Consider the following 115,343-nt stretch of genomic DNA (forward strand, 5'->3'; position numbering starts at 1 on the left):
CTATCAGTGCGATCTCGCGATGAGTCTCGGCAAGCGGCTCGGCAAGGCGCCGAGGGAGATCGCCGCTGACATCGTGGCGGGGCTCGACGTCGCCGACCTCGCCGAGCCTCCCGAGGTCGCGGGGCCGGGCTTCCTGAACTTCACGCTGCGCTCGTCCTGGCTGGAAGAGCGGACGACGGCGCTCAACGGTGACCCACGCCTGGGTGTCGCGGTGACGCCGCGGCCGCGGCGGATCGCCATCGACTACAGCAGTCCGAACGTGGCGAAGGAGATGCACGCCGGACACCTCCGGTCGACCGTCATCGGCGACGCGATCACCCGGCTGGCCCGGTTCGCCGGACATGAGGTCATCCCGCACAACCACCTCGGGGACTGGGGTACACCGTTCGGCATGCTGATCGAGCACCTGCTCGACGAGCGTCCGTCGGGCCCGTACAAGATCGGCGATCTCAACGGCTTTTACCGGGCCGCCCGGTCGAAGTTCGAAAACAACGACGACTTCGCGGCCCGGTCACGGAATCGTGTGGTGCTCCTGCAAAGCGGTGACGATGAGACATCGTCGCTGTGGCGGCGTCTGGTCGACGAGTCGACACGGCATTTCACTCAGGTCTACGAACTCCTCGGCATCGACCTGACCGGCGAGGACATCTACGGCGAGAGCTTCTACAACCCGTTTCTCGCCGCCGTCGTGGACGATCTGGCCGCCGCCGGACTGACCGAGATCAGCGATGGCGCGGTCTGCGTGTTTCCCGATGGTTTCCGTAACCGGGAAGGCGATCCGCTACCGCTCATCGTGCGGAAGCGGGACGGCGGATACGGCTACGCGGCCACCGATCTCGCGACCCTGCGGTACTGGACGGAACAACGTGGGGTGACCGACCTGCTCTACGTCGTCGGTGCGCCGCAAGCGCAGCACTTCGCGATGGTGTTCGCCGTGTGCCGGGCCGCCGGTTGGCTCCGCGACGAGCATCAGGCGGAGCACATCGGGTTCGGTTCGGTGCTCGGTGAAGACGGCCGTGCCATGAAGACCCGGGCAGGCGAGTCGGTCCGTCTTTCCGACCTGCTCGCCGAAGCGGTCTCCCACGCCGCCGAAGTGATCGACGGCCGCGGCGACCTCTCCACAGGTGTGCGGGAAGAGGTCGCCAAGGCGATCGGGATCGGCGCGCTCAAGTACGCCGATCTTTCCGGCGATCGCGAGCGTGACTACGTCTTCTCCTGGGACCGGATGCTCTCCAAGAACGGGAACACGTCGGTCTACCTGCAGTACGCCAACGCGCGGATCCGCTCTGTGCTGGCCAAGGCGGACCAGGACCTCACCGGCGTGCGGATCCTGCTCGGCCATCCCGCGGAGCGAACGCTGGCACTCGCGCTGGCCCGCTTCCCCGAAGCGGTGGGTGCGGCGACCGCCGGGCATCGCCCACACAAGCTGTGCACCTACCTGTACGAAACCGCGGTCGTGTTCTCGCGGTTCTACGAAGAGTGCCCGGTGCTGGGCGCGGAAGTTCCCGGAGCCCGCGACTCGCGACTGCTGCTGGCCGAGCTCACCTCGAAGACGCTGGCGCTGGGTTTGTCCCTGCTCGGCATCTCCACCCCTGCCCGGCTATGAGTCGCCGTGGTCGCTGAAGACCTTGCGCTTCAACGGAGGGACCGCCTGGAAGAAGCGGAACATCCCTCGTGCCATCGTGCGGCCAGCCCGGTTCTCCGACACGAACTGCCGGGCGCTGCGTTCCGAGTCACGCACCGCCGCGAAACCGTAGTCCCGCATCCGCTGCTCGTAGTCGGCGACCGCGGACCGCACCGCGCCGGTCTTCCGTGCTTCGACGAGGTTGCGGCACAACAGTTGCGCGTCCCGGAGGGCGGTGTTCGCCCCGATGCCGCGGAACGGGGTCATGCTGTGGATCGCGTCGCCGATCAGGGTGACGTTGCTCGTCGGCCAGGGAGCGACGGGCTTCGACGTGAAGATCGGCAACCGCGACACCGACCCTTCAGGTGAGCCGGCGACCAGTTCCTTGAACGCGGGAGCCCAGCCGTCGATCAGGTCCAGCACCAGGGAGCGCAGCGCGGACCCGGTCAACGACGACAGGTCGTCCGGATAGCGCCGGCCGTCCGCCGCGAACGCCCACATGACATAACTCGAGGTGTTGTCGAACAGGACAGGGTCGTATTCGGCGGTCTCGTCGTTGACCGACGAGGCGCCGCTCAGCTCGTGCGGCGCGCTGAACAGCCCCGCGCCGGTACGCGGCATCACCATGCTCGGGCCTTCGGTGAGCCGGGACGGCAAACGCTTGCGGGTCTTGTCCGTCAGGGGGTGTTTACCCGCGATCGCGACGATCCCGGTGTCCACCCGGCCGGCTTCGGGCAGGAACTGTTTGCGCACCCGGGAATTGGCCCCGTCGGCGCCGATGACCAGATCGGCCTCGACGGTGCTGCCGTCGGCGAACTCGCAGACGACCACCTCGCCTTCACGGCGGTAGCCGACGAACTCCTTGCCGTGATGCAGAACTCCGTCGAGCCCGTCGGACAGCACCTGATGGAGGCTGATCCGGCTGACCGAGTGGTGGTTCGAAGCGGGATCAGGGCTCGACGTGAGCTCGCTGTCGATCACCATCAGGTCCCGCAGCTGCTCGGTGACGAAGGTGAACGGTCCGCTCGTGGTTCCCGTGGTGTCCAGGAAGCGTTGCCAGAGCTCAGGCGGCAGGCATTCGTGCAGGGCGGCCGAACCGTGCGGATTGATGTGCACGCGATAGCCCTGCAGGCGTTCGGTCCGGGTGCGGCTGCGCTCGTGGACGGACACGTCGATCCCCGCCTTGCGCAACCCCTGCGCAAGGCAGAGCCCGCCCGTTCCGCCGCCGATGATCGCGATTCTCGTGGTCACGGGTTTCTCCTCTCTTCGCCGACAACTATCATCCAGTCAGATGACAAAGTCAACCATACGTTTGAAAGAGTCAGCGACTAAGCTGAACCCCATGTCCGAAGCCGCCTCACGCAGCCCTCGCCGCGCCCCCGTCGAACGCCAGCGCGATCCCGAGCGCACGAAGAAACAACTCTTGGAGGCGGCGAAGGACGAGTTCGGCGCGAAGGGGTACGCCGCGGCACGCGTCAGTGAGATCGCCGCGAAAGCGGGCGTGAACAAGCAGCTGATCTCGTACTACTTCGGCGGCAAGGAAGGGCTGTACAACGCGCTGACCGCGACGATGTACGACGACTACGTCGCGGCCACCGATCCTGACAAACCGTTCGCGGAGGTGGTCCGGTACTTCGTCCGATCGGGGATCCGGGATCACGCTCTCGCCAAGCTGTTCCTCTGGGAGAACCTGACCGACGGCGCTCCCGACGCGGTGGGCGTCGAGGGCCAGCGCGAGTTCCTCCAGCGGCAGGTGGAGTACGTCCGGGCCCGGCAGGCCGCGGGTGATTTCCCCGCCGACCTCGACCCGGCCTTCCTGCTGGTGATCTTCATGGCCGCGTCCAGTGCCGCGCTGGCGCTGCCTCGCGTCGTACGAGCCGTCTCGGGCCAAGATCCCGCGTCGGCCGAGTTCGCCGAGGCCTACGGCGAACAACTGGCGCGGCTCGTCGGTCATCTCGCCGATCCGGGGAAGCGGTAGCAAAGGTCCCCCGCTGTCGCTTGAACCTTTCGGGCCCCCGCCGGACTAGAGAGGGCATGAGGAAGAGGGGGTAGGCGGTGGGACAAGCGAGAGACGCCGACTTCAGCGAGTACTTCGCGGCCCGCGTACAGCGGTTCCGGCGGCTGGCGTTCGGCATGTGCGGCGACTGGCACGGCGCCGAGGATCTGGTGCAGGCCACGTTCGTCCAGTTGTACCGGCGCTGGCGGCGGGTGCGGCCGGACACCGTCGACGCCTACGCGCGCCGAATCCTGCTCAACCTCTTCCTCGGCCGGAAGCGGAAACACCGCCGGGAACTGGTGACCTCGACGCCTCCGGACCGGGCCGCGCCCCCGGGCCACGACAGCCACGATCGGATCGATCTCGAGCGGGTGCTCAGCGACCTGACGCCGCGCCAACGCGCGATGGTCGTACTTCGCTTCCTCGAAGACCTCTCGGTCGCCGAAGTCGCTTCGCTGCTCGGCGTCGCTGAAGGCACCGTCAAGAGTCAGACCGCCCGCGGGATCGAAGCACTGCGCGCCGTCCTGCCCTCCCCGACGAGCAAGGAATAGTCATGGAAGACCAGGACGTCCGCTCCGCGCTGAAGGAATACGTGACCGAAGCCGAACCGCCCGTCGGGCTCACCGGCGACGGCGTGCTCGCCGCGGGCCGCCGGTCACGACGGCGCCGCCTGACGACGGTGGTCGCGGCGGTCGCCTTGGCCGCGGCGGGTTTTCCGGCGGGAACCGCGATCATCGCGCTTCCCGAGCGGAACGAGCCGGCCGCGGCTTCACCCTGCGGCGCGAAATCGCCTGAGGAAACGACCGAAGCGGCCAAGGCCCGGCTTTCCTGCGTGCTCGAGGCAACGGTTCGGGCCAGGGTCACGCTCGGCTCGGACACCCCGTTCGACCTGAAGGCCATCCCGATCGGCCAGGGGAACGGCTACCACCTGGTGTATCCGGTTCGCGACGGATCGCTGTCCGTGACCGTGCTACCCAATAACGGAACGCTGCTCTCCACGGGGACAGCCTGCCGCCGGCTGAATCCTGCCCCGGCCACCTGCTCGGCGAGCCTGATCGACGGGGGGACCTTGGTCGAGACGACGACCAAAGAGAACGACGGTCACGTCACCTACGGGGCGGCCTATCAAACCGGGACGGCGATCGTGGAGGTCTCCGCTGACGGCGGCGACAACGCGCGGCCGCCGCTGAGCGAGGCCCAGGTCCGCGAGATCGCCCTGACCCCGGGACTGGTCCCCTAGCGGCGCAGCGGGACGAGGTCGTCCGCGTGGACGACCTCACGGCGCTGTTCCGCGGGGAGGTCGTGGCTGGAGCGGCCGATGAGGTCGGGCAGTTCACCCGCGTCGAACGCCACGACCCCGCGCGCCACGGTCCGCTGCCGAAGATCGACCAGGTCGACGACGTCACCCGCCTGGAAGTCCCCGTCGACGCCGGTGATCCCGGCGGCCAGCAACGAGCGGCGGCGGCGGACGACGGCCGCGACCGCGCCGTCGTCGAGGTGCAGTTTCCCGGACGCGCCCGCGGCGTAGCCCAGCCAGAACCGGCGGGCCGACAGCCGGGAGTCGGCGGCGGCGAAAGCCGTGCCGACCTCGGCGGCGGTGAGGGCGCGCGAGGCTTCGGAAGCGGCGGCGAGCAGGACCGGGATCCCGGCGCCGGCGGCGGTGCGGGCGGCGGCGAGCTTCGAGACCATGCCGCCGGTGCCGAGGCCGGAGCTCGACATGCCTACGGTGATTCCGTCCACATCGGACTCTCCGGCGACCTCGGCGATCTTGCGGGTCGCTCCGTCACGGGGATCCCCGTCGTAGAGACCGTCCACATCGGACAGCAGGACGAGCGCGTCGGCGCCGATCAGGTGAGCCACCAGGGCGGCCAGCCGGTCGTTGTCGCCGAAGCGGATCTCTTCGGTGGCCACGGTGTCGTTCTCGTTGACCACGGGAACCGCACCGAGGGCCAGCAGCCGGGTGAACGTGTTCTGCGCGTTGCGATAGTGCGCGCGTCGGACGACGTCGTCCGACGTCAGCAGAACCTGGCCCACGGTCAGGGAAAACCGGCCGAACGACTCGGCATAGGCGTGCGCCAGCGCGAGCTGGCCGACGCTCGCCGCTGCCTGCTGGGTGGCGAGGTCGCGCGGCCGTTTGCCGAGCGAGAGCGGCGCGAGCCCCGCACCGATCGCGCCCGAGGACACCAGCACGATCTGTGTGCCGCGGGCCACCCGGTCGGCGATCGCGTCCACCAGAGCGTCCAGCCTGGTCACGTCGAGGCCGTCGCCGGCGGTGGTCAGCGCTGAGGAACCGACCTTGACGACCACCCGCTTCGCGTCGGCGATCGCCACCCGGGTTGAGCTCACTCGTCGTCCATCTCGTCTTCGTCTTCGATGCCGTCCGGACCGTCACGACGGATCCGGCGGGCTTCCTTGCGCTCGGCGGCACCGATCCGGCTGGTGTTCTCCAGCCGCACGTCCGTGCCCCGGCCCGACAGGTGCACCGCGACCCCGGCGGGGGTCGACGGCTCCCACTCGAACTGGACGTCGCCGATGGTGACGGGGCTGCCGGGTACGGCGCCCTTGCGTGCCAGTACTTCCTCGACACCCAGCCGGTTGAGCCGGTCCGCGAGGTAACCCACGGCTTCGTCGTTGCCGAAGTTGGTCTGCCGGATCCACCGTTCCGGGCGGGAGCCGCGGATGATGAACGCGCCTTCCTCCTCCGGGTCGTGCTCGACGGTGAAGCCGGCGTCATCGACGGCCATCGGCCGGAGCACGACCTTCGCCGGCTCGGGGGCGGGCTGGTCCGCGCGGTACTTCTCGACGACGGCGGCGAGCGCGTAGGTCAGTTCCTTCAGCCCCTGGCGCGACGCCGTGGAGATCTCGAACACGCTGAGCCCGCGGGCTTCCAGTTCCGGGCGCACGAACTCGGCGAGTTCGGCGGCGTCCGGGATGTCGATCTTGTTCAGCACCACCACGCGCGGCCGGTCGGCGAGGTCGCCGCCGAGGCTCGGGGTGTAGCGGGCGAGCTCTTCTTCGAGGGCGTCGATGTCGGACAGCGGGTCGCGCCCAGGCTCGAAGGTGGCGCAGTCGACGACGTGCACCAGCACCGCGCAGCGTTCGATGTGGCGCAGGAAGTCGAGGCCGAGGCCCTTGCCCTCGCTCGCGCCGGGGATCAGTCCCGGGACGTCGGCCATGGTGAACACGGTCGAGCCGGCGGTGATCACGCCCAGGTTCGGCACCAGCGTGGTGAACGGGTAGTCGGCGATCTTCGGCTTCGCGGCCGACAGCACCGAGATCAGCGACGATTTGCCCGCGGACGGGAAGCCCAGCAGCCCGACGTCGGCGACCGAGCGCAGCTCCAGAACGAGGTCGCGGGACTCCCCCGGCTCTCCCAGCAGCGCGAATCCGGGCGCCCGGCGTGCCTTGGACGCCAGCGCGGCGTTGCCGAGACCACCGCGGCCGCCCTGCGCGGCGACGAAGGTGGTGCCGGGACCGACCAGATCCGCCAGGATCTCGCCGTCCTCGGTCATCACGACGGTGCCGGACGGGACGCGCATCACCAGCGTCTCCCCTGCCGCGCCGGCGCGGTTGCCGCCCTGGCCCATCTTGCCGTTGCCGGCGCGGGCGTGCGGGCGGAAGTGGAAGTCGAGCAGCGTGTGGACGCCTCCGTCGACGACCAGCAGCACGTCGCCGCCGTTGCCGCCGTTGCCGCCGTCTGGACCACCGAGGGGCTTGAACTTCTCGCGGTGCACCGAGGCGCAGCCGTTCCCACCGTCACCGGCGGCCAGATGGATCACCGCTCGGTCCACGAACCGGGACGCCATGACTTGCCTCTATTCACTCGCGAAAGAAAAGGGGATACATAAAACAAACGAGGGGTGGGCCCGGATATTCCGGCCCCACCCCTCGTCAGAGGTTCTAACTCGAAGCCGAAATTCAGGCTTCGGACGGCACGATGTTGACCGTCTTGCGGCCACGCTTCTCGCCGAACTGGACCGCACCGGCGGCCAGCGCGAACAGCGTGTCGTCGCCGCCACGGCCGACGTTCACGCCGGGGTGGAATTTGGTGCCGCGCTGGCGGATCAAGATCTCGCCCGCGTTGACTTCCTGGCCGCCGTAGCGCTTGACGCCCAGTCGCTGCGCGTTCGAATCGCGACCGTTGCGGGAGCTGGACGCACCCTTCTTGTGAGCCATGGCTCAATCCTCTTTCTGACGAAGATCCGGAGAAGTCCTACTTGGAGATGCCGGTGACCTCGACGCGGGTCAGCTTCTGCCGGTGACCCTGGCGCTTGTGGTAGCCGGTCTTGTTCTTGAACTTGTGGATCCGGATCTTCGGACCCTTGGTCTGCTCGACGACCTTGCCGGTGACCGAGACCTTCGCCAGCGCGTCGGCGTCCGTGGTGACGTCGCCACCGTCCACAAAAAGGACTGCGGGGAAGGTGTGCTCGGTACCCGGCTCGCCTTCGAGCTTCTCGACCTCGACGACGTCGCCGACGGCCACCTTGTACTGCTTGCCGCCAGTCTTGACGATCGCGTACGCCGACACGGAAGTCTCCTGCTTACTCGACAACGGGTGGGGGCTTGCGTGACCCGGCCCATCGAGAAGTTCTCGGTGGGCAGATTCTGCGCAAGGTGCCCGCCGCTAAGTGGCGGGCCGCTCTATAGGTTACGTGGGGCTCCCCGGTGCGATCACACCGGGGTGCCTCACGGTGTTCACTAGCTCTTTTCCGACGCCTTGACCGGCGGACCGGCCGGCCGCGAGGCCGTCCGCCGCGGACGACGGCGGGTGGTGGACCGCACGGCCGGGGCCGGGACGTCCACCTCGGGTTCGGAAACCTCTTCCGTCACAACAGTCTCAGAAGTCACCGGAACCTCGGGTGCTTCGGGCTCGGGGCCCGATTCCGCGACCACGGCGATCTCTTCCTCGCGCACCGCCGGAGCCTCGTCGTCCGAAGTCGTCACCGGCTCACCGGCGAGTTCGGTCGCGGGTGCCGAGGCGACCACCTCCGGAACCGGCTCAGCGGCCGCCTGTTCGACGGTCGCTTCGGCAACAGGCTCCGAGACCGGCTCAGCGGGCTGCTCGGCCGCCTGCGGGGTGTGACCGTTGAGCGCCGCGCCCTCGACATTCTCGGTGGCCTCCTGCGAGTGCTCGCCCTTGGCCGCCTTGGTGGCCATCGCCACGGCCTGGACCGCCGAAACCACCGACTCGCGCTGAGCGGGCGCCGGGGGCGCCTCGGTCTTGGGCGCGGCCGGCTCGTTCTGACCCTGGTCCTCGCCCTTGCCGCGGCCGCGAGACCGGCGGGAGCCCTGCTCCTTGCCGCCACCGCCGCCGCTGCCGCCGCCGCCGTGGTTGTGCCCGTTGCCGCCGCCACCGGTGCGCTGCGGCTCGGTCGAGACGACCACGCCGCGGCCCTTGCAGTGCTCACACGGCGTCGAGAACGCCTCGAGCAGCCCGGTGCCGATCTTCTTGCGGGTCATCTGCACCAGGCCGAGCGAAGTGACCTCGGCGACCTGGTGACGCGTGCGGTCGCGGCCGAGGCATTCGGTCAACCGGCGCAGCACGAGCTCACGGTTCGATTCGAGCACCATGTCGATGAAGTCGATGACGATGATGCCGCCGATGTCCCGGAGCCGGAGCTGGCGGACGATCTCCTCCGCCGACTCCAGGTTGTTCCTGGTCACCGTCTCTTCGAGGTTGCCACCCGATCCGGTGAACTTGCCGGTGTTGACGTCGATGACCGTCATCGCTTCGGTGCGGTCGATGACGAGGTAGCCACCCGAGGGCAGCCAGACCTTGCGGTCCAGCGCCTTGGTGATCTGCTCGTCGATCCGGTGGTCGGCGAAGGCCGAACCGGTGCCCGTGTACCGCTTGACGCGATCCGCCAGGTCCGGCGCCACGTGCTGCACGTAGTTGTAGATGGTGTCCCAGGCCTTGTCGCCCTGGATCTCCAGCTTGGCGAAGTCCTCGGTGAACAGGTCACGCACGACCTTGACCAGCAGGTCCGGCTCTTCGTAGAGCATGACCGGGGCGCTGTTCTTCTTGCCGCCGTTGCCTGCTTCGGCCTTCTCCTTGATGACGTCCCACTGCGCCTTGAGGCGGCGGACGTCGCGGTCCAGTTCCTCCTCGCTGATGCCTTCGGACGCGGTGCGGATGATCACACCTGCGTCCTCGGGGACGATGCGCTTGAGGATGTCCTTCAGGCGGCGGCGCTCGTTCTCCGGGAGCTTCCGGGAGATGCCGGTGGCGCCGCCCGCGGGCACGTAGACCAGGAAGCGGCCCGGCAGCGAGATCTGCGTGGTCAGCCGGGCGCCCTTGTGCCCGACCGGGTCCTTGGTGACCTGGACCAGCACGGAGTCGCCGGTGGAGAGCGCCTGCTCGATCTTGCGGGCCTTGCCCTCGAGACCGGCGGCGTCCCAATCGACCTCGCCGGCGTACAGCACGGCGTTGCGGCCGCGGCCGATGTCGATGAAGGCGGCCTCCATCGACGGCAGGACGTTCTGCACGCGGCCGAGGTACACGTTGCCGACGATCGAACCGGTGCCCGACGAGGTCACGAAGTGCTCGCACAGGACGCCGTCCTCGAGCACGCCGATCTGCGTGGAGTCGCCCTTCTCGGCGACGACCATGGTGCGCTCGACCGACTCGCGGCGGGCGAGGAACTCGGCCTCGGACAGGATCGGCGCACGACGACGGCCCGCCTCGCGGCCGTCCCGGCGGCGCTGGCGCTTGGCCTCGAGCCGGGTCGAGCCGCGCACACTGCGGACCTCGTCCCTCGCGGGACGCTCGGTCTCGGCGGCCTTGGCCTGGCGCACGTGGACGACCGTGTTGGGCGGGTCGTCGCTGGTGGTCTCGGCGTTGTCGTCGTCTCCGCCCTTGCGACGGCGGCGGCGACGGCGGCGCTTGCTGCCACCGTCCGAATCGCCGTCGTTGTCCGAATCGGCCTCGGCGGACGCCTCTTCGGCGGTCTCGGCCCCGGCCTCTTCGGTCTCGGCGGCCTTGTCCTTCGCGCGCTGCTGACGGTTACGCGGGGCTTCGGGCTGCTCGTCTTCGTTCTCGTTGTCGGACTCGGCCGAGTTCTCGTCGCCGCCCTTGCCCCTGCCGCGGCCACGACGTCCACGACGACGGCGGCGACGGCCGTTGGCGTCGTCACCGTCCTCGTCGGTGCCGTGCCCTTCGGCCTGCTCGGTCTGCGTCTCGTCCTCGTCGGAGGCGGTTTCCTCGGTCGGGGTGAAGGCAGGCTCCGGCTTGCGGGCCGGCTTCGCCACGACGGGCTCCGGCGGCAGGAACACCGGCGACGGCGCGGCGAACACCGGCAGGTGCGCGGCGACCTTCGACGGCCTCGTCGTCCGCTCCGGCGGCTCCGGCGTCACCGGGGCGGCGAGCGCGGGCGGAACACGCCGCGAAGACGCCTCCACCTGCGGAGCGGGCCCCGGCTCGGCCTCGGGCTTCACCTCGGCCTTGGCCTCGGGCTCGGGAGCCGGGGTCTCGGCGACGGGAGTCGTTTCGGGCTCGTCCCCGCCGGCGAGGGCTTCGGCGAGCTTGTGCGCCACCTCACGGGTGACGCTGGACTGCGCGCTCCGGACGGTTTCGCCGAGCTCACCGAGCTTGGCCATCAGTTCACGGCTGTTGGATCCCAGCAGCTTCGCCAGCGCGTGCACCCGGATCCGGGGAGGCAGTTCGCCCAGCTGGCCTGCGGCGGGTGTGGCGGTATTCCCGCCGGTGACGGCGGGTGTGTCCGCGTTCGACATATATCTCCTCCGCCCCCGGGCGCGTCGGCTGGCTCACACCGGCTCGACGCGGCCGCGCAGGGGCCCCTTTCTGTTCGTTCCGCCGTGGTGGTCACCAGCAGCGGGAATCCTTGCCCGGCACCGCGACGGCGCCGGGGTTGTCCGGGCGCCGCGTACGGCTGAAGGTCTGCTCGGCGGAGCGCTGGCCACGTTCGCGACATCGGGCCGCCCGCCACGTCGTCGAGCCGCATACAGCGGCGACGCGTGTGGAGGATGTGCAGCACACCACCGGGCCACGAGACCGCGAGCGCCACCTCTCACGTGTGCCCGTCGGCCAGCGGCCACCGCGAGTATCCCACACCCCGGCCCCACTCCGGTGTACTCGGTGCCACAGAGCTGGCTCCCGGGCGCGCCGCGGCCACCGGCCGAGCGAACTTCGCGGGAGAGCTTGTCGACCCGGCCGAGGGTGGCTAGCGTGCCGCTCGAGGGGTGCCGATGCCCAGGCAGCGGGACCCCCGTGGTCCTCATGTTCTCCGGTGGGAGGTGCGGTGTCCCTGCTGGGGCGGTCCCTGCGAGCGGCCGTGTGCGCCTTCGTGGTGCTCTGCGGCTCTGTCGCCGCTGTCACGACGGCCGAGGCGGAACCCTCGTGTCATCCCCAGGGACGGGCGCTGCGTTACGTCGTCGCCTTCGACAAGGGCACTTCCGAGGCCGAAGCCAGGGAGGCCGTCACCCGCGGCTGCGGCAGCACGACGATCTACTACCCGCAGATCGCGGTGGCCGTGGCGACCTCGGCCGACCGGGACTTCGCCGAACTCGTCCGGCCCGCCGCCGCGTTCAGCGCGCAGGCGGAACGGCTGGCGGTGCAGCGGGCCAACGGCACGTCACCGTCCAAGTCCGCGCCCGCGCGCGCCGAACTCGAACCGACGGATCCGGCGAAGGTGCCCTCGGCCGACCGCACCGGCGAGCAGTGGGACATGCGCGCGATCGGCGCCGACAAGGCCCGCGTGATCGAGCCGGGTGACCGGGACGTCGTCGTCGGCGTCCTCGACTCCGGCGTCGACCCCGCCCATCCCGAACTGACGAGCGCCCTGGACCCCGCCAAGTCCGCGGGCTGCCTGACCGGTGTGCCCGATCGCAACTGGGCCGCGACGACGTCGGTGCACGGCACCCACGTCGCCGGGATCATCGCCGCGGCCGACGACGGCAAAGGTGTCACCGGGGTGGCACCCGGCGTCCGGATCGCCTCGGTGAAGGTGATCGACGACCGCGGGTACGCCGACCCCGAAGCCGCCGTCTGCGGGCTGATGTGGGCCGCCTCCCAAGGCATGGCCGTGACCAATAGCAGCTACTTCGTCGATCCGTGGTCGCTCTCGTGCGCCCACAACGACGACCGGGGCGTGGTGAACGAGGTCATGGCCCGCGCCGTCGAGTACGCGACCTCCGCGGGGACCCTCAGTATCGCGGCGGCGACCAACGAGGCCGCCGAGCTGGTGCCGTCACCTCGCTCGGGTGCCCGGTCCGGGCCCGACGGCTGCCAGGCGCTGCCCGCGGGGCTGCGTGACGTGGTCGCGGTGTCGTCCGTGAGCGAGGAGCGGGTCAAGGCCGGGTACAGCTCGTACGGGCTGGGCGTGATCGACGTGGCCGCTCCCGGCGGCGAGGCCGGGCAATGCGTGCTCTCGACCGTTCCCGGCGGGTACGCGCCGCTGTGCGGGACGTCGATGGCGGCGCCGCATGTCGCCGGTGTCGCGGCGTTGCTCGCTTCGAAGCACCCCGGTTACAGCGCTCGTCAGCTGAGGCGGACGCTGGACGCCCAAGCCACCCCGATCGCGTGTCCTGCCGACTACGACCTGACCGGTGACGGCGCGCAGGACGCGTATTGCACCGGATACGCCGGGTTCAACGGCTTCTACGGGCACGGGATGGTCGACGCGCTGGCCGCGGTGGCGCCCCGGCGGACCGGAGCGAACCCGGCCCGCTGACCGCTCAGCGCAGCAGGAGCTTGCCGAACCGCTTCGAGGACGCGTAGATCCCGACCGCCGCCAGCGCTACCAGGTACGCCACGTTGCCGGCCATGCCCCACGACAGGACGCCCGCCGAGAGGCCGCGCATCAGCTCGATGCCGTGGTACAGCGGGAAGACCTGCACGATCCACTGGATCCCCGCCGGGTACACCGACAGCGGGTAGAACGTCGTGGAGAACAGGAACAGCGGCATCAGCACGAGGTTGATGTAGTCGAACTGCGACACCGACCGCAGGAAGGTCACCAGCACGATGCCGATGGCCGAGAACGCCATCGCGATCAGCAGCGCCGCCGGGATCATCAGCAGGGCCCACCACGACTCGGGCAACCCCATCACGGTCATCACGCCGAGGAAGGTCGCCGAGTAGATCCCGCCGCGCAGCACCGACCAGCCGACCTCGCCGAGCGCGATGTCCAGCGGCCCGATCGGGGTGGCGAGCATGGCGTCGTACAGCTTGGCGTACTTCAGCTTGAAGAACAGGTTGTACGTCGAGTCGAGGATCGCGCCGTTCATCGCCGACGCCGCGAGCAGGCCGGGCGCGACGAAGGCGACGTAGCTCATCGCCTGACCGCCGGGCCCGACGACCTCACCGACGAGCTTGCCGAAGCCGAGCTGGAAGGCCATCAGGTAGAACAGCGGCTCGAAGACGCCGGACACGAACAGCATCCAGGCGTGCGAGTACGTCAGGAAGGTGCGCTCCAGCACCGCCGTCGACCGGCCGCTGTACAGCGCGGACGGCAGGATGCGCAGCAGCACCCCGCGCCGCGGCGCTTCGGTGAGGACCGCCATTTCAGACCACCAGCCGTCGGTAGAAGTACTTGTGCGCCAGCGCCCAGCCCACCCCGGCCAGCACGACCAGGAAGGCGAGATGGCCCAGCGTGGCGAGCGGGCCGACGGTGCCGAGGCTGACCGCCCTGGCCGCCTCGTTGCCGTGCCACAGCGGGGAGATCCAGGCGATCCACATCAGCGGGGCGGGCAGCTCGGTGATCGGGAAGAACGTGCCGGAGAACAACGTCATCGGGATCAGGACGAACCGGAACACCAGGCCGAACCGGGTGCCCTCGTCGTAGGTGGTCGCGGCGAGCGCCATCACCGGGGTGCCGCACGCGATCCCGGTGAGCGTCCCGATCAGGATGACGGCCAGCACGCCGAAGCTCGTCCAGGATCCGAAGAGCGCCGCGATGACGGCGTAGATCACGCCCGCCAGGGTCAGCCGCAGGCTCACCCACATGATCTGGCTGCCGAGCACCTGCCCCGGCGTGATCGGGGTGGCGGTGACGGCGATGTAGTCCTGCTGCCACTTGAACCCCGAAAGCACCGGGTAACTCGACTCCCCCACGGCCAGCTGCGCGGCGCCCGCCACGAGCAGCGCGGGGGCGACGTACTCCAGGTACGAGAACCCGCCCGTCGCCGCACCGGCCTGGACCTGTGAACCGAACCCGAGCCCCATCGCGGCCAGGAAGAGCACCGGCTGCAGGCCCGTCGAGTACAAAGTGGACACCCAGTACCGGCGGTACCACATCCAATGGCCCTCGACCCGCAGCCAGGCTCCCGCCCAGCGCGAGACCACGCGGCCCGTCGACGCCTTCGTCTGCGCAGTGGTCATCAGTCCACCAGCGTCCGGCCGGTGAGGCGGAGGAAGACGTCCTCCAGGGAACTGCGGCGGACCAGGCTCGACAGGGGACGCAGCCCGCGCGCGTGCGCCTGTTCGAGGGTGGCCTCACCGGTCATCGTGTAGAGCAGGACACGGTCCGGCAGCACCTCGACGCGTTCGGCGAGGCCTTCGAGCCGCTTCGCGGCCGACTCCTGCTCGCCGTTCGGGAAGCGCAGCTCCACGACCTCGCGGGTGGAGTACCGGCTGATGAGGTCCGCGGGCGAGCCTTCCGCGGCGATCCGGCCATTGTCCATCACGACCAGCCTGTCGCAGAGCTGCTCCGCCTCGTCCATGTAGTGCGTCGTGATGATGAGCGTGGTCCCGCCGGCCTTGAGCCGGAACAGCCTGTCCCACAACAGGTGGCGGGCCTGCGGATCGAGCCCCGTCGTCGGCTCGTCGAGCAGGAGCAGCTCCGGGTCGTTGACCAGCGACCGCGCGATGGTCAGCCGACGCTTCATCCCGCCGGAGAGCGAATCGACCTCCGCGTTCGCCCGGTCGGTGAGCTGGGCGAACTCCATCAGCTCTTCGGCCTTGCTCCGCACGTGCGACCGGGAAAGCCCGAAGTAGCGGCCGTAGATCTGCAGGTTCTGCCGGACGGTGAGCTCGGTGTCCAGGTTGTCCTGCTGCGGCACCACCCCGAGCCGGGCGCGGATCTTCGGCCCCTCGACGTCCGGATCCATCCCGAGGACCCGCAGGTCGCCGTCGGTGCGCGGGGAGACGCTCGCGATCATGCGCATGGTGGAGGACTTGCCCGCGCCGTTGGGCCCGAGGAAGCCGAACGCCTCCCCCGGGCGGACCTCGACGTCGATCCCGCGTACGGCCTCGAAATCGCCGAACCGCTTGACCAACGCCTTCGCCTGCACCATCGCCGGTTCGTGCTCTGAGTCACCCACGGTAGGCACCCTAGGACCTGCCACCGACAAAATTCGACCGGTTTATCCGGCCCCTTGTCGGCCGTTGCCCGCTCGTCGATACTCACCGTCCATGAGTCTCAAGCCCAGAATCGCCTTGTTGTCCGTTTTTGTCAGCGCCGGGCTCTTGGTGGCGCCCACCGCCCAAGCGACCGAGACCCGTGCGACCACTGTGGACCCGCGGCCGTCCACCGCCAAGCTGGCCTTCGAGCTGCACAAGCTGGCGGCGCTCAGCCACGGCAAGATCCGGGTGGACAGGATCGGCCGCAGCAACGAGGGCCGACCGGTGTGGGCGGCCAGGGTCGGCCACGGCAAGACGCGGATCCAGTACGTCACCCAGCAGCACGGCGACGAGCCGCTCGGCACCCCCGCCGCGCTCGAATTCCTGCGCAAGGTCGGCGTCGGGCACAGCCCGTGGGCACAGAAGCTGCTGGCGAAGGTGACCGTGGACATCGTCGTGCGCGCCAACCCCGACGGGCACGAGCGCGACTGGCGCTACAACTACGACCCGGACGCCACTCCCGAATACGGTGAGAAGGGCAAGGGGTACGACATCAACCGCTACCACGACCCGGCCGTGGCGCCGAAGGACAACCCGGCCACCGAAGCAGGCCTGATCCAGCGGCGGAACGCGTCGTTCAAGCCGGACATCATGGTCGACTACCACATGCAGGGCCGCTACCAGGACGCGAAGGGCAAGGAGATCACGGCTTCCACGATGTGGCCGACACATCCGGGCGTGAAACCGTCCGATGTGGACTTCGCGAAGCAGATCGCGGTCGTGGTGCAGCGGTCGATCGACGGCAACGGAGGCTATGTCTCGCAGTACCCCGGCGGTGACTACCAGGGCATCGCGCGCAACGGGTACGGGCTGCTCGGCAACGGCAGCGTGCTGATCGAGCTGAGCCTCATCCCGGAGCGGGAGCAGCAGCAGATCCAGGACGCGCTGGCCTCGATGCTCGCGATCGCGCAGTCCGCGGCCGACGGTTCGGTGCGGAAGGTGGACCCGGCCGACGCCGAAGCGATCCCGCCGCGGGGTCCGGCGCTGCCGGGGACGGTCGAAGAGGCGCACGAAGCCGCCTGAGCCTCGTGAGTGGTAAGGACGGTTCTAACCGTCCTTACCACTCACGAGGTCGTTCAGCGGACGGTGACCGAAAGGCTCCGCGTCACCCCGTTGACGGTGACCGAAAGGCTCGCCGTCCCCGGCCGCAGCGCGGTCAGCACCCCGGTCGCCGGGTCGAACGACGCGACGTCCCACGGCATCGCGGGCAGGGACCCGCCGGCGACATGCGTACCCCAGCCGCCCTTCCAGTCCGCGCTGACCGGGTAGGAAACCGGCACCTGACGCGCTCCCTGCGTCACCACGGCCCGGACGTCCGCCTTCTCCCCGCGTGCCAGCGACGAGGGTCCGGACACCGTCAGCGCGTCGACGTTCGGCCGCGTCTCGAACCGCACCGGCTGCGCCTTGTCCCCCGGTTCGAACCGGACCATCGTCCAGCCGACGAACCCGCCGTCACCCGGCGCCGCCGCGGGCGACTTCCCGGAGTTGCCGTTCACCAGATACGGCACGCCGTCGACCCGCGAGAGATTGAAAACGCCCGCGTGCGAAGCGATCGCGGCCGTCTGCTTGCCCGACTCGCGTTCGAAGGCGGTCAGCCAGCCGGTCAGCATGGCGGCTTCCTTGCGGTCGGCCAGCTGCGAATTCCCGGTGGGGCTGGGGTCCTTCACCGGATGGTGCATCGCGACGACCACGCCGCGGATCCGCCTGTCCGCCTTCGCCCCGTCGAGCGCCTCGCGCAGCATCCGGATCTGGTCGAACCCGCCCGCGCGCAGCGAACCCCGCGAGGAATCCATCAGCACCAGCCGGATCCCGGCGACGTCGGCGACGCGATGGGTCTCCCCGAACGCCGCCTGGAACTCCGCGAGCCCATGCCCGCCATCGGCCTCGTGGTTGCCCGGCACGTAGTACCACGGCGCCTTGCCGACCAGTTCCTCATCGATGATCGAGCGAGCCAGCACGAAATCGGCGGCCGTACCGCGGTCGACGAAGTCGCCGTTGATCAGCACGAGATCCGGTTTCGCCGCCACCGCCTCGCGCAACGCGCGCCTAGCCTGGGCGACCAGCGGGCCGTCCGGCTGGTCGGCGGTGAACTGCGCGTCGCTCACCACGGCGATCCGCAGGCCGCCGGTCGCGGCGCCGTCAGTGATCAGCGCCGGGTCACGCGGCGCCGGATCGGCGGGGACGGCGGCCGCGGGCGCGACCTCGAAGGTGAGGTCGTCGAAGACCAGCCGTCCTTCGTACTGCTGGGCCGGGACGTTCTCGACGGCGTAGAACTTCGTCAGCCGCTGTCCGTCGGGCAGCCCGGCGGGGACGGCCGCACGCACGTAGCGCCAGCCCGTCCAGTCGACGCTCAGCGACAGATCCACGACGGACGGCACGTTGGCGGCGTCACGAAGTTCCGCCCGCAGCCAGGCGCCCTTCGCGTCGCCGTTGACCCACAGGCCGACACGCTGGGTGCCGGACGGCAGCGCGATCGGTGCCGCCGAGTTCACGTAGGCCGCGCGCGTGGCGTTGGTCCCGTTCAGCCGGTAGTCCAGCGCGAGACCGCGTCCGCCGTCCCGGCCTGGTGCCTCGGAAAGCGCGGCGCCGACGACGGCCGGGAAGACGCTGGCCGTCCAGCCCGACGGGCCGTCCAAGTACGCCGCCACGCGGGATTCCGTGCCGACGGAAGCCGCCAGATGCGTCACCTTCCCGCCGGCGGTGGCGGTGATCGCCGAAGCGCCCGACGCCTTGAGCGCCGTGACCGCGAAGCCGTCGCCGGACGGTTCGATCTTCACCACCGCGGGGTCGTAGTCGAGTTTGACGTCGTCGGGCTCGATCCACGTGCCATAGCCGTCCGCGTCGTAGCCGAACACCTTGAACGTGCTCTTCGCGCCTTCGCCGGACAACGCGACCTGTTCGGTGCTCGTGCCCAGCCGGACCGGTGAGCCGAGGACGTTCAGCGTCGTCTTGCCCCTGACGCCGCCGTGTTTCGCGTAGACGTCGACGTTCGCGGGCGCGTCCGGCCGGAACCGGTCGGCGTGCGCGGTGAACAGGCCGTCGGTCACGGTGCCGCGCGACGGATTCGTGCTGAGCCACTGGACGTGGGCGTCGACCGCGGCACCGGTCTCGTCGTGACCGCCCGCGGCGAGTTTCCGCGTCAGCCCGGAAAGCACGCGCGTCGCGTCGGCGGTGTCCTGCACGGGACGGGGCGCGAATCCGGTCAGGCGTCCGCTTCCCGGCGTGGTCGCGACACCGATCCCGTTGGGCACCAAGCGTTCCCCGCCGTCCGACGGCGAGTTGCGGACCAGCGGCGCCTTCTCGCCCTCTTCGCGGGCGAGCATGGTCGACGAGCCACCGCCGTCGAGGTTGAGGGCGTCGTCCGCGCCGAGCGACTTCATGTGCCGGGCGAGTTCGAGTTCCGTCATGCCGCGGCTGTCGGCCTGGCGGCCGTCGACCGTCGCCAGCCACATCTTCGTGCCGTCGGCCGAGAACCCGACCGCGGTCCGCGGGTGCATCGCGACGTTGTCGACCGGCTGCACCGCGCCGTCGCGCAGCAGGACCTTGTTGCCGCCGATCGAGACGGACAGCTTGCCCGCGTCGCTCTTCGGCGCGTACGTGACCCCCACGCGGTCGCCGGTCTTCAAGCCGGACAACGTGTCCACGCCGCCGTCACGGGCGAGCAGGATCGTCGCACCGGCCGCGATCGGGCCGTCCGCGGGCTGCGGCCGCACCTGCGTGACGACGCCGCCGGAGACCTCGACCTCGACGACGCGCTGGGCGCCCGCGACCGAGGTCCGCCGCGAGGACGCGCCCCACAACGGGGTGTAGACGCCGACCGCGTCACCGCTCAGCACGGGGCTGTTGAAGTTCGTCGCGGGCACGGCCCGGCCGTCGGGCAGGGTCACCGACGCGTCGAGGAACACCTCCGCGAGCCGCGCCTTGCCTTCTTCGGTGATCGACGCGGTCAGGTTGTGGCCGCGCGCGGGCGCCGTCTGGAGTTTCCCGGCGTCGATACCGACGCCGATCGGCGCGCCGCTGGCGTTGATGTCGAAGAAGTCCCCGTTGACCCCGGCGACCGCACCGGACCTGGCCACCTGCTGCGAAAGCGGTGTCCGCGCGGAAACCGTGCCGGGGCTGAGGTACGTCGGTTTGAGGGTCTTGCTGGTGAGGTCGACGGCGAGGGTGTCGCCGCGGATCCAGCCCGCCGGGTCGTAGCGGTCGAACTCGGTGAGGCTCAGACCGGGTGCCACGCGCGAAGTCGCGCTGGTGGTGACGAGGCCGTCGTCGGGCGCGGCCACGGCGTACGCGGACGGCCCCTCCTTCGCCGAGGACGCCGCGGGGGCGGCTTCGATGGGCGCCGGACCGAGCGGAGCGGCCAAGGGATCGGCGTGCGCCGGTGCGGCGACGAACAATCCGGGCAGCAGGGCAGCGAGCAGCAATAAGCGTGAATTTCTCACGAAGTACCCCACGATCGAGTGATAGGCAGCTCAGCTCAGCACAGCGGACGCGAGCCGCCAGGAGAAGACCCCGGGGTGAACGTGAACCGAACGGCGTAGGGCGCCGAAGGTCAGGGCGTCACGGGCCCGGCGAGAAAGGTCTCGGCCGCCTCGACGTCACCGGTGATCTTGATACCCGAAGCGGCGAGCTCGATCCGTTGCCATAGCAGCAGATCCAGCCCTTCCGCGGGCCCTTCGACGACGGCATCCGCCGCTTCGGCGGGGTTCGCCTGCCGCGAGCCGGGGACGTCGGTCTCACCCGGCGGTGTGATCAACCAGGCGTGTCCGGTGTCGGATGTCTTCAGCAGCAACGGAACGTTGACCACCGGCGGGGTGTGCCAGCGCTTCACCTTAGGCAGCATGCCGAGGAGGACCTCGTCCACGCCGTCGGCGGCGAGGGACGGGTCCAGGGTGTATTCGGTACCTGCCGCGCGATGTGCGTCGAGCAGGTGCACCGCGGTCTCGTGAACCTGGCGGCGGAACCAGAAGGACTTGGTCTTGGCGGCGGCGGTGAAGTTCCAGGCGCCGTCCTGAGGAGCCGCCTCGCTCAGCGCCTCGATGAGTTCGTCCGCGCTTTCGCGGTACCAGGGGGCGAGATCCACGCCCGGTTCGGCGTCGAGGTCCTGCGGGGCAGGCTCGCCTGTGCGCACGATCCCGGCCGCCCAGCGGTGGACGTTGCCGAGGTGGACGACCAGGTCACGCAGGCGCCACTCGCCGCAGCACGGCACGGGCGCGGCGTGGTCCCCGGTGCTCGCGACCCGGGCGAAACCGGTGGTGAGCTCCCGCAAGCGCTCCAGGTACTCGTCCGGTGTCATCGTGCTCCCCAGGTTCGTGGACGGCGCGGAGCTCCCGCGCCGTCCACGATTCTGTCAGACCTCGGGGAACCAGAGCTTGAGCTCGCGCTCGGCCGACTCCGGCGAGTCCGAACCGTGCACCAGGTTGTACTGGGTCTCCAGCGCGAAGTCGCCGCGCAGGGTGCCCGGGGTGGCCTTCTCGACCGGGTCGGTGCCGCCGGCGAGCTGACGGAACGCGGCGATGGCGCGCGGGCCCTCGACGGCGATCGCGACCAGCGGGCCCGAGGTGATGAACTCGAGGAGGTCGCCGAAGAACGGACGCTCCTTGTGCTCGGCGTAGTGCTCCTCGGCGACCGAGCGCTCGACGGTGCGCAGTTCGAGGGCGGCGAGCTTCAGGCCCTTGCGCTCGATGCGAGCGATGACCTCGCCGACGAGGCCGCGCGCGACGCCATCGGGCTTGACGAGGACCAGCGTGCGTTCAGTCACGGCGGTATTTCTCCTTGGGTGGGTTTCGTGCTATTCGCCCGGAGCCTACTGGGTGCTTCGCAGCTCACTTCACTTCGGACCAGGGAATGGCCTCGATGCGTTCGAGGTGCTCTTCGCCCCACTCCCCGAGGGCGGCCATCGCGGTGTTCAGGGAATCCCCGAATCCGGTCAGCGAGTACTCCACCTTCGGCGGAACCTGGTGGTACACCTCGCGATGCAGCAGTCCGGTGGTCTCCATCTCGCGCAGTTGCAGGATCAGCACCCGCTCGCTGATGCCCGGCACCGCGCGTCGCAGCTCCCCGAAACGCAGCGGCCCGTCCTGGAGCGCGAACAGGATGAGCCCTTTCCATTTGCCGCCCATGACGGCGATCGCGGCGTCGAGGCCGCAGGTGAACGTCCGGTTCTTGGTCATCGCTTCACATACCTTTTTGTCGGTACCCGGCAAAATTGTAGGTACTTGATCGAATGTACGCGACCGCCCAGCATGGAGTCATCCCGAAGATTCCTTTGACTGGAGCGAAAAATGCCGAAGACGCCGGTGACCGTCGTGGGCCTCGGTTCGATGGGTTCGGCCCTGGCGGACGCCTTCCTGGCGGCCGGGCATCCGACCACCGTGTGGAACAGGACGGCCTCGAAGGCCGAGCCGCTGGTCGCGCGTGGAGCGATCCTGGCCGCGACGGCCGGGGACGCGGTGCGGGCGAGCCCGTTGACCATCACCTGCCTGACCACCTACGAAGACACGCGCGCGGCCTTGGAAGCGGCCTCACTGACCGGCCACGCTTTGGTGACCTTGAACAGCGGCTCACCGGCGGAGGCGCGCCGGATGGCTGAATGGGCGAAGGAGCACGGCGCGCGATACCTCGACGGGGCGATCAAGAACGTGCCGTCGGCCGTGGGAGCGCCGGACACGCTGCTGTACTACGGCGGCGACAAGACCGTTTTCGACGAGCACCTGGAGACGTTGCGGGTACTCGGCGGCGACACCGTCCATCTCGGCGAGGAGACCGATCTGGCGGCGCTGTACGAAACTGCCGTCGGCGGCACCCTGTTGCCCGCGCTGGTCGGGTTCTTCCAGGGTGCCGCCGCGCTGCGGTCGCGGGGGCTCGCGGCCGAGTCGCTCTTGCCCTACGCCACCAAGTGGTTCGAGATGATCATCTCGGTGCTTCCGGTGTTCACCAAGGAAATCGACAGCGGCGACTACTCGGATCCCGCGTCCTCGGTGGACATCTTCCACGCCGGCGCCGCCGCCGACCTCGGGCTGGCCGAGGAAGGCGTCGACGTCGCGTGGCAGCGGCCGATGCACGACCTCGTCCGGCGGGCCGTCGAGGCCGGGTACGGCGATCGCAGCATCTCGGTCCTGACCGAACTGCTCAGCGTTGGGGCGGCAGGATCTTCGACCACAGCGAAGCGCCCGTAGCGTCCCTCAGGTCGACTGTGAGGACGCCGCTCCGCCCGTCGATGTTCACCTCGCCGAAGTGCTGGAAACCGTCGGCGGGCGAGGTGTTCGCGGCGGGCGGGGCGTGCACGAACACCGCCTCCGGCCCGAAGGTCGGGTCGAGGGTGTTCGGGCCGAACGCGCCGGCGTTGAGCGGGCCGGAGACGAACTCCCAGAACGGGTCGAAATCGGGGAACGACGCACGATCCGGCGAGTAGTGGTGCGCCGCGGTGTAGTGCACGTCGGCGGTCAGCCAGACGACGTTGCGCACCCGGCGCCGCGAGATCTCCCGCAGCACCCAGGCGAGCTCGGTCTCGCGGCCGCCGGGCGCGCCGGGCAGGCCGTTGGCGACGCCCTCGATGGCCTTGCCGTCCGGGACGGTGAGCCCGATCGGGAGGTCGGCCTGGATGATCTTCCAGGTGGCGGTGCTGCGGTCGAGCGCGTCGACGAGCCAGCGGGCCTGACGGTCGCCGAGGACGCGGCCCGGCTTGGTCTGGTCCGAGGTGTTGGCGTCCTTGTAGGTCCGCATGTCCAGCACGAAGATCTCGGCGCGGGAACCGTGCCGGAAGTTGCGGTACACGCGGCCGTCGACGGCCTGGCGGCGGTCGATCGGGTGCCATTCGTGGAACGCCTGGAACGCGCGGGCGGCGAGCACGTCGACCCGTTTCTCGGTGTATTCGGGGCGGTCGTTGAGGATCTCCCCGGGGTACCAGTTGTTCACGACTTCGTGGTCGTCCCACTGGACGTAGGCGGGCACGTTCGCGGTGAAGCGCTTGAGGTTGTCGTCGAGGAGGTTGTAGGCGAACTGGCCGCGGTACTCGTCGAGTGTCTCGGCGACCTTCGCCTTCTCCGGGGTGACGATGTTGCGCCACACCCGCCCGCCGGGCAGCGCGACGGTCTCGGTGAGCGGCCCGTCGGCGTAGACCGTGTCTCCACAGTGGAGGAACAGATCGGGACGGCGGTCGGCCATCGCGCGGTAGATCGTCATCCCGCCGCGTTCGGGGTTGATGCCCCAGTTCTGCCCGGCGACGTCGCCGGACCACAGCAGCCGGACGTCCGACCGGCCGACCGGGGCGGTGGTGAAGCGGCCGGTGACGGCCTCGCTGCGAGCGCGGCCGTCGAGGTCTTCGGCGGTGACGCGGTAGTGCACCTCGGTCCCCGGCAGGAGGCCGGCGACGCGGACCTTGCCGGTACCGCCGGTCTCCGGGCTCATCACCGGACCGCGCACGCGTCGCGCGTGGCGGAACGACGGATCCCTGGAGACCTCCACGATCAGGCGCGAAGGCCGGTCGGCGCGCGACCAGACGATGCCGGAACCGGTGGTGACGTCGCCGGACTGGACACCGTGGGTGAGCACCGGGCGGTCGCGGCGGAGGAGCGGGACGGCGTTCGCGGTCGCGGTTCCGGGGAGGAGCAGGCCGCCCGCGACCGCTCCGGCGCCGGTGAGACCGGCTTTGAGCAGCGTGCGGCGGTTGTGGTGGGTTGCGGTCATGGCGCGGTTCTATCCCGTGGTCACGGCCGGTGGGCCAACGGCGGTTGACCCGGTGATGAACGAACGGGCGGTAGCCGGCTCAACCGTTCGGTCGATGTCTCCCCGTGTCGGCGCCGGTACTTTCGATCACGGGGATTGGTCGATCCGGATGGGGGAACGATGCGAAGATTCCAGCGCGGTCTCGTGCTGCTCACGGCGGCTTTGGCGGTGTCGAGCCTGACGACGGGGGTCTCGTCGGCGGACGAGCTCGGCCGGTCGCGGGCGGTGATCCGGTACACCGAGTACGGCATCCCGCATATCGCGGCGAAGGATTTCGACGGTCTCGGCTACGGTTACGGGTTCGCCGCGGCCAAGGACAACATCTGCGAACTCGCGAACACCTATCTGACGGTGTCCGCGCGGCGCTCCGCGTACCTCGGCGCGGGCGGCCAGGGCAATCCGGCGATGAGCGAGGCGGAGAACAACCTCGACAGCGATCTGCACTTCCAGCGGATCAACGACTCGGGCGTGATCGAGCGGCTTCTCGCCCGGCCCGCGCCGCACGGCCCTCGGACAGAGGTGCGGGAGCTGGCGGCCGGCTACGTCGCGGGTTACAACGCGTACCTGAAACAGACCGGCGTCCAGCGGATCACCGATCCGGTGTGCCGCGGCGCGGACTGGGTCCGGCCGATCACCGAACTCGACTTCTACCGGCACTTCTACGCCGTCACGTCGGTCGCCGGGCAGGGCTTGCTCGCAGACGACCTCGCCCGCACGCAGCCTCCGTCCACAAAGGACACCCCGGCCACGGGGCCGGAGTCGGCGCCGCGAATCGCCGATGGGCTCCGAAAGACCATGAAGACCGGCGAACTCGGCAGCAACGGCATCGCCGTCGGCGGCGACGGAACGAAGTCCGGCGGTGGCCTGCTGCTCGGGAACCCGCACTATCCGTGGCAGGGCGGGCGCCGGTTCTGGCAGTCGCAGCTGACCATTCCCGGCCGGTTCGACGCCGCGGGCGGAAGCCTGCTGGGGCTCCCGATCCCGCAGATCGGCCACAACGCCGACGTCGCCTGGACGCATACGGTGTCGACGGCGATCACGTTCGGCCTCTTCGAAGTACCGCTGGCACCCGGCGACCCGACGACGTACCTGGTCGACGGGAAACCGGAGAAGATGACCGCGCAGGAGGTGAAGGTCGAGGTCCGCGAGCCGAACGGCGAGCGTCGGCAGGTCGCCCGCACCTTCTACGGAACACGGTACGGCCAGGTCCTCGGTTCGGCGTTCGGCGTGCCCACGCCGTGGACGGCGAAGTCCGCGCACGCGCTGCGAGACGGGAACGCCGGTAACCTGCGCGGCCTCAACACCTGGTTCGAACTGGCCGGAGCACGCGGCACCACGGACGTCGCCAACGCGCTCGCGCGCACCCAAGGCGTCCCGTGGGTCAACACCATCGCCACGGACAGGGCCGGAAACGCGCTCTACAGCGACATCCAGGTCGTCCCGCACGTCACCGACGAGCGGGCCGCGGACTGCGGGACCCCGCTGGGCCGGGCACTCTTCCCCGGCACCGGGCTCTCCATTTTGGACGGTTCGAAGTCGTCGTGCGACTGGGGTTCCGACCCGGGTTCCCTGGAACCGGGCCTGTTCGCGCCGTCCCGGCTGCCGCTGCAGCAGCGGCGCGACTACGAACTCAACGCCAACGACAGCGCCTGGCTCTCCAACGCCCGCGCACCGATCGCGCCGCTCCCCCGCATCGTCGGGACGACCGGCACCCAGCGGTCGGACCGGACACGGGAAGCGTTGATCGCCACCGAAGAAGGATTGGTGGGCAAGGGATTCACGCCGTCGTCGATGAAGGACATGCTGTACCGCGACCGAAGCCGCACCGCGGAACTCGCCGCCGCCGACACGGCCAAGATGTGCGCGGCCTTCCCCGGCGGGCAGGCTCCGTCCTCGTCGGGGCCCGTGCCCGTCGGCAACGCCTGCGCGACATTGGCCTCCTGGGACCGCACGTTCCGGCTCGAAAGCCGCGGCGCGCTCTTCTTCGAGCGGTTCGTGGACCGGATCGGCGGACTGCGGGGCATCTGGCAGGTCCCGTTCGACCCGAACCGGCCGGTCACCACGCCGAACACCCTCGCGACTGAAAACCCGGACGTGCAGAAGGCCTTCGGTGACACGCTCGCGGAATTCCGTGCCAACGGCATCCCGGTCGACGGCAGGCTCGCCGATCACCAGACGGTGACCAGGGCCGGAAAACGGATCCCGATCCACGGCGGACCGGGCGACCTCGGGGTGCTGAACGTGATCACGGCACTGTGGGATCCGGCCAGGGGCAACCACGAGGTCGGCCACGGATCCAGCTACGTGCAGGTGGTCGGATTCGATGGCAAGGCCTGCCCGGACGTCTCGACGATCATGACGTACTCGCAGTCGACCGACGTCACGTCACCGCATTTCGCCGACCAAACGCGGTTGTACTCGCGGGGCGGCTGGGTGACGGGACGGTTCTGCGCCGCGGACATCGCGAGGTCACCGGAGCTACGGGTGGTGAGGCTGCGCTGACAAAAGCTCGTGAGTGGTAAGGACGGTTAGAACCGTCTTTACCACTCACGAGGCCTACTGAGGTTGCTGTTGCTGGCTGGGCAGTGTCCCGGCCGCCATCCGCCGCGCCACATCGCGGCGCAGCCACAGCAGCCACAGCCAGATCCCGAGGAAGATCACCCCGAGGATCGCCACGGCGGGCAGCGCGACGAAGAAGGCGATCAGCGCGACCTGCAGCACCAGCACCGCGGGTACCGCCCACGGCTTCTTCAGGAAACCGCAGAGCACGATCAGCGCGACCGCGATGACGATCACCGACCAGCCGGTGAGCGAGCCGACGCCGCCGCCGAGTTTCGCCACCACCGGCAGCGCGAGCGCGACGGTGATGCCCTCCATGATCAGGGATCCGGCCATCACACCGCGGAAGGACTTCATCGGATCCTTGGCCGGCGGCTTCGGGGTTTCGTCGGTCACGCCGGCTCCTTACCGAACAGGGTCCTGGCCTCACCCGCGGTGACGACCGAGCCGGTGACCAGCACGCCGCCGCCCGCCAGGGGCTCTTCGGGGTCGTCGCTCTGCTCGACGAGGCCGATGGCGGTCTCGATCGCGGCGTCCAGGCTGGGCTCGGCCACGACCCGGTCTTCGCCGAAGATCGAGATGGCGATGTCGTTGAGCTCGTCGAGCGGCATCGCGCGCGGGGACGAGTTCTTGGTGACGACGATCTCGGAGACGACCGGTTCGAGAGCGTCCAGGATGCCGCGAGCGTCCTTCTCCGCCATCACGCCGACTACGGCGGCGAGACGACGGAAGGCGAACTCTTCGGCGACGGTGGTCGCGAGCGCCTTGGCGCCGTGCGGGTTGTGGGCGGCGTCGAGCAGCACCGTCGGTGCGGCGCGGACGCGTTCCAGCCTGCCGGGCGTCTCGACCTCGGCGAAGGCCTCGCGGACGGCTTCGATGACCAGTTGCTTGTCCTTGCCCGCGCCGAAGAACGCCTCGACGGCGGCCAGCGCGAGCGCGGCGTTGGCCGCCTGGTGCGCGCCGTGCAGCGGCAGGAAGACCTCGTCGTAGACCCCGCCGAGGCCCTGCAGTTTCAGCATCTGCCCGCCGACGGCGATCTCGCGTTCCAGCACACCGAACTCGCTGCCCGCGCGGGCGACGCTCGCGTCCACCTCGACGGCGCGTTCCAGCAGGATCTTCTGCACTTCGGGGTCCTGCTCGGCGATGACCGCGACACTGCCGGGCTTGATGATCCCGGCCTTCTCCACCGCGGCCTTGGCCGGTGACCCGCCGAAGTACTCGACGTGGTCGACACCGATCGGGGTGATGACGGCGACGTCACCGTCCACGACGTTGGTGGCGTCCCAGGAGCCGCCGAGCCCGGTTTCGACGACCGCGGCCTCGACGGGCGCGTCGGCGAAGGCCGCGAACGCCATGCCGGTGAGCACCTCGAACTTGCTCATCGCCACCGCGTCGGGCCCGCCCGCGTTGTCCACCATGGTCACGTACGGCGCGACGTCGCGATACAGATCGACGTACGCGGCGGCGGAGATGGGGGCGCCGTCCAGCGCGATCCGCTCGGTGACCAGCTGCAGGTGCGGGCTCGTGTACCGGCCGACGCGCAGGCCCATCCGGGTCAGCAGCGCGTCGATCATCCGGACGGTCGAGCCCTTGCCGTTGGTCCCGGCGACGTGCAGCACCGGGTAGCCGCGGTGCGGTTCACCCATGAGGTTGACCAGGGCCGCGATCCGGGCGAGGGACGGCTCGATCTTGGTCTCGGGCCAGCGCTGGTTCAGCTCGGCCTCGACGGCGAGCAGTTCACGGCGCGCCTGCTGCCCGTTGGGGTCGGCCGGGGCGAACTCGTCACCCTGGTCGTCCAGTTCGTGCAGTTCCACGTCCTCCGGGGCGACGAGGTCCGGCACGGGGCCGAGCGCGAGGTTGTCCCCCAGCTGCCCGATTCCGCCGATCCCGCCGCCGGCGCCACCGCCCGCCTGGTACGCGGCGTCGGGTGCGTCCAGATCCGGGTCGGTGTCGTCGGACGGATCGTGGGCACGTACCCCCAATTCGTCGACACCGGCGAAACTGTCCAGATCTGCCAGGTCCGGGGATTCCCTGAAATCTTCGGAATCCCGGCCGTCACCTCGCGGCACGAACTCTCCTCTTACCCTTGCTACCTGTCGGACCGAGTCTACGTGCGGCTTTCCTGGCACTCTCGACGCATGGGGTTCAACCACAACGACCACTACCACCCGCTCCTGCTCGACCAGCTGCCTCCCGGCCCCGGCGTGGCGCTGGACGTGGGCTGCGGCGGCGGACGGTTCGCGCGGCGACTCGCGGCGACCGGGATGCACGTCGAGGCGATCGACCGGTCCGGCCCGATGATCGAGCTCGCCGGTGCCGCCGGTTCGCCGGGGCCCGGCACGATCTCGTACCGGCAGGCCGACGTCGTCACCGAAAAGCTGCCGGAGGAGGCGTACGACTTCATCTCCTGCCTCGCGTCGCTCCACCATGTGCCGTTCGACACGGTCACGAAGCTGCGTGACGCGCTGGTCCCGGGCGGTGTGCTGGCCGTGCTCGGCCTCGGCAGGCCCAGCACGTTCGCCGACTACGCGCGGGCCCTCGTGGCCTCACCGGTCAACGCCGTGGCCAGAGTGGTCGTGTACGCGGGCGAGCGGCTCAACGGCGGGGCCGATCCGCTGCCGACGGCGCCGATCGTGGAGACCTACCCGCCGATGAACCGGATCCGGCGCGACGCGGCCAGGCTGTTGCCGGGGAGCAAGGTCCGGACCCTGCTCTTCTACCGTTATCTCCTCGTCTACCGGAGGCCGGAAGACGACCACCCGATTTGACACCCCAAGCGGGTGAAACCGGCGCTCGACCACCCGATCGGCGGCGCCGACAGGAGCGGATCCGGTTCATTTTTGAGAGGCCATCCAGTCCGGAGATCGGGGTCCTCATGCGCTACAGACGCGTCCTGTTCGCGGCCGTCTCGACCGTCGTCCTGCTGATCGCCTCCGCCACGGCGGCCACCGCCGCCACGCGGTCCTACCGGAATTACGTCGCGCTGGGTGATTCCTACACCTCCGGGCCGCTCATCCCGCTCCCCCGCCTCGACCCGCTCTTCTGCGGCAAGTCGACGCAGAACTATCCGTCGATCCTCGCCGCGGCGCTGCGGGTCCGTTCCTTCACCGACATCAGCTGCGGTGGCGCCGACACCACCAACATGACGCAGCGGCAGAACGTGACCCTCGGCAGCAACCCGCCCCAGTTCAGCGCCCTGCGCTCGAACACCGACCTGGTCACGGTCGGGATCGGCGGCAACGATTACGGCGTCTTCGGCACGCTGGTCGGCACCTGCCCGTCACTGCGCGCGAGCGATCCCACCGGGAACCCGTGCCAGGACCGGTTCACCGTGGACGGCGTCGACACCATCAAGGCCAAGATCGCCGACACCGGCAAGAACGTCGAGAAGGTGCTGGCCGGGATCCACGCCCGCTCGCCGCGCGCCGACGTGCTCGTCGTCGGCTACCCGCGGATCGCGCCGGAATCCGGCTACTGCCCCAAGATCCTGCCCTTCGCCGAGGGCGACTACGCGTGGCTCAACGACGTCGAGAAGGCGCTGAACTCGGCGATCGAGAAAGCCGTCGCCGCCGATGGCAAATCGACCTTCGTGGACACCTTCGGACCGTCGGCCGGGCACGACGCCTGCGCGAAGAACGGTGCCGCCTGGATCAACGGGCAGCACACGAAACTGCTCGCCGCCGCGGCGTACCACCCCTACCGCACCGGGATGGCAGGCGTGGCCGGAGTGGTCCTCCGTCACCTCCGTTGAAAGCCTCGTGAGTGGTAAGGACGGTTCTAACCGTCCTTACCACTCACGAGCTCAGGAGGCGGGAAGCGTCGCCAACCGGGCGTTGATGCGCTCGATATCCGCGACCGCGGTCTCCTTGCGGGCCCGGATCTTGCCGATCACCGGCTCCGGCGCCTTGTCGATGAAGGCCTGGTTGCCGAGCTTGGCCTCGGCCTGCGCCAGTTCCTTCTCCGCCGCGCCGAGGTCCTTCTGCAGGCGCTTGCGCTCGGCGGCGACGTCGATCGTGCCGGACAGGTCCAGCTCGACGGTGACGACACCGGCCGACAGGCCGACTTCGAGCGACGCGCTCGGCGCGAAGCCGTCTTCAGGCTGGGTGAGCCGGACCAGCGCGCGAATCGGCTCGTCGTGCCCGGTGATCTCGGCGAATCCGTCACCGGACAGCCGCGCGGCCACCTTCTGGCTGGGCTTGAGGCCCTGGTCCGCGCGGAACCGGCGGACCTCGGTCACCAGCTTCTGCACGTCCGCGATCCGCTTGTCCGCCACGGCGTCGGCGTACGACGCGTCGGCCACCGGCCACGGGGCGACGACCAGCGAGTCGCGGCCGGTCAGCGCCGTCCACAGCTTCTCGGTGATGAACGGGATGAACGGGTGCAGCAGCTTCAGCACCGTGTCGAACACGTGCCCCAGCACCGCGCGCGTCGCCGTCACGCGGGCCTCGTCGCCCTGGAAGACCTGGACCTTCGACAGCTCCAAGTACCAGTCGCACAGCTCGGTCCAGGTGAACTGGTAGAGCGTGTCGGTGGCCTTCGCGAACTGGTAGTCCGCCAGGTAGCCGGTGACCTCGTCGACGACGTTGCCGAGCCTGCCGAGGATCCAGCGGTCGGCCTCGGTGAGCTCGGCCGCGGGGGGCAACGGGGCGTTCGCGTCCGCGCCGTTCATCATCGCGAACTTGGTGGCGTTCCAGAGCTTCGTGGTGAAGTTCCGGGAGCCCGCGACCCACTCCTCGCCGATCGGCACGTCCGTGCCCGGGTTGGCGCCCCGCGTGAGGGTGAACCGCAGCGCGTCGGTGCCGTACTTGTCCATCCATTCGATGGGGTCGACGCCGTTGCCCGCGGTCTTCGACATCTTCTTGCCGAACTGGTCGCGGACCATGCCGTGCAGCGCGATGGTCTTGAACGGCGCCTCGCCGGTGGCGTAGAGACCGAACATCATCATCCGGACGACCCAGAAGAACAGGATGTCGTAGCCGGTGACCAGCACCGACGTCGGATAGAACTTGTTCAGGTCCGGGGTCTTCTCCGGCCACCCGAGGGTGGAGAACGGCCACAGGCCCGACGAGAACCAGGTGTCGAGGACGTCCGGGTCCTGGGTCCAGCCCTCACCCGAAGGCGGCTCCTCGTCCGGTCCGACGCAGACAACCTCGTCGTTCGGGCCGTACCAGACCGGGATGCGGTGGCCCCACCACAGCTGGCGCGAGATGCACCAGTCGTGCAGGTTGTCGACCCAGTCGAAGTAGCGCTTCTCCATCTCCGGCGGGTGGACGTTCACCCGGCCGTCGCGCACCGCGTCGCCGGCGGCCTTCGCGAGCGGGCCGACCTTGACGAACCACTGCAGCGAAAGCCGCGGCTCGATCGGCTCCTTGGACCGCTCGGAGTGCCCGACGCTGTGCAGGTACGGACGCTTCTCCGCGATGATGCGGCCCTGCTCGCGCAGCTTCTCCCGCACCGCGACACGGGCCTCGAAGCGGTCCATGCCGTCGAACTCGGTGCCGGTGCCGTCGATGCGGCCCTGCTCGTCCATGATCGTGATCATCGGCAGGTCGTGCCGCTGGCCGATCTCGAAGTCGTTCGGGTCGTGCGCGGGGGTCACCTTGACCGCACCGGTGCCGAACTCCGGGTCGACGTGCTTGTCCGCGACGATCGGGATCTTGCGCCCGGTCAGCGGAAGCTCGACCTCGGTGCCGATGAGGTGCGTGTAGCGCTCGTCGTCCGGGTGGACCGCGACGGCGGTGTCGCCGAGCATCGTCTCCATCCGGGTGGTGGCCACGACGATCGCGTTCTCGCCGTCGCCGTAGCGCATCGAGACGAGCTCGCCCTCGACCTCTTCGTGCTTCACCTCGGCGTCGGACAGCACTGACCGCAGCTCCGGCGACCAGTTGACCAGCCGTTCGGCGCGGTAGATCAGGCCGTCGTCGTAGAGCTTCTTGAAGATCGTGTTGACGGCCTTGGACAGGCCGTCGTCCATGGTGAACCGCTCCCGGGTCCAGTCCACGCCCTCGCCGAGGCGCTTCATCTGGGCGAGGATCTTGCCGCCGTGCTCGTTCTTCCACTGCCAGACGCGCTCCACGAAGGCCTCGCGGCCGAGCTCGCGGCGGCTGGTGCCCTCGGCGCGGAGCTGCTTCTCGACCAGCGCGTGGACCGCGATGCTCGCGTGGTCCATGCCCGGCAGGTACAGCGTCTCGTCGCCGAGCATGCGGTGGTAGCGGGTGATGGCGTCGATCAGGGTGTGCTCGAACGCGTGCCCGATGTGCAGCGAACCGGTCACGTTCGGGGGCGGGATGACTACCGTGAACGGCGGCTTGTCCGACGTGGGGTCGGCCGTGAAGTAGCCGGCGTCTACCCAACGCTGGTAGAGCGAGGCTTCTTCGTCGGCCGGGTTCCAGGTACCCGGAAGGTCGGTCTGCTGCTGCTGGGCGTTCTCGGTCACAGTTGACAAGTCTACGAACCCCCTCTAACGAGTTCCTCACCGGCCGTAACGCCGCGGCGGTCCGGGTAAGGTGGCCGGTGGAATTCGGCGGCGAAACACGACCACCCGGGGGACACGAGCCAGATGGACGAAGAAGACCGGCGGATCGAGACCCACCCGGACCTGGTGGACCCGAACTGGCAGAAGCACGCGGAGCTGGACGCCTGGCTGGGCGCGAAGAAGGAACTCAAGAAGAAGCGCCGCAAGGAGCGCAAGGCGGCCTCCGGTGGTGGCTACTCCGCGCCCGGGTCGAGCCGGTGGCCGGGCGTCGCCGCGATCGTCGGCCTGATCGTGCTGGTCGTGGCCGCGGTGACGGTGAACGCGGTGCAGGAACGCGGCGTCAACGAGACACCCTGGTTCCCGCTGGACGAAACGCAGATCGGCCGGCTCGTCTCCGGCGCCTGACCCCTCGGTCGCGCGCGGGAGCGGTAAGGCGCACGATGGGGTCATGACCCGCGACGCACCCGCGAACGACGTTGACGAGACACAGCTCGAGGTCGGGAAACCGAAGAGCTGGGCGGCCGGGATCCCCGGGGTCGCCGTCTCCCTGATGCGCGGCATGGAACAGATGGGCGCCGCACGCACGGTGAAGACGCTGCGCCTGCTGAACCAGCGCGACGGCTTCGACTGTCCCGGGTGCGCCTGGCCCGAGCCGCGCGAGGTCGACGGCGAGCACCGCAAACTCGCCGAGTTCTGTGAGAACGGTGCGAAGGCCGTCGCCGAGGAGGCGACGAAGCGCCGCGTCGGCCGCGAGTTCTTCGCCGCGCATTCGCTTCAAGAGCTGGCGGAGAAGACGGACTTCTGGCTCGGCCAGCAGGGCCGCATCACCGAGCCGTTCGTACTGCGCGAAGGCGCGACGCATTACGAGCCGATCTCCTGGGACGACGCGTTCACGCTGGTGGCGGACGAGCTTCGCGCGCTGCAGGACCCGAACGAGGCGATCTTCTACACCTCCGGCCGCACCAGCAACGAGGCCGCGTTCCTCTACCAGCTGCTCGTGCGCTCCTTCGGCACCAACAACCTCCCCGACTGCTCCAACATGTGCCACGAATCGTCCGGCGCGGCGCTCGCGGCCACGACCGGCATCGGCAAGGGTTCGGTGTCGCTCGCCGACATCCACAAGGCGGACCTGATCGTGGTGGTCGGCCAGAACCCCGGCACCAACCATCCGCGCATGCTGTCCGCGCTGGAGGAGGCCAAGGGCAACGGCGCGAAGATCATGGCCGTCAACCCGCTGCCCGAAGCCGGTCTGATGCGGTTCAAGAACCCGCAGAACGTCCGCGGCGTGGTCGGCAAGGGCACCCCGCTGGCCGACGAGTTCGCGCAGATCCGGCTCGGTGGCGACCTCGCGCTGTTCCAGGCGATCGGTCATCTGCTGCTGAAGTGGGAAGAGGAGACGCCCGGCACGATCGTCGACCGCGCGTTCGTCGAGTCGTCCACCGAGGGGTTCGAGGATTACGCGAAGCATCTGCGGGAGATCAACTGGACCGAGGTCGGCGCCGCGACCGGGCTGCAGCGCGAGCAGATCGAGCGGCTGGCGCGGATGATCGCGACGTCGAAGCGGACCATCTACTGCTGGGCGATGGGGCTGACCCAGCACAAGCACGCCGTGCAGACGATCTCCGAGATCGCGAACCTGGCGCTGGTGCGCGGCATGATCGGCGAACCGGGCGCGGGTCTGTGCCCGGTTCGCGGGCACTCCAACGTCCAGGGCGACCGGACGATGGGCATCTGGGAGAAGATGCCGGAGTCCTTTATGGACAGTCTCGACGCCGAGTTCGGCATCAAGGTCCCGCGAGACCACGGGTATGACACCGTCGCCGCGATCCGCGCGATGCGGGACGGCAAGGGCAAGGTCTTCTTCGCCGTCGGCGGCAACTTCGCTTCCGCCACCCCGGACACGGAGCTGACCGAGAAGGCGCTCAAGTCCTGCTCGCTGACCGCGCACGTGTCGACGAAGCTCAACCGCTCGCACGTCGTCCCCGGCAGGACCGCGCTGATCCTGCCCACCCTCGGCCGCACGGAACGCGACGTCCAGGCGGGCGGCGAACAGTTCGTCACCGTCGAGGACTCGATGTCGCAGGTGCACACCTCACGCGGCAGGCTGGCCCCGGCCAGTGAGCACCTGCTCTCCGAGGTCGCCATCGTCTGCCATCTCGCGGAGGCCCTGCTCGGTGCCGGGCACGCCGTGCCGTGGCGGGACTTCCACGCCGACTACGACCTCATCCGCGACCGGATCGCCCGCGTCGTCCCCGGCTGCCACGACTACAACGCCCGGGTGCGCGAGCCCGACGGTTTCGTCCTGCCGCACGCGCCGCGCGATTCCCGGCAGTTCAACGGGACCGCCAACGGCAAGGCGAACTTCACCGTCTCCGAACTCGAGTATCCCGAGGTGCCCGAAGGCAGGCTGCTGCTGCAGACGATGCGCAGCCACGACCAGTACAACACCACGATCTACGGCCTTTCCGACCGTTATCGCGGCATCGAGGACGCGCGGCGCGTCGTGCTGGTGAACCCCGAGGACCTGGTCTCGCTCGGGCTCGCCGACGGCGCGATGGTCGACCTGGTCTCGGAATGGCGGGACGGCGACCGCCGGGCTCCGCGGTTCCGGGTGGTCTCCTACCCGACGGCGAAGGGCTGCGCCGCGGCGTACTTCCCCGAAGCGAACGCGTTGGTGCCGCTGGATTCGGTGGCGGACAAGTCGAACACGCCGGTGTCGAAGGCGATCGTGGTACGGCTGGAGCCGCTGGGCTGACCCTCAGTTGATACACCCGGTGTCGGCGGAGGTGATGGGCTGGTCGGTCCGGGCGACGGCCGCCCCGCCACCCGAGGACACGCCCGGTCCCTTGTAGACCTGGCCGAGGACGACCTGTACATGTCCCGCCACGACGGAATCGGCCTTCTGGGTTTCCAGCCCGCCGAGCAGCTTCGCGATCTCCGTGGCGGGCCCGGACGCGTCGCTGTACCGGACGACGGAGGTCCGCCGTCCGGTCTCGGCCGTCGTCTCGCCCTTGCCGAATCCCTTCTCCGCCAACAGATCCGAAACGCGAGCGGCAAGACCGTCCTTGCCGCTCGCGTTGACGACGTCGACCTTGGGCCCGGCGGGCGCCTGCGGCGTCGCGGGCTGGGCGCCGATCAGGGACGCGGCGAAAGCGCGAACCTGGGCGGGGTCCACCTGCACGGCGGTCCAGCTCGGCTGCTTGGGGTTGTAGCGATAATCGGGGTTGACGATGGGGATCGTGTCGAAGGCGATACCGCCGCCCGTGACGCCCTGCATCTGCCGGACGAAGTCGAGCAGGTTCCACGAGCCGTCGAGCACGACCGAACGTTTCACCGCGTCGATCAGTTCGGAGACACGGGCCGGGTTGGCGAGCGTCCCGGCGGAGAGCACCTGCTTCGCGAGCCCGGCGAGGAACACCTGCTGACGACGTACGCGGTCGAGGTCGCTGCGAGGCAGATCCTCCCGCTGGCGGACGAAGGCCAGCGCGTCGGCGCCCTGGATCGTCTGCTTCCCCGCCGGGAAGTCCGCCCCGGACTTGCGATCCTTGGTCGCCCTGTTCAAGCACACCTCGACCCCGCCGACGGCCTTGCTGATGTCGTAGAAACTCTGCAAGTTGACCTCGGCGAAGTGATCGATCTTGACGCCGGTGAGGTCCTCGACCGCCTTCAAGGTCGCCTTCCGCGCGGCCGTGATCGCCACCTTGTCGATCTCAGCCTTGTCGGTCTTGCCCGCCGCGCGCTGCGCGTTCGCCGAAGCGAACTTGGCGTGACCGAAGATTCCGTTGATCTTGGTCTTGTCCTTCGTCCCCGGCTCCGTGACCCAGGAGTCGCGCGGGATCGAAAAGGCCTTCACGGCCTTCTGGCCGTTGGGGATACGGAGCACGATGAGCGTGTCGGTCAGGTCGTCGCCGTTCGCGCCCACCCGCAGCTCACGCAGCATCTCCGGGGGCAGCGGCTTGCCGTTCTCGTCGGTCCGCGAATCGCGGCCGACCAGGAGGATGTCGAGCGAGCCGTCGGCGGGCTGCTCTCCCGGGTCCGGCATCTCGATCACGTCTTCTCGGGCGATGCCGTCGAGCGACTCCAGCGTCGTGTATCCGTACGCGGTCCCGCCGAACACCGCCACCGCCAGCGCGGCGACCAGGACCTTCCCCAGCTTGTGCACGTTCCTAAGACGCACGGGGGGCCATCAGTGCTGCATTCGTGATCCAGTTCACATCCGCAGGTACGAGGCACCGTTCAGGTCGAGGATCGCGCCGGACGCCCACGCGGCGTCGCCGGAAGCGAGGTAGAGCACCGCCGCCGCGACCTCCTCCGGCGTGCCGACCCGGCCGAACGGGCTCTCGCCGCGCGCGCCTTCGACCTTCGCCGCGACGCGGTCCGTCGCGGTGAAGCCGGGCGCGACGGTGGTCACGGCGATCCCGTGCGGAGCGAGAGCGACGGCGAGCGACTGCCCCAGCGAGTGCAGCGCGGCCTTGCTCGCGCCGTACGCCGGAAACTCGGGCTCACCCTTGAAGGCACCTCGCGAGCCGATGTTGACCACCCGGCCCGCCGCGCCGCGCTCGATCATGTGCCGGGTCACGCAGTAGGTCACGTTGGCGGTGCCGAGCACGTTGACGTCGAGCATCCGCCGCCAGACCCGCTGCCAGTCCTCATAGGACACTTCGGCGACGGGATGGGCCGACGACGCGGACGGCGCGAAGGCGGCGTTGTTCACCAGGACGTCGATGCCGTCCACCAGCGCTTCGGCCTCGTCGGCGACCCGCTGCGCCACCTCGGGATCCGACAGGTCGCCCTGGATCAGCCCGTGGCCGGAACCGGGCAAGTCACCGAGCGTCCGCTCGGCGTCCTCCCGCTTCGAGGCGTAGTGGACGGCGACTCGGTCACCCTTTTCCGCGAAGGCGCGGGCGATCGCACGGCCGATACCGCGCGACGCCCCGGTGATCAGAACTCCCACGCCCCGACCTTACTCAGCCGCCGAAGAGCTGGACGACCTTCCGGAACAGTTCGTAGACGCCGTAGGCGAACGGAAGCGCGACCCACAGCCAGGCGAGGACCATCAGCCCGGTGCGGCGGCGTACGGGTGCCTGGTCGGTCATCGGGCCTCACTCCTCGCGGGCTCACCGGACGACGCCGGCTCGTGGTACTTCGGGTCGACCGGGCGCACCAGTTCGTTGGCGACGAAACCGACCACCAGGAGGCCGATCATGATGAACAGCGACGTCGTGTAGAGGTCGGGGCCGACCTTGCCCGCCGCCTTCTGGCTGTCGGAGATGGCGTTGACGATGAGCGGCCCGAGCACCCCGGCCATCGACCACGCGGTCAGCAGCCTGCCGTGGATCGCGCCCACCTGGTAGGTGCCGAAGAGGTCCTTCAGATACGCGGGCACGGTCGCGAAGCCGCCGCCATAGAACGACAGGATCAGCATGGCGCACAGGACGAACACGAGCTTCGACGCGTTGGTGGTCAGCGCGATCACCAGGTACAGCAGTGCGCCGGCGCCGAGGTAGAGCCGGTAGATGTTCTTGCGCCCCACCAGGTCCGAAGTGGACGACCAGACGAACCGGCCGAGCATGTTGGTCAGCGAGAGCAACGCGACGAACCCGGCCGCGGCGGCGGTGCCGACCGGGGTCGAGGTCTCGCGGAAGAAGTCCGCGATCATCGGCGACGCCTTCTCCAGGATGCCGATGCCCGCGGTCACGTTGAAGCACAGGACCACCCAGAGCAGCCAGAACTGCGGCGTCCGGAGGGCGTTGCGCGCCGACACGTTCGCGGTGGTGATCATCGCGTTGCCGTGGTCGGGCTTCGGTTCCCAGCCCGCGGGCTTCCAGCCGTCGGCGGGCACCCGCACCAGCAGGATGCCGAGGGTCATGAAGACCGCGTAGACCAGGCCGTGCACGAGGAAGGCCGTCGCGACGGTCCCGATGGACCACGGCGCCGCGCCCAGCATCTGCGAAGACCACGGGGAGGCGATCAGCGCGCCGCCGCCGAAGCCCATGATCGCGATCCCGGTGGCCATCCCCGGCCGGTCCGGGAACCATTTGATCAGCGTCGACACCGGTGAGATGTAGCCGATCCCGAGCCCGATGCCGCCGATCCCGCCCCAGCCGAGGACGACGAGCCAGTACTGCGACGTCGCCACGCCGAGCGCGGACAGCAGGAAGCCCGAACTGAAACAGACCATCGAGACGAACATCGCCCAGCGCGGCCCGTTGCGTTCGACCAGCGTCCCGCCGAACGCCGCCGACAGCCCGAGCATCACGATGCCGAGCTGGAACGGCAGAGCGCTCTCCGTGCCGCTGAGCCCGAGGGTCTTCTCCAGCGGCGGTTTGAAGACGCTCCACGCGTACGCCTGACCGATCGACAGGTGGACGGCCAGCGCGGCGGGTGGCACCAGCCAGCGGCTCCAGCCCGGTGCTGCGACGATGCGGGAACGGTCCAGGAAGCCGACAGCCATCCGGCGCCTCCGTACTCTGAGGATGTGCACTGGGAATGTATTACTTAATTCCCGACGTTGCAGTACTCGAGTGTCGAATAACCGGCCAGAAGGGTGGACAAGTGGGCAGGGTGACGGTGCGGCGTCCGGTGCGGAAGATCTCCGCGACGAAGGACGTGCGGCGGCCCGACGTGCTCGCGGCCGAAGAACCGCTGGAGATCCGGGTCGGCGGCAAGGCACTCGCGGTCACCATGCGGACACCCGGCAACGACGTGGAACTGGCGCACGGGTTCCTGCTGTCGGAGGGTGTGCTCGCCTCGCGCGAGGACATCGCGGTCGCGCGCTACTGCGACGGCGTCGACGACCAGGGCCGCAACACCTACAACGTCCTGGACATCGCGCTGGCCGAAGGGGTCGCTCCGCCGGATACCGGTGTCGAGCGGAACTTCTACACCACGTCCTCGTGCGGCGTCTGCGGCAAGGCCGCACTCGACGCGGTGAAGCTGAAAAGCCGGTTTTCGCCGGAGAAGTCCGAGTTCGCGGTGAGCACCGACGTGCTGTCGAAGCTCCCGGACACGCTTCGCGCGCACCAGAAGGTGTTCTCCAGCACTGGCGGGCTGCACGCGGCCGCCCTGTTCGACGGTGATGGGAACCTCGCCGTCGTCCGCGAGGACGTCGGCAGGCACAACGCCGTCGACAAGGTCCTCGGCTGGGCGCTGCAGGAAGGCCGGATCCCCGCGTCGGACGTCGGGCTGCTGGTGTCCGGCCGCGCCTCGTTCGAACTGGTGCAGAAGGCCGCCATGGCCGGGATCGGCCTGCTGGCGGCGGTTTCCGCGCCGTCGTCGCTGGCCGCGGAACTGGCCGACGAGAACGGCATGACCCTCATCGGCTTCCTCCGCGGCGACAGCATGAACCTGTACAGCGGGGAACAGCGGGTGCTCGACCTCGGGGGCTGAAGGACGCTTTCCCCGCGTCTCATGAGACGAAAGCGTCCTTCACCGCGTGGCATGCGGTGAAGGACGCTTTCAGCCCTCCGCGCCCACCCAGTTGCCGTGGAAACCGTTCGGTACCCGGTCCGGCAGGTGCACGGCTCCGACGGTCTCCAGCGTCCCCGCGTCCAAAATGGTCAGATCGCTCTTCTGCGTCGCGGCGTCGTAGACGAAGCCCATCAGCACCCCCTCGTCCTCCCCCGCGTCCACAGAGGACGGAACGAAGACGAACTCCCCCACCTGGCTGCCCGCACCGAATTCCCGTGAAGCCACCGACCGGTTCCACAGATCGTGCTTCAGCAGCGCGCCCGAGGACGCGGATCCGTCCCTTGTGGACACCGAGTAGCCGAAGCGGTGCCGCCGTCCGACCAGGCGCTCGTCGACGCGCGGGAACTCCTGCCCCTGGTCGTCGAGACGTTCTTCGACGACCTTGCCGACGGTCAGGTCGATGGTCCAGCGGTCCAGGGTCGGCGGCCCCTCGGCGGGTCCGAGCAGCTCCGTGTCGAACATCTTCGGGTGCCGGACGACGTCCAGCACGATGTCGTCGCCGTCGTCGTAGGCGTTCATCGGGTGGAAGACGTAGCACGGCTCGATCTCGAACCAGCGGACGTCACCGTTGCCGCCCTCCCGCGGCATGACCCCGATCCGCGCCGGGTACTTCGGGTTCCACCGGTACGGCAGGCCCGCGTTGCCCGAGATCCGCTGGCGCAGCTTCGCCCCGAAGGGATCCGGCACCTTCACCTTCCCCACCAGCGCGGACATCACGAGCCGCGCGGGCGTGCGCAGAACCGACGGGACCGACGCGGCGACGGCCCGGTCGTTGTCGAAGGTGACCGGGAGGTCGTAGAACACGACGTGCTTCTCGGTCAGGGAGAAGTCGTGCATCATCGGCGAGCCGGTGACCTCGACGTCGACCGTGCGGCGCGCCCGGCCACGCGCGTCGATCACCGAGTACTGGACCTTGTTGCCCGAGCCGAAGAAGTACGACACGGCGTGCAGCTCACCGGTCTCCGGATCGCGCTTCGGGTGGGCGGTGTAGCCGCCCGGAAGCGTGCCGTCGAAGTCGCAGGCGCCGACGGTGTCGAGTTCGTCGGTCAACTCGAAGCTCGTGGCGCCGCCCTCGATCAGCGCGAGGGTCTTGCCCGCGTGGCCGATCACGTTCGTGTTGGCCCCCAAAGACGCGGCCGTCCCGCCGTCCCACCTCTCGCCCAGCTCCGCGGACAGCCGCGGGTTGCGCACCCAGCGGTTGCGGTACCACTCGGCGCGGCCGTCCCGCAGCCGGACGCCGTGCACCATGCCGTCGCCCATGAACCAGTGGTAGGTCGCCGGGTCCACTTCGGACAGCGGGTTCGGCCCGTTCCGCAGGTAGCGCCCGTCCAGGTACTCCGGGATGCGCCCGGTGACGGACAGTTCGGTGATCGTGTGCTCACGGCTGACCGGGGCGAAGTTGCCCTCGAGGAACTTGTTGCCCATCACTGGCCCCCTACCGGCGGAATAACGATGTTATGCACTCATTTATAACAGGGTTATGGGACACTGGCAAGCATGGCATCGAAACCCTCCGCCGCCGAGGTCAAGGCCAAGCTGATCGAGGCGGCGATCCGGCTGCTCTCCGACGGCGGTCCCGAGGCGCTCCAGGCCCGCAAGCTGGCGGCCGAAATCGGCGCGTCGACCATGGCCGTGTACACCCACTTCGGCGGGATGGGCGCCTTGGTGAACGAGGTCGCCCGCGAGGGCTTCCGGCGGCTGTCGGCGAATTTGGGCGAAGTCGAGGAGACCGACGACCCGGTCGCCGACATCCTCACCCTGGCGCTGGCCTACCGGCGGACGGTGCTGGACAACCCGCAGCTCTACGCGGTGACCTTCGGACAGAGCCAGCCCAGCGGGCAGAAGGCCACCCTCGGCGACATGACCAAAGAGGAGACCCGGCAGAACGCCAGCGAAGAAGGCATCGAGGCGTTCGGCTTCCTCGTCCGCGCGGCGAAGCGGGTGATCGACACGGGCCGGTTCCGTCCGGCCCCGGAGTTCGAAGTCGCCGCCCAGCTCTGGAGCGCCGTGCACGGCTACATCACGCTGGAGGTCGCCGGCCATTTCGGCGAGGGCGAGAATGGTGTGGACCACATCCTGATTCCCCTGGCCACCGCCCTCGGCGTGGGTCTCGGCGACACTTACGAGGCCGCGACGCGGTCCGCGCGGATCTCGATCGAGACCTGGCGCGCGAAAGAGGGAAACATCGGCACCTGATCCGGCGATACCCCGGTCACAGGTCGGTGAATCGTGCAACCTTCGAGCGGGAACGCTCGTCTGACCTGGTGGAAGCTCGACGGGGGAACGGGGATCGGTGAACGAGGACGACCAGGGGCACACGACACTGCCGGGGGTGGACGGCGCCCGCCGGTGGCTGAGCCGTCGGTCCGTGCTGATCGCCGGCGCCTCGGGTCTCGGAGTCGCCGGGCTCGCGGCCGGAACGGCCACCGGAGCGCTGCCGTTCAGCGAAGCGCTCCAGCGGGCACTCGGTGTCGCGTCGCCGACGCCGGCCACACAGCTGGGCAGCCCCCGCGTCGAACGCGTCTACTCCGAGGCCCGCGGCCGCGAGGTCGATCTCGTGCTCATGCTGCCGACCAAGGCCCCGCCCAACGGCCTGCCGATGTCGCTGATGCTGCACGGCCTCCACGGCACGGCACGCCACGCGGCTCCGACCGGGCTGCTCAAGCAGCTGAGCAGCGACGTCGCCCGCAAGGCGGTGCCGCCGTTCGGGTTCGTCGCCGTCGACGGCGGTGACCACTACTGGCACGAGAACCAGCCCGGCGACAACCCGATGGCGATGCTGCTCGAAGAGGTCCCCCGCTTACTGGCCGCCCGCGGCCTCGGCGGCCGGGACGGGCAGCCGTTCGCCGCCACGGGGCTTTCGATGGGTGGTTTCGGCGCACTGCTGTACACCCGGCGCCGCCTGGAACGCCGTCGTCCGCCCGCCGCGGTCGCGGCGCTCGCGCCCGCGCTGATCACGTCGTGGGCCGAGATGAGCAAACGGCGCGCGTTCCGTGACGCCGCCGACTGGGGCTCGCTGGATCCGTTGCGCCACATCGATGTCACCAAGAGCGTGCCGACCGGGATCTGGTGCGGGACCGAAGACCCGTTCATCGGCGGGGTGCGGAAGTTCATCTCCGAAGCGCGGCCCCTGGTCGCGCACACCGCACGCGGCAAGCACGGCGACACCTTCAACCGCACTGTCGTCCCGAGCCTGATCGCGTTCCTCGGCAAGCACGTCCCGAAGCACGCCTGAATTCAGACGCGGAAGTAGATCCTGGTCACGGTCGAGCCCGGTCTGAGGTACTGCCGGACCAGATCGGCGACCTGGTTCACCAGCACCAGGCCACGTCCGCCAAGTTGCCCCGGCAACGCGGGACGGCGGCCCGCCAGCGGATCGCTCAAGGTGCCTTCGTCGACGACCTCGCAGAGCACGTGGCCCTCTTCCCGCCACACACGGACGACACCGTTGCCCGAACCGTGCAGCACGCTGTTGGCGGACAGTTCCGCCACGGCGAGCACGAGATCCTCCACCCGGTCGTGGGCGAGCCCGCTCTCTTCGGCCCGCATCTGCGCGAACCGGCGCACCGCGGCGAGCCTGCCGAGGTCGAAACGGAACGCGTCGGCCGACCGCGGCTCCGGCAGCGGCAGGTTGTACTTCTCGACGACCGCGTCGGGCGCGTAGCCCGGGCTCGGGCGATCCCCTTCGGCGCCGGAAAGGATCGGGTGGGTCCGCTCCGCGTCGGCGAGGACGTCGTCTTCGAGCCGGGTGCGGTCGTACGGACACAGGATGCTGAGGTCGCGGTCCGTGAAGGCGAAGTTGATCAGTGCCTCGTGCTGCGCGCACGCCGGGTACTCGACGGCCGAGCGGCCCGCCCAGATCGGCTCGCCGATGATCCGGACCGGCCCCGGCCGGTTGTTCGCGAACGCGAGCAGCACACCGGGAAGGATGCGGCCCGGATTCCGGCCCGCTTCGCTCATGTCGATGAGTTCGACCTCGGCGGCGGCATCCCCCAAGGCCGCTTCGATCAGGCCCAGGTTCCGGCCGGGCACGGCCACCGCGACGGGCTGGTCGTGCTTCAAGCCCTCCAGGATGTACGGGATCGTACCGTCCAGGTACTCGGAGTCACCGGAGTAGAGCAGGCCCACATGGGAGAAGGGCCCAGCGGTGACTGTCACGGACTCGTCTTACCCCGTCTACGGGATTTTGAAACCCTTCGAACGGAGGGAAATCCGGAAACAGCGCCGGGCCGATCAGCCGAGCCAGCGTCCCGCCATCGAGATCAACCAGAATCCGGCGAGCGTCGCACCGGTGAACAGCCCGGTCCAGGCGACGAGCGACTGGTTCGCCTCCGCGCTGCGCGCCGCCTTGATCCGGATGAGCGCGTACGCCGAAACGGCGAAGAACGGCAGCGGGATCAGCGGCAGCGGCGACAGGCGGACGACCCCGGCCACCAGGCAGGTCCCCACCAGCACGCCCAGCGCGATCGTCAGCGCGCGCGGGATCCAGGAATGCCCGCGGTAGGCCCCGACGACGATGCGTTCGGTGAGTTCGACGAGTCCCCTGACCTCGCGTGGACTCGCGGCTGCCAGTTCGGGAGCCTCGTTCTCGTCCTTCGTGGAAGTCAGCGGCACCTTCTCATCCTATCCCGGTCCGGTCACCGGCCGGACCGGGCCGGAGAAACCGACGCCCCGGCCGGAAGGATCCGGCCGGGGCGTCGGCGACGAAAGTGCGTTCCCTAGGCGGACTTCTCGCCGCGCTCGCTGCTGCGACGGCGTGACGGCTGACGCGCCACGATCGTCGGGTTCACGTTCTCGCGGACGGTCTGCTCGGTGATGACGACCTTCGCGACGTCGTCGCGGCTGGGGATGTCGTACATGACCGGCTGCAGGACCTCTTCCATGATCGCGCGCAGGCCACGGGCGCCGGTGCCGCGGAGCACGGCCTGGTCGGCGATGGCCTCGAGCGCGGTCTTGGTGAACTCCAGCTCGACGTTGTCCATCTCGAAGAGCTTCTTGTACTGCTTCACCAGCGCGTTGCGCGGCGTGGTCAGGATACTGACCAGCGAGTCCTTGTCGAGGTGGGTCACCGTCGCGACGACCGGGAGACGCCCGATGAACTCGGGGATCAGCCCGAACTTGATCAGGTCCTCCGGCATGGTGTCGGAGAAGATGTCGCTCTCGTCGATCTCGGCCTTGGTGCGGATCTCCGCGCCGAAACCGAGGCCGCGCTTGCCGACCCGCTCGTTGATGATCTTCTCCAGCCCGGCGAACGCGCCGGCCACGATGAACAGCACGTTCGTCGTGTCGATCTGGATGAACTCCTGGTGCGGGTGCTTGCGGCCGCCCTGCGGCGGCACCGACGCGGTGGTGCCCTCGAGGATCTTCAGCAGCGCCTGCTGCACGCCCTCACCGGACACGTCGCGGGTGATCGACGGGTTCTCCGACTTCCGGGCGATCTTGTCGACCTCGTCGATGTAGATGATGCCCGTCTCGGCCCGCTTGACGTCGTAATCCGCCGCCTGGATCAGCTTGAGCAGGATGTTCTCGACGTCCTCGCCCACGTACCCGGCTTCGGTGAGCGCCGTGGCGTCCGCGATCGCGAACGGGACGTTCAGCATCTTCGCCAGGGTCTGGGCCAGATAGGTCTTGCCACAGCCCGTCGGCCCCAGCATCAGGATGTTGGACTTCGCCAATTCGACGGTCTCGTCCTTGGAATCCTTCGGCCCGGACTTGTCGTCGGACTGCACACGCTTGTAGTGGTTGTACACCGCCACGGCCAGCGATCGCTTCGCGTCGTCCTGGCCGATGATGTACTGCTCGAGGAACTCGTGGATCTCGGCGGGTTTGGGCAGCTCGTCGAGCTTGACCTCACCGGCCTCGGCCAGTTCCTCTTCGATGATCTCGTTGCAGAGATCGATGCACTCATCGCAGATGTAGACCCCGGGGCCGGCAATGAGCTTCTTCACCTGCTTTTGGCTCTTGCCGCAGAAAGAACATTTCAGCAGGTCGCCGCCGTCACCGATCCGTGCCATGGCCGTTGACCTCGTCCCCTCCGGCGCGATGTGCGCCTGACTGTCTTACCGCCCCGGTCACGGATGACCGCTCGGAGCCTCACACACTGCCACTGACGGTACCCGCCCGATGCCGTCGGCGGGAGAACCAACGCCACATCTGAGCACGCCAGAAGCTGACCATAGACCAGGGATCCGGTGCGTGTCGTCTCCCGACACGCACCGGTCCCCTCCCGCGATCAGCTGCTCGAAGCCTTGCGGTACTCGAGCACCTCGTCGACGATCCCGTACGCCTTGGCCTCGTCGGCCGTCAGGATCTTGTCGCGCTCGATGTCCTTCTTGACCTCGTCGGCGTCCTTGTTCGTGTGCTTCGCCAGGATGACCTCCATCTGGCGCCGCACCCGCTGGATCTCGTTGGCCTGGATCTCCAGGTCCGAGACCTGGCCGTAGGTGCCCTCGGTGGCGGGCTGGTGGATCAGCACGCGCGAGTTCGGCAGGGTGAACCGCTTGCCGGGGGTACCGGCGGCCAGCAGCACCGCGGCGGCCGAGGCGGCCTGGCCGATGCACATGGTGACGATGTCGGGGCGGACGTACTGCATCGTGTCGTAGATCGCCATCAGCGCGGTGAACGAGCCACCGGGCGAGTTGATCAGGATCATGATGTCGCGGTCCGGGTCCTCGTGCTCGAGGTGCAGCAGCTGGACCATGACGTCGTTCGCCGACGCGTCGTCGATCTGCACGCCGAGCATGATCTGACGCTCTTCGTACAGCTTGTTGTACGGGTTCGATTCCTTGATGCCGTAGCTCGTGCGCTCGACGTACGAGGGCAGGACGTACCGCGACTGCGGCAGCTGGAGCCGCGACTGCATCCCGGGCGCCTGCGACCCGATCGGAAGCTGGAAGTTGCTCATTGAATTCTCCTGATGTGCCGGGCGCGGATCAGCTGTTGGGAAGCGGGTTCTCACGAGTGAGGACCTGGTCCACGAAGCCGTAGTCCTTCGCCTCCTGCGCGGTGAACCAGCGGTCGCGGTCACCGTCCTTGACGATCTGCTCGACCGTCTGGCCGGTCTGCTCGGCGGTGATCCGGGCCAGCTCCTGCTTCCACTTGCCGAACACCTCGGCCTGGATGGCGATGTCGGAGGCCGTGCCGCCGACACCCGCCGAGGGCTGGTGCATGAGGATGCGCGCGTGCTGCAGCGCGTACCGCTTGCCGGGCGTGCCGGAGGAGAGCAGGAACTGCCCCATCGACGCGGCCAGGCCCATCGCGTAGGTCGCGACGTCCGGGCGGATCAGCTGCATGGTGTCGTAGATCGCGAAACCCGCGGTGACCGAGCCACCGGGCGAGTTGATGTAGAAGCGGATGTCCGACTCGGAGTCGTCTGCGTCGAGCAGCAACAACTGGGCGGTGATCCGGTTGGCGACCTCGTCGTTGACCTCGGAGCCGAGGACGACGATGCGCTCCTGGAGCAACCGCTCGAAGACCGAGTCGGTGAGGTTGAGCCCTGCGGTACCGGTCCGCGCCTGGGGCGTGTGCTGCGTCACGTCATGCCTGCCTTTTCGCCGACGGCGGCGGGTGGAACGTTCGCCGCCGCGTATGTCCAGATGCTTGAGGATCTTGCAACCGACCCTAACGAACTTGGGCGGTGCAGAATGCCTGACACCGCCCAAGTTCGCTTACAGCTTTACGGTCCGTTTCGAGCGGACCGGATATTCCCTACTCGGCCGCAGTCTTCGCGGGTTCCTCGGTGACCTGCGTCTCCTCGGCTGCGGGGCCGAAGAGCTCTTCGAGGTCGACCGTGGCGCCGGAGGCGTCGGTCACGGTGGTCTTGCGGACCACCGAGGCCAGCGCCTTGCCGCGGCGGACGTCGGCGTAGATCGCGGTCAGCTGACCGGACTGCTGCGCCCGCTGGACGTACTCGTCCGGGCTGACGCCGAAGCGCTGCGCCTGGTAGATGATGCGCTCGGTGAGCTCGCCGTCGTTGACCGACGTCTGCTCGGCGTCGGCGATGCTGTCCAGCAGCAGCTGCGTGCGGACCGCCTTCTCCGACTCCTCGCGGACCTCGGTGTCGAACTCCTCGATCGTGCGGCCTTCGGCCTCGAGCGCCTTCGCGAACTGCGCCTCGTCGTGGTCGAAGGGGTGGATCGCGTCGTGCTTGCGGTTCTCGATCTCGGCCTCGAGGACCTTCTCCGGGATCGCGACCTCGGTGCGCTCGATCAGCTCCTCGAGGACCTTGTCGCGGGCCTGGACGCCCTGCTGCATCTTCTTGACGCGGCCGAGGCGCTCGCGAAGGTCGGCCTTCAGCTCGTCGATCGTGTCGAACTCGCTCGCCATCTGGGCGAACTCGTCGTCCGCCTCGGGCAGCTCGCGCTGCTTGATGGTCTGCACGGTGACGGTGACGTCGGCGTCCTTGCCGGTGTGCTCGCCGGCGACCAGCTTCGTGGTGAAGGTCTTGGTCTCGCCGGCGTTCGCGCCGATGATCGCCTCGTCGATACCGTCGACGAGCTGGCCGGAGCCGATCTCGTAGGACAGGCCGGTGGTCGAGGCCTCCTCGACCTCCTGACCGTCGACGGTGGCCGCGAGGTCGATCGAGACGAAGTCGCCGTTCTCGGCCGGGCGGTCGACACCGGTGAGCGTGCCGAACCGGGCGCGCAGCTCGTCGAGCTGCTCGTCGACCTCGGCGTCGGTCAGTTCGACGTCGTCGACGCTGACCGAGAAGCCTTCGAGGTCGGGCAGCGAGATCTCCGGGCGGATGTCGACTTCGGCGGTGAACTCGAGGACCTCACGGTCCTCCAGCTTGGTCACCTCGAACTCGGGCTGGCCCAGCGTGCGGACCTCGCCCGCGCGCACGGCTTCCATGTACTTGGCCGGAATGACCTCGTTGACGACCTCGTCGAGCACCGGGGCTCGCCCGATCCGGCTTTCCAGCACGCGAGCCGGCGCCTTGCCCGGGCGAAAGCCGGGGATGCGCACCTGCTGGGCGATCTTGCGGTAGGCGCGGTCGAAGTTCGGCTTGAGCTCGTCGAACGGCACCTCGACATTGATCTTGACTCGCGTCGGGCTGAGCTGCTCGACGGTGCTCTTCAACGTATTCTCCTCGAGCGGTAAACGATGTGTTGGGGCATCCGCACGTCGTCGACGGCGGATGTGCCCTGGTCACCTTGCAGACCGGGCCGTCCGAGTCTAGGCCGTGTCCTGTGGCTCTGTTCGATGGGGTTCGTGATCCAGGTGGTTCCCGGCGGTGCGGACGGGTCGGCCTCGTACCGGGTCGCGCTCGGCCGCGTCCGCCCGTGCCGCCTGGGCGCGGAGACCACGAGCAGGCCCACAGGAGTACGGGCTGGGCCGTGTCGCTCGCCGGTCCGGTCCCGGGGGCCACCAGCCCGCCTCTCCCGCCGATCGCGGGTTTCGAACAACGTCGGACCAACCGGCCTCCGACCACCCGATCGGACCAGTTTTCGGTTCTTCTCTGTTACGAACCGGCCCTTTCCTGGACACGGATGCGTGCCACGATTCACCATCGGGCGCCGTGACGAGGCGTTTCGGCGATCGGATGAAGTTTACAAACCAATACTAATTGTCTACGGTGTGACAGCTTGTCCCGGTAGCATCGACCGAGGGGAACGATCGATGACCGTCGCCGTAACCCGGTCCGAGGACACGGGGGAATCACCCGAGAGAAGGCCGAGACGCGGTGTGCCCAACCCGCGGCTGCCGCTGCCGGTGGTCTCGGTGCCGACAGTGTTGTTGTTCGCCGGTGGCGTCATGGTCTGGACGGGCGCCACCTGGCTGGTCGTCAACGAGGCCGCGCCGCTCTGGGTGACCATTCCCCTGCACGCGCTCGTCACCTTCACCATGTTCACCGTGCTGCACGAGTCGACGCACCACGCGGCCGGGCAGCTCACCTGGGTCAACGAACTGCTCGGCAGGATCGCGATGCCGTTCGTGGCGGCCTACGGATCCTTCCCCCTGGTGCGCTACATCCATCTGGAGCACCACCGCAACACCAACGAGGACGCCCACACCGATCCCGACGCCTGGACCGCCCACGGCCCCTGGTGGCAGCTGCCGCTGCGCTGGCTGACCATCGACTTCTGGTACGCCCGCTTCTACGTGGCCCGGCAGCGCACGCGGCCGCCGTCGGAACGGGCCGAGACCGCGGCCGTCGTCACGCTGAGCCTCGCCGCGTTCGCCTGGCTGACCGTGAGCGGCCACGGCTGGGAACTGCTGATGGTCTACCTGATCCCGCAGCGCGTCGGGCTGGCCGTGCTGGCCTGGTGGTTCGACTGGCTGCCGCATCACGACCTCGGCGCGCAGCGGCAGAACCGGTTCGGCGCCACGCGCGTCCGTGTCGGGCTCGAATGGCTGATGACGCCGATCATGCTGTGCCAGAACTACCACCTGGTGCACCATCTCCACCCGGCGATCCCGTTCTACCGGTACCTGCGCACGTGGAAGGACAACCGCGACGCGTACCTCGCCAGGGACGTCCCGATCGCGACGCCGTGGGGCCGCGAGCTGACGTCGTCGGAGTACCGCGAATGGCGCCAGCTCACCGGCTCGTTCGACGAAGAACCGCCCGCACCACAGCCCCGGCGGCCGAGCCGGTTCCATGCGCTGCGGGTCGCCGAGGTCCGGCCGCTGTGCGAGGGCGCCGTCACCGTGACGTTCGACGTGCCGGAACGGCTGCGGGAGACCTTCCGGTTCAGCCCCGGCCAGCACCTCGTCATCCGCGCGGAGGTCGACGGGGAAGAGGTGCGGCGCGCCTACTCGATCTGCTCGACGCCGGACTCGGGTGTGCTGCGGATCGCGATCAAGCACCAGCTCGGCGGCGCGTTCTCGACGTTCGCCACCACGGAACTCGCGGCGGGGGACACGCTGGACGTCCTGCCCCCGGACGGGGAGTTCACCCTGGCCCCGGCGCGGGGCCGTGCCGGGCGGTACGTCGCGCTCGCCGCGGGCAGCGGGATCACGCCGATCCTCTCGATCCTGACCGCGGCCTTGCAGGACGAGCCGAACAGCAAGGCGACCCTGCTCTACATCAACACCTCCGGGGCCAGCACGATGTTCGCCGACGAACTGGGCGCCCTCGCCGCGCGGCTGGGCGGGCGGCTGCACGTCGTGCATTACCGCACCGACGAACGCGACCCCGATCTGCGCACACAACGACTCGAAAGGCCGTTCGACATCGTCGGCGAGGCGCTCGCCATCTCGCACGAGCGCTACCAGCGCGGCCGCCTCGACGACACCCGGCTCCGCGCGCTGCTGCAGGCGCGGCTGCATCCGGCGAAGGTGGACGAGTGGTTCCTGTGCGGCCCGCGCGACCTCGTCGACATGGCCCGCCGGACCCTCGCGGACCGGGACGTCCCCGACGAGAACGTCCACTTCGAACTGTTCCAGGGCGCGCTGCCCGTCCGGCCCTCGCGGCGGCGGGGCCCGACGCTGACGGTGACCGTGGGCGGGAAGACCGCCGAAATCCCCGCGACGGTGGGCGAAACCGTGCTCAGCGCCGTGCTCCGGCACGGCGTCGACGCGCCGTACGCGTGTGTCGGCGGGGCCTGCGGCACCTGCCGGGCGACGGTGGTGCGGGGCAGCGCGCGGATGGACGTGCACTACGCGCTCGGGGACGACGAGGTCGCGGCGGGACGGATCCTCACCTGCCGGGCGGTGGCCACCTCGCCCGAGCTGGGCGTGGACTACGACCGCTGAGGCGCGTGGCCCGTCGGGCGATCGCGCGTGCCTGGATGGACGACACGCGTGATCAGACGGACGACACACGTGTCCAGGCGGACGGCTCGCGGCGGCACACGCGTGTCGTCCATCCAGTCACGCGTGCCGTCCGTCTGATCACCACGCGGTCGCGGCACACAGCGGGCTCACAGGCGGGACACAAGGCGCGCATACGAGCGCGGCGCACGCTCGGCTCATGGCAACCGGCTCGGCCCCGTCCACCGGCCCGCGCCGGTGGCCCCGGCCAGGGCGGCTTTCCCTGCGCGCCAAGCTGACCGGCTCGATGGTGCTGCTGCTCACCTTCGTCTGCCTGGTGACCGGGGTCGCCAGCGAGATCGCCCTGCGGTCGTTCCTCACCCGCCAGATCGACGACCAGCTCTCGGCCGCCTCGGCCCGCGCCCACGACTTCGCGAGCCGTCCACCGGAGGACGGCCTCGGCCCCGACCCCCTCAACGCGCCGGGCCAGGCCTCCGGCACGCTCAGCGTGCGCCTCTCCGGTGACCGGGTGTTGTACGCGGGAGTCCTTACCGTGCAAGGACTTCCCCAAGGCCTGTCGGCCGAGCAGGAGTCCGGCCTGTTCCTGATCCCGGCGGACCGGCCGCCGCTGACGCTGGCGCTCGGCGGTCTTGGCGACTACCGCGTGCAGGCCGTCTCGATCCCGGGTGGCGTGGTCGTCACCGGGCTCCCGCTCGCGCCGATGCAGGACACCTTGGCCACCGTCCGGTGGATCCTGTTCGGGGTCGCGGCGGCGGGGGTCGCCGGCGCCGGGTTCCTCGGCGCGTTCGCGGTCCGGCGCACACTCCGGCCACTCGACCGGGTCGCCGCGACCGCCGGCCGGGTGTCGGCCATACGGCTCGACCGCGGTCAGGTCGCGCTTTCCGTGCGGGTGCCCGAGCTCGACACCGACCCGCGGACCGAGGTCGGCCAGGTCGGTTCGGCGCTGAACCTGATGCTCGGGCATATCGCGCGGGCGCTGGAAGCACGGCATGCCAGCGAGACCCGGGTCCGCCGGTTCGTCGCCGACGCGAGCCACGAGCTCCGCACCCCGCTCGCGGCGATCCGCGGGTACGCCGAACTCGCCGGGCGCGGCAGCGCACTGGCGCCCGCGGAGGTCGCCCACTCGATGTCCCGGATCCAGTCCGAGGCCGCGCGGATGACCACCTTGGTCGAGGACCTTCTCCTGCTGGCGAGACTCGACGCGGGGCGGCCACTCGAAGCGGGCGAGGTCGACCTGACCCGGCTGGCCGCGGACGCGGTCGGCGACGCGTATGCCGCCGGTCCGGAGCACCGCTGGGAACTGCGGCTGCCGCCGGTCCCCGTGCTCGTCCGCGGAGACGTCCAGCGCCTGCACCAGGTACTGGCGAACCTGCTGTCCAACGCGCGCACGCACACCCCGCCGGGCACCACGGTGATCACCGCGCTGACCCCCTCGCCCAGCGGGGCCGCGGTGCTCACCGTCACCGACGACGGACCCGGTATCGCCCCCGAACTCCTGCCGAGCGTGTTCGAACGGTTCGCCCGCGGCGACTCCTCGCGGTCCCGGACCGCGGGCAGCACCGGGCTCGGGATGGCGATCGCGTCGGCCATCGTCGTGGCCCATCACGGCTCGATCGAGGTGCACAGCCGCCCTGGCCGCACGGAGTTCGCCGTCCGCCTGCCGGTGATCGGATCCTCACAGCGGGTGCACAGCTTCGGCACAACCACGCCCCAGGTCGGCCCCCGACGCTGACGCCATGACCCTCCTCGCCTCTCGCGACGAAGCCGATCGAACCGCTCCTCCCGCCCGGGACAAACCGGCCGATCCGCGCTGGGTCCGGCCGTCCGTGGCCGCGCTTCTGCTCGCGACCGCCGTCCTGTATCTCTGGGGCCTCGGGGAATCCGGCTGGGCCAACGCTTTCTACTCCGCGGCCGCGCAGGCCGGATCGGTGAGCTGGAAGGCGTTGTTCTTCGGTTCCAGCGACGCGGCGAACGCGATCACGGTCGACAAGACACCGGCCGCGTTGTGGGTGATGAGCCTTTCCGCGCGCCTGTTCGGCGTCGACGCCTGGAGTGTCCTCGTGCCACAGGCGCTGATGGGCGTCGGTTCGGTGGCGTTGCTGTTCGCCGCGGTGCGCCGGACTTCCGGTCCGGCCGCGGGTCTGCTGGCGGGTACGGTCCTCGCGCTCACCCCGGCCGCCGCGCTGATGTTCCGGTTCAACAATCCCGACGCGCTGCTCGTCCTGCTCCTGACCGCGGGCGCCTATTGTGTCGTCCGCGCGCTGGAGAAGGCGAGCCCGCGCTGGCTGGCGCTGGCCGGGGTCGCCGTCGGTTTCGGTTTCCTCGCCAAGATGCTGCAGGCGTTCCTGGTGCTGCCCGCGTTCGGGCTCGCCTACCTGATCGCCGCGCCGGCGCCGGTGGGCCGCCGCCTTCGGCACCTGCTCGGCGCTGTGATCTCCACCCTCCTGTCCACCGGCTGGTATCTCGCCGTCGTCGCGTGGTGGCCCGCCGCCGACCGGCCCTATATCGGCGGCTCGCAGGAGAACAGCCTGTGGGAACTGGCTTTCGGCTACAACGGGCTCGGTCGCATCACCGGTGACGAGGTCGGCAGTGTCGGTGGCAACCCCAACGGCGGCTGGGGCGGCACGGGCTGGGACCGGTTGTTCGGCAGCGAGATGGCGGGCGGGATCGCGTGGCTGCTCCCGGCCGCCGTCGTCGCGCTGGCCGCCGGGCTGTGGTTCACCCGCCGCGCGCCGCGCACCGATCTCGGGCGCGCGGCGCTGATCGTCTGGGGTGGCTGGTTCCTGGTGACCGCACTGGTGTTCAGCTACATGGGCGGAATCATCCACGCGTACTACACGATCGCGCTCGCCCCGGCGGTCGCCGCGCTCGTCGGCATCGCGAGCACGCAGCTTTGGCGCGCCCGGGGGAATCCGGCCGCCGCGGGCACCTTGAGCGCCGGGATCGGCTTGACCGCGCTGACGGCGTACCTCCTGCTGTCGCGGCAACCCGAATGGCTTCCCGGACTGTCGCTCGCGATCCTCGTGGCCGGTCTCCTGTGCGCGTTCCTGGCGTTCTTCGTCTCGCGTTTACCCGACGTGGCAAGACGCCTGGTCGCCGTCGGCGCACTGGTCACCGTTCTCGCGGGCACCGGCGCGTACACGGTCGCGACGGCCGCGACCCCGCATTCCGGCGCACTTCCTTCCGCCGGGCCGGAAACGGGCCGCGGTCTGCGGATGGGCGGGCCCGGCGGACTGCTCGGGGCGAGCCTGCCCGGTGACGACCTCGCCGCCCTGATCCGCCAGGACAGTGCGAAGTACACCTGGGCGGCGGCGACCGTGGGCTCCAACAACGCGGCGGGCTATCAGCTCGGCAGCGGCGCCCCGGTGATGGCCGTCGGCGGCTTCAACGGCACGGACCCGGCACCCACGCTGGAGCGATTCCAGGAATACGTCCGAAAGGGACAGATCCACTACTTTCTCGGCGAAGGCATGATGATGCGCGGCGAGACCGGCAGTGACGCCGCCGAGCGGATCGCCGCCTGGGTCGCGGACACCTACCGTCCGACCACTGTGGACGGTGTCACCGTTTACGACCTGAGCCGGTGAATCCCGTGACAGGACACAGCGACAGCACAGCTCGGGCACAAGGCGACCTCAGCGCGATGACCGAGATTGACACCATGACCACCGCGACCCTCTCCGGCGCCGACAGCGGCCGCCGCCCCGCCATCGCCCCGGACGGCTCCCCCGTTCTCGACGTCGTCATCCCCGTCCACAACGAGGAAACCGACCTCGAACCGTGTGTCCGGCGGCTGCACGCGCACCTCGTGGAGCAGTTCCCGTACCCGTTCCGGATCACCGTCGCCGACAACGCCAGCACCGACGGCACCCTGCGGGTCGCCGAACGGCTGAGCCGCGAATTCGACGACGTCGAAGTCCGCCACCTCGAAGAAAAAGGCCGCGGGCGCGCCCTGCGCTCGGTTTGGTCCACTTCGGACGCTCCGGTGCTGGCCTACATGGACGTCGACCTCTCGACCGATCTCGCCGCGCTCGGGCCGCTCATCGCGCCGCTGCTGTCCGGTCACTCCGACCTCGCCATCGGCAGCAGGCTCGCCCGCGGCGCTCGGGTGGTGCGCGGGCCGAAGCGGGAGTTCATTTCCCGTTGCTACAACCTGATCCTGCGCGGCACGCTGGCGGCGAGGTTCAGCGACGCGCAGTGCGGCTTCAAGGCCATCCGCGCCGACGTCGCCGAACGGCTGCTCCCCCACATCCAGGACACCGGCTGGTTCTTCGACACCGAACTGCTCGTGCTGGCGCAGAAGACCGGGCTGCGGATCCACGAGGTGCCGGTCGACTGGGTGGACGACCCGGACTCGTCGGTGAACATCATCGCCACCGCGACCGCCGACCTCAAAGGCATCGCCCGGCTGGCCAAGGCGACGCTGACCGGGCAGATCCCGATCAGCGGCCTTCGCGAGCAGCTGGGCCGCGCGCCGATCCAGGTGCGGGCGCCGGGCGTGGCACCGAGCCTGGTGCGGCAGCTGGTGCGGTTCGCCGCCGTCGGCGTCGCCAGCACAGTCGCCTATCTCGTGCTTTTCCTGCTGCTGCGGACGTTCACCGGTGCGCAGGCGGCGAACCTCGTCGCGCTGCTGGTGACGGCGATCGGCAACACGGCGCTCAACCGGCGCCTCACCTTCGGCATCCGCGGCCGGGAGGGCGCCGGACTGCACCAGTTCCAAGGCCTCATCGTGTTCGGTCTCGGGCTCGCGCTCACCAGTGGGGCGCTGGCGCTGCTGCACACGATGACCGCCCCCGGCCTGCCGCTGGAGATCACCGCGCTCGTGCTCGCGAACCTCGCGGCCACCGTCCTGCGTTTCCTGCTGCTGCGCGGCTGGGTGTTCCGCCGCCGCCCCGCCACCGAGATGGAGAACTGACCCCATGACCACCACACTCGTTTCCCGCGTGGAACCCGGCCGCGCCGGGGAAAACGCCACGAAACCATCCGGCCGGTGGGTCCGTCCCGCCGTCTTCGGCCTGCTCGCCGCCACCGCGCTGCTGTACTTCTGGAATCTGACCGCCTCCGGCTACGGCAACTCGTTCTACGCCGCGGCGGTACAGTCCGGCACGCAGGACTGGAAGGCGTGGCTGTTCGGCTCACTCGACGCCGGGAACGTGCTGACCGTCGACAAACCCCCGGCCGCGCTCTGGGCCACGACGGCGTTCGCCCGGGTCTTCGGTTTCTCCAGTTTCACCGTGCTGGCCCCGCAAGCGCTGATGGGAGTCGCCTCCGTCGGCCTCCTGTACCTGACGGTGAAGCGGACCTCCGGCCCCGTCGCCGGCCTGTTCGCCGGGGCGGCGTTCGCCGTCACTCCGGTCGCCGCGCTCATGTTCAAGTTCAACAACCCCGACGCGCTGCTGACGCTGCTGCTGGTCGCCGGCGGGTACTGCACGATCCGCGCGATCGAAAAGGCGAGCCCGCGCTGGCTGGCCCTCGCCGGCGTCGCCGTCGGGTTCGGCTTCCTGACCAAGATGATGCAGGCGTTCGTGGTCCTGCCCGCGTTCGGCCTCGCCTACCTGATCGCGGCGCCGACCTCGCTGGGCAAACGCTTGCTTCACCTGACCGGGGCCTTGAGCGCGACCGTCGTGTCAGCCGGCTGGTTCATCGCGCTGGTCGATCTGTGGCCGACCGAGTCCCGGCCGTACATCGGGGGTTCGGAGGGCGACAGCCTGCTCGAACTGGCGCTGGGCTACAACGGCCTCGGCCGGATCTTCGGCATGGGCGGCGGCGTGATGGTCGGCGGTCCGAGCGGGGTCGTGAGCGGCTCGGCCGGCGGGAACGTCGGCTTCGGCGGTGAGAGCGGCGTGACCCGGATGTTCGGCGCGAGCTTCGGCGGCGAGGTGTCGTGGCTGCTGCCCGCCGCGCTGATCGGGCTGGTCGCCGGACTGTGGTTCACCAGGCGGGCCGCCGGTACCGACCGGACGAGGGCCGCCCTGATCCTGTGGGGCGGCTGGATGCTCGTCACCTCGCTGGTGTTCAGCTTCATGAGCGGGATCGTGCACCCGTACTACGCCGTCGCGCTGGCGCCGTCGATCGCCGCCGTCGTGGCGATCTCCGGGACCTCGCTGTGGCGCGGCCGGGCGCATCTCGCGCCGCGGGTGTTCCTGTCGCTGATGATCGCGGCCAGCGCCGTCTGGGCGTACATCCTCCTGGACCGCAACGCGGACTGGCTGCCCGCGCTGCGCTGGATCATCGCCGGGCTCGGCCTGGCGACCGCGACCCTCGTGCTGGTGGGTGTCCCGCCGACGCGGAAACTCGTCACCGTCGTCGCGACGGCCGCCGTACTGACCGTCGGCCTCGGCGCCACCGCGTTCGGCGTCGAAACCGCTTCGCAGGCGCACTCCGGGTCCATTCCGATCTCCGGTCCGGCAGCGGACGACACCCGGGGAATGGAAGAGGTCTCCTCCGCGGAGATCGGGGCCCTGCTCGCCGCGACCACGACGAAATGGGCGGCCGCGACGTCGAGTTCACAAGGGGCGGCGAGCCTGGAGCTCGCCAGCGGGAAGTCGGTGATCGGCATCGGCGGCTGGAGCGGCAGGGACCCCGCACCGACACTGGCGGAATTCCAGCGGTACGTGGCGAACGGGGAAATCACCTACTACCTCGAAGGCGGCCGGGGCGGCGGTCCCGGTGGCGGCTCGAACGAGATCGCCGAATGGGTCGCCGAGAACTTCACCGCCACCACCGTCGGCGAGCAGACGGTGTACCGCCTGCTCGCCTGAAAATACGTCGACAAACGTTGGGGCGCGCGGGAACCCTGGACGGCGTGCATCGGCCGTACCGCTGGGATCTCGTGCGCCCCGACCAGCTCGGGACGCTACTGGAGCGCGCCGGAAAACCGTCGCTGTGGTTTCTGGACGAACTGATCGAATGCGCCGCGAAGGTGATCGCCCGCGCCGGTGACGCGGAGCTGTACTTCGTCGGGCGTTCCGCGGACAGCGTGCACGACCTGCTGAGCGGAACCCCTTGGCGGGAAAGGATCCACCAGTTGCCGCTGTCGTTCGCGGGCACCTGGGACGGCCTGACCGAGTCCGATGTGGACACTCTTCGCGGGTATCTCGCCTCGGCGGGCCTCGGCCCGCACGACCTGGCGCGCGGACGGCCGAAGGTGTTCGTCGACCTCGTCTACACAGGACAGACGTTCACCGGCCTCTACGGACTGTTGCGGGCCTGGGTCGACGACGAGCGCGAGGCCTGGAGCATCATCCGCGGGCGGCTCCGGTTCCTCGGGATCACCATCCGCGAGGACACGAGCCCGTCGGCGTTCCGCTGGCAGCAGCAGCTCGACTGGCCCGCCGAACTGCCCGCGAACGGCGTCCGGAACATCTCGCTCGCTTGGCCGGTCTGGCACTACTTCGGCGACGTGCAGGAGAAACTCACCGCTTCCTTCCCGCGGCCACGCTGGTCGGACGAGAACGGCCGAGCGCCGGAGCATTCGGAACAGCGGCTGCGGGGGCTGGCCGAGGCGGTCGCGATCGTCGAGGCGGGGCGCTCGAAGGCGGGCCGGGACCTGCTGGTGCGGCATCTGCGTAAGGAACCGGCGATGGCGGAGAGCTGGCTGCGGACGCTGATCACGCGACTGCGCTGACCGGCCTCGTGAGTGGTAAGGACGGTTAGAACCGTCCTTACCACTCACGAGACGGGACCGACAGCTGCCTGTCACCCGCCCCTCAGCCGCCCCACAGGTTCACGGCGCACCCTGGAAGCAGGGAATCACCCAGGGGTGAGGAGAAGACCATGAGGGAGCTTCCGCACTGGCACACGGCGAGCGCGCAGGGGCCGCGCGAGCACAACGCGGACGCCGTCGCGGCGTACGCGGCCCCGGACGGCCGGGGGATCGTGTTCGCGCTGGCCGATGGAGTCGGAGATCACCCGAACGCGGCACGCGCGGCGCGGACGGCGGCTTCGGCGGCGGTCAGGACACCGGTCGAGCAGGGGGCAATCGGGGCCGTTCTCGCTGCTCAGCGGGCCGTGCTCGCCCTCGGCGAGGCCGGTGACTGCGTCCTCGTCGTGGCCGTGCGGACCGGCGAGGGGTATGGCATCGCGTGGGCCGGGGACGCACGGGCGTACGCTTGGGACGGTTACACCGTGCGGCAGGTGACGAAGGACCATACGCTCGCGCAGTACTTCCGCGACCACGGACAACCCGTGACACCGCGGATGGAACACGTCGTCACCACCAGCGTCCGCACGGCCGGTGCGCACGAGATCGGCACGGCCACCGTCACGGCCGGCGGGCTGCTGCTCACCAGCGACGGTGTGCACAAGACGCTCAGCGGTCCGACCATGCTCGACATCCTCGGGATGCCGGACAGGGCGGCCACCGAGCTGGTGCGGACGGCGATTTCGCTCGGTGGCTCCGACAACGCCACCGCGCTCGTGGTGGATCCGCCCGGCGCGGAGGTCACCACGGAAAAGTTTCGCGTCGCGGCCTGAACCGGGCGGTCAGGCCGCGACGCGATCCCTCTTCAACTGACGGTATTCACGCAGCACCAGCACGACGATCACCACGTCGAGGGCGGCGAAGAACGGAAGCGCGAGAGAGTGCGTGTGGATCGCGCGGAAGATCTCGTAGACCACGAACGCCGAAAGCACCACGGCGGCGACGGGGTACGCCCGCATCACCTTCTTCGCCAGCGCCCAGACCAGGCCGAGTTTGATGATCCCGTGCGCGACGAGGTACACGACGGCGAACGTCCGGCCCTCGGCGAAGTGCCCAGCAGCGAGTTCGAGGTGCCGGGCCAGCGTTCCTTCGGGGTCACCGAGCAGGTCACGCGTGACGACGGCGTGCGCGAAACCGGAGATGAGCGACGCCGGCACGATCAGCAGGACGAGCCCGCCCAGCAGCTGCAAAGCGCCGTCCAGCCCCTTCAGGGTGATGGCGATCCGGAACAGCTTCTCGGTGCTCATGTCACCTCACCCTGCCGCAGCCCGCCGCCGCGCGCAGCCGCCGTCACCGGAACAGGCGGCCCCGGCAGGTCGGGCACCGCTCGTGCCGCGCGGTCCGCCCGGAGAGGTCCCTGCCGTAGAAGGGAAAGCACGGCGCACCGCAGACGGCGAGGTAGATCCGCCCGCAGCGCAGCGGCCGTTCGCCGACGTGGTGGGCCACGGCCAGCGCCCGGTGGTGCGCGCCCGCTTCGGGCAGCCAGCCGTTGCCGGGCAGCTTCGCGAGCACGTCGGCGTTGACGTCGTCCGAGCGACGCAGCAGGGCCGCACCCAGGTCGGTGAGCCGTTCCCCGAGATCACGGAGGACGTCGGCGCGCGGCACGTCGTCTTCGACCATTCGGGTGACGAAGCTGATGTCGGTGCTCAGGGAGCCGTGAAGGTCCCGGAGCCGGTCGAGCAGACGGTGATCCATGCCCTTCCATTAAGGCGTTGCGCCCGGGCAAGGAAAGGCTCAAGACGCGTAGGTGACCCGGCCGTCCATGATCGTGGCGGTGACGGGGATGTCGCGCAGCCCGGCCGGGGACAGCCGCGCCGGATCCACCGCGGTGACGACCAGATCCGCGACGTCCCCGACGGCCACCCCGGTCCGGCCACCGGACGACGCCGCGAGCGCGGCCTCCAGCGGCATGGCCTGCTCGGGATGCCACGGCGGACGCTCGTCGTCGGTGCGGCTGACCGCCGACGCGATCGCGTCCCACGGGTCCAGCGGCGCGACCGGCGCGTCCGAGCCGAACTCCAGCGTCACCCCGGAGCGGTGCAAGGCGCCGTACGGGAAAGCCCGATCGGTCCAGCCGTGCCAGTGCCGGTCGGCGACGTCGCGGTCGTCCGGCTGATGGGCGGGCTGCACGCTCGCCACGACCCCCAGCTCGGCGAACCGCTCGACGTCCTCGGCGCACAGCAGCTGTGCGTGCTCGATGCGGCCGGCGCAGCCGACCTTCGCGAAGGCGTCGAGCGCGATCTTGTTGGCGTGGTCGCCGATCGCGTGCACCGCGGGCGTGAGGCCATGCTCGGACGCCTTGCGCATCAACGGTTCCAGCTCCTCGGGCGGCAGTTCGAGCAGCCCGTGGGAGTCGGTTCCGGCATAGTGACCCACGCAGTAGGCGGTGCGCGTGTTCAGCGAACCGTCGACGAACAGCTTGAACGGGCCGACCGTGAGCAGCCCGCCGCTGCCCTCCAGCACGTCTCCGGACCGGTGGCCGCGTTCGATGGCCGTGTCGAGCAGGTACTTCGCGATCACGCAGGAAACCCGGACCGGCAGGGGTTTCCGCGCCAACCGTCGCCGCCAGTCGGTGACCGTGTCGGCGTATTCGTAGTCGACGATCCTGGTGACGCCGCGGGCGGCCGCCGCGTCGAGGGCGTCGGCCACCCAGCCGTCGACGACGTCCTCGGGAGCGATCGGGAGTTCGGCCGTCGCGCTCATGCAGTCGTTCTCCAGGAGCACCCCGGTCGGATGCTCGCGGCCGATGAGTTTCAGCGCGGCCGGGCTGAGCCACAACGTGTGGAGGTCGGCGCTGAACAGCGCGACCGGATGCCCTGGCAAAGCCTTCTGCAGCAGATCCTTGTGCGGGGCGTCGGGCCAGAGTCCGTCGCGGAACCCGGCGCCGAGCACGAGTTCACCGGGCGGCACGGGATGCACCAGCAGGTGTGCCAGCACCAGTTCGACCGTGTGCGCGGCGGACGTCGCCTCCCCCAACGGAATGCGGCGGCGCGCCGCCGACCACTGGGCGGTGTGCACGTGCGCGTCGATCAGGCCGGGCAGCAGGGTGCCGCCGTGCCCGTCCAGGATCTCCGACGCCTCACCCGCCTGCCCCGGCCCCGCGATGGCCGCGATCCGGCCGCCCTCGATCCGCACGTCCGATAGGGAACCCGCCAAGCCGACCCGGACCCGGCGCAACAGAAGATCGTCCACGCCCTCACCTTGCCAGCCCGCCTCGCGAGTAGTCACCTACTTGCGATGGTCAGGAGCGGGCGAAGGTGAGCTTTCCGAGCGCGGCGACCAAAGGCGCGAGTTCGGGGAGTTCTTCGGCGGCGGCGAGCGCCTCGGTGAGGACGGTGTCGTGCGTCGGCCGCGCGGCCGCGAGCAGTTCCTGCCCCGCAGGCGTGACCTCCGTGTAGATCCCCCGCCGGTCGTCCGGGCACAGGTACCGCTGCAGCAGTCCCCGGTCTTCCAGCCGCGACACCAGCCGGGTCGTCGCCGACTGGCTGAGCACGACGGCGTTCGACAACTGGTTCATCCGCAGGTGGAAACCGTCCTGACGGGCGAGCACGTCCAGCACGGTGTACTCGCTGACGGACAGCGAGTGCTCCTGTGCCAGCGCGCGCTCCAGCGCGTCCTCGATCCGCGCGTGCAGTGCGGCCAGGGTCCGCCAGCCCTGCGCGCGTGCCTCCACGGCGTCGTCGGCCAGTGACACGGTTCACCTCTTCCCCGGTTGCCCGAGCTTCGTTGCGTCATGCATCATCAAGCGTGTGCAATATACGGCGCGTGCAACTATTTCGGACGCCCGTAGTTGTCAACGCCAGACAACACCACTCTACGGGAAGAAGTGAGCCTTCAATGCCTGCCGCTCTGCTCGCACTGGCGATCAGTGCCTTCGGTATCGGCACCACCGAGTTCGTGATCATGGGCCTGCTGCCCGAGGTCGCGGGCGACTTCGGCGTCTCGATCCCCTCCGCCGGGCTGCTGATCTCCGGATACGCGCTGGGCGTCGTGGTCGGTGCCCCGCTGCTGACCGCGCTCGCGTCGCGGGTGCCGCGCAAGACGGTCCTGGTCGGCCTGATGGTCCTGTTCATCGCCGGCAACGTCGTTTCCGCGCTGGCCCCCACCTACGGCCTGCTGATGACCGGCCGCGTGGTCGCCGCGCTCTCGCACGGCGCGTTCTTCGGCGTCGGCGCGGTCGTCGCCGCTTCGCTGGTCGCGCCGACCAAGCAGGCGGGCGCCATCGCGATGATGTTCACCGGGCTGACCGTCGCCAACGTTCTCGGCGTCCCCGCCGGGACCGCGCTCGGGCAGGCACTGGGCTGGCGTTCGACGTTCTGGGCGGTCAGCGCGCTCGGCGTGCTCGGCCTGATCGGGATCCTCGCGCTGGTGCCCGCGCAGGCGACGACGAAGAGCGCCGGACTGCGCAGTGAACTCGCCGTGTTCCGGCGTCCCCAGGTGTGGCTCGCGCTGGCGATGACCGCGCTCGGTTTCGCCGGCGTGTTCGCGTCCTTCACCTACATCGCCCCGATGATGACCGAGGTCGCCGGCTTCTCCCCCGGCGCGGTGACCTGGCTGCTGGTGCTGTTCGGCGGCGGCCTGTTCGTCGGCAACCTGCTCGGCGGCAAGGCGGCCGACCGGTCGCTGATGCCCAGCCTGTACGTCATCCTCGCCGTGCTCGCGGCCGTCCTGGTCGTGTTCGTCTTCACCGCGCACGCCCAGCTCCCCGCCGCGATCACCATCGCGGTCTTCGGCGCCGCCGGTTTCGCGACCGTCGCGCCGTTGCAGGCCCGCGTCATGAACAAGGCCGAAGGCGCGCCCGCGCTGGCTTCGGCGGCCAACATCGCCGCGTTCAACCTCGGCAACGCCGGGGGCGCGTGGCTCGGCGGGAAGGCCATCGACGCCGGCCTCGGCTACACCGCGCCCAACTGGATCGGCGCCGCGCTCGCGCTCGCCGGACTGCTGGTAGCGGTCATTTCGGGCATGCTCGACCACGGGCGGCGAAAGGCTCGTCGCGCCGAACTGGCCCCCGCCGCCTGACCCGCAAGTACCCACGAAAGGAACGCAAGTGACCGACATTCCCACCGTCGAGCTCAACAACGGGGTGGAGATGCCGCAGCTCGGGTTCGGCGTCTTCCAGGTGCCGGACGAGGAGACCACCGCCGCGGTCAAGGCCGCGCTGGACGCGGGCTACCGCAGCATCGACACCGCCGCCGTCTACGGCAACGAAGCGGGCGTCGGCAAGGCGCTCGCCGAAGCCGGGATCCCCCGCGACGAGCTGTTCATCACCACCAAACTGTGGAACAGCGAACAGGGCTACGACGCCACGCTGAAGGCGTTCGACGCCAGCATGGCCAAGCTGGGCCTCGAGAAGCTGGACCTCTACCTCATCCACTGGCCGACGCCGGAGCGCGATCTCTACCGCGACACGTGGAAGGCGTTCGAAAAGCTCTACGCCGACGGCCGGGTGCGCGCGATCGGCGTGTCCAACTTCCAGCCCGCGCACCTCGAACGGCTTCTCGACGCCGCTTCGGTGCCACCGGCGGTCAACCAGGTCGAGGTACACCCGTACCTGCAGCAGGCCGAAGTACGCGAATTCGACGCGGAACACGGCATCGCGACCGAGGCGTGGAGCCCGCTGGCCAAGGGCGGCGACCTGCTCAGCGAGGGCGCGATCACCGCGCTGGCCTCGAAGCACGGCCGCACGCCGGCGCAGATCGTCCTGCGGTGGCACCTGCAGCTGGGCAACGTCGTCATCCCGAAGTCCGTGACCCCTTCGCGGATCAAGGAAAATCTCGACGTCTTCGGGTTCACGCTGTCGGAGGAGGACATCGCGTCGCTGTCCGTGCTGGACCGCGGTGAGCGGACCGGGCCGGATCCCGACACCTTCAACGTCGCCTAGTCACTAGGCCTCGTGAGTGGTTAGGACGGTTAGAACCGTCCTAACCACTCACGAGGCTTCGGACTGTCGCAGGTAGCGGGCGTAGCGCTTTGTTTCGGCACGAGCCCGCTGCGTAGCCGGTTACTATTCGGCCGCACAGACGGCACTTGTGCGAAAAGAGGTAACCGGACGATGCAGGCCCGAGGACGCGCCGTCCTCGCGACACTTCTGCTCGTGGCGTTCCCAGTGGTGGTCGTCGCGGTGGGTGTCGCCAGTGTGCTGGCGGGCCTGCGGATCCAGGGCAAGATCGGCACCTACGTCATGCTCGGCGGACTCGCGATCATGATCGCGCTCGGCTTCGGGCTGGTGAGCGCGCTGCGGGCGCGGCGTCCCCCGTTCGAGGGGCCGCGGCTGGACCGCGAAGCGCATCCCGCGCTGTGGGCGATGATCGACGACCTCGCCGCCCAGGTGAAGACGCGACCGCCGGACGAGATCGTGCTGATCGGGGAGATCAACGCCGCGGTCAGCGAGGACGCCCGGTTCCTCGGTCTGCGGCCGGGCCGCCGCACGATGCTGATCGGGCTGCCGCTGCTGGCCGCGCTGAGCGTGAGCGAGCTGCGCGCGGTGCTCGCGCACGAACTCGGCCACTACAGCGGCGGCCACACCCGCCTGCTCGCGCTGACCTACCGCGGCACCGAGACGCTCGCCTTCACCGTCGACCGGCTGGACGGCGGCCCCGCCAGGGCCTTGCTCTCCGCGTACTCGAAGCTGTACCTCCTGGTCGCGCGGTCGGCGAACCGGCGGCAGGAACTGCAGGCCGACGAGGCGTCCGTGCTCGCGGCGGGCAGCCGGACGGCGGCCGCGGCGCTACGGAAGGTCGCGACGCTGAGCCCGCTGTGGAAGGACTACTCCGAGCGCTATCTCTCGCTCGGCGCGGCGGCGCGGCGCACTCCCGCCGTCCTGCTGGGGTTCCGGTCGTACCTCAACCACCCCGTCCAGCGCGACTGGGTGGCCGAGTACGCCGACGACATCATCGACGGCGAAGAGCTGTCGAAGTACGACAGCCATCCACCCACGAAGCGGCGGATCGCCGCGCTGGCGGGTGTGCCGGACAACCCGGTGAAGCCGGACGCGCGGCCGGGCTGGTCGCTCCTGGGCGCGCCGAAGATCGACGTGCCCGAAGCGGAGCTGGAGGTGCTGGTCCGCGACGTCGGGCCGCGCGCGGACTGGGACGAGGTCGTCAAACGCGCGGGCCGGGCGTCGGTGGCCGAGGGCGCGAAAATGCTGACCTCGGCCGGGATCGAGAGCAGGCTGGCGCCGCGCGGCACGATCGGCGAGGTCGTCCGGGTCCTGCGTGACGGAGACGCCGACGCGCTCGCCAAACCCCTTCGGGCGCCGTCCCGCGAGGAGGGTCTCGCACTGCTCACCGAGCTGTTCGCCGACACCGTCACCGCCGCGATGATCGACAACGGCGTCGCCGCGCACCGGCTGAACTGGGGCGGCGGCTGGGAACTGTGCCTCGGCGACGGCGAGCCGTTCGACGTCGCCGAACTGGTCGGCCCGGCGGTACGGAGCCCGCGCGCGGTCGACGAACTGGTCCGCAATCTGCAACTGCTGAGCGTGCCTGCCGGGTATTTCTGCAAGCAGGAACCGCAGCCCGAGCCGGATCCCGCCGAGGCCAGGATGCTCGGGATGTTCACCGCGCTCAAGGCCAAGCGGAAGCTCTACGACCTGATCGTCTGCGACACGGAAGTGGTGCTGCTGCCGATGGCGCGTTCGGTGCTGATCCGCCGCGGCCTCGCCGGCCTGATCGGGGCGCGCGGCGTGTCGGACCGCAAGCGGATCCGGAAGCTGCGCGAGCGCGGCCTCGACGATCTGCGCGCCGAACCGGGCGCCCGGCGGATCCCGTTCGCGGACGTCGTCGCGGGCGGTTTCCCCCGCCGGAAGCTCACCGCGTACCTGAGGCTGGAACTGTCCGGCGGCGAGACGCTGGAACTGGCCTTCACCGGCAACACCGAAGACTTCGGGACCGCTCACGACGAGCTGAAGGCGCTCTTCGGGTCGCTGAGGGCTTGACGCGCTTTTGTATCGGGCCCGCTGTCACACGAGTTGCGAAAGCCACTTTCGCAACATTGAAGGTTGCGAAAGTGGCTTTCGCAACATTGAAGGTTGCGAAAGTGGCTTTCGCAACATTGAAGGTTGCGAAAGTGGCTTTCGCAACACAGCTGGAAGTGGCGAGCCTGCGCCGACCGTTGCACGGGGGAACGGCCCTTCACGCACGTCTCGAGAGCCACTTTCGCCACATCTGATGTCTCGAAAGCCACTTTCGCGACCCAGGCGCCGCCGAGGCCCGACGACGCCCTAAGGCTTGATCCCCACACCGCCGAGGCTCAGGTGGTTCAGCTCGGTCAGCGGGGCGAGGCGCGGCCCTTCCGGCCACCATTCGTGCAGGTGGACGACGCCGGGCTCGAGGATCTCCAGCCCGTCGAACAGCGACTCGATCTCGCCGCGGCCGCGGTGCACGGTGCGGTGCCCGGTGCTCGCCATGAGGTCGTCGAGCTTCCTGGCGAGCGCGCCGCGTTCGCCCTCGCCCGGCGTGAAGTCGTGGGTGATCAGCACGTAGGAGCCGGGGGCGATCGCGTCGACGTAGCCGCGGACGACGGCCTGCGCCTCACCGAGGTCTTCGATGTGGTGCAGCACCGAGTTCAGGATGACCGCGACCGGGCGGTCGAACTCGATGTGCTCGGCGACGACCGGATCGGCGAGGGTCTGCTCCGGGTCGGTCAGATCGGCGCCGCTCACGTGGACGAGGAGGTCCTCCAGCAACGCCAGCCCGTGCGCCTGGACGACCGGGTCGTGATCGACGTACACGACCAGCGCGTCCGGGTTGTACCGCTGCGCCGCCTGATGCGTGTTCTCCGAGGTGGGCAGGCCGGACCCCAGGTCGAGGAACTGGTCGATACCGCGGGCTCCGGCGAGGAACCGGACCACCCGGTTCGCCCAGGAGCGGAACTCCTTGGCGATGGCCGCGGCGTCGGGGGCCACGGCGAGCAGGTCCTCGACCGCCCGCCGGTCGACCTCGTAATAATCGTGTCCGCCGAGAAGGACGTCCTTCATCCGGGCGAGGTTGGGCTTGCTGTAGTCGAGGGGAAGCGGGCGCCTCGGCACAGACCGGACCTCGTCCGAAGTCATGGACACGTTCCACCCTTCAGCCGCGCACGGGCCGCGCGAACGCGCCCACGGCTCCCTCGACATCGACGGACCGTACACAGATTACGACATGGCGTGCATCCAAGTGAACCTCCCCAAGGGCCTTGGCTACCTGCGACGATCACCCCAAGACGAGTTCGCGCCAGGTGGCTCCGCCATCGGTGGTGCGGTACACGGCCGACCCGCCTTCGGCGTCGGGCAGGCCGTCCACGACCACCCCGACGCGCTCGTCCGGGAAGTCCAGGTCGTTGAGGCAGACACCGCGGCCGCTGAGCACGGTCGTCGTCCAGGTCGTTCCGCCGTCGGCCGTGCTGTGCAGGAAGCCGGTGCCGCCGCCTTCCGCCGCGACGGTCGCCGCCGCGGGCGAGGCCGCGCTGAAGCTCTGGTCGATCCCGAGGGTCGGCGCCTGCGCCGACCCGGTGAAGTGCCCGCCGAGCTTCGGCGCGCGCCACAGCCGCCGGACGGTCGCCCCCGGTTGCGGCGTCCCCGGCCCTCCGCTGCACAGCGCCAGGACCTGCCCGCGCCGGACTCCGCTCAGCGAAGCCGAACTGTCCGCCGGGCAAGGCGGTGGCGCGGTCGCGAAGGTCAGGCCGTCCGACGACGTCCAGTACTTCTGGACGCGGTGGTCCGCCCCCATCGAGACCTGGATCCCGCCACTGGTCGCGATGTCGCCGTAGGTCGAGGAGCCGGTGACGGTGAATCCCGGGACCGGCAGGAGGAGCCGCGTGCCGGAGATCCCGGCGTACAGCGTCGTCGTCGACGGGGTGCCGAATCCGGTGACCATCGCGAACACCCGCGGCCCCGATTCGGCGATCTTCGAGATATAGAAGGGTTCCCGCACCCCGGCGAGGCGGACCTCGGACCACTTGCCGCCACCGTCGTGGCTGGCGAGCAGCCGGGTGCCGTCGGAGAGGAACGCGGCGCGCTCGTCGATCACCGTGAGTTTCACCTGATTGTGGTTGTCCGGCAACGAGATCGGCGGTTCGCCGACGCGGCGCCACCGCTTCCCGCCATCGGTGGTCGACAGCAGGGACGCGCACCATCCCGGTTTCCCGCACGGGGAAAAGCCGAGGACGAAGCCACGCAGCGGCCCGGTCCAGCTCGTCGACGCGGGGGCGAAACCTTGGGGTACCAGCGCATCGGCGACGGCGGGCGCGGTGATGACGGCCAGGGCGGTCAGTGCGGTGGCGGCGAGCGCGGCCCACCGGTTCGGCTTCATGACCACGAGACGTCCGGCCCCCGCCCGGGTTGCCCGCCGTTCGGGGTGAACCCCCAGATCATCTCCGGTACGCTCGCAAACTTGTTTCGCCCGGGGCCGGACCGGGTATACGGCGTTCGGCCGGTGAGACGGAGGTAGCACCGATGGACGACGCGGGTTCGCGTGCTGGCGGTGATGAGGAAGACCCCGGGACCACGCAGCGCCGGTTCAGCCTGAACGTCCACGACCCGGACCATCTGCCGCGCAGGCTCGCCGGCCGGTACGAGGTCGGGGAATTGCTCGGCCGCGGTGCGACCGCACGCGTGTTCCGCGCCTGGGACCTGCGCGAAGGGCGCGAGGTCGCGCTGAAACTGTTCCACGCGGACACGATGCTCCGGGACGAGCGCCGCCGAGAGCAGGAGATCCAGACCCTCAGCGCGGTCCGCCACCCCGGGCTCGTCCCGCTGTACGACGCGGGCTCCGACGACGGCTACTCCTACCTCACGATGCGCCTGGTCGAAGGTCCGAACCTGGCTCAGCGCCTGCGGTCCGGCCCGCTCCCCCAGGACGAGGTCGTCGAGCTGGCCGCCCGCCTGACCGACGCTCTCGCGCACGTCCACGCGCACGGCATCACCCACCGTGACCTGAAACCGGCGAACATCCTGATCGCCGAAGACGGCCCGTTGATCGGGGACTTCGGGGTGGCGCACGCCTTCGACGCGACCAGGGTGACCGAGACCGGCGGTGTCGTCGGCACGGCGGCGTACATGGCGCCCGAACAGGTCCGGGGCGAGAACGTGGGCCCACCCGCCGACATCTATTCGCTCGGCCTCGTCCTGCTCGAATGCCTGTCCGGGGAGCGGGAGTACACCGGGACCCCGGTCGAGGCCGCGGTCGGGCGGCTGCACCGGCCGCCCCGGATCCCCGGCGGGCTGTCGGTGACCATGACGACCTTGTTGCGCGGGATGACCGCGCGCAAGCCGTCGCAGCGCCCGACGGCCGCGGCGATCTCGCGGATCCTGCTGGAGGATTCCACCGGGACGAAGGTCGTCCATCTCGCACCGGCCACCCGCAAACGGGCGGCCGTGGTCGCCGCCATCAGCGCGCCGGCGGCCGCGATCACCATCGGTGTCCTGCTGGCGGCCAACCAGACCGGGGCGAACCCGCCCGCCCGGCCGGAGGGGATGTTCCCCCCGGCGGTGAGCGGCTCGTCCGGCCCGGTGGCAGGCCAGGCCGAGCAGACCGCGCAGTCCTCGGAGGCCGTCGAGGTGCCCACTCGCGGCCCGAAGGCGAGCAACGGCACGGTCGTGGTCACTGAAGCCGTTCCAGCCTCCGGGAAGCCCCCGGGTGCCACCGGGAACACCGGCGCCACTCGGACACCGGACGGTACGACCGCTTCGAGCGGCCGGCCGACCACCTCGACGGAGCCGACCAAGACCAAACCCAGGCCCCCGACGACGAAGAGCAGCAGGCCAGGGCCACCCGGCTGAGCGACCGCACAGCAGGATGTCCACTGTGGACGATGATGGGAGACGGCGATGACCTACATCAACGACCCGCGAGAGCCGCAGGAAGAGATCGTCGAACAGACGCCCGCCAGGATCCGCGTCGTGCGTGTCGTCAACGCCATCGTCCACGCGGTGTGCTGGATCTTCGCGCTGGTGCTGATCGTGCACATCCTGCTGGTGTTCGGCGAAGCCAACCCGGGGAACGGGTTCGCGCAGCTGATCGACCAGTGGTCGCGCGCGGTCTCGCTCGGACTGCGGAACCTGTTCACCCCGGACGGCCTCAAACTCCGCACCCTGTTCAACGACGGTCTCGCCGCGTTGCTGTGGCTGATCATCGGCGGCGTGGTGACCGACCTGGTCTCACGGATCGGCCTCCCCGGCCCGAAGCGGGTCTGGTACCGGCGATCGCTCAGTTGAGCGAGCCCGGTCCCCGTTCCGGGGCGTCGCCCGCCTGGGCCTGTTCGGCCTGGGCGTCGGCGACCTCCGGGGCGGCCGTGGTCTCCGCGGGCCTCGGGTGTTCCGGCTCGTGCCCGGTGTCGAAATGCTCACGGCACCAACGGCCGTAACGTCTGGCATGCACGGTCATCGCGGCACCTCCTTCTCCACCACCCACGATCCCTCAGTTCTGTGACGTGCGCCACTCGTTTAACCGGCGAATCCGGCGACGATCGCGGCGCAGAACGCGGGCAGGTCGTCCGGATTGCGGCTCGACGTCAGGTTGCCGTCGGTGACGACCTCCTGGTCGACGACGGTTCCCCCGGCGTTGCGGATATCGGTGCGCACGCTGGGGTACGACGTGAGCGTGCGGCCGCGGACGACGTCGGCCTCGACCAGCGTCCACGGCCCGTGACAGATCACCCCGACGGGTTTGCCGCTGTTCACGAAGTCGCGCACGAAGCGGACCGCGTTCTCGTCCGCGCGCAGGTTGTCCGGATTCATCGTCCCGCCGGGCAGCACGAGCGCGTCGAAATCGTCGACCGTGACGTCCTTGACGACCCGGTCCACGGGGAACTTGTCCGCCTTGTCGATGTCGCCGTTCATGGCCTGGATCTCGCCGGGCTCCAGCGAGACGACTTCGGCCGTCGCCCCGGCGTCGGTGACCGCCTTGCGCGGCTCGACCAGCTCGACCTGTTCCACGCCGTCCGCGGCGAGGATGGCCACGCGGCGTCCGTTCAATGATGTCGCCATCGAGTTCCCTCCTGAGGTCGTAGTCGCTTTCGGACTACCCCGGACCGTGACCGCCGAACCATGGGCATGAACTCCCGCCGCGGCGGGTATCAGCCCCCATGCGACTTCGGCGAGCGGACCTGGGGTCCCCCGGTATCCGGAGGCGGCGCAGAGGTCGTGGCTTCGGCTATCTGACCCCGGACGGTGAGCCGCTGAAGGACGGGGAGACGATCGAGCGGATCACCGCGCTGGCGATCCCGCCCGCGTGGCGGCGGGTGTGGATCTCTCCGCACGAGAACGCGCACATCCAGGCGGTCGGGATCGACGACGCCGGGCGGAAGCAGTACCTCTATCACCCCGAATGGCGACGGGCCCGGGACGAGGAGAAACACGATCGCGTCCTCGCACTGGCGCGAAAGCTGCCCAAGCTGCGCCAGACGGTCCAGGAGGATCTCGGCTCCCGCGGCCTGAAGCGGGAACGCGTGCTCGCCGGCGCCCTGCGGATGATCGACCTCGGGGTCTTCCGCACCGGCGGAGAGAGCTACGCCGACGAGCACGGCACCCACGGGGTGGCGACGTTGCTGTGCGAGCACGTCGAGCTCCGCGGTGAATGCCTGGTGTGCGACTACCCCGCGAAACACGGCATCCAGCGGAAGGTCCGGCTGCGGGACGAGGCACTGGTGCGGCTGGTCCGCTCCCTCCGGCGGGTGCGGGGCGGCGGCGTGCGCTTGCTCGCCTACCGCGCCGGTGACAGCTGGCACGAGGTGAAGGCCGACGACATCAACGACCGGCTCCGGGAAATCGTCGGCGACGGTTTCACCGCCAAGGATCTGCGCACCTGGAACGCCACCGTCCTGGCCGCTTCGGCCTTCGCGGACATGGAAAAGCCTTCCAGCGAACGAGGATTGAAGCGGGTCGAGAAGGCCGTGATGACGGAAGTCGCCGAAGGGCTCGGCAACACGCCCGCCGTGGCGCGACGGTCCTATGTGGACCCACGGGTGGTCGAGGCGTACCGGCGTGACCGGACCGTCGAACGCGCGGTACGGCGAGCCGCGAAGGCGGACAGTCCCGACGAGGCCCGCGACATCGTGGAGCGGGCGGTGGTGCGGCTACTGAACGGGTCGTGAGGCTTCGATGGCGAGGACGGCGATGTCGTCGTGTGTCCCGCTGCCGAGCCATTCCCGCACCGCGGCGCGGATCCGGGCGACGACCTCGCGGCCGGACAGCCCTCGGCATCCGGCCAGCAGATCGCGCAGCCGTTCGTCCCCGAACAGGTCCGACGGCCGCTCGTGGTGCCGCGCTTCGGTGATCCCGTCGGTGTAGAGCAGGCAGACGTCGCCTTCGGCCAGCCGGATGGCCGTCTCGGCGAACCGGGCCTGCGGGGAGATCCCGACCAGCGTGCCGGGCAAGGTGATCTCGTCGACCCCGCCGCGGCGGCGCACCACCAGCGGCGCCGGATGTCCGCCGGAGGCCAAGGTGACGCCGAGACCGTCTTCGCCCGCGAGCACCGAACCGAGCACCAGCGTGGCGAACCGGCCGCTGCCGCCGGTGATGAGCAGAGAGTTCAGCAGGCTCAGCAACGTCGTGTTGTCGTGCTCGACGAGGTCGAGCGCGGCGAGGCTCTGCCGGACGCGACCGGTGAGCGCGGCCGCCTCGGCACCCTTGCCGCAGACGTCACCGAGGACGAACATCGCGCCGCCGCCTTCGCGCGGCAGGACGTCGTAGAAGTCGCCGCCGACGTCGAGCAGGCCACCCGACGGCTCGTACCAGACGTCGAACTTGGCGCCGTGGACCTCCGGGGGCGGCGTGGGGCGCAGCGTGGTCTCCAGGCCGCGAGTGGCCTCTTCCTGGCGGGCGTAACGGTGCGCGTTCGCCAGCGCCGTGCCGGCGGCGCGGGCGAACTCGGTCACCGCTCGCGGCTGGTCCTCGCCGAACGCGGGCGCCCCGCGCCTGCCGAGCACCACCGCGCCGGTGACCCCCGCTCCGCCGTCGAATCCCAGCGAGACCACGGTGACCGACGAATGGGCGGCGAGCCGTTCCGCGACGATCGCGGGCAGGGTCGCGATCTCCTCCTCCGGGACCGTCTTGGCTTCGAGTCCGTCCGTGGAGGCGAAGGTGCCGGCGAGCACCGGCGCCAGCTGGGCGGGGACGCGCCTGATCCGGCCGTGCCCGTGAGTCGTGCGGTGATCGCAGCTCCACCACTCCCACCGGCCGCGAGTGGTCGGCAGCAGCACGAAGACGCAGTCGGCGAGTTCGGCCGCGGCGACCTCGGCGATCACCTTCGCCGTCCCGTGCCGGCCCCGCGCGGAGGCGAGCCGGGGCGCCGAAGCGGCGAGGAAGCCGTCCACGCGCGGGCCGTCGGCCGCGACCGCGGAGGTCACCGTCCACGCGTGCCAGCCGCCGGGCAACGTCCGGATCCGCGCGGGGAACCGGCGGCCGGTGTGCTCGACATGCCCGACGTCGGGGCCTTCCGCGGTCAGCACCGGGCGTCCGCCGCCGAACAGCTCGCGAGCGGCGGGATTCGACCAGCGCAGCGCGCCGCCGACATCCTGCACGAGCACCGCGTCACGGACGTCTTCGAGCAGCTCACGCCAGAACCGCCCGGATTCGGGCAGGGCTCCCTCGCTCGTCGGGGGCGACGACTCCGAGGGGAGCGACGTCGAGGCCGGGGCGGGCCGTGACACCATTCCCGGACCTCCTCCTGCCTTGCGGGTAGCGCAGTGTGAGCGGGCGGACTGGCTCGAAGTGTAGGTCGAATCATGGCACGCTGATGCGACGACCATGGCTTGGCATGCGTGGTGGAGAGGGTCGACACAGATGACACAGCACTCCCAAAGGGACCGGATCCCCGTGGAAGGTGGTGGCGGCCAGGTGGACGAAGCGACCCTGGAACGCCTGCTCGCGGCGGCTCGTGACCTCGGGGACGGCAACTTCCGCCGGCGGCTGGTGGCGCACGGAGACGGGCTCGCGGCCCAGCTCGCGGGCGCCTTCAACGACATCGCCGAACGGAACCAGCGACTGGTGACCGAACTCCTGCGCGTCCGCGAGGCGGTCGGCAAGGAAGGCAGGCTGACCGAGCGGGTGGCGGCCGAGATCGGCCCCGGCGGCTGGGCCACCGCGGTCGACGTCGTCAACGGGCTGATCGAGGACGTGAGCAGGCCCACGGCCGAGCTCAACCGCGTCCTCGGGGCGGTCGCCGAGGGCGATCTGTCCGAGCCGATGCCGCTGGAAGTCGGCGGGCGGCCGCTGCAGGGTCAGTTCGCCGAAGTCGCGAGGACGGTCAACGGCCTGATCAAGCAGCTTTCGCGGTTCGCGACCGAGGTCACCAGAGTGGCCCGCGAGATCGCCACCGAGGGACGGCTCGGCGGTCAGGCCGAGGTTCCGGGCGTGGCGGGCACGTGGCGTGATCTCACCGACAACGTCAACGTCATGGCCAGCAACCTGACCGACCAGGTGCGCAACATCGCCCAGGTGACCACCGCGGTGGCCCGGGGCGATCTGACCCAGAAGATCAACGTCGACGCGCGCGGCGAGATCCTGGAGCTCAAGAACACCGTCAACATCATGGTCGACCAGCTCTCGGCGTTCGCCGACGAAGTGACCCGCGTTTCCCGCGAGGTAGGAAGCGAAGGCCGTCTCGGGGGCCAGGCGCAGGTCCCCGGTGCCGCGGGCACGTGGCGCGACCTCACCGATTCGGTGAACCTGATGGCGGACAACCTGACCGACCAGGTCCGCAACATCGCCCAGGTGGCCACCGCGGTGGCGCAGGGCGATCTCTCGCAGAAGATCAACGTCGACGCCAAGGGCGAGATCCTCGAACTCAAGAACACCTTGAACACGATGGTCGACCAGTTGTCCTCGTTCGCGGACGAGGTCACGCGGGTGGCGCGCGAGGTCGGCAGCGAAGGCCGTCTCGGCGGCCAGGCGACCGTGCCGGGCGTGGCCGGCACGTGGCGCGGGCTCACCGACTCGGTGAACCAGATGGCCGACAACCTGACCGACCAGGTCCGCAACATCGCCCAGGTCACCACGGCGGTGGCGAAGGGCGACCTGACGCAGAAGATCACGGTCGACGCGCGCGGCGAGATCCTCGAACTGAAGACGACCGTCAACACGATGGTCGACCAGCTGTCGTCGTTCGCCGACGAAGTCACGCGGGTGGCGCGCGAGGTCGGCACGGAAGGTCAGCTCGGTGGCCAGGCGCAGGTGCCCGGCGTCGCCGGGACCTGGCGCGACCTCACCGGGTCGGTCAACTTCATGGCGAACAACCTCACCGCGCAGGTCCGGAACATCGCCCAGGTGGCGACGGCGGTGGCGAAAGGCGACCTGTCGCAGAAGATCGCCGTCGACGCCAAGGGCGAGATCCTCGAACTGAAGAACACGCTGAACACGATGGTGGATCAGCTGTCGGCGTTCGCGGACGAGGTCACCCGCGTCGCCCGCGAGGTCGGCAGCGACGGGCGGCTCGGCGGCCAGGCGCAGGTGCCCGGTGTGGCCGGGACGTGGAAGGACCTCACCGACAACGTCAACTTCATGGCGAAGAACCTGACCGACCAGGTCCGCAACATCGCCCAGGTCACCACCGCCGTCGCGAAGGGCGACCTGACGCAGAAGATCATCGTCGACGCGCGCGGCGAGATCCTGGAGCTCAAGAACACCGTCAACATCATGGTCGACCAGCTCTCGGCGTTCGCCGACGAGGTCACCCGGGTGTCGCGCGAGGTCGGCACCGAGGGCAAACTCGGCGGCCAGGCGCAGGTGCGCGGCGTCGCCGGGACCTGGAAGGACCTCACCGACAACGTCAACGTCATGGCCACCAACCTCACCGACCAGGTGCGGAGCATCGCGACCGTGACCACCGCGGTGGCGAACGGCGACCTGTCGAAGAAGATCTCGATCGACGCGCAGGGTGAGGTCGCGGTCCTGGCCGAGACGATCAACAGCATGGTCGAGACGCTGCGCGCGTTCGCCGACGAGGTCACCCGGGTCGCCCGCGAGGTCGGCACCGAGGGCATCCTCGGCGGTCAGGCCCGCGTGCCGAACGTGGCGGGCACGTGGAAGGCGTTGACGGACAACGTGAACGTCATGGCCGACAACCTGACCGGCCAGGTCCGCAGCATCGCGACGGTGACCACCGCGGTGGCGCAGGGCGATCTGTCGAAGAAGATCGACATCGACGCGCGCGGCGAGATCCTCGAACTCAAGACCACCATCAACACGATGGTCGACCAGCTTTCGGCCTTCGCTTCCGAGGTCACCCGTGTCGCCCGCGAAGTCGGCACGGACGGCACGCTCGGCGGCCAGGCGGAGGTGCCCGGCGTCGCGGGCACGTGGTCGCGGCTGACCGAAAGCGTGAACCAGCTGGCCGGGAACCTGACCACCCAGGTGCGGGCGATCGCGCAGGTGGCCACCGCGGTGACCGCCGGCGATCTGACCCGGCACATCACCGTCGACGCGTCCGGGGAGGTGGCCGAGCTCAAGGACAACATCAACCAGATGATCGCGAACCTGAAGGAGACCACCCGCGCGAACCGCGAGCAGGACTGGCTCAAGACCAATCTGGCGAGGCTGTCCGCGCTCATGCAGGGGCACCGGGACCTCGCGTCGGTGGCGTCGCTGATCCTGTCCGAGCTGACCCCGCTCGTGTCCGCCCAGCAGGGCGCGTTCTTCCTCGCCCGCGAAGACGAGCAGGAAGAGGTGGTCCTGGAGAGCATCGCGACCTACGGGCTGGCGAAATCCCAGACCGGGCTGCGGTTCTCCCCCGGCGAGTCGCTCATCGGCCAGGCCGCCGTCGACCGCCGCACGATACTGGTCCACGAAGCACCGCCGGAGTACGCGCTCATCTCCTCGGGACTGGGTTCGGCCGCGCCGGTCAACGTGATCGTGCTGCCGGTGCTGTTCCAGGGCGAGGTCCTCGGGGTGCTGGAACTGGCGACCATCAACGCCTTCAGCACCGTCCACATCGACCTGCTGGAGCAGCTGAAGGAGACCATCGCGGTCAACGTCAGCACCATCCAGTCGAACTCGCGCACCGAGGCGCTGCTCACCGAATCCCAGCGCCTGGCACAGGAACTGCGCGCCCGGTCCGAGCAGTTGCAGGCGCAGCAACGGGAACTGCGCCGGTCCAACACGGACCTCGCGGAGAAGGCGGCGCTGCTGGCGCAGCAGAACCGCGACATCGAGGTCAAGAACAGCGAGATCGAGCAGGCGCGGCAGGAACTCGAAGAGCGCGCCGGGCAGCTGACCATGGCGTCGCAGTACAAGTCCGAGTTCATGGCGAACATGTCGCACGAACTGCGGACCCCGCTCAACAGCGCGCTGATCCTCGCGAAACTGCTTTCGGAGAACCCGGACGGGAACCTGTCGGAGAAGCAGGTCCAGTTCGCGCGGACGATCTACTCGGCGGGCAGCGACCTGCAACAGCTGATCAACGACATCCTCGACATGGCCAAGGTCGAGGCCGGGCACCTGGACCTGCAGATGTCCGACGTCACGCTGCCCGAGCTGGTCGAGTACGTCGAATCGATCTGCCGTCCGCTCACTTCGGACAAGGGCCTGGAGTTCGCCGTCCTGATCGACCCGCCGGTGCCCTCGTCGATCCACACCGACGAACACCGGTTGCAGCAGGTGCTGCGGAACCTGCTGTCCAACGCGGCGAAGTTCACCGACGAGGGCGGCGTGCGGCTGCACATCCGGATGGCCGATCCGGGCGAGGTCGAAGCCGACTCGCTCCGCAAGGCCCCCGGCGTCCTCGCGTTCGCCGTCGAAGACACCGGAATCGGCATCGCGCCGGACAAGCTCGCGATCATCTTCGACGCGTTCCGCCAGGCCGACGGCACCACCAGCCGCAAGTACGGCGGCACCGGGCTGGGCCTGTCGATCAGCCAGCAGCTGACGGAACTGCTCGGCGGCGAACTGCGCGTCCGCAGCGAACCCGGCAAGGGCAGCACGTTCACGCTGTACCTGCCGGTGAGCGCCGCGAACCTGGTCGTCCCGACCACCGCCGCGGCAGGCGGTGTCCCGCTGATCATGGCGGTACCGCAGGTGGCTCCCTCCGCGCCGGCACAGCGGTTCCACGGCGAGAAGATCCTGATCGTCGACGACGACCTCCGGAACGTCTTCGCGCTGGCCGCAGTGCTGGAGCGCAACGGCCTGGAGGTCATCTACGCCGAGACCGGCGTCGCGGGCATCCGGGCGCTGGAACGTCACGAGGACACCGCGCTCGTCCTGATGGACGTGATGATGCCCGAGCTGGACGGCAATGCCACGATCACCGCCATCCGCGCGGAGGCAGCGCACGAAGACCTGCCCGTGATCGCCGTCACGGCGAAGGCGACCGCGGAGGACAAGGCGCGGACACTCGCTTCGGGCGCGGACGACTACGTGACCAAGCCGGTGGACACGGACAAGCTGCTGGACCTGATCGCCGCGCACCTGGAGGCGGACGCCGCCTCGAGTGGCCTTTCGCAGGCCGTGGCGCCGTCGGACTCCTCGGACGTCGGCGCGGACTGAGCCTTCGGTCCCGGTGGCGGTGTGTCGCAGGTCGCGAAAGCCACTTTCAGAAGTGGCTTTCGCGACATCAAGTCGGCGCGCGAACCTGTCAACTGTGGCTATATGTAACGGCAAGGCCCGGAAAGTTACACGCTCCGTAACATCTAAGTTTTTCGGCGCGACTCCTGCGCAACTTCGACAAAGGAGTCGACCATGCCGAATCCCCGGACCATCCTGACCGGTTTCGCACTTTTGTTCGGCGGCTACTACGTCGCCTTGGACGAGGTGCATCAGCTCTGGGGTGACACCCCACCACCGCAGATCGCGGCCGACTTCAACGCGTTCGCCCTGCTCTTCGTGCTGGCGCTGGCGATCGAGCGGCTGGTACAGCCCTTCGCCCCGATTCTCGGCCCCAACTCCGACGACGCGAAGAACGAGCTCAGGACTGCTCGTTCGGCGGGAAACGACGCCGGCGTCGCCGAGGCCAAGGCCAAACTGGCCGAGGCGCGAAGCAGGACCGCCATCGTGACCTGGGGCTTCGCCACCGGACTCGCCTGCCTGCTGGCCGCCGGGGCCAACATCACCCTGCTCCGCGCCATCATCGATCCCCAAGGGACCCAGATCGCCTTCTGGCTCGACCTCCTGGTGACCGGCCTGGTCGTGGGCGCCGGAACCAAGCCGATCAACGATCTCTGGACCCGCCTGCAGAACAAGCCCGCCGACCCCGCCTGACCGAAGCGGAAACGACAGAACCCGCAGGCCAGGCGCCTGCGGGTTCGGATGTCGAGCTGTGGAGCGGGTGACGGGAATCGAACCCGCGTAGCTAGTTTGGAAGACTAGGGCTCTACCATTGAGCTACACCCGCGTGCCCCCGGAGTACCGGGTGCGAAAACAGCTTAGCGTGACCCGCTAGGCTGTGCGCACACCCCCCGGGAGATCGGGGGAGTCACGGGATGTGGCGCAGCTTGGTAGCGCATTCGCTTTGGGAGCGAAGGGTCGCAGGTTCAAATCCTGTCATCCCGACTCAAGGTCTTCGACCTGCGAGTTCACCGGTGTTTCGGCTTGGCCGTGCCGCTTCGACGGTTTTCGCTCGTTGTCACTCGAAGAGGCCACGACGGACCTGATCAAGGTCGACGCGGACGTGGACCGGCGACATCGACGGTGTGGGTTTTGCCGCGTTGGATGACCCGAAATCCACACACAGTCCGGCGTGACCGGCTCGGCTTTAATGGCGATCATGGAGATCCGCCACGCCCGCACCACCGACGCCCCCGCCGTGACCGCGCTCCTCACCGAGCTGGGCTACCCGGACAACGACGTGGAGGACGTGCGCGGACGGCTCGAACGCTGGGCCCGCCATCCTGAGGGTGCCGCGTTCGTCGCCGAGGCGGGCGGCGAGGTGGTCGGTGTCGTCGCGGTGGTCGCGATCCCGCTTCTCGAGCGGCCGGGGTCCGGCGGGCGGATCGTGGCCTTGGTGGTGGACGAGACGAAGCGCGGAACCGGGATCGGACGCGAGCTGGTCGCCGCAGCCGAAGCGGAGGCGCTGCGCTGGGGCTGCGACACCATGGAGGTCACCAGCTCCCGCCACCGGACGGCCGCGCACGCCTTCTATCGCGCGCGGGGATACGAGGACCGCTGCGAACACAGCGCCAGGTTCATCCGACGGCTTGCTCCCGGATCGTGAGAGCCCTAGGCCCGCCGCCACCCGCTTGCGAACATCGGCACCGTGACCGGCAGGCGGAGCGCCAGTGCCAGCGCGGTGCTCCGCGCGGTGCTGGACGAAGGGGCGATCGCGCGCAGCACCATCGCGCGCCGCACCGGGCTGAGCGCCGCGGCCGTCACCGGGCATGTGGCGGAGCTGATGCGCCGCGGCTTCCTCACCGAGCTGCCTGAGGTCGCCGGCGCGGTCGGCAGGCCGTTCGTGCCGGTGGACCTCGACACGGAGCGGTTCGTGGTGTGCGGGGCGCATGTCGCGGCCGACCATCTCACCGTCGGACTGCTGGATCTGCGCGGGAAAGTGCTGGCACAGCAGGAAGCCCCGCATCACGGTGCCGAGCCCGCCGTCCAGGTCGCGCAGATCGCGGAGCTGCTCGACGATCTCCTCGTCGGACATGCGCCGGAGCGGACGGCGCTCGGGTTGGGGGTGGCGACCGGCGGCTGGGTCGACGAGGCGTCCGGGACGGTGGTGGAGCACGGTCTGCTCGGCTGGCACGGTGTCCCGTTGCGCGGTCTGCTCACCGAGGTCACCGGTCTCGACGTCCGGGTCGACGGGCATTCGCGGGCGCTCATCCACGCCGAACGCCTGCTGGGACAACAGAGAGCGCGCCGCAGTGTCGTGCAGTTGTTCACCGGCAACGTGGTCGACGCCGCCTTCGCCACCGGCGACACCGTCCATCATGGACCGCGGTCGGCGGCGGGCGCCGTCGCGCATTTGCGGGTCGACGACAGCGAGGAGCCTTGCCGCTGCGGACGTTCCGGCTGCCTCGAAGCCACCGTTTCGGAGCGGACGATCGCCCGCAAGGCCGTCGAAGCGCACATCATCGAAAAACCGATCTTCGCCGACGTACTCCGTTTGGCGGAGTTGGGAAACAAAAACGCCGTCGCCCTTTTCCATGAACGCGCGAGAATCATCGGACAGGCCGCCGCGTTACTTTTCGACGTCCTCAATCCGGAAATCCTCATCGTGCTCGACCAGAGTGTACGCGACGTCGAAGGCTGCCTTTCCACGATCCGGGACGAGGTCGCCCGACGCTCCTGGATCTGCCAGTCACCTCAGGAAAACGTTGTGATGTCGAGCTTTCCGGGAACCGAACTGGCGACCGCCGGTGGCGCGGCCATACTGAACGCGCTCTACGAAGATCCGCTTTTCGTCAACCTCGCCAACGCCTCCTGAGTTACTTCACTAAATCGCAAAATTGACGCTCCTCGCCGGGCCTGCGAAGAATCTTCTTCAACGACGCATACCCGAACGAAAGAGCCCACCGTGAAGAAACCAGTGCCCTTGATCGCCGCGCTCATCGCCGGATTGGCGCTGTCGGGCTGCGGCGCCTCCGCGGCTCCGGCCGGCGTGGCCGGGCAGCCGGAGAAGCTCGAACTCCGCTACCAGGGTTCGGCGAACAACGTCACCTTCCCCGAACTCGCCGAGGACCTCGGATACTTCGGCCCGGTCAAACTCAAGTGGGTCGGCAACACGATCAGCGGACCGCAGGACATCCAGTCCGCCGCGACCGACCAGACCGACTTCGGCGGCGCCTTCACCGGCGCGGTCGCCAAACTCGTCGACGCCGGCGCCCCGATCAAGGCCGTCGTCAACTACTACGGCTCCGACGAGAAGACCTTCTTGGGCTTCTACGTCAAGGAAGACAGCCCGATCCACACGCCACGCGACCTCATCGGCAAGAAGGTCGGCGTCAACACCGTCGGTGCGAACCTGGAGGCCGCCCTCGACACCTGGCTCAAGCGCAGCGGCCTCTCCGACGCCGAGATCGACCAGGTGCAACTGGTCGTCCTGCCGCCGATCAACACCGAACAGGCCTTGCGCAACGGGCAGATCGACGTCGCCGCGCTCAACGGCGTCCTGCAGGACCGCGCCCTCGCCGGAGGCGGTGTGCGAGCCATCGTGAAGGACGTCGAGGCGTTCGGCCCCTACAACGGCGGGCCGTACGTGCTGCGGACCGACTTCATCAAGAAGTACCCGGAGACCACGAAGACCTTCGTCACCGGCGTGGCCAAGGCGATCGAATGGGCGCGCACCACACCCCGCGACGAGGTCATCGCCCGGTTCACCAAGATCATCCAGAACCGCGGCCGCAACGAGAACACCGACACGCTCAAGTACTGGAAGAGCACCGGCGTCACCAAGGGCGGGCTGATCTCCGACAACGACTACACGCTTTGGACAGACTGGCTCAAGCAGTCCGGATTCATCAAGGACGACCAGGTCGACCTCAAGAAGATCTACACCAACGAATTCAACCCGTACCGCGAAGGCGGTGGCGCGTGACCGCCAAGATCAGCCTCCGCTCGGTCACCAAGACCTTCGACACGCTGACCGCGCTGGACGACGTCTCGCTCGACATCGAGGACGGCACCTTCCTCTCGCTGGTCGGGCCGAGCGGTTCCGGCAAGTCCACACTGCTCGATCTGCTCGGCGGACTCGCGAAACCCACCTCCGGCGAGGTCCTGATCGACGGGAAACCCGTCACCGGGCCGGGTCTGGATCGCGGGGTCGTGTTCCAGCAGTACGCGCTGTTCCCCTGGCGCACCGCACGCGCCAACGTCGAGTTCGGTCTCGAAGGCGGCACGCTGACCAAACGGCAGCGCGCCGAAAGGGCAAGGGAATTCCTCGACCTGGTCGGGCTTTCCGGGTTCGAGGAGCATCTTCCCCACCAGCTTTCCGGTGGGATGAAGCAACGCGTCGCGATCGCGAGAAGCCTCGCCTACGACCCGGACGTGCTGCTGATGGACGAGCCGTACGCCGCGCTGGATTCCCAGACCCGCGAACTGCTGCAGGAGGAACTGCGGCGGATCTGGCAGCGCACCGGCAAGACCATCGTCTTCATCACCCACAGCATCGAGGAAGCCGTCTATTTAGGACAGAAGGTCGCGGTGCTCACGTCCCGGCCGGGCAGGCTCAAGGACGTCGTCGACATCGACCTCGGCGACCGCTCGAACGACGACCTGCGCTCGGCACCCGCGTTCGTGGCCCATCGCCACCGGCTGTGGGAACTCCTGCACGACGAGATCCGGAGGGCCGCATGACCGCGACGCTCGAAGCCCCGAAAGTCCACACTGGACCGAAGGCCGCCGAGAAGCCCCGCAAGAAAAACCCGCTGCGCAAGGCTTTCCGCAGTTCGGCGGCGATCCTGCTCTTCCTCGCCGTGTGGGAGCTCGCTCCGCAGTACGTCCTGGACGAAGGCACGAGAACCTTCCTTCCGCCGCTGTCGGAAGATCTCGTCGCGCTCTGGGAGCTGATCCTCAACGGGCAGCTGGCAGACCATCTGCTGGCGAGTCTCGGCCGGTCCGCCGCCGGATTCGTCATCGCGGTGGCCGTTTCGGTGCCGCTCGGCCTGCTGATCGCCTGGTACCGGCCGCTCGCGGAGTTCCTGAACCCGCTGCTGGAGCTGGCCCGCAACACCGCCGCACTGGCCTTGCTGCCCGTGTTCACGCTCCTGCTCGGCATCGGCGAGGTGTCCAAGATCACGCTGATCGTCTACGCCTGCGTCTGGCCGGTACTGCTCAACACGATCGCCGGGGTGAACACCGTGGATCCTTTGCTGGTCAAGGCCGCGCGCTCGCTCGGGCTGTCGAGCCCGAACCTGTTCCGCAAGGTGATCCTGCCGTCGGCCGTGCCGACCATCTTCACCGGTATCCGGATGGCGGCGGCGTACTCGATCCTCATCCTGATCGCCGCCGAAATGGTCGGCGCCAAGGCCGGGCTCGGCTATCTGATTAACAACTCGCAGGTCAACTTCCAGATCCAGCAGATGTACGCCGCGATCATCACGGTTTCGGTGCTGGGCCTGGCCATCAACGCGGGCTTCGTCGCGCTGGAGCGGCGGTTCTCCACCTGGCGTGTCAAGGAGAAGGCATGAAACACCTGCACCTCAACGCGTTCGTGATGCCGAACGGTCATCACGAGGCGGCGTGGCGGCATCCGAGTACGGATCCGCACCGGGCCGCATCACTGAAGCACTACGTCGACATCGCGCGCACGGCGGAGCGCGGCAAGCTGGATTCGCTGTTCCTGGCCGACGGCGTCGCCTTGTGGGGCAACGTCCGCTACAACTCGCACACCCTGTTCGAGCCGCTGACGCTGCTTTCGGCGCTGGCCGGGGCCACCGAGCACATCGGCCTGATCGCCACCGCGTCGACGACCTACAACGAGCCGTACCACCTGGCCAGGAAGTTCGCGTCGCTCGACCATCTCAGCGGTGGCCGCGCGGGCTGGAACATCGTGACGTCGGCCGGTGAGGACGAGGCCCGCAACTTCAACCGCGACGCCCGGCCCCCGCACGCGCTCCGCTACGAACGCGCCACTGAATTCCTTGAAGTGGCGAAGAAACTCTGGGACAGCTGGGACGACGGCGCGGCTGTGATCGACAAGGCGACCGGGGTCTACGCCGACACCGACCGCATCCATCCGATCGACCACAACGGGCCACATTTCCAGGTGCGCGGACCGCTGAACATCCCGCGTCCGGTGCAGGGGCATCCGTTGCTCGTCCAGGCCGGTTCCTCGGAGACGGGCAAGGAGTACGCGGCCCGGTTCGCCGAGGCGGTGTTCACCGCGCAGCAGACTTTCGCCGAGGGCAAGGCTTTCTACGACGACGTCAAGGGAAGGCTCGCGAAATACGGCCGCTCTCCCGACGAGATCAAGATCCTGCCGGGGATCAGCCCGATCCTGGGCCGCACCGAGGCCGAGGCGAAGGAACGCGAGGCCGAACTCAACGCCCTCATCACGCCCGCGTACGGCGTGCGGCAGTTGTCGACCATGCTCGACCACGATCTGACGCCATATCCGCTCGACGGTCCGCTACCCGACGTCGGCACGTTCACCGAAGGCGCGCAGAGCCGTTTCGAACTGGTCACCGGCCTGGCAAGGCGCGAGAACCTGACCATCCGCCAGCTGATCGAGCGGCTCGCGGGCGGTCGCGGGCACCGCGTGTTCGCCGGCACCGCCACGCAGGTCGCCGACCAGCTGGAGCACTGGTTCACCGAAGGCGCCGCGGACGGCTTCAACGTCATGCCGCCCACGCTTCCAGGCGGCCTAGAGGACTTCGTCGACCTCGTCGTCCCGGAACTCCAGCGGCGCGGATTGTTCCGCACCGAATACACCGCCACGACCTTGCGGGGCCACTACGGCCTCGCCCGCCCTGTCACCCGCACCCGAGTAAAGGAGCACGCCGCATGACCGCCCTGAACACCCAGGTCGAGGTCCGCAAGATCACCGGCAGGATCGGCGCGCAGGTCATCGGCGTCGATCCGGCCAAGGACCTCGACACCGCGACCGTCGCCTTCGTCACCGAGGCCCTGCACGAGCACAAGGCGCTCGTCTTCCGCGACGTCGACCTCGACGACGCGGGCCAGCAGCGGTTCGCCGAGCACTTCGGCGAACTGACCAAGGCACATCCGACCGTCCCGTCGGTGGACGGCGAGCCCGCCATCCTGCCGGTCGACAGCGAGCAGGGCCGCGCGAACCAGTGGCACACCGACGTCACCTTCGTGCTCAACCCGCCGAAGGCCAGCACGCTGCGCAGCCTGGTCGTCCCTCCGTACGGCGGTGAAACGCTGATCGCCAACTCGGCCGCGGCCTACCGGGACCTGCCCGAGCCACTCCGGGCGTTCGCGGACACGCTGCGCGCCGAGCACACCAACGACTACGACTACGCGAAAGCGCCGGAGACCCTCGACGAGGCGGAGCAGGAGCGCCGGAAGGTGTTCGTCTCGCAGAAGTTCCGCACAGTCCACCCGGTGGTGCGGGTGCATCCGGTGACCGGAGAACGCGGGCTGTACATCGGCGGGTTCGCGCAGCGGATCGTCGGGCTGTCCAAGGGCGAGTCGCGGGACATCCTGCGGCTGCTGCAGTCCTACGTGACACGGCCGGAGAACGTCGTGCGGGTGAGCTGGGAGCCGAACCAGCTGGTGCTGTTCGACAACCGCATCACCCAGCACTACGCCGTCGACAACTACGACGACCTGCCCCGCCGTCTGAACCGGGTGACCGTGGCGGGCGACGTCCCGGTCGGCATCGACGGGGTGCCGAGCGAATCCCTCGAAGGCGACGCTTCGCACTACTCCCCCATCGCCTGACGGTCTCCATGAGGTAAGACTGGCGTCGTGAAGGACGATCGCCAGGTGGAAGCGCTCCTGCGGGAGCTGGCCCCGCAGGTCATCGGGTTGCTGGTGCGCAAGCACGGGCAGTTCGACGCCTGCGAGGACGCCGTCCAGGAGGCCCTGCTCTCGGCCGCGCAGCAATGGCCGGAGCAGGGCGTCCCGGACAGTCCGAAGTCCTGGCTCGCGACGGTCGCGACCCGGCGGCTGGTGGACGAGTGGCGCAGCGAAAGCGCGCGACGGCGGCGCGAGGAGAACGACGCGCTGATGGCCCCGGCTCCAGCCGCTGTGTCCGATTCGGACGACACGCTCACCGTTCTTTTCCTGTGCTGCCACCCTTCCTTGTCCGCGCCGTCGCAACTCGCGCTCACCCTGCGCGCCGTCGGGGGCCTGACCACGGGCGAGATCTCGACCGCGTTCCTGGTCCCGGAATCGACGCTGGCCCAGCGGATCAGCCGGGCGAAACAGACCATCAAGAAGGCGGGCGCCGAGTTCGTCCTGCCGCCCGCCGGGGAACTGGCCGAACGGCTCCGCGTCGTCCTCCAAGTCCTGTACCTGATCTTCAACGAGGGCTACACGACCAGCGGCGGCCCCGACCTGCACCGCGCGGACCTGACCGCCGAAGCGATCCGGCTGACCAGGCTGCTCCGGCGGCTCATGCCGGACGAGGACGAGGTCACCGGCCTGCTCGCGCTCATGCTGCTGACCGACGCCCGCCGCGCCGCCCGCGCCGGTGAGGACGGCTCGCTCGTCCCCCTCGCCGAGCAGGACCGTTCGCGCTGGAACGCGGAAATGATCGCCGAAGGCGTGTCGCTGGTGAGCGAGGCCTTGGCGGCGGGCCCGGTCGGGCCGTACCAGGTGCAGGCCGCGATCGCCGCCGTCCACTCCGAGGCGGCCACCGCGTCCGACACGGACTGGCCCCAGATCCTCGCGCTCTACGACGTCCTCGAAAAGATTTCGCCCGGCCCGGTCGTCACGCTCAACCGCGCCGTCGCGGTCGCCGAGGTCAACGGGCCGGAAGCGGGCCTCGAACTGCTGGCCACGCTCGACGACGACAACCGGATGAGCCAGACCCACCGGCTCGATTCCGTCCGCGGGCACCTGCTGGAACTGGCCGGGGACACCGGCGCCGCGCGCGAGGCCTACCTCCGGGCCGCCGGCAGAACCGCGAGCGAACCCGAGAAGCAGTACCTGACGCGGCGCGCGGAGCGGCTCACCTGAGCTTCACCTGCGCAGATGCGGCAGCAGACGGTCGATCACCGCGGTGTAGTCGGATCGGGCCTCGATCGCGCGGGGAACGTCGTCGAACGTCGTCACCGAGCTCGGGCACACCCGGATCCCGGGCAGGGCGAAGGTGTCGAGCAGACGTTTGCTTTCGGCGTCATAGGCCTTGTAGGTGTACTGGACACCGGTGACCGCGACGGAGAGAGGCGCCTTCCCCTGCCGCTCGTACCCGTCACAGGTGCCGATGGGCCTGTCCGTCGGCTTCGGGTACTCGCACACCACCACCTGGACCTGCCCGTCCTGGGAAGTCCCCATCGGCAGATGCTGGGCGGCGGTGCCGGTGAAGTCGCTCATGCCCTTGCCGTCGACCACGAAGTAGGCCAGCCGATGGGGGCCGGACGGCGTGCGCGGCTCCGTCTTCCCGTCGAGGCCGGACGGGGAACGCACGCGATCCGATTCCGCGGTCTCCGGGCAGAAGGCCACGGGTGGTGGCGCCGTCGTCACCGGCGCCGATGGCGGCGGGCTGGATTCCGCCGCCGGACGCGGTTCCTCACGGGAGGTCACCACGACGGCGGCGACCACGCCCGCGGCCACGACGGCCAGGAGCGTGATCACGAGCCGCCGTCGCATGCTCAGCTCTCTTGGCGGGCCGTGGCCATGGCGCGCTCGGTTTCCCAGAACGCGCGCATCGACACGATCAGCCCGTCTTCGCGTACCCGGTAGACGAACACGCCGTCGGTGTCGACGCGGTAGCCACCGGGCAGATACGTCGTGATCGTGCCGACGTTCGCGACCTCGTCCCCGGCCGCGTGGGAATCGCGGATGGTGAACTGGAAGCGTTCGACGTTCGCGATCGTCTTGTCCCAGAAGGCACTGATCCCGTCCTGGCCGTGATGACCCTTGCCTTCCTCGTCGAACATCGACGGGCCGACGGGGTCTTCGACGACGGCGTCTCCGGCGAAGAGCGCGAGCCAGGCGGCCTTGTCCCCGGCGGTGACGGCGGTCATCGAGCGGAACGCGGCCTGACGCGCGGGAGGCTGTGTGGCGGCCGGATCCCAGCAGACGTCGACACCCATGGTTCAGTCTCCGATCTTCGCGATGATCTCGTCGCCGAACTTCTTGATGGAATCGAGTTTCGGGCCGACTTCGGCATCGAAACCGAGGCCGTCGAACACCCACGGCATGGTGATGATGTCGGTGACGCCGATATCGCCCTGTTCGCGGTAGCCGTCGAGACCGAACTTGTCGATGCAGACGGCCTGGTACTCGAAGGGATCGCCGGCGCGGCCTTGGTCGGCCAGCAGCCCGCGCAGCTTGGCGATCGTATCGCGGAGGTCGTCGAACTTCATCATCGCCGACGACCAGCCGTCCGCCACACGCGCGGCCCGGCGCAGCGCGACGTCGGTGTGCCCGCCGATGTAGAACGGCACGCGCGACGGCGGCGCCGGGCTCATCCGGAGCTTGTCGAAGTCGAAGAACTCGCCGTGGAATTCGACCATCCCGCCGCCGAGGATCAGGCGCAGCACCTCGATGGCCTCGTCCACGCGCTTGCCGCGCCGCTCGTACGGCGCGCCGCACCAGCGGAACTCCTCCGGCGACCAGCCGACGCCGAGCCCGAGCCCGAAGCGGCCACCGGTCAGCGCCGCGACGGAGTTGACCTGGCGGGCGAGCAGGACCGGGTTGCGGGAGCCCAGTTTGAGCACGGAGGTGTAGAAGGTGAGCCGTTCGGTGACCGCGCCCATCGACGCGGCCGCGATCAGCGGATCGGCCCAGGGCGTCTCCTCGGTCCAGAAGCGGCTGCCGTCGGGCGTGTACGGATAGTCGGCCGAGACCGTTTCGGAATAGAACAGGGAATCCGGGAGCGCGATCGAGGAGAAACCCGCTTCTTCGGCCGCACGGGCGAGTTCGCCCAGCTGATCGAGCGGATTCATCGCGATCGACAGGGTGAACTTCATGGGGCCGAACTATAACGTGTTCTAGTTTCTCCCGCCAGTGCGCGCGGGAACCACCGGCGGGCGCTCCGCGTTGATCGGAGCAAAGGCCGAACGATTCCTGGAGTGAACCCATGGGCACCGCGATCTTCCTGATCGTGCTCCTCGTCGTCGTGGTCGGCGGCGGCATCTACTTCGCGAAATCCCAGGCGGCGGCCAAGAAGCGCCAGCTGGACGACGCGAAGGCCGACGCACGGCGCCTCGTCGAGCGGCTCGGCGGTCAGGTCATGAACCTCACCGGCACCGACACCGCCTCCCAGCAGGCGATGGCGGACGCGTCCGAACGTTTCACCGCGGCGGGCTCGCAGATGGAGCAGGCGCAGACCGTCGAGCAGGCCCGGCTGGTGCGCGAGACCGCCATCGAGGGGCTCTACTACGTCCGCGCGGCGCGGCTCGCGATGGGCATGGACCCCGGTCCGGAGCTTCCCGGCAGCGAAGAGCGCGACGCGGCCGGCAAGGTCACCGAGTACCGCTCGGTCGACGTCGAGGGCGAGCACTACGAGGCTTCGCCGGACCCGAGCCAGCGCACGCCGCACTACTACCCCGGTGGCCGCGTGGCGGGCCGTCCGGTGCCGCAGGGCTGGTACAGCGAGCCGTGGTGGAAACCCGCGCTCGTCGCCGGCGCCTGGGGTCTCGGTTCGATGCTGCTGTTCAGCGCGATGTTCTCCGGCATGGCGGGCATCGCGAGCGCGTCGGCCTGGGAATCGGGCTATGACGCGGGCCAGGAGGACGCCGGTGCCGGTGATGCCGGCGGCGACGCCGGCGGAGACATGGGCGGGGACGCCGGTGGATTCGACGGCGGCGGCTTCGATGGCGGCGGTTTCGACGGCGGGGGCTTCGACTTCTAGCGCGGGCTGAAGGGGCCCTCCACCGCATGAGATGCGGTGAAGGGCCCCTTCGCTGCGTCTGATGCGGGGAAAGGGCCCTTCACCCGGCTCGTCAGGCGGGCTGGCAGGTAGGGCACCAGAAGAGATTCCGCGCCGCCAGATCGCTCCGCAGCACCGCAGTCCCGCACACCAGACAGGGCATCCCCTCGCGCCGGTAGACGTAGACCTCGCCCCCGTGCCGGTCCTGCCGCGGCGCGCGGCCCGTGACCTCGGGCAGGTGCTCCGGCGCGACCGTGTCGATCCGTCCCACCCGGACACCGTGCCGCATGAGCGTCACGAGATCCGCCCACATGTCGTCCCACAGCCCGCGGTCGAGCGCGCGGCCGGGGACGAGCGGGGCGACACCGTGCCGGAACAACACTTCGGCACGATACACGTTGCCGACGCCCGCCAGCACCGACTGGTCCATCAGCAGTGCCGCGATCGACGTCTTCGACCGCGAGATCCGTTCCCACGCCTTGTCCGGCTTCGCGTCGCGGCGCAGCGGGTCCGGGCCCAGCCGTGCCTTGATCGCGTCGACCTGGGGTCCGTCCAGGAGTTCACACCGGGTCGGGCCGCGCAGGTCGGCCGAATGCGTCGGGCCGACCAGCCGCATCCGCACCTGCCCCACCGGTTCCAGAGCGGGCAGCGGTACGTCGGAGAACGTGCCGTAGAGGCCGAGGTGGACGTGCACCGTCCCGTATGGACCGTAGCCGTGGAACAGGTGCTTCCCGTACGCCTCGGCCTTCACCAGCACCTGGCCGTCCAAACGGGACGCTTCGGCGGCGAAGCGTCCTTGCGGGCTGCTCACCTCGACCGGGTGCCCGGCGAACCGGCGTTTGTGCAGACGTGCCAGGCGATGGAGCGTGTGCCCCTCGGGCATGTCAGTGCTCGGGCAGCGGCGGCGGCCAGCCGGTGTTCTCGTAGTCCAGGATCTGCTGGACGCGGCGGCCGTGGCGCTCGTCCGGGCTCGGCGGGGTCGCGAGGAACGCCTCGACGATCTCCGTGGCCTCTTCGGTGGTGTGCATCCGCGCGCCGACGCCGATCAGCTGGGCGTGGTTGTGCTCGCGGGTGAGCTTCGCGGTCTCGGCGCTCCACGCGAGGCCGGCGCGAGCGCCCTTCACCTTGTTGGCCGCGATCTGCTCGCCGTTGCCGGAGCCGCCGACGACGATGCCGAGGCTGCCCTCGTCCGCGACGACGCGGCGAGCAGCCTCGATGCAGAAAGCGGGGTAGTCGTCGGCCGCGTCGTAGACGAAGGGACCGACGTCCTCGACGTCGTGGCCCTGCTCCTTGAGGTGGGCCACGAGGTGGTTCTTCAGTTCGAAACCGGCATGGTCGGAGCCAAGGTAAACACGCACAGCGCGGAGTCTGCCATCACGTTCCGGCGCGGGCATGCTGTGGGGGTGGACATCAGACTCGAATGGGGAAGCGAGGGCGTCACCGCCTTGGGCGGGGACTGCGCCGTTCTCGTCATCGTCGACGTGCTTTCCTTCTGCACCACAACGGATCTCGTGCTCGGCAACGGCGGCCGCGTGCTTCCGGTCCGCTGGCGCGATCGGCGCGGTGAGGAAGCCGCGAAAGCGCGGGGCGCCATCCTCGCGGGTGAAAAACGCTGGTCCTTGCGTCCTTCCTCTGTGACGCGAATCCCTTCCGGCACACTTCTCGCACTCCCCTCCCCCAATGGCGCTACGCTCTGCGACGCCGCCGCCACGACCGGTGCCGTCGTTCTGGCCGGATGCCTGCGCAACGCGACCGCCGTCGCCGCCCGCGCGGCGGAGCTGGCGAACGGAAGCCCGATCGGCGTCGTCCCGGCCGGGGAACGCTGGGGCATCGACATCCGCTCCGAGACCAAGACGTTCGGGCCGCTGAGGCCGTGCGTCGAGGACCAGCTCGGCGCGGGAGCGATCGTCGCGGCGCTGGAGGGCTACGGCCGCCTGTCCGCCGAAGCCCGTCTCGCGGCCGTCGCGGCAGAAGCGATCGACATCTCCGAAGCACTGACAGAGTGTTCTTCAGGGCGCGAGCTTGCCGAGGCCGGGCACGCGAACGACGTGCGGCTCGCCGCGAAGCTCGATAGCAGCGGCACTGTTCCGGTTCTGCGCAACGGAATTCTGGAGGATTCGTGACTTGGCTCGAACTCGCGGACGGCGTGTACGCCCGCCGTTACGAGGAGCTGGACCTGACCGTCGGCCTGGTCGTGGGCTCTGAGCGCTGCCTGGTCGTCGACGTCCGCGGCGACGTCGACCAGGGCGCCGAATTGGCCGCGGCGGTACGGGAGATCACGCCGCTGCCGTGGTCGGTCGTCTACACCCACGCGCATTTCGACCACGCCTTCGGCACGACGGCGTTCCTGCCGTGCGACGTCTGGGCGCACGAAGGATGCCTGACCGAGCTGACCACCTACGGCGAAGGCGCACGGCTCAAGTGGATGCAGCACTACCTCGGCGAAAACCGGCCGGAGATGGCGGAGGCGCTGAAACGCACCGAGATCACCCTGCCGGACAAACCGGTCACTGACACCGCCGAAATCGGCCTCGGCGACCGCACCGTCGTGCTTCGGTTCCTCGGCCGGGCCCACACCGATCACGACCTGTTCGTGCACGTGCCCGACGCGGGGGTCGTCTACGCGGGCGACGCCGTCGAGAACGCCGAAGCAGGCTTCAGCGCGTTCTCGTTCAACGACGGCAGTTTCCTGGCCGAATGGCCCGGTGTGATGGACGCGATCCTCGCGCTGGACCCGAAGATCATCGTGGCCGGGCACGGCGACCCCGTCGGCACCGCGTTCATCGAGAAGCACCGCGACGGGCTGCGCGAACTCGTCGCGCTCATGACCCGGATCGCGGCGGGAGACCTCACGACGGACGAAGCCGTCGCGAGGTCCTCCTACCCGGACGATGTCACCAGGGCCGCATTGGCGACCCCTTAGTCGAAGTTCAGCTCACCGGAGCGGGTGCGCTTCAGCTCGAAGAAGTCCGGATAGCTCGCCAGCGCGCGGGCGCCGTCGAAGACCTTGACGGCGTCCTCGCCACGCGGGATCGAGCTGAGCACCGGGCCGAAGAAGGCGACGCCGTCGATGTGGATGGTCGGGGTGCCGACGTCCATTCCGACCGGATTCATACCTTCGTAGTGACTCTTTTTCAGCGCCTCGTCGTACTCGGCCGACTCCGCGGCCTCGGCCAGCTCGGCCGGCGCGCCGATGGCCTCGAGGGTCTCCTTGATGACCTTGGGGATGTCCTTGTCGCCCTGGTTGTGGTGGCGCGTGCCGAACTCCGTGTAGAAGTCGCGCAGCGCCTCCTCGCCGTTCTTCTGCGCCAGCGCGGTGGCGACGCGGACCGGGCCCCAGCCGCGGTCCAACAGCTCCTTGTACTGCTCAGGCAGGTCCTCGCGACCGCTGTTGAGCTCGGACAGGCTCATGATCCGGAACCTCAGGTCGAGGTCGCGGTGCTTCTCCACCTCGAGGATCCAGCGCGAGCTGATCCAGGCGAAGGGGCAGATCGGATCGAAGTAGAAGTCGACCTTGGTCTTCTCGGACGGGGCGGTCATCAGGTTCTCCCAGTGCCATCGTCTTGGGCGGGCCGGTGCGCACACCGGTGCTACACAGCGAGCCAACATCGCGGCCGTCGGCGTTGTTCCCGTCGTCAGCACGGGCCCCGACATGATTGGATGCCTGTAGTTGGAAACTAAAACCGATACCGATGACCAGAGGTGCCAGTGCCCGCCCCCAATCTGACCCGAGACCAAGCCAAGCTGCGCGCGGAACTGCTCGACGTCGAGTCCTACGACATCGAGCTGGATCTGACCGACGGCCGCGGCGGTCCCGGTGAGAAGACCTTCACGTCGAAGACGACGATCAAGTTCGCCAGCGCCAGAAGCGGCGAAGCGTCGTGGGTCGACATCGTCGCCGAGGGGATCGAGTCGGCCGTCCTCAACGGGACGGAACTCGACGTCAGCGGGTACGTCGAGGACAAGGGCGTCGAGCTGCCCGGCCTCGCCGAGTCGAACGAGCTCGTCGTCGACGCGGTCTGCCGCTACATGAACACCGGCGAGGGCCTGCACCGGTTCGTCGACCCGGTCGACGACGGCGTCTACCTCTACACGCAGTTCGAGACCGCGGACGCGAAGCGCATGTTCGCCTGCTTCGACCAGCCCGACCTCAAGTCGGTCTACCGGCTCACCGTGATCGCGCCGAAGGACTGGAAGGTCATCTCGAACGCGCTGGTCGAGTCGGCCGAGGAGACCCCGGAAGGGGCCGTCCGCACCGTGTTCAAGGTGTCCGAGCGGATCTCGACCTACCTGGTCGCGCTGATCGCGGGCCCGTACAGCGAGTGGCGCGACGAATTCAGCGACGAGCACCGCACCATCCCACTGGGCATCTACTGCCGTGCCTCGCTCGCCGAGCACATGGACGCGGACAAGCTCTTCACCGAGACCAAGCAGGGTTTCGCCTTCTACCACGAGAAGTTCGCCACCCCGTACCCGTTCTCCAAGTACGACCAGCTGTTCGTGCCGGAGTTCAACGCGGGCGCGATGGAGAACGCCGGCGCGGTCACCTTCCTGGAGGACTACGTCTTCCGCAGCCGCGTCACCCGCTACGCTTACGAGCGCCGCGCCGAGACGCTGCTGCACGAGATGGCGCACATGTGGTTCGGCGACCTCGTCACCATGCGCTGGTGGGACGACCTCTGGCTGAACGAGTCGTTCGCGACCTTCGCGAGCGTGCTGGCCCAGGCCGAGGCCACCGAGTACAAGAACGCGTGGACCAGCTTCGCGAACATCGAGAAGTCGTGGGCGTACCGGCAGGACCAGCTGCCGTCGACGCATCCGATCGCCGCGGACATCGTCGACCTGCACGCGGTCGAGGTGAACTTCGACGGCATCACCTACGCCAAGGGCGCGAGCGTGCTCAAGCAGCTCGTCGCCTATGTCGGGCTGGAGCACTTCCTCGAAGGCCTCAAGGTCTACTTCGGCAAGCACGCCTGGGGCAACGCGACCCTGGCGGACCTGCTGGGCGCGCTGGAAGAGGCCTCGGGCCGCGACCTGTCGTGGTGGAGCGCGCAGTGGCTGGAGACCACCGGTCTCAACTCGCTGAGCCCGCGCTACGAGGTCGGCGCCGACGGCACGTACACCGCGTTCGCCGTCACCCAGACCGGTGCCAAGCCGGGTGCCGGTGAACTGCGGACGCACCGGGTCGCGGTCGGCGTCTACGACGAGGACGAGAGCGGCAAGATCGTCCGCAAGCACCGCGTCGAACTCGACGTCGACGGCGAGCGGACCGAGGTGCCGGGGCTGATCGGTCTCCCGGCGGGCAAGCTCGTGCTGGTCAACGACGACGACCTGACCTACTGCACGATGCGGCTCGACCCGGCGTCGCTGACCACGCTGATCGACCGCATCGCCGACATCACCGACCCGCTCCCCCGCACGCTGTGCTGGTCGGCGGCGTGGGAGATGACGCGCGAGGCCGAGCTCAAGGCCCGCGACTTCGTCACCCTGGTGCAGCGCGGCGTCCACACCGAGACCGAGGTCGGCGTGGTGCAGCGGCTGCTGCTGCAGGCGCAGACGGCGCTGAACTCGTACGCGAACCCGGCGTGGGCGGCGGACAAGGGCTGGCCGGAGTTCTCCGCGCGGCTGCTGGAGCTGGCGCAGGGCGCCGAGGCCGGTTCGGACCACCAGCTGGCGTTCGTGAACTCGCTCGCCGGTTGCGTGCTGGACGACAAGACGCTGCAGATCATCGCGGGCTGGCTCGATGGCACCGCGCCGCTGGAAGGCCTGACCGTCGACACCGATCTGCGCTGGCGGCTGCTGCACGCGCTGGTCGCGCACGGCAAGGCGGAGAACCCCGAGATCGACGCGGAGCTCGCCAAGGACGACACCGCCGCCGGACGGCGCCAGGCGGAGCGCTCGCGGGCGCTGCGGCCGACCGAGGACGCGAAGGCCGACGCGTGGCAGCGGGCGGTGTACGACGACGAGCTGCCGAACGCGGTCAGCGACTCGCTCATCACCGGCTTCTCCCACCCCGGCCAGAAGCACCTGCTCGGCGGCTACGTGACGCGCTACTTCGAGGTCATCGACGAGGTGTGGCAGCGGCGCTCCAGCGAGCGCGCGCAGCCGACCGTGGTCGGGCTGTACCCGTCGTGGGCCGTCGAGCCGTCCACGGTGGAGGCGTCGGACGAGTGGCTGGCCGGGGAGCACCCGGCGGCGCTGCGTCGCCTCGTGTCGGAGGGCCGGGCCGGGATCGTGCGGGCGCTGGCCGCCCGTGAGTTCGACTCGCAGGCCGGCGTCTAGAAAGAGCTGAAGGGGCCCTTCACCGCATACGATGCGGTGAAGGGCCCCTTTGCTGCGTCTTATGCGGGGAAAGTCCCCTTCAGCTCCGTCAGTGCTGCGGAGCGCCCGCCTGGTCGCTCAGCATGCGGAGCGCGTTCACGAGGCCGCCGATGAGGTCGCCTTCCTTGAAGGAGGCGACCATGCTGGCCACGGCGAGCTTCGCGCCGCGGTCGGGCAGGCGGTGCCGGGCCTGCGAGCCCGTCACGATCTCGATGACGCGCTGGCCGGGCGACACGGCGACGACGACGCCGTCGGCCGGGTCGTCGGTCGAGCTCAGCAGGCCTTCGGCGGTGACGCGGGTGTCCTCGCCGAGGTCACCGAGGTACACGCTGAAGTCCAGGCCGGTCTCGCGGCTGGCCAGGGTCAGCGCTTCGTCCAGCCGGGCAAGCTGCTGGGTCGTGAATGGGCTGTTCGGACCAGCCGGTTCGTACATCTTGGCGGCGGAAATCCGGCCGCTGGAAGTAACGGCGGCACCGTAACCGGGCTCTTCGTCAACAGCGGTGGACGAATGGGTCAGTTCACCAGTTGCCACGAGCGCCTCCCGTCACCGAAGCTCCGTCCGCCGCACCGACGGCGGTCGCGCCGCCCGCGTGCGAATGCCTGGCGCCGACACCGTCGGGGTTGGCGCTCCACCACATGGCCGGGTACTCCCACGGCTGCCCCGGCCGGTACCGGGCGACGCCCGCGCCCTTCGACCGCAGCGTGGCCACCCCGCACAGCGCGTAGATGACCAAGGGGATCACCGCGAAGACCAGGATCGTCTCGACAAGGTTCACGCGCGTGAGCGTATCCGATGGCGTGCGGCCGCACCCGCTCGCACGGCACCTACCGCTCGTCGTCCGGAGCGGTCCGTCCGCCGCTTGCCGCGAAAGCGCTCCCACGTTGGGGCGAAGCCCGCAAGGCCGAAAGGTTGCAACTCAACGTACGGGCGGCCGCACCCGGCGCTGTCGTCTTGTCGCCGCCTTGAAATCCTCGTAGCTTTTTCACCTGTACGGGCCTTGCGCCCAGCTCCCCCACCCCAGCAGGTAACGCACCGGTCGCAGGAGGACATGTCATGCAGAGCACCCAGACACCCGGCCAGGCGATCATCGACGACATTTCGTCACTCTTCGAAATTGAATTCGTGCCCGGTACGCGTGTGACGGCGGGCACACGGGTTACGCGCGGTACTCGTGTCACTCGCGGTACGCGGGTCACCGCCGGCACCCGGGTCACCCGCGGAACGCGCGTCACCGCCGGAACCCGCGTCACGCGTGGCACCCGGGTCACTCGCGGCACCCGCGTGACGGCCGGAACCCGCGTCACGTGCGGCACGCGCGTCACCCGCGGAACCCGGGTCACCCGTGGCACCCGCGTCACCTGCCAGAGCGACTTCTCCCTCGCCGCCTGAGTCCGAGCACGACCGGTTTGCAGGGGACGGCGTACTCGTAACGAGCTCCACCACGGCATCATCGGCCCGCCCCGGCCGCCGCGAGGCAGCCGGGGCGCCGACGTGTTCGTGGTCAGGTCAGGCCGCGGTTCCCAGGTACGGCCGCCACAACGGGTCGGCCTCCTTCGAATGCGCGAGCAGCCGCCAGTGCGGCCCGTGCGGGGCCCTCGGCACGACGCGCAGGCGCCAGCCGATCTCGGAAAGCAGCTTGTCCGCCTTCCGGTGATTGCACTTGGCGCAGCAGGCCACACAGTTCGTCCAGCTGTGGGGGCCGCCACGACTGCGCGGGACGACGTGGTCGATCGTCTCGGCCCGCCCTCCGCAGTAGGCGCAGCGGTACCGGTCGCGGTGCATCAGCCCGGCCCGGGTCAGCGGCACCTGCGCGCGGTAGGGCACGCGCACGTAGGTGCTCAGCCGGATCACCGAAGGCACGGGCAGCGAGACCGTGGCAGCGTGCAGTTCGAGACCCGCCGGGTCGCCGTGCACCACCTCGGCCTTGCCGCACATCACGAGGACCACCGCCCGCCGCAACGGCAGCGCCGTGAGCGGTTCGAACGTGGCGTTCAACAGCAATACCCGTCTGCGGCCCCAAGACGACGCTGTGGTCGTGGTGGGTACCGCCGTGTTGGACGGGTCCCGCCCTCTACGCTGTCCGGGCGGGCGGGCAACACCCCCTGGCCGCGTTCCCGGCCCGCCCGGTGGAGCCCCGTGCGAGGGGGCACCTCCCGGATGGGCGCGCAACACGACCTCCGGCGCCTGTCCGGCCACGGCTTGGCTCGGGACGCCGAGGGGGATGGGTTGTCGGTCTGGCACTCGACCACCTCCACCGGTGCAGGCATAGTCGACCACAGATCAGCCCCAAAGTGCACGTGTGTTACTGGACGTGTCACATGCACGCGACCCGGCGGCCACATGAAGTTGGCTGATTCGCATCCGCCGGGGACGAGCGGCGTGACCGGTCCCCGTCGAGTACGAAAGGACATTTCCTCTCCGTGAACCTGCTGCCCACTGAACCCCCGGCCTGCACGCGCGAAGTCGGCAGCCTGTGCTATCAGGTGTTCCAGGTCACAAAGAACGAATGGCTCTCCGCCTCCGCGGGCTGGCTTCTGACGAAGCCGCTGAGGATCCTGATGATCGTCGCCGTGGCGTTCCTGCTGCGGTACCTGGTGCGACGCCTGATCAACCGCGTGACGCGGATGCCGGGTGGCGGCTCGTCGAAGCTGCCCGCCCTGTTGAGACCGCTGCGCGAGAAGGCTCCCGAGGTGCTCGGCTCGGCGGTGATGGAACGGCGGCGTCAGCGCGCCGCCACCATCGGCTCGGTGCTCAAGTCGATGGCGACGTTCCTGATCTACGGCCTCGCGTTCATCCTGGTGCTGGGCGAACTGGGCATCGACCTCGCGCCGATCATCGCTTCGGCGGGCATCGTCGGCGTGGCGCTCGGGTTCGGCGCGCAGAACCTGGTCAAGGACTTCCTGTCCGGCATGTTCATGATGATCGAGGACCAGTACGGCGTCGGTGACGTCGTCGACGTCGGTGAGGCGTCCGGCACCGTCGAGGCCGTCGGCCTCCGGATCACCACCTTGCGTGACATCAACGGCACCGTCTGGTACGTCCGCAACGGCGAGGTGCTGCGGGTCGGCAACTCGAGCCAGGGCTTCGCGGTGGCCGTCGTCGACGTCCCGCTCAGCTACTCCGCCGACGTCGAAAAGGCCACCGAACTGATGGCCGAGAAGGCGAAGACGCTCCTGGAGAGCGAGGGGCTCGCACCGAACGTGCTGGAGCCGCCGGAGATGCTCGGCGTGGAGACCGTCACCCCCGAGAGCATCAAGCTCCGCCTGACGGTGAAGGTCCGGCCGGGCAAGCAGTGGGCCGTGCAGCGCGCGCTGCGGGCGCATCTGCTCGCCGCGTTCGACGAAGCCGGCTTCGAGCCACCTCTGGGGCGCTTTATGTCGTCCGGCCCCGCCGCGCAGTAGGACAAGGGCAGAATGGAGCTGTGTCCGTGACCGAACCTGACCCCACCACCTTGTACGAAGCGATCGGCGGCGAACCGGTCTTCACCCGGATCGTCGCTCGGTTCTACGCCGAAGTGGCGGTCGACGAGGTGCTTCGCCCGCTGTACCCCGAGGAGGACCTCGGCCCGGCCGAGGAGCGTTTCCGGCTGTTCCTCATGCAGTACTGGGGCGGTCCGCACACCTATTCGGATCAGCGCGGTCACCCTCGGCTGCGGATGCGGCACGCTCCGTTCAAGATCGGTCCGATCGAACGCGACGCCTGGCTGCGCTGCATCAAGATCGCGGTCGACGAGGAGAAGATCGAGGAGCCCTACCGCTCGCAGCTGTGGGCGTACCTCGAGATGGCCGCCAACAGCATGATGAACAGCTTCGTGTGATGGAACGCGACGTGGCTTGGTGGGCCCAGGCGGTCTTCTACCAGGTCTACGTACGCTCGTTCGCCGATTCGGACGGGGACGGCGTCGGTGACCTCGAAGGCATCCGCGGCAAGCTCGGGTACCTGGAGCTGCTCGGGGTCGACGCGCTGTGGCTGACGCCGTTCTACCGGTCCCCCATGGCCGACCACGGCTACGACATCGCCGACCCGCGCGACGTCGACCCGATGTTCGGCACCCTCGGCGATTTCGACGTCCTGCTGACCGAGGCGCACAAACGCGGCATCAAGGTCACCGTCGACGTCGTCCCCAACCACACCAGCAACACCCACGCCTGGTTCAAATCGGCGATGGCGGCGCCGCCGGGCAGCCCGGAACGGGATCGCTACATCTTCCGTGACGGGCTCGGCCCGCGCGGCGACCAGCCGCCGAACAACTGGGTGAGCGCGTTCGGCGGCCCGGCGTGGACGCGCGTCCCGGACGGCCAGTGGTACCTGCATCTGTTCTCCCCGCAGCAACCGGACCTGAACTGGACCAACCACGAGGTCGCCGCCGATCTGGAACGGACCCTGCGGTTCTGGCTGGACCACGGCGTGGACGGTTTCCGCGTCGACGTCGCGCACGGCATGGCGAAACCGCCGGGCCTGCCGGACATGGATCCGCGGGTGAACGCCCTCGGCCCGAGCGAATTCTACGATCCGCGGTTCGACAACGACCGCGTCCACGAGATCCACCAGATGATCCGCAAGGTGCTCGACGAGTACCCGGGCACCATGGCCGTCGGCGAGATCTGGGTGACCGACGAGGAGCGCCTCGCGCGCTACCTGCGGCCGGACGAGCTGCATCTGGCGTTCAACTTCCGGCTCGTGCTCACGCATTTCGACGCGGACGCGCTGCGGACGGCCATCGAGCGGTCGCTGGCGGTGCCGAAATCCGCCGGGGCGCCCGCCACCTGGACGTTGAGCAACCACGACGTCTGGCGGCAGGTCAGCCGGTACGGCGACGGTGAACGCGGCGTCCGGCGCGCGCGGGCGATGGCGCTCGTCGAACTCGCGCTGCCCGGGGCGGTCTATCTGTACAACGGCGAAGAACTCGGGCTCGGCAACGTCGACATCCCGCCCGACGCGGTCGCGGACCCGCGGGCCAAGACCTCCGGCGCCGAGTTCGGCCGGGACGCGGCACGGGTGCCGCTGCCGTGGGAAGGCGATCTGCCGCCGTTCGGGTTCTCGCGCAATCCGCGCACGTGGCTGCCGATGCCCGCTTCGTGGGCGTCGGTGACCGTGGAAGCACAGCTGGAGGATCCGGCGTCGACGTTGTCGCTGTACCGGCGGGCGATCGAGATCCGTAAGTCGCACAAGGCTTTCCGCGGCGACGACCTCGAGTGGTACGGCGCGCCCGCGGGGTGTTTCGCGTTCCGGCGGCGTGGCGGCGGGCTGGTGTGCGCGCTGAACACGTCGGCGAGCCCGATCGCGCTGCCGCCCGGTGAGGTGCTGCTGTCGAGTGTTCCGCTGGTGGACGGGAAGCTGCCGCCGGACGCGGCCGCCTGGCTCGTCTGAACCAGGCGGCCGCTACCGGACTACTTGTTGAAGCCCGGGTGCAGCTTGTACTGCGTCTGGGCGTTGAACTCGTTCTGCCGGACGAGCTTCGCCGGGAAGGTCCGCCAGTCGTTGAGGTCCAGGACGTCCAGGCCCTTCACGATGTCGGACGAGTAGATGTGGCCGTTGTACCAGTACGCGGACCACGTCCCACCGCCGACGAGCTTCTCGTTCGAGAGCGGGCCACGCTCCCAGAACGCGATCTCCTTCGGGTTCTTCGCGTCGGTGAAGTCCCACACCGAGACGCCGCCCTGGTACCAGGACTGGACCATGATGTCCTTGCCCGGCACCGGGATCAGCGAGCCGTTGTGCGCCACGCAGTTCTCGGTCTCGGACTGCAGACGCGGGATCTTGTAGTAGCTGACGAACTCCAGCTTGCGGTCGTCGCCGCGGCCGGTGATCTGGTAGATGCCGTTGGCGCCGCGGGTGGAGCCGAACTTCTCCAGGCAGGTCGCCATCCCGCCGCCGCCGAGCTCGTCGGTGAAGACGATCTTGGTGGCGTCGTTGTTGAAGGTGGCGCTGTGCCAGAACGCGAAGTTCACGTTGTCCTGCACGCGGTTGAGCACCCGCGGCTTGAGCCGGTCGGAGATGTCGAGGAGGACACCGTCACCCATGCAGGCACCGGCCATCAGGTCCTTCTCCGGCAGCGCCGTCAGGTCATGGCAGCCGGTGGTCGGCGACCGGCGGGTGCCGTCGGGGTTGGTGCCGCCGGGGTTGCCGCCGCCTTCGGTGGCCGGGAACAGCACCGGGGTCGCGACGAGCGCGGCCTTCGCCGGGTCTTTCACGGGGACCTTGATGATCGACAGCTTGTCGTGCGGCGGCTGGCAGTCGGGCAGGTTGGCCGCCGGCGCGTACGACGAGACGTAGATGTAGACGTCCTTGCCGCGCTTGTCCGGCACCAGGGTGTTGGTGTGCGAACCACAGTCCGTCTCGATCGCCGCGACGTACTTGGGCGCCGCGAGGTTCGAGATGTCGAAGATCTTGATGCCCTCCCACGACGACTTGTCCGAGGCGGGCTTCGAGACGCTGTTGCACGAGTTGTCGCTGCGCGACGCGTCGGTCGACAGGAAGAGCAGGTCGCCGGAGATCGACACGTCGTTCTGCCCGCCAGGGCACAGGACCTGGCTGACGATCTTCGGGCGGTACGGGTTACGGACGTCGTAGACGTTGAAACCGTCGTAGGTGCCGACGATCGCGTGCCCCTTGGTGAACGCGATGTCGGTGCCGGTCGAGTCCTTGGTGAACGGTCCCTGCTGCGGGACGTTCGCGATCGACCGGAGGTTGGGGCTGTGGACGATCTCGTCCACGCCCGGAATCGCGGTCGCCGACGGTTCGGCGATGACGGCCGGCGCGGCGAGCGCGCTGGAGGTCCCGAGGGCGGCGACTGCGGCCGCCGACACGAAGACCCTGGTCAAGCGGCGTTTCAGCCCAGGCTGCAGCACGATATGGCTCTCCTTCCACCCAGCTTTACGCGCACCTTATTCCTTATTTAGGCTCAACAGATACCGACCAACGGAGGAACTCCCGGGATGAGAAAAAGTTTGACATCGGCACTGGTCGCCGCTGCTTTCGTAGTCTCGGGCTGCACCGGCGACGAAACTCCGGCGCAACCGGCCCAAAGTGCTCCGGTGATCGTGCCCGGAAAGCCCGGGGAGCAGGCGAGCACCGGTTCCCCCGGCCCGGTGAACCGCGATCAGCCCAACGAGGCCGACGTCGAGTACATGACGATGATGATCCCGCACCACCAGCAGGCGAAGGTGATGACGGATCTGGTGCTGGGCAAGACGGCGAACGAGCAGATCCGGGCGATCGCCGGGCGGATCTCGGTCGCGCAGGACGGCGAGGTCGCGATGATGAAGACCTGGCTGTCCGACCGCGGCAAGCCGGTGCCGGGCGACGGGCACGCGGGTCACGGTGGCGGGCACGATCACGCGCTCATGCCGGGCATGGCGACCGAGGCCCAGCTGGCGGATCTGCGCGCGGCGAACGGGGTGGCGTTCGAAAAGCTGTTCCTCGACCTGATGATCGCGCACCACCAGGGCGCGCTGACCATGGCCGAAGCCCAGCTCGGCAAGGGTGTGGAGGTCAAGGCGCAGGAGATGGCGCAGGAGGTCATCACCGGCCAGTCCGCCGAGATCGAGCGGATGAAGACCATGCGCTCGAAGCTCTAGGCCTCGCCGGAGCCCATATCGCCGAACCCGGAGTCGTCTGAGTCGTCGAGAGTGCCCGAGACGATCCAGGTCGCCAGCGCGGCGGCCTGGACATAGGGCGCCGCCTTCGCCGCGGCCCGTCCGGCGGATTTGGCGCGGCCCCACTTCTCCGGGCGTTCGGCGCGTTCCGGCGCCTCCTCACCCGGCGGGCGCTCGGTCCGCCACGGGGTCTCCTCCGGCCGGACCTCGGCGAGGAAATCCGCCGTCGGGTCTTCCCCGTCCTTGTCGCTCATGGAGACAGCCTGACACCGCGGGCGGCCGGAAGCCACCCGCGGCGCTCAGCGGTAAGAAAGCCGTCAGAACAGCAGCGGCAGGAGCGCGTGACGGCGCTTGAGGACCGCGCCGTACCGCGCGTCGATGCGCATCCACGAATCCGTCGCGGTCACCCGGACGACGTCGCCGTCGATCGACGAGTCCACGAAACCCATCCCCGACAGCGCGAACAGGCACCGCATCTGGACCTTGATCTCCAGCTCGTTGCCCGAGACGGTGAGCACCGCCTGGTCCATCAGCGAGGCGGGCGGGTTGCCGTGCGGGCCGACGTTGTCGCGGGCCAGCGTGACACCCCGATCGGCCAGCTCCGAGATCACCGTCGCCGGCAGTTCGTCCACCAGCTGCCAGCGTCCCGGTGCGGGCAGCTCGGAATGCCACAGCAGGTCACGGGCCGGGCCCGGATCCATCCGCTCACCACCGGCGACGGTCAGCGCGGCGAGCAGCTCGTTCCCGGACACGGTGACGTCCGACGGCGTGATCTCGCCGGCGACCGCCCTGGTGGCGAGGACCTCGAACGGAGTCGTGCTCCACGCCTCGACGACACCGTCACCGCGCTGCCGCAACCGCACCAGGGTGTTCTGGTCGAGCCGGACCGCCCTGGCCACGAACGCGCCGAGCGTTTCGCGGTCGCCCGCGTCCGGGATGACTAGTTCAGGCATCCGCGAACCCCTTCTCCAGGAAGGCACGTTCGTCCTCGGTCAGCCGCCGGGGCCGCTCCGACGCGGTGTCGAACGGCGCGAGCACCGTCTCCGCGGTGACCGCGACCTTGTCGGCCTCGGCCGGGCCGTCGTGCACCCGGTAACCGAGGGTGAAGCTGGCGTGCTTCAAGTCCTTCAACGAGATCTCCACCCGGATGTCCTGATCGGACACCACGATCGGCGAACGGTAATGGACGGCCAGCTTCACCACCACGATGCCCTTGGGCAGTTCGGTGAGCCCCGCGCGGACGGCGTCCCCGAACAGCAGGGGGATCCGTGCCTCTTCGAGCAGGGTCACCAGATTCGCGTGGTTGACGTGCCCGTAGACGTCCATATCCGACCAGCGCGGCCGGATCAGGGAAATGTAGCTCACTACCTCACCGTGCTCCGGATCTGCCTCGCCGCCACCGACAGCGTCGCCAGGTCGAGCTTGCCGAACTGGCTGATCTCGTCCAGCGCGACGCGGGCCCGCTGCAACCGCGAAGCGTTCGTCTTCTCCCAGTGGGCGATCTTCTCGTCCGGGTCCGTACCCGAATCGCTGTGCCGCAAGGCGTCCAGCGTGATCGTCCGCAGGGAACCGTAGACGTCGTCCCGCAGCGCCAGCCGGGCGAGCGCGTGCCAGCGGTTTCCGCGTTCGAGACCGCTGATCGACGTCAGCATCTTGTCGATGCCGAGGTGGTCGGACAGCGCGTAGTACAGGCCCGCGGTCTCCGCCGGGGTGTGCACCGCGTCGATCCCCGCCTGCTGCTCGGCCAGCTCCGCGACGTCGGTGACGTCGAGCAGGCCGTAGGTGTGCAGCAGCAGCGCCACCCGTCCGGCGAGTTCGGCCGGGACGCCCTTCTCGATCAGCCGCTCGGTGTTCGCGTCCACCGAAGCGCACTCGACACCGCGAAGCAGCTCGTGCGCCCGCGGGGCCAGCTCGCCGACGACGCGGCCGAACCGGTTGATCTCGGCGAGCGGGGCCAGCGGCTGCGGCCGGTTGGTGAGGAACCAGCGGGCGGCCCGGTCGAGCAGCCTGCGGGTCTCCAGCATCATCTCGTCCGCGACCTCGGTCGGCACGACGTTGTCCAGCGCGTCGATCTGGGCCCACAGCGACGGCAGGTCGTAGACGTGGGTGACCACGGCGTACGCGCGGACGGCGTCGGTCGCCGTCGCGTTCATCTCCTCCATCAGGCGGAAGACGTACGAGATCCCGGCGCCGTCGACGACCTCGTTGGCCACCATCGTCGTGATGATCTCGCGCTTCAGCGGGTGCTGGAAGATCGCGTCACCGAAGCGCTCCCGAAGCGGCTTCGGGAAGTACTCGGGCAGCCGACGCGAGAACACCTCGGAGTCCGGCAGCTCGCTCGCCAGCAGCTCGTCCTTCAGGTCGAGCTTGACATGCGCGAGCAGCGTCGCCAGCTCCGGCGACGTGAGCCCTTCGCCCGCCTTCTCCAGCGCGCGGAACTCCGCCGAACTCGGCAGCGCTTCGAGCTTGCGGTCGAAGGCCCCCTTCGCGACCAGTGCCGCGACGAGCCGCTGGTGCACCGAGACCATCGGGCCGGCGTGCGCCCGGCTGACCCCTAGCACGGCGTTCTGCCGGTAGTTGTCGGCCAGCACCAGCTCGCCGACCTCGTCGGTCATCTGCTCCAGCAGTTCGTTGCGCTGCTCGGCGTCCAGCGATCCGGTCGAGATCAGGTGGTCCAGCAGGATCTTGATGTTGACCTCATGGTCCGAGCAGTCGACGCCCGCCGAGTTGTCGAGCGCGTCGGTGTTGATCTTGCCGCCCGCACGGGCGAACTCGATCCGGCCGAGCTGCGTGAGGCCCAGGTTCCCGCCCTCGCCGACGACCTTCACCCGGAGCTGGTTGCCGTTGACGCGCAGGGCGTCGTTGGCCTTGTCGCCCGCGTCCGCGTGGGACTCGTTCTCGGCCTTGACGTAGGTGCCGATGCCGCCGTTCCACAGCAGCTCGACCGGCGCCAGCAGGATCGCCTGCATGAGGTCGTTCGGCGCCAGTTTCGTGACGTCCTCGCCGAGGCCGAGCGCCTCGCGGACCTGAGGGCTGATCGGGATCGTCTTCGCCGACCGCGAATAGACCCCGCCGCCCTCGCTGATCAGCGCGCGGTCGTAGTCCTCCCACGACGACCGCGGCAGGTCGAACAGCCTGCGCCGCTCGGCGAACGAGGTCGCCGAATCCGGGTTCGGGTCGAGGAAGATGTGCATGTGGTTGAAGGCGGCCACGAGCCGGATGTGCTCCGAGAGCAGCATGCCGTTGCCGAAGACGTCACCCATCATGTCGCCGATGCCGACGACGGTGAAGTCCTCGGTCTGGGTGTCCTTGCCCAGCTCGCGGAAGTTGCGTTTGACGCTCTCCCAAGCACCCTTCGCGGTGATGCCCATGGCCTTGTGGTCGTACCCGACCGAGCCACCGGACGCGAAGGCGTCACCGAGCCAGAACCCGTAGTTCGCCGAGACCTCGTTCGCGATGTCGGAGAACTTCGCGGTCCCCTTGTCCGCCGCGACCACGAGGTAGCTGTCGTCGCCGTCGTGGCGGACCACCCGCGGCGCCGGGACGGTCCTGCCCTCGACGCGGTTGTCGGTCACGTCCAGCAGGCCGGAGATGAACATCCGGTAGCAGGCGATGCCCTCGTTCAGCTGGGCGTCGCGGTCCAGGCCGGGGTCGCCGGTGGCCGTCGGCGGGCGCTTCACGACGAAGCCGCCCTTCGCGCCGACAGGCACGATGACCGCGTTCTTGACCGCCTGCGCCTTGACCAGGCCGAGGATCTCCGTGCGGAAGTCCTCCCGGCGGTCGGACCACCGCAGGCCACCACGCGCGACGTCGCCGAAGCGCAGGTGCACACCCTCGATCCGCGGCGAGTACACGAAGATCTCGTACTTCGGCCGTGGCTCGGGCAGCTCGGGCACCGCGCTCGGGTCGAGCTTGAGCGCGAGATACTGGCGGGAGTTCCCGTCCTCGTCGGTGACGTGGTAGTTCGTGCGCAGCGTGGCGAGGATGACCGACATCAGCCGCCGCAGGATCCGGTCTTCGTCGAGGCTCGTCACCTCGTCGACCAGCTTGCCGATCTCGGTGGTGAGCTGGTCGGCCTGGGACGCGCGGGCCTCGTCGCCGAGCGCGAGGTCGAAACGGGTCTCGAACAGCCGCACCAGCGCGGTGGCGATGTCGGTGTGCGCGAGGACGGTGTTCTCGATGTACTCCTGCGAGAACGGGATCTTCGTCTGGCGCAGATACCGCGAGTAGGCCCGCAGGATGGCCGCCTGGCGCCAGGTGAGCCCGGCGCGCAGGACGAGGCCGTTGAAGCCGTCGACCTCGCAGTCGCCGCGCCAGGCGGCGTGGAAGGCGTCCTGGAAGCGGGTGCGGAGGTCGCTGTCCGCGTGGTCGAGGACCTGCGGGTCGATGCGCAGGCCGAAGTCGTAGATCCACGACCGGCCGCCGTCCTCGCGGCGCAGTTCGTACGGCCGTTCGTCGACGACCTCGACGCCCATCCGCTGCAGGACCGGGAGCACCTGTGAGAGGGTGACGCCCTCACCGCGCAGGTACAGCTTGAAGCGCCGCTCCCCCGCCTCCGCGTCGGCGGGCAGGTAGAACGACATCGACAGGTCGCCTTCGTCGGTCAGCGACTCCAGGGCACGGAGGTCCGCGAGCGCTTCGAGCGCGGTGAAGTCCTCCTTGTAGCCCTCGGGGAACACCGCGGCGAACCGCTGCCCCTGCTCGCCGGCGGACTCTTCGCCCATCAGGCCGAGCGCGGCGCCGCTGTCCCCGGCGCGCCCGCGGCGTTCGGCGAGGATCGCCTCGACCATCCGGTCGTCCCAGCTGCGGACGGCCTCGTTGAGCCGGTCCTGGATGCGGAGGGTGTCCGGTTCGGACCGCTGCGACGGATCGGTGTGCACGATGAAGTGCACCTGCGCGAGCACGGTCTCACCGATGCGCGCGCTGTACTCCAGTTGCGTGCCTTCGAGTTCTTCGAGCAGGACCTCCTGCATCGCGAGCCGCGAACGGGTCGTGTAGCGGTCACGCGGGAGGTACACGAGGCACGAGTAGAAGCGGCCGTACGGGTCGCGGCGCAGGAACAGGCGCAGCCGCCGGCGATCCGAAAGCGCGATCGCGCCCGTCGTCGTCGAGTACAGCGAGTCGGTGTCGGCCGAGAACAGGTCCGCGCGCGGCCAGTTCTGCAGCACTTCGAGCATCCGCTGGCCGGAGAAGGACTCCATCGGGAAGCCCGCGCGGTGGATGACCTCGCGGACCCGGTTGCAGACCACCGGGATGTCGAGCACGTTCTCGTGCAGCGCGGTGGTGGTGAACATGCCGAGGAAGCGGTGCTCGCCAGTGACGTTTCCGTTGTCGTCAAAGGTTTTCACACCGACGTAGTACGGATACACCGGACGGTGCACCGTGGACGGCGCGCTCGCCTGGGTCAGCACCAGCAGCGTCGGCGCGAGCGCGGACGCCGCGGTGTCCGGACCGGCGGTGAGGCTGCGCGCGGCCAGGCTGTCCTGGCGCAGCACGCCGAGCCCGGTGGCGAGCACCGCGCGCAGGGCGGGCTCGTCGCTGTCCGGGTGCGGGTTGTCGATCAGCTCGTAGCGGCGGTAACCGAGGAAGGTGAAGTGGCCGTCGGCCAGCCAGCGCAGCAGCCGGGCGCCCTCGGCGACCTCGTGCGCGGGCAGCCGTGGCGGGTTCCCGTCCAGCTCGTCGGCGAGACGGCGCGCCGTCTCCGCCATCTTGTCGGTGTCCTCGACGACCTCGCGCACGTCACCCAGCACCGACGACAGCCGGTTGTCCAGCTCACGGGCACGGTTCGGGTCCGTCACCAGGTCGATCTCGATGTACATCCACGACTCGGCGGCCGAATTCGCCGGCGGCTCCGCCGGGTCGGCGTCCGGGTGGACCTCCAGCAGCTCACCGGTCAGATCCCGGCTCACCACGACGATCGGGTGCACGATGCGCTGCACCTGCACCCCGTCCCGCGCGAACTCGGCCGCGACGGAATCCACCAGGTACGGCATGTCGTCCGTGACGACCTGCACGACGGTCGCCTCACGCGTCCAGCCGTCTTCGGGCCCCGTCGGGTTCAGCAACCGCACCGCGGGGCGGCCGGGCATCCGGTCCTTCGCGAGCTGCAGATGCGAACGGACGGCGCCGACGAGGTCGACCGGGTCGTCACCGAGAATCTCTTCGGCCGGGATGTGCCGGTAGTACAAGCGGATCAAGTCGCCGATCTCCGGGGCGTATGCCGCGGCGGCGTCGATCAGGTCGTCCCGGATCTGCTCCGGGTTCGCCGACCGGCGCCGGGCGCCATCCTCGGTGCCGACATCTTTTCCGGGCGGGGACGAGACTCCCGTCGAGCTCATTTGAGGCAACTCTCCACTGTAGCGAGATTGACACCGCGACCGGCACGACTCTGTACCGGCCCAGACCCAACCTACAGCTCCGGACGGTCGGCTCCACAAGGCCGGGTCCTTCCCGGCCGTCGAAGATTTCCCTGCTCAGATACCGGAATCGCCGTGATCGGTTCAGCTACTCACGGGTCACATCGGCGGTCTGTCCGGACCTCGCCGCGACCCGCCGCACCGGGGTGACCAGCACCCATTGCCACACGGTGCCGCTTCGGGCGATCTCATCCGGCCGACTGAATCGTTCAAGTCGGTAGCCGCTTCCACCGGGGTGGGAGCAAGGGACCTTTGCTACCGCGCCCGGGTCAGTCGCTGCCGTTGGCTCGGTGCCGGTCGTGGCCGTTGACGGGACGCTTTCCCGAGTCCTGGGAGCCGAGCTGTTTCACGAGGGCGGCGGCACTGGCGGTGCCCGCCTGGTGCTCCGCGAGGGCGCGGGCGAGCAGGTCGGCGAGACCGGCGTCCGGCGGCGGTTCGTCCTCGGCGATCGCCCGGGCGTAGCTCTCCGGGAACGGCGTGATCGGACGCCAGGAGCCGGTGTCGGTCAGCGGGTCCAACGCCGGCGGCATCCGCAACCGCGGCAGCCACGGATCCGCGACCTCTTCCTTGGCGCTCGGCTGAGAGCCTTCCCCGGCCCCGCCCGCCTGCGACGGCGCCGGGTCCTCCCGAGGCGGCGGCGCGAGCGGGACGGCGGGTTCGCCGTACTCGACCGGAGGCTGTTCCCGGCGGGCACGGCCGGTGCCGGCGCGTTCTTCGGCGAAGGGTTCGGGGGCGGGTTCGGGGCGCACGGGATCCGCGGCGCCGTCCGCGCGACGCCGGCCACCGCCCTGTCCGCCCGTGCTCGAGATCCCGAGCCGGTCCAAGACCGATTTCGCCGCCACGGAACCGTGTTCGGCGTCGTGCCTGGTCTTGCGCGAGACCGGCGCCGAGGACCGGCGCGCCCGCTCTTCGGCCGCCCACTCGTCGCTCTCCCACAACGGCGCGGCGGTGCCCGGCGGCCGGTTCTCCGCCGCCACGCGCGGCCGTGGTTCGGCGGCGGGCTCGGGAGCGAGCAGCAGTTCCGGCAGGACGGGCTCCGACGCCGCGGCGGGCATCGGCTCCTCCGCCCGGCGCCGCGTGACCGGAGCCGGCGTTTCCGGCCTGGCGCTCGCCGGTTCGGGAGCGACGGTCTCGCGAGCCGCGGGCTCCTCCTGACGGCGACGGCGCACAGGCTCCGGTTCCGGGCGCGCGACCGGCTCGGGGCGCGGCATCGGTTCGGGGCGCGACACGGGCTCCGGCTTCGGCGGGGGCATCAGTTTCGGCGCGACCGGTTCCGCCTTGGGCTCGAACCTGATCGACGGCTTGGCCTTCTTCGGCACCCGACGGCGCCAGTCGCTGTCGGACGCCACCGCTTCCCTGGCGGGTTCGGGGCGGGACGGCGGCTTCAGCACCGGCGCTTCGCTCTTTTCCGCGACCGGCGCCACGGGCGGCACCACCGGGCTCGGCTCCGCGGCGGGGCGCGGAGGCTCGACCGGCGTGTACCGCGCCGGCGCGGATTCCGCATGCCTGCTCTGCCGCGTGGGCCGCGGTGGTTCACGGCGAATCGGCGGCTCGGCCGCGGCCCGCTTCGGGGGCGTCACGTCGATCGCCGGGATCACCGCGGTCACCTCGGCCGGTTCCGGTGTGGGAACGGGGGCCGCGGCGGCGGACGGCCGCGCGGCGACGGCACGCAGGACGTCGTCGAGGTCGACGGCGGCGTTTTCGGCCGCGCCGAATTCGCCGACCAGGACGTTGCACGCTTGCCTGCGCGCACGGGCGTGCAGATGTTCGGCGGCACGCGAACGGTGCAGGCAGCCGATGGCCTCCTCGGCCCGGCCGAGCCGTTCCTCGATTTGCGCGAGCTCCAGCCACAGCCGTGCCGTGACGGCGTGCAGGTTGTGGTCCTCGGCTCCCGCGACCGCCTCACGGACGAGCATTCCCGCGGCTTCACCGGATCCCGCGGGCAGCAGGACACGAGTCGCCACCGCCAGCCGCAGCCACGCGGCAGGCGCGATCCCGGCGGCCCGGACGGGTGCGTCGAGGATCGGCTGCGCGAC

The 115,343-nt window shown here is 69.4% G+C and carries 98 protein-coding genes and 2 tRNA genes (2 of these 100 only partly in view); 47 read left to right on the plus strand and 53 right to left on the minus strand.

Annotation, left to right across the window (positions count from 1 at the left end):
- Positions 1-1,606, plus strand: partial view of an arginine--tRNA ligase gene (gene argS, locus BLW75_RS13945; RefSeq protein WP_034316280.1) — the 3' portion only. Its footprint begins 119 nt before the window's first position; 1,606 of the gene's 1,725 nt are visible here — the last part of the coding sequence; its start codon lies beyond the left edge, outside the window; the stop codon is at positions 1,604-1,606.
- Here the strand turns inward: argS and BLW75_RS13950 are convergent.
- A complete protein-coding gene (locus BLW75_RS13950; RefSeq protein WP_034316278.1) occupies positions 1,601-2,875 on the minus strand; it encodes an FAD-dependent oxidoreductase in 1,275 nt (424 codons plus the stop codon). The two genes, argS and BLW75_RS13950, sit on opposite strands and share 6 nt — an antisense overlap.
- 91 nt (positions 2,876-2,966) lie before the next feature.
- Between BLW75_RS13950 and BLW75_RS13955 the strand changes: the two genes are divergently transcribed.
- The 3 genes from BLW75_RS13955 to BLW75_RS13965 all read left to right on the plus strand — a co-directional run bounded on the left by BLW75_RS13955 (position 2,967) and on the right by BLW75_RS13965 (position 4,860).
- Complete coding sequence (locus tag BLW75_RS13955) at positions 2,967-3,602, plus strand: TetR/AcrR family transcriptional regulator (RefSeq protein WP_034316276.1); 636 nt, start codon at positions 2,967-2,969, stop codon at positions 3,600-3,602.
- 77 nt (positions 3,603-3,679) lie between these two features.
- Positions 3,680-4,171 carry a SigE family RNA polymerase sigma factor gene (locus BLW75_RS13960; RefSeq protein ID WP_034316274.1) on the plus strand — a complete coding sequence of 164 codons (492 nt, stop codon included), beginning with the start codon at positions 3,680-3,682 and terminating at the stop codon, positions 4,169-4,171.
- A 2-nt stretch (positions 4,172-4,173) separates the two neighbouring features.
- Positions 4,174-4,860 carry a hypothetical protein gene (locus tag BLW75_RS13965; protein ID WP_091597571.1) on the plus strand — a complete coding sequence of 229 codons (687 nt, stop codon included), beginning with the start codon at positions 4,174-4,176 and terminating at the stop codon, positions 4,858-4,860.
- Here the strand turns inward: BLW75_RS13965 and proB are convergent.
- The 5 genes from proB to BLW75_RS13990 all read right to left on the minus strand — a co-directional run bounded on the left by proB (position 4,857) and on the right by BLW75_RS13990 (position 11,351).
- Positions 4,857-5,966: a glutamate 5-kinase gene (proB, locus tag BLW75_RS13970; protein ID WP_034316272.1), complete on the minus strand. Its 1,110-nt coding sequence runs from the start codon at positions 5,964-5,966 to the stop codon at positions 4,857-4,859. The two genes, BLW75_RS13965 and proB, sit on opposite strands and share 4 nt — an antisense overlap.
- Entirely contained in the window at positions 5,963-7,426 is a 1,464-nt protein-coding gene (gene obgE, locus BLW75_RS13975; protein WP_034316270.1) for a GTPase ObgE, read from the minus strand. Before obgE ends, proB begins: the two co-directional genes overlap by 4 nt.
- Before the next feature lie 112 nt (positions 7,427-7,538).
- Complete coding sequence (gene rpmA / locus BLW75_RS13980) at positions 7,539-7,796, minus strand: 50S ribosomal protein L27 (RefSeq protein ID WP_003067129.1); 258 nt, start codon at positions 7,794-7,796, stop codon at positions 7,539-7,541.
- A gap of 37 nt (positions 7,797-7,833) precedes the next feature.
- Complete coding sequence (rplU, locus tag BLW75_RS13985) at positions 7,834-8,148, minus strand: 50S ribosomal protein L21 (protein ID WP_005158538.1); 315 nt, start codon at positions 8,146-8,148, stop codon at positions 7,834-7,836.
- 170 nt (positions 8,149-8,318) lie between these two features.
- The gene (locus tag BLW75_RS13990; RefSeq protein ID WP_034316268.1) at positions 8,319-11,351 is read right to left on the minus strand and encodes a translation initiation factor IF-2 N-terminal domain-containing protein; all 3,033 of its coding nucleotides are present in this window, start codon (positions 11,349-11,351) and stop codon (positions 8,319-8,321) included.
- Positions 11,352-11,878: 527 nt separating this feature from the next.
- Here BLW75_RS13990 and BLW75_RS13995 point away from each other — a divergent pair.
- Positions 11,879-13,309, plus strand: a complete 1,431-nt coding sequence (locus tag BLW75_RS13995; RefSeq protein WP_034316266.1) for a S8 family peptidase — start codon at positions 11,879-11,881, stop codon at positions 13,307-13,309.
- 4 nt (positions 13,310-13,313) lie between these two features.
- Here the strand turns inward: BLW75_RS13995 and BLW75_RS14000 are convergent, their stop codons facing one another.
- Genes BLW75_RS14000 through BLW75_RS14010 form a run of 3 tightly spaced genes read right to left on the minus strand, consistent with a single transcriptional unit; the run spans position 13,314 to position 15,872 of the window.
- Entirely contained in the window at positions 13,314-14,141 is an 828-nt protein-coding gene (locus BLW75_RS14000; protein WP_034316263.1) for an ABC transporter permease, read from the minus strand.
- Between the two features lies 1 nt (position 14,142).
- Positions 14,143-14,958 carry an ABC transporter permease gene (locus BLW75_RS14005; RefSeq protein ID WP_034316262.1) on the minus strand — a complete coding sequence of 272 codons (816 nt, stop codon included), beginning with the start codon at positions 14,956-14,958 and terminating at the stop codon, positions 14,143-14,145.
- Entirely contained in the window at positions 14,958-15,872 is a 915-nt protein-coding gene (locus tag BLW75_RS14010) for an ABC transporter ATP-binding protein (RefSeq protein WP_091597574.1), read from the minus strand. The genes BLW75_RS14005 and BLW75_RS14010 overlap by 1 nt, the downstream gene beginning before the upstream one ends.
- A gap of 118 nt (positions 15,873-15,990) precedes the next feature.
- On the opposite strand from BLW75_RS14010, the gene BLW75_RS14015 reads away from it, so the two are divergent.
- A complete protein-coding gene (locus BLW75_RS14015; RefSeq protein ID WP_034316258.1) occupies positions 15,991-17,001 on the plus strand; it encodes a M14 family zinc carboxypeptidase in 1,011 nt (336 codons plus the stop codon).
- A gap of 53 nt (positions 17,002-17,054) precedes the next feature.
- Here the strand turns inward: BLW75_RS14015 and BLW75_RS14020 are convergent, their stop codons facing one another.
- From BLW75_RS14020 to BLW75_RS14035, 4 genes are all read right to left on the minus strand, one after another.
- Positions 17,055-20,399: a phosphodiester glycosidase family protein gene (locus tag BLW75_RS14020; RefSeq protein WP_034316257.1), complete on the minus strand. Its 3,345-nt coding sequence runs from the start codon at positions 20,397-20,399 to the stop codon at positions 17,055-17,057.
- A 128-nt stretch (positions 20,400-20,527) separates the two neighbouring features.
- Positions 20,528-21,271, minus strand: a complete 744-nt coding sequence (locus tag BLW75_RS14025) for a maleylpyruvate isomerase family mycothiol-dependent enzyme (protein WP_034316256.1) — start codon at positions 21,269-21,271, stop codon at positions 20,528-20,530.
- Positions 21,272-21,325: 54 nt separating this feature from the next.
- Positions 21,326-21,736: a nucleoside-diphosphate kinase gene (gene ndk / locus BLW75_RS14030; RefSeq protein WP_005158515.1), complete on the minus strand. Its 411-nt coding sequence runs from the start codon at positions 21,734-21,736 to the stop codon at positions 21,326-21,328.
- A 64-nt stretch (positions 21,737-21,800) separates the two neighbouring features.
- A complete protein-coding gene (locus BLW75_RS14035; protein ID WP_034316255.1) occupies positions 21,801-22,148 on the minus strand; it encodes a winged helix-turn-helix transcriptional regulator in 348 nt (115 codons plus the stop codon).
- A gap of 111 nt (positions 22,149-22,259) precedes the next feature.
- Between BLW75_RS14035 and BLW75_RS14040 the strand changes: the two genes are divergently transcribed.
- Positions 22,260-23,153 carry an NAD(P)-dependent oxidoreductase gene (locus BLW75_RS14040; RefSeq protein WP_034316254.1) on the plus strand — a complete coding sequence of 298 codons (894 nt, stop codon included), beginning with the start codon at positions 22,260-22,262 and terminating at the stop codon, positions 23,151-23,153.
- Here the strand turns inward: BLW75_RS14040 and BLW75_RS14045 are convergent.
- The gene (locus BLW75_RS14045) at positions 23,107-24,663 is read right to left on the minus strand and encodes an alkaline phosphatase D family protein (RefSeq protein WP_034316253.1); all 1,557 of its coding nucleotides are present in this window, start codon (positions 24,661-24,663) and stop codon (positions 23,107-23,109) included. The genes BLW75_RS14040 and BLW75_RS14045 overlap by 47 nt on opposite strands.
- 159 nt (positions 24,664-24,822) lie before the next feature.
- Between BLW75_RS14045 and BLW75_RS14050 the strand changes: the two genes are divergently transcribed.
- Positions 24,823-27,204 carry a penicillin acylase family protein gene (locus tag BLW75_RS14050; protein ID WP_034316252.1) on the plus strand — a complete coding sequence of 794 codons (2,382 nt, stop codon included), beginning with the start codon at positions 24,823-24,825 and terminating at the stop codon, positions 27,202-27,204.
- Between the two features lie 54 nt (positions 27,205-27,258).
- Here BLW75_RS14050 and BLW75_RS14055 read toward each other — a convergent pair whose 3' ends face one another.
- Together BLW75_RS14055 and folC are read right to left on the minus strand one after the other, a co-directional pair.
- On the minus strand, positions 27,259-27,657 hold the full coding sequence (locus BLW75_RS14055; RefSeq protein ID WP_034316250.1) for a DUF4233 domain-containing protein: 399 nt from the start codon (positions 27,655-27,657) through the stop codon (positions 27,259-27,261).
- On the minus strand, positions 27,654-29,330 hold the full coding sequence (gene folC, locus BLW75_RS14060; protein ID WP_034316247.1) for a bifunctional tetrahydrofolate synthase/dihydrofolate synthase: 1,677 nt from the start codon (positions 29,328-29,330) through the stop codon (positions 27,654-27,656). The genes BLW75_RS14055 and folC overlap by 4 nt, the downstream gene beginning before the upstream one ends.
- 69 nt (positions 29,331-29,399) lie before the next feature.
- On the opposite strand from folC, the gene BLW75_RS14065 reads away from it, so the two are divergent.
- On the plus strand, positions 29,400-30,029 hold the full coding sequence (locus tag BLW75_RS14065; RefSeq protein ID WP_091597577.1) for a class I SAM-dependent methyltransferase: 630 nt from the start codon (positions 29,400-29,402) through the stop codon (positions 30,027-30,029).
- Between the two features lie 107 nt (positions 30,030-30,136).
- Positions 30,137-31,012 (plus strand): SGNH/GDSL hydrolase family protein, encoded by an 876-nt coding sequence (locus BLW75_RS14070; RefSeq protein WP_034314023.1) that lies wholly within the window; start codon positions 30,137-30,139, stop codon positions 31,010-31,012.
- Positions 31,013-31,063: 51 nt separating this feature from the next.
- Here BLW75_RS14070 and BLW75_RS14075 read toward each other — a convergent pair whose 3' ends face one another.
- A complete protein-coding gene (locus BLW75_RS14075) occupies positions 31,064-33,697 on the minus strand; it encodes a valine--tRNA ligase (protein WP_034314020.1) in 2,634 nt (877 codons plus the stop codon).
- 123 nt (positions 33,698-33,820) lie between these two features.
- Here BLW75_RS14075 and BLW75_RS14080 point away from each other — a divergent pair, with 123 nt between their 5' ends.
- Both BLW75_RS14080 and BLW75_RS14085 read left to right on the plus strand, forming a co-directional pair.
- Positions 33,821-34,141 (plus strand): hypothetical protein, encoded by a 321-nt coding sequence (locus BLW75_RS14080; RefSeq protein ID WP_034314019.1) that lies wholly within the window; start codon positions 33,821-33,823, stop codon positions 34,139-34,141.
- Between the two features lie 43 nt (positions 34,142-34,184).
- The gene (locus BLW75_RS14085; protein WP_034314017.1) at positions 34,185-36,491 is read left to right on the plus strand and encodes an FdhF/YdeP family oxidoreductase; all 2,307 of its coding nucleotides are present in this window, start codon (positions 34,185-34,187) and stop codon (positions 36,489-36,491) included.
- Positions 36,492-36,494: 3 nt separating this feature from the next.
- Here BLW75_RS14085 and BLW75_RS14090 read toward each other — a convergent pair whose 3' ends face one another.
- The 4 genes from BLW75_RS14090 to BLW75_RS14100 are packed head-to-tail and all read right to left on the minus strand — an operon-like array spanning position 36,495 to position 40,190.
- Entirely contained in the window at positions 36,495-37,898 is a 1,404-nt protein-coding gene (locus tag BLW75_RS14090) for an LCP family protein (protein WP_034314015.1), read from the minus strand.
- A 48-nt stretch (positions 37,899-37,946) separates the two neighbouring features.
- Positions 37,947-38,690, minus strand: coding sequence for an SDR family NAD(P)-dependent oxidoreductase (locus BLW75_RS14095; RefSeq protein WP_198935757.1), 744 nt, complete (start codon positions 38,688-38,690; stop codon positions 37,947-37,949).
- A 13-nt stretch (positions 38,691-38,703) separates the two neighbouring features.
- Positions 38,704-38,832: an MFS transporter small subunit gene (locus BLW75_RS43940; protein WP_277814971.1), complete on the minus strand. Its 129-nt coding sequence runs from the start codon at positions 38,830-38,832 to the stop codon at positions 38,704-38,706.
- Positions 38,829-40,190 carry an L-lactate MFS transporter gene (locus BLW75_RS14100; RefSeq protein ID WP_034314012.1) on the minus strand — a complete coding sequence of 454 codons (1,362 nt, stop codon included), beginning with the start codon at positions 40,188-40,190 and terminating at the stop codon, positions 38,829-38,831. The genes BLW75_RS43940 and BLW75_RS14100 overlap by 4 nt, the downstream gene beginning before the upstream one ends.
- Before the next feature lie 101 nt (positions 40,191-40,291).
- Here BLW75_RS14100 and fdhD point away from each other — a divergent pair, with 101 nt between their 5' ends.
- Positions 40,292-41,125, plus strand: a complete 834-nt coding sequence (gene fdhD / locus BLW75_RS14105; protein ID WP_034314009.1) for a formate dehydrogenase accessory sulfurtransferase FdhD — start codon at positions 40,292-40,294, stop codon at positions 41,123-41,125.
- Between the two features lie 69 nt (positions 41,126-41,194).
- Here the strand turns inward: fdhD and BLW75_RS14110 are convergent, their stop codons facing one another.
- The gene (locus BLW75_RS14110) at positions 41,195-42,631 is read right to left on the minus strand and encodes a carotenoid oxygenase family protein (protein ID WP_034314007.1); all 1,437 of its coding nucleotides are present in this window, start codon (positions 42,629-42,631) and stop codon (positions 41,195-41,197) included.
- A 72-nt stretch (positions 42,632-42,703) separates the two neighbouring features.
- On the opposite strand from BLW75_RS14110, the gene BLW75_RS14115 reads away from it, so the two are divergent.
- Together BLW75_RS14115 and BLW75_RS14120 are read left to right on the plus strand one after the other, a co-directional pair.
- The gene (locus tag BLW75_RS14115; protein WP_034314006.1) at positions 42,704-43,402 is read left to right on the plus strand and encodes a TetR/AcrR family transcriptional regulator; all 699 of its coding nucleotides are present in this window, start codon (positions 42,704-42,706) and stop codon (positions 43,400-43,402) included.
- Positions 43,403-43,499: 97 nt separating this feature from the next.
- Entirely contained in the window at positions 43,500-44,441 is a 942-nt protein-coding gene (locus BLW75_RS14120) for an alpha/beta hydrolase (protein WP_034314004.1), read from the plus strand.
- Between the two features lie 2 nt (positions 44,442-44,443).
- On the opposite strand, the gene BLW75_RS14125 is transcribed toward BLW75_RS14120, so the two are convergent.
- The 6 genes from BLW75_RS14125 to tig all read right to left on the minus strand — a co-directional run bounded on the left by BLW75_RS14125 (position 44,444) and on the right by tig (position 50,284).
- The gene (locus BLW75_RS14125) at positions 44,444-45,364 is read right to left on the minus strand and encodes a sensor histidine kinase (protein WP_277814970.1); all 921 of its coding nucleotides are present in this window, start codon (positions 45,362-45,364) and stop codon (positions 44,444-44,446) included.
- Positions 45,365-45,439: 75 nt separating this feature from the next.
- A complete protein-coding gene (locus BLW75_RS14130; RefSeq protein WP_034314000.1) occupies positions 45,440-45,820 on the minus strand; it encodes a hypothetical protein in 381 nt (126 codons plus the stop codon).
- A 104-nt stretch (positions 45,821-45,924) separates the two neighbouring features.
- The gene (gene clpX, locus BLW75_RS14135) at positions 45,925-47,220 is read right to left on the minus strand and encodes an ATP-dependent Clp protease ATP-binding subunit ClpX (protein WP_034313997.1); all 1,296 of its coding nucleotides are present in this window, start codon (positions 47,218-47,220) and stop codon (positions 45,925-45,927) included.
- A gap of 218 nt (positions 47,221-47,438) precedes the next feature.
- Entirely contained in the window at positions 47,439-48,110 is a 672-nt protein-coding gene (locus BLW75_RS14140; protein ID WP_016332354.1) for an ATP-dependent Clp protease proteolytic subunit, read from the minus strand.
- Between the two features lie 28 nt (positions 48,111-48,138).
- Positions 48,139-48,741 (minus strand): ClpP family protease, encoded by a 603-nt coding sequence (locus tag BLW75_RS14145; RefSeq protein ID WP_016332353.1) that lies wholly within the window; start codon positions 48,739-48,741, stop codon positions 48,139-48,141.
- Between the two features lie 172 nt (positions 48,742-48,913).
- Positions 48,914-50,284 (minus strand): trigger factor, encoded by a 1,371-nt coding sequence (gene tig, locus BLW75_RS14150; protein ID WP_034313995.1) that lies wholly within the window; start codon positions 50,282-50,284, stop codon positions 48,914-48,916.
- Positions 50,285-50,890: 606 nt separating this feature from the next.
- On the opposite strand from tig, the gene BLW75_RS14155 reads away from it, so the two are divergent.
- From BLW75_RS14155 to BLW75_RS14185, 7 genes are all read left to right on the plus strand, one after another.
- Positions 50,891-52,903 carry a fatty acid desaturase gene (locus tag BLW75_RS14155; RefSeq protein WP_034313991.1) on the plus strand — a complete coding sequence of 671 codons (2,013 nt, stop codon included), beginning with the start codon at positions 50,891-50,893 and terminating at the stop codon, positions 52,901-52,903.
- Positions 52,904-53,120: 217 nt separating this feature from the next.
- Complete coding sequence (locus BLW75_RS14160) at positions 53,121-54,653, plus strand: sensor histidine kinase (RefSeq protein ID WP_034313988.1); 1,533 nt, start codon at positions 53,121-53,123, stop codon at positions 54,651-54,653.
- Between the two features lie 4 nt (positions 54,654-54,657).
- Positions 54,658-56,508: an ArnT family glycosyltransferase gene (locus BLW75_RS14165; protein ID WP_034313985.1), complete on the plus strand. Its 1,851-nt coding sequence runs from the start codon at positions 54,658-54,660 to the stop codon at positions 56,506-56,508.
- A 74-nt stretch (positions 56,509-56,582) separates the two neighbouring features.
- Positions 56,583-57,836: a bifunctional glycosyltransferase family 2/GtrA family protein gene (locus tag BLW75_RS14170; RefSeq protein WP_241783681.1), complete on the plus strand. Its 1,254-nt coding sequence runs from the start codon at positions 56,583-56,585 to the stop codon at positions 57,834-57,836.
- A gap of 4 nt (positions 57,837-57,840) precedes the next feature.
- Entirely contained in the window at positions 57,841-59,682 is a 1,842-nt protein-coding gene (locus BLW75_RS14175) for an ArnT family glycosyltransferase (RefSeq protein ID WP_034313982.1), read from the plus strand.
- A 44-nt stretch (positions 59,683-59,726) separates the two neighbouring features.
- Positions 59,727-60,548 (plus strand): hypothetical protein, encoded by an 822-nt coding sequence (locus BLW75_RS14180; RefSeq protein ID WP_241783680.1) that lies wholly within the window; start codon positions 59,727-59,729, stop codon positions 60,546-60,548.
- 149 nt (positions 60,549-60,697) lie between these two features.
- Positions 60,698-61,396, plus strand: coding sequence for a PP2C family protein-serine/threonine phosphatase (locus BLW75_RS14185; RefSeq protein WP_034313979.1), 699 nt, complete (start codon positions 60,698-60,700; stop codon positions 61,394-61,396).
- A gap of 9 nt (positions 61,397-61,405) precedes the next feature.
- Here BLW75_RS14185 and BLW75_RS14190 read toward each other — a convergent pair whose 3' ends face one another.
- Genes BLW75_RS14190 through BLW75_RS14205 form a run of 4 tightly spaced genes read right to left on the minus strand, consistent with a single transcriptional unit; the run spans position 61,406 to position 64,317 of the window.
- A complete protein-coding gene (locus tag BLW75_RS14190; protein ID WP_034313976.1) occupies positions 61,406-61,870 on the minus strand; it encodes a DUF2127 domain-containing protein in 465 nt (154 codons plus the stop codon).
- Between the two features lie 43 nt (positions 61,871-61,913).
- Entirely contained in the window at positions 61,914-62,318 is a 405-nt protein-coding gene (locus tag BLW75_RS14195) for a hypothetical protein (protein ID WP_034313974.1), read from the minus strand.
- Between the two features lie 39 nt (positions 62,319-62,357).
- Positions 62,358-63,815 carry an amidohydrolase gene (locus BLW75_RS14200; protein WP_034313972.1) on the minus strand — a complete coding sequence of 486 codons (1,458 nt, stop codon included), beginning with the start codon at positions 63,813-63,815 and terminating at the stop codon, positions 62,358-62,360.
- 49 nt (positions 63,816-63,864) lie between these two features.
- Positions 63,865-64,317 (minus strand): MarR family winged helix-turn-helix transcriptional regulator, encoded by a 453-nt coding sequence (locus BLW75_RS14205; RefSeq protein ID WP_034313971.1) that lies wholly within the window; start codon positions 64,315-64,317, stop codon positions 63,865-63,867.
- Positions 64,318-64,460: 143 nt separating this feature from the next.
- Here BLW75_RS14205 and BLW75_RS14210 point away from each other — a divergent pair, with 143 nt between their 5' ends.
- The 3 genes from BLW75_RS14210 (at position 64,461) to BLW75_RS14220 (ending at position 68,559) form a co-directional block, all read left to right on the plus strand.
- Positions 64,461-65,642, plus strand: a complete 1,182-nt coding sequence (locus BLW75_RS14210; protein ID WP_034313968.1) for an MFS transporter — start codon at positions 64,461-64,463, stop codon at positions 65,640-65,642.
- A gap of 28 nt (positions 65,643-65,670) precedes the next feature.
- The gene (locus tag BLW75_RS14215; RefSeq protein WP_034313965.1) at positions 65,671-66,504 is read left to right on the plus strand and encodes an aldo/keto reductase; all 834 of its coding nucleotides are present in this window, start codon (positions 65,671-65,673) and stop codon (positions 66,502-66,504) included.
- Between the two features lie 171 nt (positions 66,505-66,675).
- A complete protein-coding gene (locus BLW75_RS14220; RefSeq protein ID WP_034313962.1) occupies positions 66,676-68,559 on the plus strand; it encodes a M48 family metallopeptidase in 1,884 nt (627 codons plus the stop codon).
- A gap of 285 nt (positions 68,560-68,844) precedes the next feature.
- Here the strand turns inward: BLW75_RS14220 and BLW75_RS14225 are convergent, their stop codons facing one another.
- Together BLW75_RS14225 and BLW75_RS14230 are read right to left on the minus strand one after the other, a co-directional pair.
- The gene (locus tag BLW75_RS14225) at positions 68,845-69,675 is read right to left on the minus strand and encodes an SAM-dependent methyltransferase (RefSeq protein WP_034313960.1); all 831 of its coding nucleotides are present in this window, start codon (positions 69,673-69,675) and stop codon (positions 68,845-68,847) included.
- A 139-nt stretch (positions 69,676-69,814) separates the two neighbouring features.
- Positions 69,815-70,912, minus strand: coding sequence for a WD40/YVTN/BNR-like repeat-containing protein (locus BLW75_RS14230; RefSeq protein ID WP_091599765.1), 1,098 nt, complete (start codon positions 70,910-70,912; stop codon positions 69,815-69,817).
- A 143-nt stretch (positions 70,913-71,055) separates the two neighbouring features.
- Here BLW75_RS14230 and BLW75_RS14235 point away from each other — a divergent pair, with 143 nt between their 5' ends.
- Positions 71,056-72,381, plus strand: coding sequence for a serine/threonine-protein kinase (locus BLW75_RS14235; protein ID WP_034313956.1), 1,326 nt, complete (start codon positions 71,056-71,058; stop codon positions 72,379-72,381).
- 48 nt (positions 72,382-72,429) lie between these two features.
- Positions 72,430-72,816: a hypothetical protein gene (locus tag BLW75_RS14240; protein WP_034313953.1), complete on the plus strand. Its 387-nt coding sequence runs from the start codon at positions 72,430-72,432 to the stop codon at positions 72,814-72,816.
- On the opposite strand, the gene BLW75_RS42800 is transcribed toward BLW75_RS14240, so the two are convergent.
- Entirely contained in the window at positions 72,809-72,985 is a 177-nt protein-coding gene (locus tag BLW75_RS42800) for a hypothetical protein (protein ID WP_167373496.1), read from the minus strand. The two genes, BLW75_RS14240 and BLW75_RS42800, sit on opposite strands and share 8 nt — an antisense overlap.
- A 59-nt stretch (positions 72,986-73,044) precedes the next feature.
- Positions 73,045-73,587, minus strand: a complete 543-nt coding sequence (locus tag BLW75_RS14245) for a type 1 glutamine amidotransferase domain-containing protein (protein WP_034313952.1) — start codon at positions 73,585-73,587, stop codon at positions 73,045-73,047.
- Positions 73,588-73,685: 98 nt separating this feature from the next.
- Here BLW75_RS14245 and BLW75_RS14250 point away from each other — a divergent pair, with 98 nt between their 5' ends.
- Entirely contained in the window at positions 73,686-74,693 is a 1,008-nt protein-coding gene (locus BLW75_RS14250; protein WP_034313950.1) for a DNA topoisomerase IB, read from the plus strand.
- Here the strand turns inward: BLW75_RS14250 and BLW75_RS14255 are convergent.
- Positions 74,676-76,253: a SpoIIE family protein phosphatase gene (locus BLW75_RS14255; RefSeq protein WP_034313947.1), complete on the minus strand. Its 1,578-nt coding sequence runs from the start codon at positions 76,251-76,253 to the stop codon at positions 74,676-74,678. The genes BLW75_RS14250 and BLW75_RS14255 overlap by 18 nt on opposite strands.
- 130 nt (positions 76,254-76,383) lie before the next feature.
- On the opposite strand from BLW75_RS14255, the gene BLW75_RS14260 reads away from it, so the two are divergent.
- Both BLW75_RS14260 and BLW75_RS14265 read left to right on the plus strand, forming a co-directional pair.
- Complete coding sequence (locus BLW75_RS14260; RefSeq protein WP_395766742.1) at positions 76,384-81,078, plus strand: HAMP domain-containing protein; 4,695 nt, start codon at positions 76,384-76,386, stop codon at positions 81,076-81,078.
- A gap of 192 nt (positions 81,079-81,270) precedes the next feature.
- Positions 81,271-81,789, plus strand: a complete 519-nt coding sequence (locus BLW75_RS14265) for a hypothetical protein (protein WP_034313943.1) — start codon at positions 81,271-81,273, stop codon at positions 81,787-81,789.
- Between the two features lie 59 nt (positions 81,790-81,848).
- On the opposite strand, the gene BLW75_RS14270 is transcribed toward BLW75_RS14265, so the two are convergent.
- Positions 81,849-81,922 (minus strand) — tRNA-Gly (locus BLW75_RS14270).
- Positions 81,923-82,006: 84 nt separating this feature from the next.
- Between BLW75_RS14270 and BLW75_RS14275 the strand changes: the two genes are divergently transcribed.
- From BLW75_RS14275 to BLW75_RS14315, 9 genes are all read left to right on the plus strand, one after another.
- A tRNA-Pro gene (locus BLW75_RS14275) sits at positions 82,007-82,080 on the plus strand.
- Between the two features lie 214 nt (positions 82,081-82,294).
- A complete protein-coding gene (locus BLW75_RS14280) occupies positions 82,295-82,741 on the plus strand; it encodes a GNAT family N-acetyltransferase (protein ID WP_034314056.1) in 447 nt (148 codons plus the stop codon).
- A 42-nt stretch (positions 82,742-82,783) separates the two neighbouring features.
- Positions 82,784-83,950, plus strand: coding sequence for an ROK family transcriptional regulator (locus BLW75_RS14285; RefSeq protein ID WP_091597583.1), 1,167 nt, complete (start codon positions 82,784-82,786; stop codon positions 83,948-83,950).
- A gap of 90 nt (positions 83,951-84,040) precedes the next feature.
- Positions 84,041-85,060 carry an ABC transporter substrate-binding protein gene (locus tag BLW75_RS14290; RefSeq protein WP_034313938.1) on the plus strand — a complete coding sequence of 340 codons (1,020 nt, stop codon included), beginning with the start codon at positions 84,041-84,043 and terminating at the stop codon, positions 85,058-85,060.
- Positions 85,057-85,818 (plus strand): ABC transporter ATP-binding protein, encoded by a 762-nt coding sequence (locus BLW75_RS14295; RefSeq protein WP_034313935.1) that lies wholly within the window; start codon positions 85,057-85,059, stop codon positions 85,816-85,818. Before BLW75_RS14290 ends, BLW75_RS14295 begins: the two co-directional genes overlap by 4 nt.
- Positions 85,815-86,651, plus strand: coding sequence for an ABC transporter permease (locus BLW75_RS14300; RefSeq protein WP_034313933.1), 837 nt, complete (start codon positions 85,815-85,817; stop codon positions 86,649-86,651). Before BLW75_RS14295 ends, BLW75_RS14300 begins: the two co-directional genes overlap by 4 nt.
- A complete protein-coding gene (locus BLW75_RS14305; protein WP_034313930.1) occupies positions 86,648-87,970 on the plus strand; it encodes an LLM class flavin-dependent oxidoreductase in 1,323 nt (440 codons plus the stop codon). Before BLW75_RS14300 ends, BLW75_RS14305 begins: the two co-directional genes overlap by 4 nt.
- Positions 87,967-88,869 (plus strand): TauD/TfdA dioxygenase family protein, encoded by a 903-nt coding sequence (locus BLW75_RS14310; protein WP_034313927.1) that lies wholly within the window; start codon positions 87,967-87,969, stop codon positions 88,867-88,869. Before BLW75_RS14305 ends, BLW75_RS14310 begins: the two co-directional genes overlap by 4 nt.
- A gap of 27 nt (positions 88,870-88,896) precedes the next feature.
- The gene (locus BLW75_RS14315) at positions 88,897-90,111 is read left to right on the plus strand and encodes an RNA polymerase sigma factor (RefSeq protein ID WP_034313925.1); all 1,215 of its coding nucleotides are present in this window, start codon (positions 88,897-88,899) and stop codon (positions 90,109-90,111) included.
- Between the two features lie 3 nt (positions 90,112-90,114).
- Here BLW75_RS14315 and BLW75_RS14320 read toward each other — a convergent pair whose 3' ends face one another.
- From BLW75_RS14320 to BLW75_RS14330, 3 genes are read right to left on the minus strand one after another with little or no spacing between them, the layout of a single operon-like run.
- On the minus strand, positions 90,115-90,744 hold the full coding sequence (locus BLW75_RS14320; protein WP_034313923.1) for a hypothetical protein: 630 nt from the start codon (positions 90,742-90,744) through the stop codon (positions 90,115-90,117).
- Positions 90,745-90,746: 2 nt separating this feature from the next.
- Positions 90,747-91,190, minus strand: coding sequence for a nuclear transport factor 2 family protein (locus tag BLW75_RS14325; RefSeq protein ID WP_034313920.1), 444 nt, complete (start codon positions 91,188-91,190; stop codon positions 90,747-90,749).
- Positions 91,191-91,193: 3 nt separating this feature from the next.
- Positions 91,194-92,069: a TIGR03619 family F420-dependent LLM class oxidoreductase gene (locus BLW75_RS14330; RefSeq protein ID WP_034313917.1), complete on the minus strand. Its 876-nt coding sequence runs from the start codon at positions 92,067-92,069 to the stop codon at positions 91,194-91,196.
- Between the two features lie 110 nt (positions 92,070-92,179).
- On the opposite strand from BLW75_RS14330, the gene BLW75_RS14335 reads away from it, so the two are divergent.
- Complete coding sequence (locus BLW75_RS14335; RefSeq protein ID WP_034313915.1) at positions 92,180-92,953, plus strand: hypothetical protein; 774 nt, start codon at positions 92,180-92,182, stop codon at positions 92,951-92,953.
- Positions 92,954-93,044: 91 nt separating this feature from the next.
- On the opposite strand, the gene BLW75_RS14340 is transcribed toward BLW75_RS14335, so the two are convergent.
- Together BLW75_RS14340 and BLW75_RS14345 are read right to left on the minus strand one after the other, a co-directional pair.
- A complete protein-coding gene (locus BLW75_RS14340) occupies positions 93,045-93,854 on the minus strand; it encodes an Fpg/Nei family DNA glycosylase (RefSeq protein WP_034313913.1) in 810 nt (269 codons plus the stop codon).
- Position 93,855: 1 nt separating this feature from the next.
- The gene (locus tag BLW75_RS14345; protein WP_034313910.1) at positions 93,856-94,329 is read right to left on the minus strand and encodes a ribose-5-phosphate isomerase; all 474 of its coding nucleotides are present in this window, start codon (positions 94,327-94,329) and stop codon (positions 93,856-93,858) included.
- A 45-nt stretch (positions 94,330-94,374) separates the two neighbouring features.
- Between BLW75_RS14345 and BLW75_RS14350 the strand changes: the two genes are divergently transcribed.
- Together BLW75_RS14350 and BLW75_RS14355 are read left to right on the plus strand one after the other, a co-directional pair.
- A complete protein-coding gene (locus BLW75_RS14350) occupies positions 94,375-95,094 on the plus strand; it encodes a 2-phosphosulfolactate phosphatase (RefSeq protein ID WP_241783678.1) in 720 nt (239 codons plus the stop codon).
- Complete coding sequence (locus tag BLW75_RS14355) at positions 95,091-95,894, plus strand: MBL fold metallo-hydrolase (RefSeq protein ID WP_034313907.1); 804 nt, start codon at positions 95,091-95,093, stop codon at positions 95,892-95,894. Before BLW75_RS14350 ends, BLW75_RS14355 begins: the two co-directional genes overlap by 4 nt.
- On the opposite strand, the gene BLW75_RS14360 is transcribed toward BLW75_RS14355, so the two are convergent.
- The gene (locus tag BLW75_RS14360; RefSeq protein WP_034313904.1) at positions 95,891-96,511 is read right to left on the minus strand and encodes a mycothiol-dependent nitroreductase Rv2466c family protein; all 621 of its coding nucleotides are present in this window, start codon (positions 96,509-96,511) and stop codon (positions 95,891-95,893) included. The two genes, BLW75_RS14355 and BLW75_RS14360, sit on opposite strands and share 4 nt — an antisense overlap.
- A gap of 168 nt (positions 96,512-96,679) precedes the next feature.
- Between BLW75_RS14360 and pepN the strand changes: the two genes are divergently transcribed.
- On the plus strand, positions 96,680-99,253 hold the full coding sequence (pepN, locus tag BLW75_RS14365) for an aminopeptidase N (protein ID WP_034313902.1): 2,574 nt from the start codon (positions 96,680-96,682) through the stop codon (positions 99,251-99,253).
- Positions 99,254-99,341: 88 nt separating this feature from the next.
- Here pepN and BLW75_RS14370 read toward each other — a convergent pair whose 3' ends face one another.
- From BLW75_RS14370 to BLW75_RS14385, 3 genes are all read right to left on the minus strand, one after another.
- Positions 99,342-99,824, minus strand: a complete 483-nt coding sequence (locus tag BLW75_RS14370) for a DUF5130 family protein (protein WP_034313900.1) — start codon at positions 99,822-99,824, stop codon at positions 99,342-99,344.
- The gene (gene ctaJ, locus BLW75_RS14375; RefSeq protein WP_034313897.1) at positions 99,811-100,068 is read right to left on the minus strand and encodes an aa3-type cytochrome oxidase subunit CtaJ; all 258 of its coding nucleotides are present in this window, start codon (positions 100,066-100,068) and stop codon (positions 99,811-99,813) included. Before ctaJ ends, BLW75_RS14370 begins: the two co-directional genes overlap by 14 nt.
- 731 nt (positions 100,069-100,799) lie before the next feature.
- A complete protein-coding gene (locus BLW75_RS14385; RefSeq protein ID WP_007034711.1) occupies positions 100,800-101,294 on the minus strand; it encodes an HNH endonuclease in 495 nt (164 codons plus the stop codon).
- A 419-nt stretch (positions 101,295-101,713) separates the two neighbouring features.
- Here BLW75_RS14385 and BLW75_RS14390 point away from each other — a divergent pair, with 419 nt between their 5' ends.
- Genes BLW75_RS14390 through BLW75_RS14400 form a run of 3 tightly spaced genes read left to right on the plus strand, consistent with a single transcriptional unit; the run spans position 101,714 to position 104,663 of the window.
- On the plus strand, positions 101,714-102,694 hold the full coding sequence (locus tag BLW75_RS14390; RefSeq protein ID WP_034313892.1) for a mechanosensitive ion channel family protein: 981 nt from the start codon (positions 101,714-101,716) through the stop codon (positions 102,692-102,694).
- Positions 102,695-102,714: 20 nt separating this feature from the next.
- On the plus strand, positions 102,715-103,110 hold the full coding sequence (locus BLW75_RS14395; RefSeq protein ID WP_034313889.1) for a globin: 396 nt from the start codon (positions 102,715-102,717) through the stop codon (positions 103,108-103,110).
- Entirely contained in the window at positions 103,110-104,663 is a 1,554-nt protein-coding gene (locus BLW75_RS14400; protein WP_034313886.1) for a glycoside hydrolase family 13 protein, read from the plus strand. Before BLW75_RS14395 ends, BLW75_RS14400 begins: the two co-directional genes overlap by 1 nt.
- Positions 104,664-104,683: 20 nt before the next feature.
- Here BLW75_RS14400 and BLW75_RS14405 read toward each other — a convergent pair whose 3' ends face one another.
- Positions 104,684-106,144: an LVIVD repeat-containing protein gene (locus BLW75_RS14405; RefSeq protein ID WP_034313883.1), complete on the minus strand. Its 1,461-nt coding sequence runs from the start codon at positions 106,142-106,144 to the stop codon at positions 104,684-104,686.
- Between the two features lie 87 nt (positions 106,145-106,231).
- Here BLW75_RS14405 and BLW75_RS14410 point away from each other — a divergent pair, with 87 nt between their 5' ends.
- On the plus strand, positions 106,232-106,873 hold the full coding sequence (locus tag BLW75_RS14410) for a DUF305 domain-containing protein (RefSeq protein ID WP_034313880.1): 642 nt from the start codon (positions 106,232-106,234) through the stop codon (positions 106,871-106,873).
- Here BLW75_RS14410 and BLW75_RS14415 read toward each other — a convergent pair.
- From BLW75_RS14415 to BLW75_RS14440, 5 genes are all read right to left on the minus strand, one after another.
- Positions 106,870-107,145, minus strand: a complete 276-nt coding sequence (locus BLW75_RS14415) for a hypothetical protein (protein ID WP_034313878.1) — start codon at positions 107,143-107,145, stop codon at positions 106,870-106,872. The two genes, BLW75_RS14410 and BLW75_RS14415, sit on opposite strands and share 4 nt — an antisense overlap.
- Positions 107,146-107,208: 63 nt before the next feature.
- Positions 107,209-107,844 carry a DUF8010 domain-containing protein gene (locus BLW75_RS14420; protein WP_034313876.1) on the minus strand — a complete coding sequence of 212 codons (636 nt, stop codon included), beginning with the start codon at positions 107,842-107,844 and terminating at the stop codon, positions 107,209-107,211.
- A complete protein-coding gene (locus BLW75_RS14425; RefSeq protein WP_034313873.1) occupies positions 107,837-108,256 on the minus strand; it encodes an acyl-CoA thioesterase in 420 nt (139 codons plus the stop codon). Before BLW75_RS14425 ends, BLW75_RS14420 begins: the two co-directional genes overlap by 8 nt.
- Positions 108,256-113,229: an NAD-glutamate dehydrogenase gene (locus BLW75_RS14430; RefSeq protein ID WP_034313869.1), complete on the minus strand. Its 4,974-nt coding sequence runs from the start codon at positions 113,227-113,229 to the stop codon at positions 108,256-108,258. The genes BLW75_RS14425 and BLW75_RS14430 overlap by 1 nt, the downstream gene beginning before the upstream one ends.
- A gap of 347 nt (positions 113,230-113,576) precedes the next feature.
- A protein-coding gene (locus BLW75_RS14440; protein ID WP_034313866.1) for a tetratricopeptide repeat protein crosses the window boundary here: on the minus strand, positions 113,577-115,343 show its 3' portion. Its footprint extends 777 nt past the window's final position; the window shows 1,767 of its 2,544 coding nt (coding positions 778-2,544); its start codon lies beyond the right edge, outside the window — the gene reads right to left on this strand; the stop codon is at positions 113,577-113,579.

Source organism: Amycolatopsis lurida (assembly GCF_900105055.1).
GTDB lineage: Bacteria > Actinomycetota > Actinomycetes > Mycobacteriales > Pseudonocardiaceae > Amycolatopsis > Amycolatopsis lurida.

What these genes read in the sequence shown, in the direction of transcription:
- BLW75_RS14040 (WP_034316254.1), top strand. Translation starts at nt 22,260, where the DNA reads ATGCCGAAGACGCCGGTGACCGTCGTGGGCCTCGGTTCGATGGGTTCG.
- BLW75_RS14005 (WP_034316262.1), bottom strand. Translation starts at nt 14,958, where the DNA reads ATGACCACTGCGCAGACGAAGGCGTCGACGGGCCGCGTGGTCTCGCGC.
- BLW75_RS14175 (WP_034313982.1), top strand. Translation starts at nt 57,841, where the DNA reads ATGACCACCACACTCGTTTCCCGCGTGGAACCCGGCCGCGCCGGGGAA.
- BLW75_RS14115 (WP_034314006.1), top strand. Translation starts at nt 42,704, where the DNA reads ATGGCATCGAAACCCTCCGCCGCCGAGGTCAAGGCCAAGCTGATCGAG.
- obgE (WP_034316270.1), bottom strand. Translation starts at nt 7,426, where the DNA reads ATGGCGTCCCGGTTCGTGGACCGAGCGGTGATCCATCTGGCCGCCGGT.
- BLW75_RS14165 (WP_034313985.1), top strand. Translation starts at nt 54,658, where the DNA reads ATGACCCTCCTCGCCTCTCGCGACGAAGCCGATCGAACCGCTCCTCCC.
- BLW75_RS14010 (WP_091597574.1), bottom strand. Translation starts at nt 15,872, where the DNA reads ATGGTGCAGGCGAAGGCGTTGGTCAAGCGGTTCGGCGATTTCGAGGCC.
- BLW75_RS14230 (WP_091599765.1), bottom strand. Translation starts at nt 70,912, where the DNA reads ATGAAGCCGAACCGGTGGGCCGCGCTCGCCGCCACCGCACTGACCGCC.
- BLW75_RS14100 (WP_034314012.1), bottom strand. Translation starts at nt 40,190, where the DNA reads ATGGCTGTCGGCTTCCTGGACCGTTCCCGCATCGTCGCAGCACCGGGC.
- BLW75_RS13990 (WP_034316268.1), bottom strand. Translation starts at nt 11,351, where the DNA reads ATGTCGAACGCGGACACACCCGCCGTCACCGGCGGGAATACCGCCACA.
- BLW75_RS14085 (WP_034314017.1), top strand. Translation starts at nt 34,185, where the DNA reads ATGACCCGCGACGCACCCGCGAACGACGTTGACGAGACACAGCTCGAG.
- BLW75_RS14195 (WP_034313974.1), bottom strand. Translation starts at nt 62,318, where the DNA reads ATGGATCACCGTCTGCTCGACCGGCTCCGGGACCTTCACGGCTCCCTG.
- BLW75_RS14260 (WP_395766742.1), top strand. Translation starts at nt 76,384, where the DNA reads ATGACACAGCACTCCCAAAGGGACCGGATCCCCGTGGAAGGTGGTGGC.
- BLW75_RS14325 (WP_034313920.1), bottom strand. Translation starts at nt 91,190, where the DNA reads ATGGGTGTCGACGTCTGCTGGGATCCGGCCGCCACACAGCCTCCCGCG.
- BLW75_RS14110 (WP_034314007.1), bottom strand. Translation starts at nt 42,631, where the DNA reads ATGGGCAACAAGTTCCTCGAGGGCAACTTCGCCCCGGTCAGCCGTGAG.
- BLW75_RS14045 (WP_034316253.1), bottom strand. Translation starts at nt 24,663, where the DNA reads ATGACCGCAACCCACCACAACCGCCGCACGCTGCTCAAAGCCGGTCTC.
- BLW75_RS14070 (WP_034314023.1), top strand. Translation starts at nt 30,137, where the DNA reads ATGCGCTACAGACGCGTCCTGTTCGCGGCCGTCTCGACCGTCGTCCTG.
- BLW75_RS14280 (WP_034314056.1), top strand. Translation starts at nt 82,295, where the DNA reads ATGGAGATCCGCCACGCCCGCACCACCGACGCCCCCGCCGTGACCGCG.
- BLW75_RS14265 (WP_034313943.1), top strand. Translation starts at nt 81,271, where the DNA reads ATGCCGAATCCCCGGACCATCCTGACCGGTTTCGCACTTTTGTTCGGC.
- BLW75_RS14255 (WP_034313947.1), bottom strand. Translation starts at nt 76,253, where the DNA reads ATGGTGTCACGGCCCGCCCCGGCCTCGACGTCGCTCCCCTCGGAGTCG.
- BLW75_RS13955 (WP_034316276.1), top strand. Translation starts at nt 2,967, where the DNA reads ATGTCCGAAGCCGCCTCACGCAGCCCTCGCCGCGCCCCCGTCGAACGC.
- BLW75_RS14015 (WP_034316258.1), top strand. Translation starts at nt 15,991, where the DNA reads ATGAGTCTCAAGCCCAGAATCGCCTTGTTGTCCGTTTTTGTCAGCGCC.
- BLW75_RS14360 (WP_034313904.1), bottom strand. Translation starts at nt 96,511, where the DNA reads ATGACCGCCCCGTCCGAGAAGACCAAGGTCGACTTCTACTTCGATCCG.
- clpX (WP_034313997.1), bottom strand. Translation starts at nt 47,220, where the DNA reads ATGGCACGGATCGGTGACGGCGGCGACCTGCTGAAATGTTCTTTCTGC.
- BLW75_RS14160 (WP_034313988.1), top strand. Translation starts at nt 53,121, where the DNA reads ATGGCAACCGGCTCGGCCCCGTCCACCGGCCCGCGCCGGTGGCCCCGG.
- BLW75_RS14065 (WP_091597577.1), top strand. Translation starts at nt 29,400, where the DNA reads ATGGGGTTCAACCACAACGACCACTACCACCCGCTCCTGCTCGACCAG.
- BLW75_RS14400 (WP_034313886.1), top strand. Translation starts at nt 103,110, where the DNA reads ATGGAACGCGACGTGGCTTGGTGGGCCCAGGCGGTCTTCTACCAGGTC.
- BLW75_RS14340 (WP_034313913.1), bottom strand. Translation starts at nt 93,854, where the DNA reads ATGCCCGAGGGGCACACGCTCCATCGCCTGGCACGTCTGCACAAACGC.
- BLW75_RS14235 (WP_034313956.1), top strand. Translation starts at nt 71,056, where the DNA reads ATGGACGACGCGGGTTCGCGTGCTGGCGGTGATGAGGAAGACCCCGGG.
- BLW75_RS14050 (WP_034316252.1), top strand. Translation starts at nt 24,823, where the DNA reads ATGCGAAGATTCCAGCGCGGTCTCGTGCTGCTCACGGCGGCTTTGGCG.
- BLW75_RS14410 (WP_034313880.1), top strand. Translation starts at nt 106,232, where the DNA reads ATGAGAAAAAGTTTGACATCGGCACTGGTCGCCGCTGCTTTCGTAGTC.
- BLW75_RS14245 (WP_034313952.1), bottom strand. Translation starts at nt 73,587, where the DNA reads ATGGCGACATCATTGAACGGACGCCGCGTGGCCATCCTCGCCGCGGAC.
- BLW75_RS14080 (WP_034314019.1), top strand. Translation starts at nt 33,821, where the DNA reads ATGGACGAAGAAGACCGGCGGATCGAGACCCACCCGGACCTGGTGGAC.
- BLW75_RS14190 (WP_034313976.1), bottom strand. Translation starts at nt 61,870, where the DNA reads ATGAGCACCGAGAAGCTGTTCCGGATCGCCATCACCCTGAAGGGGCTG.
- BLW75_RS14305 (WP_034313930.1), top strand. Translation starts at nt 86,648, where the DNA reads ATGAAACACCTGCACCTCAACGCGTTCGTGATGCCGAACGGTCATCAC.
- BLW75_RS14210 (WP_034313968.1), top strand. Translation starts at nt 64,461, where the DNA reads ATGCCTGCCGCTCTGCTCGCACTGGCGATCAGTGCCTTCGGTATCGGC.
- BLW75_RS14320 (WP_034313923.1), bottom strand. Translation starts at nt 90,744, where the DNA reads ATGCGACGGCGGCTCGTGATCACGCTCCTGGCCGTCGTGGCCGCGGGC.
- rpmA (WP_003067129.1), bottom strand. Translation starts at nt 7,796, where the DNA reads ATGGCTCACAAGAAGGGTGCGTCCAGCTCCCGCAACGGTCGCGATTCG.
- BLW75_RS14415 (WP_034313878.1), bottom strand. Translation starts at nt 107,145, where the DNA reads ATGAGCGACAAGGACGGGGAAGACCCGACGGCGGATTTCCTCGCCGAG.
- BLW75_RS14430 (WP_034313869.1), bottom strand. Translation starts at nt 113,229, where the DNA reads ATGAGCTCGACGGGAGTCTCGTCCCCGCCCGGAAAAGATGTCGGCACC.
- BLW75_RS14420 (WP_034313876.1), bottom strand. Translation starts at nt 107,844, where the DNA reads ATGCCTGAACTAGTCATCCCGGACGCGGGCGACCGCGAAACGCTCGGC.
- BLW75_RS14240 (WP_034313953.1), top strand. Translation starts at nt 72,430, where the DNA reads ATGACCTACATCAACGACCCGCGAGAGCCGCAGGAAGAGATCGTCGAA.
- BLW75_RS14170 (WP_241783681.1), top strand. Translation starts at nt 56,583, where the DNA reads ATGACCACCGCGACCCTCTCCGGCGCCGACAGCGGCCGCCGCCCCGCC.
- BLW75_RS14330 (WP_034313917.1), bottom strand. Translation starts at nt 92,069, where the DNA reads ATGAAGTTCACCCTGTCGATCGCGATGAATCCGCTCGATCAGCTGGGC.
- BLW75_RS14035 (WP_034316255.1), bottom strand. Translation starts at nt 22,148, where the DNA reads ATGACCAAGAACCGGACGTTCACCTGCGGCCTCGACGCCGCGATCGCC.
- BLW75_RS14025 (WP_034316256.1), bottom strand. Translation starts at nt 21,271, where the DNA reads ATGACACCGGACGAGTACCTGGAGCGCTTGCGGGAGCTCACCACCGGT.
- BLW75_RS14000 (WP_034316263.1), bottom strand. Translation starts at nt 14,141, where the DNA reads ATGGCGGTCCTCACCGAAGCGCCGCGGCGCGGGGTGCTGCTGCGCATC.
- BLW75_RS14140 (WP_016332354.1), bottom strand. Translation starts at nt 48,110, where the DNA reads ATGAGCAACTTCCAGCTTCCGATCGGGTCGCAGGCGCCCGGGATGCAG.
- BLW75_RS14300 (WP_034313933.1), top strand. Translation starts at nt 85,815, where the DNA reads ATGACCGCGACGCTCGAAGCCCCGAAAGTCCACACTGGACCGAAGGCC.
- BLW75_RS14225 (WP_034313960.1), bottom strand. Translation starts at nt 69,675, where the DNA reads ATGACTTCGGACGAGGTCCGGTCTGTGCCGAGGCGCCCGCTTCCCCTC.
- BLW75_RS14250 (WP_034313950.1), top strand. Translation starts at nt 73,686, where the DNA reads ATGCGACTTCGGCGAGCGGACCTGGGGTCCCCCGGTATCCGGAGGCGG.
- BLW75_RS14335 (WP_034313915.1), top strand. Translation starts at nt 92,180, where the DNA reads ATGGGCACCGCGATCTTCCTGATCGTGCTCCTCGTCGTCGTGGTCGGC.
- BLW75_RS13965 (WP_091597571.1), top strand. Translation starts at nt 4,174, where the DNA reads ATGGAAGACCAGGACGTCCGCTCCGCGCTGAAGGAATACGTGACCGAA.
- BLW75_RS42800 (WP_167373496.1), bottom strand. Translation starts at nt 72,985, where the DNA reads ATGACCGTGCATGCCAGACGTTACGGCCGTTGGTGCCGTGAGCATTTC.
- BLW75_RS43940 (WP_277814971.1), bottom strand. Translation starts at nt 38,832, where the DNA reads ATGACCGACCAGGCACCCGTACGCCGCCGCACCGGGCTGATGGTCCTC.
- BLW75_RS14220 (WP_034313962.1), top strand. Translation starts at nt 66,676, where the DNA reads ATGCAGGCCCGAGGACGCGCCGTCCTCGCGACACTTCTGCTCGTGGCG.
- BLW75_RS14310 (WP_034313927.1), top strand. Translation starts at nt 87,967, where the DNA reads ATGACCGCCCTGAACACCCAGGTCGAGGTCCGCAAGATCACCGGCAGG.
- BLW75_RS14185 (WP_034313979.1), top strand. Translation starts at nt 60,698, where the DNA reads ATGAGGGAGCTTCCGCACTGGCACACGGCGAGCGCGCAGGGGCCGCGC.